This is a genomic window from Enterobacter cloacae complex sp. IR53041 (genome assembly GCF_049238285.1).
GTDB lineage: Bacteria > Pseudomonadota > Gammaproteobacteria > Enterobacterales > Enterobacteriaceae > Enterobacter > Enterobacter roggenkampii.
Genome location: NZ_JBMKHB010000022.1, coordinates 1 through 81311, shown reverse-complemented (window position 1 = coordinate 81311; position 81311 = coordinate 1). Strand labels below are relative to the sequence as shown.

The window sequence follows — 81311 nt, the reverse complement described above, 5'->3', positions numbered from 1 at the left end:
TAAATTGTTAAAGAGCAGTGCCGCTTCGTTTTCGCTGCGGCGCGGGGTGTGCATATTACGCTTTCCCGCTTCAGAGTCAAGCGTTTATTTTCGCTTTTCTCTGCTGACCCGGCGGCGTGTGTGCCGTTGTTCCGTGTCAGTGGAGGCGCATTATAGGGAGTTATTCTGAAGTGACAAGCACAAAATACAAAAAACTTTTCGTTCGCTCACTTTTCAAACTTAACGCTTATTTATGTCGCGAATCGCCCGTTAAATGTGCGATTTCTCGCGCAAAACTGGCTACCTGCGACCAGTCGGTATAAACCACTTCTTTACGCGTGTCGGTTTCGCCCCCCGTCATCTTCATAATAAGACGGATCATAAAGCGGTCATACCAACGGTAGCGAGGGTAGCGCAGCGCGCCGGCAAAGACGGCGCACAGTTCTGGCTGCCACGGCGAGTTGAGTAAAAACTTGCGCGTGTAGCTGTTGGTCTGCGGCGTGCGCTTCTCGGGTTTACGCGCGACCAGATTGACCGAGTAGAACGCGCCGGGCAACGTATTAAGCTTCGCCGTATGCTTTTTCACAAAGCGATCCAGCGCCGGATGGAAATGCCCGTAACGAATAGATGCACCAATCACCACGCGATCGTAATCCTGCCAGGTAATCTGATCCGCACGGTTCAGGTTTACCACATCCGAGTAAATCCCCAGCTCTTTGAGTTCAGATGCCAGATAGGCGGCAATCTCACGCGTTTGCCCGTCTCGCGTAGAGAAAAGAATCAGTGTTTTCATCAACGGCTCCTTACTCGCGCCAGAATGTAGGGGTAAACAGCACCAGCAGCGTAAAGACCTCAAGACGACCAAACAGCATATTGGCAATGAGGATCCATTTCGCGACAGGGTTCATACTGGCAAAGTTATCCGCCACCACGCCCAGGCCAGGCCCGAGGTTATTCAATGTTGCGACGACGGACGCAAAGGCGGAGAAATCATCCACTCCCGTCGCGATAATCGCCAGCATACTGACGATAAAGACCAGCGCATACGCCGAGAAGAATCCCCACACCGCTTCGAGGATACGTTCCGGCAGCGCGCGGTTCCCCAGCTTGATGCTGTAGACCGCGTTCGGGTGGACCAGACGCTTCAGCTCACGGTTGCCCTGCTTGAACAGCAGCAGAATACGGATCACCTTCAGACCACCGCCCGTCGACCCCGCACAGCCGCCGATAAACGCGGAACAGAGCAGAAGCACCGGCAGGAACAGCGGCCAACGGGCGATGCTGTCCGTGGTAAACCCGGCGGTCGTCGCCATCGACACCACCTGGAAGAAGGCCTGGTTTAGCGTGGTCAACGCGGAGTTATAGACATCATGGAACCACAGCACCAGCGTACAGATGATCACCAGCGTCAGCTGGACGCCAATGAACATGCGGAACTCAGGGTCACGCCAGTACACCTTCAGGCTGCGCCCGCTCAGTAAAGAGAAGTGCAGGCCGTAGTTACAGCCGGAAATCAGCAGGAAAATGGCAATGATAGTGTTAATCGTTGGGCTGTCGAAATAGCCCACGCTGGCATCGTGGGTGGAGAACCCGCCGATGGCAATCGTCGCAAAACTGTGTCCGATAGCATCAAACGCAGGCATCCCGGCAAACCATAGCGCCAGCGCACAGGCTACCGTCAGCAAGACATAAATCAGCCACAGGGTTTTCGCCGTCTCGGCAATACGCGGCCGCATCTTGTTATCTTTCAGCGGTCCTGGCATTTCGGCGCGATAGAGCTGCATCCCCCCGACGCCCAGAATCGGCAGGATGGCCACCGCAAGGACGATGATCCCCATACCGCCAAACCACTGCAGCATCTGGCGATAAAAGAGAATCGCGTGCGGCAGCGAATCCAGCCCCACCAGCGTCGTGGCCCCGGTCGTCGTTAAGCCGGAGAAGGATTCAAAGAAGGCATCCGTGATGCTCAGGTTAGGCTGTTCAGAGAAGATAAAGGGCAGCGAACCGACGCTCCCCAGCACCGTCCAGAACAGGACCACAATCAGAAAGCCTTCGCGAGATTTCAGTTCACCTTTCTGACGACGGTTCGGCCACCACAGCAGGGAGCCGATCGCCAGCGCGACAAAGAAGGTCTGGGTAAATGCCCGCCCCGCGCCGTCCCGGTAGATAAGCGCCACCAGTCCAGGGAGAATCATCGTCCCGGAAAAGAGTATGACCAGCAGTCCAACGATTCGGGTTATGGCACGAAAATGCATCTCTGCCGCTTCCTTTGGTATTCAAAAGTGAGGTGGGGATTATTCTTCAATCGGCAGCAATTGCAACGAACCACGACTAAAATCAGCGAGTTTTGCTGAAAAAGCAGCCAGTTCCGCCTGAGGAAGCGCCACGCGTAATTGCACCATTGCCTGATATTCACTGTGTGCGATGACACCGTTAAACTGCCGCAGCAGCGCTTCAATACCCGATAGCTGGGCGTAATCGCATAATAAAGTATATTCGGTAAGCGGCGTTTTGCGGGTAGTGACCAGCATATTAAGCGCCTGCTGCACGCCCCCGCCATAGGCTTTAACCAGCCCACCGGTGCCTAACAAAATGCCGCCGTAGTAGCGCACCACCACGGCGGTTATTTCGCCCACGCCGCTGCCCATTAGCTGGGAGAGCATGGGTTTACCGGCCGTGCCCGCCGGTTCACCGTCATCGGAAAACCCCAACTGCTGCGAATCGTCCGGCGGCCCTGCTACCCACGCCACGCAGTGGTGACGGGCGTCAGGATGCTCAGCCCGGACGGACTCGACAAACGCTTTTGCCGCCTCTACGCCGTCGGTATGTGCCAGCAGCGTAATAAAGCGGCTTTTCTTGATTTCCTCAACAAAGGTGACCGGTTCAGCCGGTATTAGCCAGCTTTCCATCAGGCCAGCTTCAGGTCTCGCGTCATATTCTCGATACCGTTTTCGTGAATCACCACGTTATCTTCGATACGAATACCGCCAAACGGCTTCAGCGCGTCAATTTTTTCCCAGTTGAAGTGCTTGCTGAACTGGCCATCACGCCACGGCGCCAGCAGGGATTCGATAAAGTAGATCCCCGGTTCAATCGTCAGCACCATGCGCGGTTCCAGAATGCGGGTGCAGCGCAGGTAAGGATATTTAGACGGTGCCGCCAGGTGCGTACCGGTATCATCCTGCATAAAGCCCGCAGCGTCGTGCACCTGCAGGCCCAGCGGGTGACCAATGCCGTGCGGCATGAAGGGCCCGGTCAGATCGTTCTCGACCATCGCCTCTTCGCTCATGTCTTTCACAATCTGGTGCTTACGCAGCAGTTTGGCGATGCGCTGATGGAACTGGATGTGGTAATCCACATAGCTGGTGCCCGCCTTCATGGTGGCAATCAGCGCCAGCTGTTCATCGTTCACGTCTTTGATCAGCTGCGCGAACTCGGTGTCCGCATTCGCCGCCCAGGTGCGGGTCAGGTCGGCCGCGTAGCCGTTGTACTCTGCCCCTGCGTCCAGCAGGAAGCTGCGCATTTCCGACGGAACCTGGTGATCCAGTTTGGTGTAGTGCAGGACGGACGCGTGCTCGTTGAGCGCGACAATGTTGCTGTACGGCACGTCGGTATCGCGATGACCGGTGGCGGTCAGGTACGCCTGGTTGATATCGAACTCGCTCATGCCGGACTGGAAGGCTTCATGCGCCGCACGGTGACCGTTCACCGCGGTCTTTTGCGCTTCACGCATGCAGTAAAGTTCGTAGTCGGTTTTGTACGCGCGGTAATAGTGGAGGTAATCCAGCACCCCTTTCGGGTTGAGTTTGTCTGCCGCAATATCCAGGCCCAATGCACGCTCCGGAACAGGGCCAATATAGGCGATGTTGCCACGTGCGGCAGGCAGCTGGCCGCCAATACCGTCCGCTTTTGGCAGCGCAATGACCTCAATCTCTTCCGTCCAGAAAGAGGTCGGCAGCGGCTCAACGTTGTGCCAGTAATCGACCGGCAGGTAGAACCACAGTTTCGGCTTGTTCACGCCATCCACCAGCAGCCAGCAGTTGGGCACCTGCGTCACCGGCACCCACGCCTTAAACTGTGGGTTCACCTTGAACGGATAAGCGTGGTCATCCAGAAAGGTATTCATCAGCTCGCCGGAGTGGATCAGCAGCGCATCCAGCTTAAAGCGGGCCAGTACATCGCGGGTACGTTCCTGTAGGGTAACGATATGATTTTTATAAAGCGAAGCCAGTGAGTCCATCATTATTCCTTTCGTTTTTTGACCTCAAGTCATCGCATCTTAGCACACCTCACTCCGCCTGCGTGATTTCCACCGACCGTGATCAATGCAGCAATTTCTTAATGAGTAATTTGCATTTTATTAACATAAATCCCACACTCCGATTCATCTGGTATGACCAGATCCAATTGCTGGATTCAGGAGACTGACATGCTCTACAAAGGCGACACCCTGTACCTCAACTGGCTGGAAGATGGCATTGCCGAACTCGTGTTCGATGCCCCCGGCTCAGTCAATAAGCTCGATACCGCGACGGTGGCCAGTCTTGGCCAGGCGCTGGATGTTCTGGAAAAACAAACTGAATTAAAAGGGCTGCTGCTGCGCTCGAACAAAGCGGCCTTTATCGTCGGTGCCGATATCACCGAATTCCTTTCGCTCTTCCTGGTGCCTGAAGAACAGCTGAGCCAGTGGCTGCACTTTGCTAACAGCGTCTTTAATCGTCTGGAAGATCTGCCTGTCCCGACCATTTCTGCCGTTAACGGCTACGCGCTGGGCGGCGGCTGTGAGTGCGTGCTCGCGACCGACTACCGCCTGGCGACGCCGGATCTGCGCATCGGCCTGCCGGAAACCAAGCTGGGCATTATGCCGGGCTTTGGCGGCTCCGTCCGTATGCCGCGCATGCTGGGCGCCGACAGCGCGCTGGAGATCATTGCCGCGGGTAAAGACGTCAGCGCAGAACAGGCGCAGAAAATTGGCCTGGTCGACGGCGTCGTGAAACCGGAGAAGCTTGTTGAAGGCGCACTCGCCATTCTGCGTCAGGCCATTAACGGCGAGCTCGACTGGAAGGCCAAACGCCAGCCGAAGCTGGAGCCGTTAAAGCTCAGCAAGATTGAAGCCACCATGAGCTTCACCATCGCCAAAGGCATGGTGATGCAGACGGCGGGTAAACACTACCCGGCGCCGATCGCGGCGGTGAAAACCATTGAAGCGGCTGCCCGTTTCGGGCGCGATGAAGCGCTAAAGCTCGAAAATCAGAGCTTTGTCCCGCTGGCGCACACCAATGAGGCTCGCGCGCTGGTCGGTATCTTCCTCAACGATCAGTTCGTAAAAGGGAAAGCCAAACAGCTGACCAAAAACGTTGAGACGCCAAAACATGCGGCGGTACTCGGCGCGGGCATTATGGGTGGCGGCATCGTCTACCAGTCGGCCTGGAAAGGCGTGCCGGTAGTGATGAAAGACATCAACGAGAAATCCCTGACGCTGGGCATGACCGAAGCGGCCAAGCTGCTGAATAAACAGCTGGAACGCGGAAAAATTGACGGACTGAAGCTCGCAGGCGTGATCTCCACCATTCAGCCCGTGCTGGAATACAGAGGTTTCGACCGTGTCGACGTGGTGGTCGAAGCCGTCGTCGAGAATCCGAAAGTGAAAAAAGCGGTGCTGGCGGAAACGGAAGACAAGGTTCGCCCGGATACCGTGCTGGCCTCTAACACCTCCACCATCCCCATCAGCGAACTGGCGAGCGTGCTGAAGCGTCCGGAAAACTTCTGCGGTATGCACTTCTTCAACCCGGTACACCGTATGCCGCTGGTCGAAGTGATCCGCGGGGAAAAAACCTCAGACGACACCATTGCCAAAGTGGTGGCATGGGCCAGCAAGATGGGCAAAACGCCGATCGTCGTTAACGACTGCCCGGGCTTTTTCGTCAACCGCGTGCTGTTCCCTTACTTCGCCGGTTTTAGCCAGCTGCTGCGCGACGGTGCGGACTTCCGCAAAATCGACAAAGTGATGGAAAAACAGTTCGGCTGGCCGATGGGCCCGGCGCATCTGCTGGACGTTGTGGGCATTGATACCGCCCACCACGCCCAGGCGGTGATGGCGGCAGGTTTCCCGCAGCGCATGCAGAAAGACTATCGCGACGCCATTGACGCGCTGTTCGACGCTAACCGCTTCGGTCAGAAAAACGGCCTGGGCTTCTGGCGCTATAAAGAAGACAGCAAAGGCAAACCGAAGAAAGAAGAAGATCCGGCGGTGGATGGCCTGCTGGCCGACGTCAGTCAGCCAAAACGCGACTTCACCGACGATGAAATCATCGCCCGGATGATGATCCCGATGATTAACGAAGTGGTGCGTTGCCTCGAAGAAGGCATTATCGCCAGCCCGGCAGAAGCCGACATGGCGCTGGTGTATGGCCTCGGCTTCCCTCCGTTCCACGGCGGCGCGTTCCGCTGGCTGGACACGCTCGGCAGCGCCCGCTATCTCGATATGGCCCAGCAGTATCAGCACCTCGGCCCGCTGTATGAAGTGCCGGAAGGGCTGCGTAATAAAGCGCGCCATAACGAACCCTACTATCCCGCAGTTGAGCCAGCCCGTCCGGTTGGCGAGCTGAAAACGGCTTAAGGAGTCACAATGGAAAAGGTTGTCATTGTTGATGCGATTCGCACCCCGATGGGCCGTTCAAAAGGCGGCGCGTTCCGTAACGTGCGTGCGGAAGACCTCTCCGCGCACCTGATGCGTAGCCTGCTGGCGCGTAACCCGGCGCTGGATCCGGCTGCGCTGGACGATATCTACTGGGGCTGCGTGCAGCAGACCCTGGAGCAGGGCTTCAACATCGCCCGCAACGCGTCGCTGCTGGCGGAGATCCCGCATTCGGTTCCGGCCGTCACCGTTAACCGCCTGTGCGGTTCGTCAATGCAGGCGCTGCATGATGCGGCCCGCATGATCATGACCGGCGATGCGCAGGCCTGCCTGGTGGGCGGCGTCGAGCACATGGGTCACGTCCCGATGAGCCACGGGGTCGATTTCCACCCGGGGATGAGCCGCAACGTGGCGAAAGCTGCGGGGATGATGGGCCTGACCGCCGAGATGCTCTCCCGCCTGCACGGCATCAGCCGCGAAATGCAGGATGCCTTTGCCGCGCGCTCTCACGCTCGCGCCTGGGCCGCCACGCAGTCCGGTGCCTTTAAGAACGAGATCATCCCGACCGGCGGCCACGATGCAGACGGCGTTGTGAAGCAGTTCAGCTACGATGAAGTCATTCGCCCGGAAACCACCGTCGAAGCGCTTTCCACCCTGCGTCCGGCGTTTGACCCCGTCACCGGTACGGTCACGGCAGGGACCTCGTCGGCGCTGTCCGACGGCGCCGCCGCGATGCTGGTGATGAGCGAAAGTCGCGCCCGCGAGCTGGGATTAACGCCTCGTGCTCGGGTACGTTCGATGGCGGTCGTGGGCTGCGATCCGTCGATCATGGGCTACGGCCCGGTTCCGGCTTCAAAGCTGGCGCTGAAAAAAGCGGGCTTAACCGCCAGCGACATCGATCTCTTTGAGATGAACGAAGCGTTCGCCGCGCAGATCCTGCCGTGCATTAAAGATCTGGGGCTGATGGAGCAGATCGACGAGAAGATTAACCTCAACGGCGGCGCGATCGCCCTCGGACACCCGCTGGGCTGTTCCGGGGCGCGTATCAGCACGACGCTGATCAACCTGATGGAACGCAAAGATGCCCAGTTTGGTCTGGCAACGATGTGTATCGGTCTGGGTCAGGGTATCGCGACGGTGTTTGAGAGAGTGTAAGGCTATAACGTAGGCCCGATAAGCATCGCGCCATCGGGCTTTTGCCGGGAGGCGCTGCGCTTTCCCGGCCTACGAGAGGTACCTCGCCGCCAGTCGTGTCACTGGCGAAAAGAGACAGTTTAGTTGCCGTTCTTCCCGCCTGTCAGGGGCGGGTTTTTTATTTAAATGAAGGCAAACGCATCGCCAAAGAGGCGGTCTTCACGCGCATCACGTTCGTTACAGAACAGATCGCGGGCGATTTTCGCCATCTCGAAACGCCCTGCAATATAGATGTCATGTCCTGCCAGCGTACCGTGATCCTGCAGCACTGCCGTCAGTACCGTACCGCTACGCCCGCGCCAGCCCTCTTCCGGCTGCTCAACCACCGGCTCAATGCGCAGGTTAGGATGGGTGACGCTCAGCGCTTCGAGTTCGGACAGGTCATACAGGTGCTTCTCTTCGCGGCCGCCCCAGTAGATGGTGATATCACGTTCCGGGTTACGCGCCAGTGCGGTCAACAGAATAGAGCGCACGTAGGAGAAGCCTGTACCACCGGCAATCAGGATCAGCGGACGGTCTTCATCATCGCGCAGCCACGCATCACCGTGCGGAATATCCACCACGATCTCGCGCTCTTTCAGAATGCGGTCCATGACGGCCATCGCATACAGGTTAAGCTCTGACGCACCAATATGAAGCTCAATAAATTCCTGCTCCGCTGGCGTTGAGGCCATAGAGAAAGGACGCTTATCACGCTCATCCATCACGACCATCAGATACTGACCCGCGCGGAAAGAGAATGGCGCTTCTGGCGCTAAACGGACGCGATATACGGTGTCGGTGATGGCATCTACCGAGTTCACTTTACAGCTTAAGGTTGTCATTCGCTCTCTCTGTCGGGAAGTCTATAGGGCTTAACGGTCAGCTCAGGGTTTACCGTTATTCATTATGGCCAGTTCGTCCCAGATCGCATCAATGCGCGCGGTCACAGCAGGATCTTTTTTGATCGGGCGACCCCATTCACGATCGGTTTCGCCAGGCCATTTATTTGTGGCATCCAGTCCCATTTTTGAGCCAAGGCCGGAAACCGGCGAGGCAAAATCCAGGTAATCTATCGGCGTGTTTTCGACTAACACCGTATCGCGCGCCGGGTCCATTCGCGTGGTAATAGCCCAGATTACGTCATTCCAGTCGCGGGCGTTAACGTCATCATCGCAGACAATAACAAATTTGGTATACATAAACTGGCGCAGGAAAGACCACACGCCCATCATCACGCGTTTCGCGTGACCAGGATACTGCTTCTTCATCGTGACCACTGCCAGGCGATACGAGCATCCTTCAGGCGGCAGGTAAAAATCAACAATTTCCGGGAACTGCTTTTGCAGGATCGGCACAAACACTTCATTCAGCGCCACGCCCAGTACTGCCGGTTCATCCGGTGGACGCCCGGTATACGTGGAGTGATAAATCGCATCTTCACGCTGCGTAATGTGCGTCACGGTAAACACCGGGAAGTTATCCACTTCGTTGTAATAGCCGGTGTGGTCGCCGTAAGGGCCTTCTGGCGCCAGTTCACCCTGCTCAATGTAACCTTCCAGCACAATTTCTGCACTGGCCGGAACTTCGAGATCGTTTGAGATACACTTCACGACTTCCGTTTTCGTTCCGCGCAGCAGGCCTGCAAAGGCATATTCCGAGAGCGTATCCGGTACGGGCGTGACGGCCCCGAGAATGGTGGCCGGATCGGCGCCGAGCGCGACAGACACCGGGAAACGTTCACCCGGACGCGCAGCACACCACTCCTGGAAATCGAGCGCGCCGCCGCGATGCGACAGCCAGCGCATGATGAGCTTATTCTTGCCAATCAACTGCTGGCGGTAAATACCAAGATTCTGGCGCTCTTTGTGCGGACCGCGCGTGACGGTCAGTCCCCAGGTGATCAGCGGCGCGGCATCTTCCGGCCAGCACTGCATGATAGGGATTTTAGTCAAATCAACCGCATCGCCTTCCAGCACCTTCTGCTGGCAGGGCGCGCCGCGCAGGCGTTTGGTGGGCATGTTTAGCACCTGCTTAAACTGCGGCAGCTTGTCGAACAGATCGCGGAAGCCTTTCGGCGGCTCCGGCTCTTTCAGGAAGGCCAGCAGCTTACCGACTTCGCGCAGGGCCGTGACGTCTTCCTGCCCCATCCCCAGTGCGACGCGACGCGGTGTACCAAACAGGTTGCACAGCACCGGCATGGCGTACCCTTTCGGATTTTCAAACAGTAATGCGGGGCCACCGGCACGCAGGGTGCGGTCAGCAATTTCTGTCATCTCCAGATAAGGATCAACAGGAAGTGTTATACGTTTGAGTTCACCCTGCTTTTCCAGCAGCGTCAGGAAGTCGCGGAGATCGTGGTATTTCATGCAGTTAATCATGGCCTCTCTGTAAGCGCTTCATTATACGGCGTAAGACTGCTTGATGCTGTAATTTTGTTAAATTAGCGTGAAGTTATGCGTTCTGTCCCATTTTCGCCCATTATAATCAACTTAGCGATCCCGCCAGGGTTTTGATATGCTTGCGCCCCGAACTAAGGGAAAGAGTGATTATGCAGGCCTGGTATTTACTGTATTGCAAACGCGGGCAACTTCAGCGCGCGCAGGAACATCTTGAACGTCAGTCAGTCAATTGCCTGACGCCCGTGATCACGCTTGAAAAAATGCAGCGCGGGAAGCGCACAACCGTTAGCGAGCCGTTGTTCCCGAACTACCTGTTCGTGGAGTTCGATCCGGAGGTGATCCACACCACCACCATCAGCGCCACGCGCGGCGTCAGCCATTTTGTACGCTTCGGCGCTCACCCCGCGACGGTTCCCTCATCGGTCATCCACCAGCTGTCGATTTATCAGCAGCCCGAAGACCTTACCGACCCGGAAACGCCCTACACGGGCGATAGCGTCGTGATTACCGAAGGGGCTTTCGAAGGCCTGCAGGCGATTTTTGCCGAGCCGGACGGGGAAGCGCGCTCTATGCTGTTGCTTAATCTGCTGAACAAGCAGGTGCTGCAGAGCGTTAAAAACACCGACTTCCGCAAACTTTAAACGTTTATCCCAAACAGATTACGCACGTTGTCATCCGTCTGTGCGGAAAGCCAGTGCGGATCCTCTCCGCGCCACGTCGCGACGCGCTCAACTATGTGCCCCAGATAAGCGGGCTCATTGCGTCGCGATGCCGGTTTGGGTTGCATATCGCGCGGGAGCAGATAGGGCGCATCCGTTTCAAGGAGCAACCGGTCAGCCGGGATCGCGGGTTGCAGCTCCCGAAGCTCAAGCCCGCGGCGCTCGTCGCAAACCCAGCCGGTAAAGCCCAGATAAAGCCCGCGTTCCAGGCACTCCAGCGCCTCCTGCCTTGAGCCGGTGAAGCAGTGCAGCACCGCGCCGGGCAGTTTCTCGAGCCACGGTTCCAGAAGCGCCAGGAAACGCTCATGCGCGTCGCGGCAGTGCATAAATACGGGCATTTCAAGCTCTGCCGCCAGCGCAAGCTGGGCAGTGAATGCCTTTTCCTGCTCTTCAGGCGTGGAAAAGTTACGGTTGAAATCGAGGCCGCATTCGCCAATCGCCACCACTTCTGGTCTCTTCGCCAGCCTGCGCAGGGTTTCCCCGCTTTCCGGGGTCCACTGGCTGCTGTCGTGAGGATGCACGCCAGCGGTAGACCAACAGCGTTCGTAGCGTTGCGCCAGCTGCTGTGCCTGCACGCTCTCATGCAGGTTGGTGCCCGTCAGCAGCAGCCCTTTCACCCCAGCGGCAAACGCGCGCGCAACCACCTCATCACGATCTTTCGCAAACTGCGAGCTGGTCAGGTTGAGTCCGATATCAAACATGCGAATCCCCATATAACAACCGCCCTGACGGGCGGCTGGTTTTACTCTTCAGTGGTCTTGTCGGAGGTATCGTCTTCGTCATCCGACCGACGCCCTTTACCCACGTAGAAACGTGAGAAGAAGACACCGACCTCAAACAGGCAGTACATCGGTATGGCCAGCAGCGTCTGGGAGAATACATCCGGCGGGGTCAACAGCATGCCGACCACGAAGGCGCCGACCAGGATATACGGACGCTTCTTACGCAGGTCATCCGGTGTGGTTACCCCTACCCAGCAGAGCAGCACAATGGCCACCGGCACTTCGAATGCCACGCCAAACGCCATAAACAGCGCCATCACAAAGCTAAGATAGCTGGCGATATCCGTCGACACCTGGACGCCTTCCGGCGCGGTATGCGTCAGGAAGCCGAAGGCCAGCGGGAAGACAACGAAATAGGCAAACGCCATGCCGATATAGAACAGCAGCGAACTGGATACCAGCAGCGGAATGACCAGCTTGCGTTCGTGCTTATACAGTGCCGGCGCCACAAAGGCCCACACCTGGTACAGAATGACGGGCGCAGAGGCAATCAACGACACCCAGAAGGTCAGCTTGATGGGGGTAAAGAACGGGGAAGCAACGTCTGTTGCAATCATCGTTGCGCCCAGCGGCATCTGCTTGATCAGCGGCGCAGAAACCACCTGGTAGATATCGTTGGCGAAATAGACCAGGCATAGAAAAATAACGAGAACCGCAATAATGCAGTTTAACAGGCGCTTACGCAGCTCTATGAGGTGCGTAATCAGCGGTTGAGTATCATCTACAGCCATGTTTACGCTTTATCACTCGACGAGGGGGATGATTCGGAAACGGGCGCGGCGGGTTTTGCCTCGGCAGCGTTAACCACGGGCTTTTCTGGCTGCACCTGTTTTTTCACTTCGGTTTCCTGCGGCGTCTGTTCAGGCGCAGCAGCCTGATGTTCAGCGCTGGCAGGCGTGACGCCCTCACGCTGTTCTTCGCTGCCCTTCACCACCGGGTTATGGATGGTGTTCGCTTCGTCGCTCGCTTTTTCAGGATCGTTGATGCTATAGGAGCGCTTCATGGATTCCGCCGCTTCGCGCAGCTCATCCATTGACGCTTTCAGTTCCGGCGTCAGGTTATCCATGCTCGCCTTCTCAACCTTTTTCAGGCTTTCCTGAAATTCCTGCAGCTTAAGCTCCTGGGCCAGTTCATTCTGAACGGTCGATGCCAGCGATCTCAGCGCACGAACCCAGCCCGCAACGGTTTTCACTGCCACCGGCAGACGCTGAGGCCCCAGCACGATCAGGCCAATCACAAAGACCAGCAGGAGCTCACTAAAACCAATGTCGAACACGACTTACACCTGCTCTTTATCGTGGCGTTTAGCGTCTTCCTTTTTGGCTTCTTCTTGCTTGTCGGTGATGGATTTAGCAGTAAAGTCAGCGTCCTGGCTGGTTTTATCCTGCTTGCTCTCATCATCGCTCATCGCTTTTTTGAAGCCTTTGATAGACGCGCCCAGATCGGAACCAATAGAACCGAGCTTTTTGGTGCCAAACAGCAGCACGACGATGACGGCAATGATCAACAATTGCCAGATACTGATACCACCCATACATGTTCCTCAGGGATAGATGATTAATAAGTCAGGTCGCATTATACGTATGCGACCTGTCGATAGCGACGCAAACTCAGCGCGTTTTTCGCCATCCGGCAAGCCAGACAACCACCCCGGCGGCCATCAGCCAGGCGGGCATCATCTGCCACTCCGGGCGGTTGATCAGCAGCAGCGTACCGCTCAGCAGCAGCGTTGCGCCAATTCCAAAGAGATAGCGTGACTGGCCCTGACGAACACGGCTGGACTGAAGTTCGCGAGCGATTTTATCCATGCTGTGCTGAAGGTTCTTGCTCTGACGCAAACTGTCATAAACCAGTTCAGGAATTTCAGGCATTTTTTCTATCCAGAACGGGCCTTTCTCTTTCAGCGAGCGCACCAGCGCCGGAATGCCAACCTGATCCTTAATCCAGGATTCCAGGAAGGGTTTCGCGGTCTTCCACAAGTCTAACTGAGGATAGAGCTGTCGGCCTACACCCTCAACGTAAAGTAGTGTTTTCTGAAGTAAAACTAGCTGTGGCTGAACCTCCATATTAAAGCGGCGAGCCGTGTTGAACAGGTTCAACAGCACATGTCCGAAGGAGATTTCCGCCAGCGGTTTTTCAAAAATCGGTTCGCAAACGGTCCGGATCGCAAACTCGAACTCTTCGACGTTGGTGTCCGGCGGCACCCAGCCGGAATCGACGTGCAGCTCGGCCACCTTACGGTAGTCGCGGTTGAAGAACGCGATGAAGTTCTCGGCCAGATACCGTTTATCTTCTTTATTCAGCGACCCCACAATCCCGCAGTCGATACCGATATACTTCGGATCCTCAGGGTGCTCGTAGCTCACGAAGATATTGCCCGGGTGCATGTCCGCATGGAAAAAGCTGTCGCGGAACACCTGGGTGAAGAAGACCTGCACGCCACGCTCGGCCAACAGCTTCATGTTCGTTCCCTGCTTCTCCAGGGCCACCACATCCGAAACCGGAATACCGTAGATACGCTCCATCACCATCATGTTCTGGCTGCAGTAGTCAGAATAGACTTCAGGGACATAAAGCATCGGGCTGTTTTCAAAGTTGCGACGCAGCTGAATAGCGTTTGCCGATTCGCGCAGCAGGTTAAGCTCATCAATCAGCGTTTTTTCATATTCCCGCACCACTTCCATCGGGCGCAGTCGGCGGCCATCAGGTAATAAACGCGGAACCCAACGGGCCAGACGGTAAATCAGCTTCATGTCGGCTTTGATGATCGGCAGAATATCCGGGCGGATCACCTTAATTACCACCTCTTTGCCGTTTTCTTTCAGACGCGCAGTGTGCACCTGAGCAATAGAAGCCGACGCCAGCGGTTCTATTTCGAAATCGTCAAACCAGGTTTCAACGGGAAGATTACCCATCGCCTCTTCGATCTGTTTCTTAGCCCTCACCCCGTCAAACGGGGCAACACGGTCCTGCAGCATCGCCAGTTCATCGGCAATGTGCGGCGGAAAGAGATCGCGGCGGGTCGACAGCATCTGCCCGAACTTAATCCATACCGGGCCAAGCTCCTGCAGCGCCAGGCGCAGGCGTTCGCCAAGCGGCTGACCTTTATGGCGGTTAGGCATCCAGAACAGCATCCGCCGCCAGATACGAAGCGGCAGCGTGATACGCATTTTAGGGATAAGCTCGTCGAGCCCGTAGCTCAAAAAGGTACGAATAATGAAGTAGAGGCGCCGAATTTCACCAGGCGTCATTTGCCCTCCAGTTTTTCCAGCCGTTTGGTTAACGCATCAACCGCACGTTCAACAGCCGCGGTTTCTTCCGCAAACCATGCCACTTCCAGCGGTCCGGGGGCCATTCGCCACTCTTCAGTCAGTACTTCCGCCGCATAGCGTTGCTGACGTAGCAGGCTTTTACGCGCAAAGGACGCGCCACCATGAAGAACCTTCCCGATGCCTTCCGCGGCAATGTCGCCGATAAACGGCGCGAGCAGCTCTGCCGGATCAAACTCCGCCAGATCGGTAAGCGCAACGAAGTTCTGCACGACCTGAATGTCGCCTTCCACTTCCAGCTCACCGCTGCGGATAAGTGCCGTTAATTGCTGGCGATCGCGCAGTTTTGGCAGCACGCTCATGTGCGTGATGACCGAGCAGTCGGCGTCACCTTCCCACGCCCCCAGAACGTCAAGCTGGCGTTCGCTGAAGACCAGCACCAGCGGCGTCGAGAACTCTTTTAAAACAATGCGTAATACCTTCCCGTTTAGCCGCTGACGCGCAGCTTTCAGCGCTGGTGCACGATAGAGAAAGGCATTCAGTACGTTTTCGATACCTGCGGAGACTAAGGGTTTAAAGGGCACGGGACACCTCCACTCAGAACTTGTAACCGCGATGCAGCGCGACGACACCCGCCGTCAGGTTGAAATATTCAACGTTCTCGAATTCAGCATCCTGCATCATGGCTTTTAAGGTGTCTTGATCCGGGTGCATACGGATAGATTCCGCCAGATAGCGATAGCTTTCCGCGTCGTTAGCCACCAGCTCACCGATGCGCGGCAGCACGTGGAAGGAATAGGCGTCGTAAGCTTTGCTCAGCGGCTCGATAATCGGTTTGGAGAATTCGAGCACCAGCAGGCGTCCACCCGGCTTCAGCACGCGATACATGGAGCGCAGCGCTTTTTCTTTATCGGTCACGTTACGCAGACCGAAGGAGATCGTGATGCAGTCAAAGGTATTATCCGGGAACGGCAGCGCTTCGGCGTTGGCCTGCACATATTCCACATTCCCCACCACGCCGATGTTACGCAGCTTTTCGCGGCCCATTTTGAGCATGGAGTCATTAATATCGGCGAGGACAACGCGCCCGGTTTCGCCCACCAGACGAGAGAATTTCGCGGTTAAATCGCCCGTACCACCGGCTAAATCCAGCACCGTTTGTCCACGACGCACGCCGCTACAGTCGATAGTGAAGCGCTTCCACAAGCGATGAATGCCGAACGACATCAGGTCATTCATCACATCGTACTTCGCCGCCACGGAATGAAATACGTGGGCCACCATGTCAGCTTTCTGCGCTTTGGCGACAGTCTGAAAGCCAAAGTGCGTTGTGTCTTGTGAATCGTCAACCATCTCAGAGCCTGCTTATCAGTAAAATGTTCGTGAAGTGTAACAGATTGGGCGCAATTGCCCTACGTTTCAACCACCGCGAAAGAAACGCGCCGGGGGTTCGTTCGGTGATAAATCGGCCGCTAACGCATTGTCTTCACTGTTTGTCTTTTGTTCTTCTGCCCCTTCACGCAGGCGAAACTCGTCATCCTGGGCGGTAGCCTGTTCAACCAATTCCGGATTAATCTCGCGTTTCACCTCAACCCCCAGGCTTCGGAATGATTCGGCCTGCGCCAGAAGATTGCCACGTCCTGAGGCGAGTTTTTTCATCGCCTGACGGTAGTTATCCTGCGCGCGGTCCAGGCTCTGCCCGACTGAGGACATGTCGTCCACGAAGAGGCGCATTTTGTCGTACAGCTTGCTGGCGCGGTCGGCAATCTGCTGCGCGTTGCGGCTCTGGTGCTCGTAGCGCCACAGGTTCGCAATGGTGCGTAAGGCCACCAGCAGCGTGGTGGGGCTGACCAGCATAATATTATTTTTGAGCGCTTCGGTGATGAGTTCAGGCTGCCTGTCGAGTGCCAGCAGAAACGCGGGCTCTACCGGAATAAACATCAGGACATAGTCCAGCGAGCGCAGCCCCGGTAGCTGCTGATAGTCTTTCCTGCCGAGCAGGCGAATATGATTACGCACCGAGGCAATGTGCTCCTGCAGCGCCGATTCTCGGGTGTAGTCATCCTCCGCATTGAAGTAACGCTCATACGCCACAAGCGTCATTTTGGCGTCAATCACCACATCTTTGCCCTGCGGCAGCCGCACAATCACATCCGGCTGCATTCGCGAGCGGGCATCGTTTTCGATACTCACCTGCGTTTCGTATTCATACCCTTCCCGCAGGCCAGAGGCTTCCAGGACGCGGGTCAGCACCACTTCTCCCCAGTTGCCCTGGGTTTTGTTATCCCCTTTAAGCGCGCGGGTGAGGTTGACCGCCTCCTGCGCCATCTGGGCATTCAGCTGCTGGAGATTGCGGATTTCATGCGCCAGGGTGTGCCGCTCTCGGGCTTCCTGACCAAAGCTGTCCTGTACCTGGCGGCGGAAGCCGTCCAGCTGTTCACGCAGGGGCGTCAGCAGGCTGTTCAGGCTCTGGCGGTTCTGCTCGTCAACGCGGCGGTTGCTGTGCTCAAAAATACGGTTCGCGAGGTTTTCAAACTGTTCGCTGAGGCGCTGCTCGCTGTTGATCATCTGGCGGATTTTATCTTCCGCATGCAGTTGAGTGGATTCCAGACGGGTGGTCACTTCGCGGAGATCGGCCTCCAGCGAGGTGTTGATATCTCTCAGGTTGCGCAGCTCGTTGTTGAGTAACTCGCACTCCTCTCGCCAGTGATCACTCAGCGCAAGCTGCTGCTTTGCCGCGCTTAATTCGGCGACGATCTCTTCGCGTTCAGCCAGCTGATCGGCCTTCTGCTGTGCATGCTGATAGCTGGAAATGAGCCAGCCTATCGCCACGCCCGCCAGCGCAATCACCGCATAAATCAGGACTGAGATATCCACAATGCCCCCTGCATCAACGTATTACCCGCACAAAATAAGATTGTGCTGTATAAACGTCCAGTTTGAAAGGGTTTTCCTGCGAGGCGCTACGCAAAAAATAAAGGCCGAACGTGTCGGCCTTTGATTTCGAAAGGAGAGGATTAGATCAGGCGACGCGCGGCTTCAACCACGATTTTCACCGCATGACTTTCGGTCTGCTTCATGGTTTCAGCGTTCGGGATTTCCTGCTGAGTACGGTTGACGATAACGCCCGCCACCATACCGGCACGCAGGCCCTGGCTTGCGCACATGGTCAGCAGCGTGGCGGATTCCATTTCGTAGTTCATCACGCCCATGGACTGCCACTCTTCCATAGAGCCTTTGAAGCGGCTTACCACGCGGCCAGAGAAGGTGTCGTAACGCTCCTGACCTGGATAGAAGGTATCGGACGAAGCGGTTACACCCACGTGCGTGGTGGCGCCAACGGATTTCGCGGCTTCAACCAGCGCGGTGGTACATTCAAAGTCTGCTACTGCCGGGAATTCCATCGGCGCAAAGTGCAGGCTTGCGCCATCCAGACGCACGGACGCGGTCGTGACCAGCACGTCGCCCACGTTGATGTGCGGCTGAATAGCACCGGTCGTACCGATACGCAGGAAAGTACGAATGCCCAGCTGTGCCAGCTCTTCAACAGCAATAGACGTAGACGGGCCACCGATACCGGTAGAACACACGATCACGGCTTTACCATCCAGCTCTGCGCGCCAGGTGGTGAATTCACGATGGGCTGCCAGCTTAACCGGCTTATCCATCAGCGCGGCGATCTTTTCCACACGCTCCGGATCGCCAGGGACGATAGCGAGCGTAGCCCCTTGTAAATCGTTTTTAGTGAGGCCGAGATGAAAAACATCAGACTTAGACATAGGTGACTCCTCTGTGGGTCGGTTAGTCAGAAGAAGTAAAACGGTACTTTACAGAAGCAGTAAGCATAATTTCGTGACGCATCTCACCATGAATGAAAATGATTGCATCGAATTTCCATCAAAAAGTGATTTGCATCACATTAACAAGTTATATCGTCAGGTGCTGCACAAAAGATAGACCGTTTAAGGCACTGTGAGTTGTTAACCTGGTGTCTATATTTACCTTTGCGCTAACTCATTGGTACGGAGAATGCCATGACTGAAAAAACCGGTTTTGCACCTGCTGCGGCCCCGCATGCCTCAACCATCGTCTCAACGTCTGAAGATGCCATCGCCGCAGGTGAGACCTCTATTCCCACGCAGGGAGAGAACATGCCTGCTTACCACGCACGACCAAAATCGGCAGACGGCCCGCTGCCCATCGTGATCGTGGTTCAGGAAATTTTCGGTGTTCACGAACACATTCGCGACCTCTGCCGCCGGCTGGCGCTGGAAGGCTATCTGGCCGTTGCGCCAGAGCTCTACTTCCGTCAGGGCGATCCGAACGATTACAGCGATATTCCCACCTTGCTCAGCAACCTGGTCAGCAAAGTCCCGGATGCGCAGGTGCTGGCCGATCTCGACCACGTCGCCAGCTGGGCGGCGCGCAACGGGGGCGATCCCCATCGTCTGCTGGTCACCGGTTTCTGCTGGGGCGGACGCATCAGCTGGCTGTATGCCGCGCATAACCCGCAGCTTAAAGCCGCTGTGGCCTGGTACGGTAAACTGGTAGGTGAAAAAACGCTCAATTCACCGAAACATCCCGTGGATATCGCCACGGAGCTGAATGCCCCCGTATTAGGGCTGTATGGCGGTCAGGACACCGGTATTTCGCTGGATTCGGTAGAGACCATGCGCCATGCGCTCCGTGCGGCCAATGCGAAGGCGGAGATCGTGGTGTATCCGGATGCCGGGCACGCGTTTAACGCGGATTATCGTCCGAGCTATCACGCGGAATCAGCCAAAGACGGCTGGCAGAGAATGCTGGCGTGGTTCAGCCAGTACGGCGGTAAAAAAGCGTAAAAAAAAGCCCGGTGGCGTCTACGCCTTACCGGGCCTACGCATCATCAAGCCTGACGCAAGTTTTGCGCCGCCTTCACCATGTTCGCCAGCGCGGCACGCGTCTCCGGCCAGCCGCGAGTTTTCAGGCCGCAGTCCGGGTTCACCCACAGACGCTCTGCCGGAATGCGCTGGGCCGCTTTTTTCAGCAGCGACTCAATCCACTCCACGCTCGGCACGTTCGGAGAGTGTATGTCGTACACCCCCGGACCGATTTCGTTCGGGTAGTCGAACTCTTCAAACGACTCCAGCAGCTCCATGTCTGATCGCGAGGTCTCGATGGTGATCACGTCAGCGTCCAGCGCGGCAATCGAATCCATGATGTCGTTGAATTCGCAGTAACACATGTGGGTGTGGATCTGGGTGTCGTCCTTCGCCACCGCGGCGTTGATGCGAAACGCCTCCACGCCCCACTTCAGGTAGGCATCCCAGTCGCTGCGGCGCAGCGGCAGACCTTCGCGCAGGGCCGGTTCGTCAATCTGGATGATGCCTATGCCTGCGGCTTCCAGATCCGCCACTTCATCACGGAGCGCCAGCGCGATTTGCTTCGCGATGGTCTCGCGGGTCACGTCCTCACGCGGGAAGGACCAGCAAAGAATGGTCACCGGACCGGTGAGCATGCCTTTTACCGGCTTGTCGGTCAGGGACTGGGCGTACTTCGCCCACTCAACCGTGATCGGCTCCGGGCGGCTGACGTCACCGATGACCACCGGCGGCTTGACGCAGCGGGAGCCATAGCTTTGCACCCAGCCGTTCTGGGTAAAGACGAACCCGTCCAGGTGTTCACCGAAGTATTCCACCATGTCGTTACGCTCGGCCTCGCCGTGCACCAGCACGTCCAGTCCCAGCCGCTCCTGCTCGATAATCGCCTGCTTGATGTGTTCGGCAATCCCGGTGCGGTAGTGATTCGCATCCAGATTCCCCTTTTTGAAGTCCAGACGCAGGCCGCGGATTTCGGTGGTCTGCGGGAAGGAACCGATAGTGGTGGTTGGCCACGCGGGCAGGTTGAAGCGGGCGCGCTGGGCTTCGGCACGGACTTCATACGGGCTCTGGCGCTGGCTGTCCTGAGCGGTGATGGCCGCCAGGCGTTTTTCCACCGCCGGGTTGTGCACGCGAGCCGAGTGGCGGCGCGCCTGGATTGGTGCACTCCATTCGCGAATCGCCGCCGTGTCGCCGCTGTTCAGCGCATCGCGCAGCAGCGCCAGCTCTTCACATTTTTGCAGGGCGAAGGCAAACCAGCTTTTTACTTCAGGGGCGAGACGGGTTTCCACGCTCAGATCGATCGGACTGTGCAGCAGCGAGCAGGACGAGGCCACCCACAGCTCACGTTTGCCGACGATGTCTTTAATTTGTGCGTATTTCTCGGTCAGATCGGCGCGCCAGACGTTACGGCCGTTGACCAGACCGGCGGAGAGCAGCCAGTCTGCTGGCAGGCGCTTGTGCAGTTCTGCGACGTCATCTTTGCCGTGCACCAGGTCAACGTGCAGACCCTGCACCGGCAATCTGGTGATGGTGCTGAGGTTCGGCGTCACACCTTCAAAGTAGGTGGTAAGCAACAGCTTCACCTGTCCGTTGAGTGCATCGTAAGCCGGTTTGAAAGCATCAAGCCAAACCTGAGGCAGTTCGAGCACCAGCGCGGGCTCGTCGATTTGCACCCACTGAATGCCGCGCTTGCCCAGCTCAATCAGCACCTGCTTATAGACCGGCAGAATATCCTTCAGCAGGCTGAGCCGGTCAAACGGCTCGCCTTTGACTTTCCCCAACCACAGATAGGTCACCGGCCCCAACAGTACGGGTTTCACCTGGTGGCCCAGCGCCAGCGCTTCGTCCACTTCATCCAGAAGCTGCGTCCAGTTCAGCCTGAACTGCTGACCTTTTACGAACTCCGGCACCATATAGTGATAGTTAGTATTAAACCACTTGGTCATTTCCGCCGCTGCCGCTGGCTCACCCGTTGGCGCACGGCCACGGCCGATGCGGAACAGGGTATCGATATCTACCGATCCATCGTTGTTCTGATGACGAGCCGGCACGTTGCCAAGCAGCAGGCTGGTCGTCAGAACATGGTCGTACCAGGCGAAATCGCCCACCGGCAGCAGGTCAATTCCCGCCTGCTTCTGCTGCGCCCAGTGACGGGCGCGCAGCTCGCGCCCCACTGCCAGCAGTTCTTCACGGGTGGCGTTCCCCGCCCAGTAGCTTTCTTGCGCTTTTTTCAGCTCGCGACGCAGGCCAACGCGAGGGAAACCGAGAGTGTGATTGCGGATTGTCATGGTATGCCCCTTGTGAAATTTGTTATTTAGACGTCCAGATGTTTACACTTCTATAATTGGCAGGTACTGTATATTCCTCAAGCGCAAAATGTTCATGGCGAAGTGAAGGACTTTCATGATCGAGATAAAACACCTGAAAACGCTGCAAGCGTTGCGGAACTGCGGATCGCTCGCGGCAGCGGCGGCCACGCTGCACCAGACCCAGTCCGCCCTTTCTCACCAGTTCAGCGATCTGGAACAACGCCTCGGCTTCCGTCTTTTTGTGCGTAAGAGCCAGCCGCTGCGCTTTACGCCGCAGGGCGAAATTTTGCTTCAGCTGGCGAATCAGGTTCTGCCGCAGATCGCCAGCGCGCTGCAGGCGTGTAACGAACCGCAGCAGACCACGCTGCGTATCGCCATTGAGTGCCACAGCTGTATTCAGTGGCTGACCCCCGCGCTTGAGAACTTCCGCCAGAAGTGGCCGCAGGTGGAGATGGACTTTAAATCCGGCGTGACGTTTGACCCGCAGCCCTCGCTGCAGCAGGGCGAGCTGGATCTGGTGATGACGTCCGATATTCTGCCGCGCAGCGGCCTGCACTATTCGCCGATGTTTGATTATGAAGTACGCCTGGTACTGGCGCCGGACCATCCGCTGGCGACCAAAACGCGCATCACGCCGGAAGACCTGGCGACGGAAACGCTGCTGATTTACCCGGTTCAGCGCAGTCGTCTGGATATCTGGCGACACTTCCTGCAGCCCGCGGGCATCAGTCCGCAGCTAAAAAGCGTGGATAACACCCTGCTGTTGATTCAGATGGTGGCGGCCAGAATGGGTATCGCGGCGCTGCCGCACTGGGTGGTAGAGAGCTTTGAACGCCAGGGCCTGGTGGTCACCAAAACCCTGGGTGAAGGACTGTGGAGCCGGCTGTACGCCGCCGTGCGCGATGGCGAGCAGCGTCAGCCGATTACGGAGGCGTTTATTCGCTCAGCGCGGAACCACGCGTGCGACCATCTTCCGTTTGTGCGGAGCGCGGAGCGACCCAGCTTCGATGGACCCACAGCGAAGCCAGGATCACCGCTCCCCCAATAAGGAAGCTTGGCCAGTGCGGCTGTTGCTGCCAGATGGCAAGGTTGACCAGCAGCCCTGCAGGAACATGTACGTTGTTCATGATCCCGAGCGTACCGGCGTCGACCTGCGTCGCGCCGTAGTTCCACATGAAGTACCCCAACCCGGAAGCCACGACGCCCAGCCAGATCAGCACGCTCCACTGTACGGTGGTGGTAGGCAGCTTTTGCGGGTTACCCAGCATAAACCACGCCGCCACCGCGACGATCGCGGCCCCCATGTAGAACCACGCAAACGCGTTATGCTGGGGCATCGGACGGGTTTCCATCAGGCGTTTGTAGCCCACCATGCCGATGGCGAAGCTGATGTTGGCGAGCTGGACGAACATCAGCCCGGTCCAGAAGTGATCGCTCACTTTGTCGTAGCGAATAATTGCCGCGCCAATCACCGCCAGCGCCGCACTCAGCAGATATCCCCAACGCAGGCGGCGCTTGCTAAGCAAATCGTAGATCAGCGTGATATAGAGCGGTGTTAGCACGGTGAACAGCAGGAATTCCGAGACGGACAGGTAGACATAAGCCCGGAAGCTGAACAGGTACATGATGCCGAGCTGCATCGCCCCCACCAGCATGTACAGCACAATCGTTTTCAGCGACTGCCCGCGCGTGCGCAGAAACGGCAGGAATACCAGCGCCGCCAGCCCCACGCGCATCAGCACCGAGAAGTAGCTGTCGACCGAACCGGCAAGGTATTCGCCAATCAGGCTAAAGGAGAAGGCCCACAGGATAGTGGTGATAATGAGTAGCGCCACAATGCTTGTCTCTCAGAAAGAAGGAGAGGCATTGTAGCGAACTCTTTAGTTGACAACTGAGCAATAAACAACCAAATGAAGATTATTCAAGGAACAGCTTGCGCAGGTATTTCGGTACCGCGTTGTCAGCGTTAGAACCAATCACCTCCAGCTCCGGGTGCAGATCTTTCAGACGCTGATGCGCGTTCTGCATGATGCAGCCCTTACCCGCCATCGACAGCATTTCAGCATCGTTCATGCCGTCACCAAAGGCGATACAGTCTTTCAGCTCGAAGCCCAGACGTTTCGCAACCGCTTCCAGCGCGTGCCCTTTGGAGACGCCTCCCGCCATCACTTCCAGACAGGTCAGGGTCGAGAAGCTGACATTAACGCGATCGCCCCAGCGGGCGTTGATCGCCTGTTCCAGCGGGAGTAGCTCTTCATGGCTGTCGCAGGTGAAGAACACCTTGCTGATCCCTTCCGGCTCCAGCAGGCCTGGCTCGTACAGGGAGTAGTTGAATACGGCTTCCTTGAAGAAACGCATCTCATCCGGGCGGTGGCGGTTCATGAACCAGTCGTCGTCGCGGTAAACGTTCGTAACGATAGCCGGGTTGTTGTGCACCACGCTGAACAGATCGGCGGCAATATCGCGATCCAGGTTGTGGGTAAAGATCAGGTTGCCGTCGGTATCGTGCACACGCGCACCGTTGGAGGTGATCATGTACGATTTGATCTCAAGATTATCGCGGATCTGCCCCACGTCGAAGTGGTGGCGGCCGGTGGCAAATACGAAGTTCACGCCACGGGCGGTCAGAAGCTTCAGGGTCTCTTTCGCGTAAGGCGACAGGGTGTGGTCAGGGGAAAGCAGCGTGCCATCTAAATCAGATGCAACAACCTGGTACATAGGGATTTCAACCTCTGGTGGAAAACAAAAATCAATTATGCCTGTTGAAAAATTCAACAATGGCGTTGAGCGCGACTGAGCGCATAGCGTCCTTTTCAAAAAGGATCTCATGGTACGCGCCGTTGATGACCAGCGGTTTTCCCCCTTCACAGGGGTGACCGGCGGCGGCGCGCAGTTCACAATAGCGGTCGTGCATGCGGTTATCCACCACACGCTCTTCTTCCGCCTGGATCAGCAGCGTTGGCGTGTCATCATCGCCCACGCCTGCCAGCACCTGCTCACCGGCCAGAATACCTTCCCGCACCCAGTGCCAGGTCGGGCCGCCGACGCGCAGGCGTGGTTCATCGGCATAAAAGCGCAGGTTGCGGCGATAACGCTGCCGACTGTGGGTTAAGACGTTGATGGCGAACGGCAGCGCGCGCCAGCGTCCGGTTCCGATGGCATAGCCTTCACGAATGCGCTGATGGCCCTCAGCCCAGTCGAGAAGATGGCGCACCATCCAGTCCGGGAAACGTATGACGATACCGTACATTGGCGCGGTCAGCGCAATGGCATCGCACTGGTGTTCATAACGCTGCAAGAACAGCGTCGATATCGCGCCCCCCATGGAGTGCGCGAGGATATATCGCTTACGCCAAGGGCCGGGCTGCACTTCCTGCTGCCAGAACGCGGCAAAATCGTCGACGTAATCGCTGAAGCGATCGACGTGCCCACGGTGCGTGTCCGGAAGCATGCGCCCGGACAGCCCCTGTCCACGGTGGTCGATGATCAGCACATCGAACCCCATATGGACCAGGTCGTAGGCCAGTTCGGCGTATTTAACGTAGCTTTCAATACGCCCCGGGCAGACCACGATGACCCGATCATTTTTTTCATTACGGAAACGAACGAAGCGTACCGGGATGCCCCCGACGCCCGTAAACGCATCTTCCTCACGCTGGCGCCAGAAATCGGTCAGCGGCCCCATGGAGAAAGCAGCAAATGCGTTTTCTCGTGTTTCCCAGTCCTTTTTCTGCTGAAACATTGGGTTTCTACTCACCTAAGCCAAGGAATATCGTTTTTTCGTAACCGGTCACAAAATGACTCAACAATAGCGTATTGTGGCATAAAAACAGACAATTCGGGAGTTTCAAATGACCTTCGAGTGGTGGTTCGCTTACCTGCTGACATCCATCATCCTTAGCCTTTCACCGGGCTCGGGCGCCATTAACACCATGACCACCTCCATCAACCACGGCTATCGCGGCGCGGCGGCATCCATTGCCGGTTTGCAGACCGGGTTGGGCATTCATATCGTGCTGGTCGGGATTGGTCTGGGCACCCTGTTCTCCCGCTCCGTACTGGCCTTTGAAGTGCTGAAATGGGCCGGGGCGGCCTATCTGATTTGGCTCGGCATCCAGCAGTGGCGCGCGGCAGGCTCCATTAACCTGAATACGCTCGCTCAGACGCAAAACCGCGGTCATCTGTTTAAGCGTGCGGTTTTCGTCAACCTGACCAACCCGAAGAGCATCGTTTTCCTCGCCGCGCTGTTCCCGCAGTTTATCGTGCCGCATCAGCCGCAGGTGATGCAGTACGTAGTGCTGGGCGCGACCACCATTATCGTCGATATTATCGTCATGATTGGTTACGCGACGCTGGCGCAGCGGATTGCGGCGTGGATTAAAGGGCCTAAGCAGATGAAGGCCCTGAATAAAGTCTTTGGTTCGCTGTTTATGCTGGTTGGCGCGCTGCTTGCGTCAGCGCGTCATGCTTAGCGAGAAATGATGAGATGAATGCCGAAGCCGGCGAACAGCGCGCCGGCGAAGCCGTCGATCCACTTCGCAATACGCTGGTAGCCGCGGCGCATCGCCGGTAAGGCGAACAGACTGGCCACGATGGTAAACCAGGCAAAGGTTTCAACGACGATCAGCAGGAAGATGCCCCAGCGTGCGCCCGCACCGACGCTATCACCCACAAACAGCGAGAACACGGAGCCGAAATAGATAATCGCTTTCGGGTTCGCCAGGTTGGTCAGCAGCCCTTTTACAAAGCTGCGGCCGCCCGTTGCCAGCTCGACCTTTGGCTCTTCCGGTTTTTTCTCTTCTTTTTTCAGCGCCCCGCGCAGCATCTGGTAACCCATCCAGCACAGGTACAGCCCGCCGCCGACCATAATGATGTTATGCAGCCAGGCCATCTTCGCCAGGATCAGGTTCAGACCGAGCAGCGCAACCGCCGCCCAGACCATAACGCCCATGGTGATACCGAGCACACCCATCATCGCCTCCTTGCGGGAGCGGCTGACGGCCGTTTGCGACACGAAGAAAAAGTCAGGTCCCGGGCTCATCAGCGCAACGATGTGCACTAACGCCACGGTGAGAAATAGCATTAACATAATTAGCTCGCGGGGAAATAATTCAGTGAGTCATCATCCTGGCACTTTTTCGCCCGGCTGACTACTCCTCATCATCACCATCAACGTGGGAACGGATGAGTGCCATAAACTCTTTACCGAAGCGCTCCAGCTTGCGCGTACCGACGCCGTTAACGCTGAGCATTTCGCTGGCGCTGAGCGGCATCTGCTCGGCCATCTCAATGAGCGTCGCGTCGTTGAACACCACGTATGGCGGGATGTTCTCTTCATCAGCGATGGCCTTACGCAGCTTGCGCAGTTTGGCGAACAGCTTGCGGTCGTAGTTGCCGCCGTACGATTTTTGCATCACCCGCGGCTTGAGGGCGACCACGCGCGGCACGGCGAGCTTCAGTTCAACGTCACCGCGCAGCACCGGACGCGCCGCTTCGGTCAGCTGAAGCGCGGAGTGCTGAGCAATGTTCTGTGTGGCAAAGCCGAGGTGGATCAGCTGACGAATAATGCTGACCCAGTGCTCGTGGCTCTGGTCCTTGCCAATACCGTAGACAGGCAGCTTGTCGTGGCCCATGTCGCGGATACGCTGGTTGTTGGCACCGCGCAGCACTTCCACCACGTAGCCCATCCCGAAGCGCTGGTTCACGCGGTAAATGGTCGAGAGCGCCTTACGCGCGTCCATCAGGCCATCGTACTGTTTTGGGGGATCCAGGCAGATATCGCAGTTACCGCACGGCTCCTGCCGTCCTTCACCAAAGTAGTTGAGCAGCACCAGACGACGGCAGGTTTGCGCTTCGGCAAACGCGCCCATCGCGTTGAGCTTGTGGCGCTCGATATCCTGCAACTGGCCCTGCGGCTTCTCTTCCAGACAGCGGCGCAGCCACGCCATATCGGCCGGATCGTAAAACAGCATCGCTTCCGCAGGCAGACCGTCACGCCCGGCGCGGCCGGTTTCCTGATAGTAGGATTCGATATTACGCGGAATGTCGAAGTGCACCACAAAGCGCACGTTGGGCTTGTTGATCCCCATCCCGAACGCCACCGTCGCGACGACGATTTGCAGGTCGTCGCGCTGGAATTTTTCCTGCACGTCGGCGCGGATGTGGTTCTCTAACCCGGCATGGTATGCCGCCGCGCTAAAGCCACGGTTTTGCAGACGCGCAGCGGTGTCTTCCACCTTTGCGCGGCTGTTGCAGTAGATGATGCCGGACTTGCCGCGCTGCTCCTGGACGTAGCGCAGGAGCTGATCCAGCGGCTTGAATTTTTCCATCAGCATGTAGCGGATGTTCGGGCGGTCGAAGCTGCTGACCTGAATATACGGGTCGTTCAGCCCCAGCAGGCGAACGATATCCAGGCGCGTGGTGTCATCCGCCGTGGCGGTAAGCGCCATAAACGGCAGCTCGGGGAAGCGCTGACGCAGCTGGCCGAGGGCGGCGTATTCCGGGCGGAAATCGTGTCCCCACTGGGAGATACAGTGCGCTTCATCCACCGCCAGCAGAACCGGATTCCAGTGCGCGAGATGGTCGAGGAAGTTATCCAGCATCAGGCGTTCCGGCGCGATATACAGCAGGCGGATCTGCCCGGTGCGGCACCCGGCCATCACCTCTTGCTGCTGCTCCCGGGTTTGCGTCGAGTTCAGACAGGCCGCCGCGACGCCGTTGGCGAGCAGTTGGTCAACCTGGTCTTTCATTAGCGAAATGAGCGGGGATACCACGACCGTCAGGCCGTTAAGCACCAGCGCGGGCACCTGATAACAGAGGGACTTACCGCCGCCGGTCGGCATCACCACCAGGCAGTCACGGCCTTGCAGCACCGTTTCAATGATGGTTTCCTGGCCAGGGCGGAACTGCTGGTAGCCAAAGGTTTCATGCAAAACCTGTTTAGCCAGCGACTCCTGATTCAATACTTCCGCCTGCGCCACGTTAACCCCATATGCCTGAAATGAAACAGGCGCTATTTTCAGCGCCTGAGAGAGAAACTTCAACGTTTAACGCAAAAACATTCGAGCAGCCTAGAGAATATCGTTCAGCATCACGCCCACGCCGACGCGGGTCTGGTTGAAGTTGTAATCGATAAGCGACTCGCCGTAACCGCTGTAGACCTGCGTATAGATACGAACGTGCTTCGTCATAGGATAGCTTAAGCCCACTTCCGCGCCGCCGTAACCGGTATTCCAGTTATACTGCCCCTTCGCGCTCAGTACGGCATCGCCCAGCTGATAGCCGACTTTGAGCTGGTAGTAGCCCATGTATTTGGTGATGTCCGGGTTGTCATCAGTGCTGCCGACCACATACCACGGCTTCACCTCCACCATCCAGTTACCGTTCTGCGCCATCAGGCGCGTATAGGCGCGGTTCCAGCTACGGGAAGTCGGATCGGAACGGCCGTTAGAATCATGGTTAAAGCCCACTTCGACGTCACGCAGCGTCCAGCCGGCGAATTCATAATCGGTTGCGAAGCCGAGGAACAGCTGCGGCTCGTAGTTGGTTTCGCGGAACGGCGAGGATTCCCCGCTGTTAGAGAGCTGCCACCAGGACTTCTGCGTGTAAGACGCACCGAGCACCGAGTTCGGCCCCAGAATGCCGCGCCAGAACGGGAACGCGAGGCTGAGCTGAAACTTCACCTCATCTTTACGCGCATTATCAGACCAGTTATAGGAGCTTATCGCCTCTTTGTTGAGGTCGCTGGTCTGGGTGTAAATCACGTAGTTGGTGTCGTACGGATAGAGCGTGAACGGATTGTCATGCTCCTGAAGAAGGTTCGCGATAATGCTACAGTGCACGGCAGGCTTATCATGCACCTCTTTAATTGTCGCTTCCTGCGCATAGGCTGTGAGGGGCAGCGAAATCGCCGCCAGTAACCAGGCCAGATACGTCCGCATCGGTGGTGTTCTCCTGCAAAAGAGTAAAATTACCTGAATAGTTATGTGGCGAACATTCTACAGACTTCTGCGACAACTGCTGCATCCTCGTTTCTGAAAGTAGCATTCCTTGTTGCTGAGGCATAAAATCAACATTTCGTTAACAATAAGGATGTGATGCCTCATGTCAGCCATGCTTACCGCCGAAGAAGTGTTAAAACTCGTGGGCGAGATATTTGTTTACCATATGCCGTTTAACCGTGCGCTGGGACTGGAGCTGGAGCGTTACGAGAAAGACTTTGCCCAGCTGAGCTTCAATAACCAGCCGATGATGGTCGGGAACTGGGCGCAAAGTATTTTACACGGTGGCGTGATTGCCTCCGCGCTGGACGTGGCGGCAGGTCTGGTCTGCGTGGGCAGTACGCTGACGCGCCATGACACCATCAACGAAGACGAACTTCGCCAGCGTCTGTCCCGTATGGGCACCATTGATTTGCGCGTCGACTATCTTCGCCCGGGGCGCGGAAACCGCTTCACCTGTACCAGCAGCCTGCTGCGCGCCGGGAATAAAGTTGCCGTGGCGCGCGTGGAATTACACAACGAAGAACAGGTTTATATCGCCAGCGCAACCGCCACTTATATGGTGGGTTGAGGCGGCAAAATCGGGTAAAATTGATTCACTTTTTTGTAACGGATTTTCCCGATGGATGCTAAACAGACGCGGCAGGGCGTTTTACTCGCCCTTGCCGCTTATTTTATTTGGGGTATCGCCCCGGCGTACTTCAAGCTAATCGCCTACGTTCCGGCTGACGAGATCCTCACTCACCGCGTCATCTGGTCTTTCTTCTTTATGATTGCGCTGATGAGCCTCAGCCGTCAGTGGTCGGGCGTCAAAACGCTGCTGCAGACCCCGAAGAAGATCTTCCTGCTGGCGCTCTCTGCCGTGCTGATTGGCGGTAACTGGCTGCTGTTTATCTGGGCAGTGAATAACCATCACATGCTCGAAGCGAGCCTGGGGTACTTCATTAACCCGCTGGTTAACATCGTGCTGGGGATGATTTTCCTCGGTGAGCGCTTCCGCCGGATGCAGTGGGTGGCGGTGATTCTGGCCTTCTGCGGCGTGCTGGTGCAGCTGTGGACGTTCGGCTCGCTGCCAATTATCGCCCTCGGTCTGGCGTTCAGCTTTGCCTTCTACGGCCTGGTGCGTAAGAAGATTGCGGTGGAAGCGCAGACGGGGATGCTGTTTGAAACCCTGTGGCTGCTGCCGGTGGCGGCGATTTATCTCTTCGGCATCGCCGACAGCCCAACCAGCCACATGGGCAGCAATCCGTGGTCGCTGAACCTGATGCTGATGGCGGCGGGCGTAGTAACCACCATTCCACTGCTGTGCTTCACCGGTGCAGCGACGCGCCTGCGTCTCTCCACGCTGGGCTTCTTCCAGTACATTGGCCCGACGCTGATGTTCCTGCTGGCAGTGGTGTTTTACGGCGAAGTGCCGGGTGCGGATAAGATGGTGACGTTCGCCTTTATCTGGGTGGCATTGGCGATCTTTGTTGCGGATGCGATTTATACCCAGCGCAGGGGGCGCAGAGGGCTGTAGTGCCTTTTTGCCGGATGGCGGCTGCGCCTTATCCGGCCTACAAGATCTGTAGGCCCGGTAAGCGTAGCGCCACCGGGCGGATTCTCAAAGCCAGTTACGACGCTTAAAGTACAGATACGGGGCCAGGCCCGCGAGGATCATAAAGATAATCGCCCCCGGGTAGCCAAAGCTCCACTTCAGCTCCGGCATAAACTCAAAGTTCATCCCGTAGCTGGACGCCACCAGCGTCGGCGGCAGGAACACCACGGACACCACCGAGAAGATCTTAATGATGCGGTTCTGCTCGATGTTGATAAAGCCCATCGCCGCCTGCATCAGGAAGTTGACCTTCTGGAACAGGGATTCGTTGTGCGGCAGCAGGGATTCGATATCGCGCAGGATCTCACGCGCCTGCTCCAGCTGACCGCCCGGCAGACGCGCCTTGCGCACCAGGAAGTTCAGCGCGCGCTGGGTATCCATCAGACACAAACGCACCTTCCAGCCGATATCTTCCAGCTCCGCCAGCGTTGAGAGCGCTTCGTCATACTCATCGCCCTGATGGCCTTCCATGATCACCCGGCTCAGCTTTTCCAGATCGCTGTAGATGTTTTCAATTTCATCCGCCAGCTGTTCAATTTTAGTCTCGAACAGATCGAGCAGCAGCTCATAGGCGTTGCCGTCCACCATCGCCTGGCTGCGGGCGCGCATGCGGTAGAGGCGGAATGCCGGTAGCTCACGCTCGCGCAGGGTAAACAGGCGGCCGTCGCGAATGGTAAATGCCACGGTGGAGTTGCCCGCGTGGTCTTCGGCATCTTCGAAGAAGAAGAAGGAGTGAATGTGCAGGCCGTCTTCGTCTTCAAAAAAACGGGCGGATGCTTCGATGTCTTCCAGTTCCGGGCGCGTTGCCAGGCTTTGCCCCAGCTCAGATTGTACGCGAAGGCGCTCATCGTCGTCCGGCTCGACCAGATCCACCCATACGGCATCAATGAGGGGCTGTGACTCTTCGGCTTCAAGCCGAGTCAGTCGGTTATTTTCGAGTTGAAATGCGCTCAACATGACCGGGACTCCCAATGCAAAAAATATCGGACAGTTCGGTGGGCACACAGAAACAAATTGGGTTTCAGACCATTAAACAGCCTGACTCAGCGCGACGGGAATAATGCAGTCGCTGACAACCACTAAGGCCATCAGCAAGAGGAGATAGCCTTAGGAGTTGTTCCTGGATGACAGGGAATTGAGCCAGTATCTACTGGGTGTGTCCAAGGCGAATGTCCTCTTAGCGTAATCGTGCGCGCATGTTACGCCAGCTATAACTGTGGCGTCAACACGCAACGAAACGCTGAAGGGCATTAATTGACCTTCAACGTATAAGGCTAGCAGATTATTACAAAATAATGATATTTTTCTGAAAGTTAGACTGTTTCCAGCTTCGCGTAGGCGGCCACCAGCCATTTGATCCCCTGCCCCTGGAACGCCACCTGCAGGCGGCTGTGCTCGCCGCTGCCTTCCAGATTCACAATGGTGCCTTCGCCAAACTTAGAATGGCGCACGCGCTGGCCCAGCTTGTAGCCGGTGTCGGTTTCCGCTATCGGCGAGCCCATGCGCTGATGGCTGACCGGACGGCTGATGCTCGCCCGCAGACGTACCTCTTCGACACACTCTTCCGGCAGTTCACCGATAAAGCGCGACGGACGGTGGTAGACCTCTTTACCATAGAGACGTCGGGTTTCAGCGTAGGTCAGCGTCAGCTTCTGCATCGCACGCGTCACGCCCACGTAGGCCAGACGGCGTTCCTCTTCCAGACGTCCGCCTTCATCCAGCGACATCTGGCTCGGGAACATCCCCTCTTCCATCCCGACGATAAACACTTGCGGGAACTCCAGACCTTTGGCGGAGTGCAGGGTCATGAGCTGAACCGCATCCTGCCAGGTGTCCGCCTGCCCTTCGCCCGCCTCCAGCGCGGCGTGGGAGAGGAACGCCTGCAGCGGCATCAGGTCCTCGTCTTCTTCGTTGTAGCTGAACTGGCGCGTTGCCGTCACCAGTTCCTCTAAGTTCTCAATACGGGTCTGGCCCTTCTCGCCTTTTTCCTGCTCGTACATGGTGCGCAGGCCGGAGTCTTTAATCACCCGGTCGGTCTGCACGTGCAGCGGCATGTCGGCGGTTTCCTGCGCCAGGGCGTCAATCAGTTCAAGGAAGCGCTGCAGGGCGCTGGCCGCGCGTCCGGCAAGCGCTTTTTCCTGCAGCAGCTCGCGGCACGCCTGCCACAGCGTCAGCTGGCGGTCGCGCGAGGCCTGACGCACCACGTCCAGCGTGCGGTCGCCAATCCCGCGGGTCGGCGTGTTGACCACGCGTTCAAACGCCGCGTCGTCGTTACGGTTGGCAATCAGACGCAGATACGAGAGCGCATCTTTGATTTCCTGACGTTCGAAGAAGCGCATACCGCCGTAAATGCGGTACGGCATCCCCACCTGCAGCAGCGCCTCTTCCAGCACGCGCGACTGGGCGTTGCTGCGATAGAGAATGGCACACTGCTCCAGCGCGCCGCCGTTGTCCTGCCAGGTTTTGATGCGGTTGACCACGAAGCGCGCTTCGTCGAGCTCGTTGAAGGCGCAGTAAATCGAAATCGGTTCGCCGTCGACGCCGTCGGTCCACAGCTTTTTACCCAGACGCCCGTTGTTATTCTCAATCAGGGCGTTGGCCGCGCTCAGAATGTTGCTGGTTGAGCGGTAGTTCTGCTCCAGACGGATGGTTTGCGCGCCGGGGAAATCGTTGAGGAAGCGCTGAATGTTCTCCACCTGCGCCCCGCGCCAGCCGTAGATCGACTGGTCGTCATCGCCCACGATCATCACCTTGCCGGTATCGCCGGCCAGCAGGCGGATCCACGCGTACTGGATGTTGTTGGTATCCTGGAATTCGTCCACCAGAATGTTGGTGAAGCGTTCACGGTAGTGCTGCAGGATGTGCGGCTTGTTGAGCCACAGCTCGTGAGCGCGCAGCAGCAGCTCGGCAAAATCCACCAGGCCGGCGCGATCGCACGCTTCCTGATAGGCCTTGTAGACGTTCTGCCAGGTCTGCTCGACCGGGTTGCCGAAGCTCTGAATGTGGTGCGGGCGCAGCCCCTCGTCTTTCTGACCGTTGATGTACCACATCGCCTGACGCGGCGGCCACTGCTTCTCGTCGAGGTTCATCGCCTTGATCAGGCGCTTCAGCAAACGGAGCTGGTCTTCGCTGTCGAGGATCTGGAAATCCTGCGGCAGGTTGGCGTCCATGTGGTGCGCACGCAGCAGGCGGTGCGCCAGACCGTGGAAGGTGCCGACCCACATCCCGCCCTGGCTGGTGCCCATCAGCTGGGCGATGCGGTGGCGCATCTCCGCCGCCGCCTTGTTGGTGAACGTGACCGCCATGATGGAGTACGGCGAGCAGTTTTCCACGCTCTGCAGCCAGGCGATACGGTGAACCAGCACGCGCGTCTTACCACTGCCCGCTCCAGCCAGCACCAGCAGGTTGGTGCGCGAGGCGGCAACCGCGTCACGCTGTTTGTCATTAAGGCTGTCGAGCAGGTAAGAAACGTCCATTGGCACCGTCACATAGTATTCAGGAACAGAGCAAAACGCCCGGTGGCGCTTCGCTTACCGGGCCTACAACTGCAAAACCCTGGTAATTTATACAATATTACTGGTGATTATATCAGCGTCGTGAGGGATGCCAACCGCGAAATTTCCACGTGCGGCAGAAGACGGCTATCGGAGGCGCTCATCAGGTCAGCGTTTTCCGGCTTGATCCAGCAGGCCTGCATGCCGCAGCGGATGGCGCCCGCCACGTCTGTGGTCAGGTCATCGCCCACGTGCAGGATCTCACCCAGCGGCAGGTTAAGCTTCTCCGCTGCCAGATGGTACATGTCGCTGAACGGCTTCGCGCGCCCGTGAGGACCCGCTCGCAGCACGAATTCAAAATAATCGCTGAGGCCGAACAGCTCCGGCTGGGCATTGCCGTTGGTGATGGCCACCAGCGGCCACTTTTCGGCAAGCGTCGCCAGCGTGTCGTGGGTTTCCTGCGGCACGTCGATACGGCTGCGCCATTTGGCGAAGTTTTCCATGGCCGCTTCCGCCCCAATCGCGGCATCCTGCGCGCTCAGGCCTACATTCAGCATCGCCTGCTCAACCGCGCGACGACGCCATTCGGTCACGTCGTGGTAAATGTCCGGCTCGGTCTCCCGCAGGGACTGACGCAGCTTCTGGAAGTCCTTGTTCTGCATCGTCTTCAGCGCGGGATGATAGTTCTGCACAAACGCCAGGGACTCCTGCTCGGTACGCAGGATCACCTCGCGGTTGTCATAAAGAGTGTCATCAAGGTCAAACGTCAGGGCTGAGATCTGACCGAGTGGGCGGTAAAAACGCATTATTTCCCCCGTTTGGCGCGTGGATGTGCCGCGTCATACACCGAGGCAAGGTGTTGGAAGTCTAAGTGGGTATAAATTTGAGTCGTCGACAGGTTCGCGTGGCCAAGCAGTTCCTGCACGCCGCGCAGATCGCCGCTCGACTCAAGCATGTGTGTTGCAAAAGAGTGGCGCAGCTTGTGGGGATGCACGTGGCTGTTCAGCCCCTGCTTAATGCCCCACTCCGCAAAGCGCTTCTGCACGTTACGCGCCGAGATCCGCTTGCCGAGTTTCGACAGGAACAGCGCATCTTCGTCGGTGCCAAACAGCCCGCGCAGGTCAAGCCAGTGCTCAATCCAGGAGACCGCATTGCGGCCAATCGGCAGACGGCGCTCTTTGCTGCCCTTCCCCATTACCCACACTTCGCCCGATTCCAGATCGAGATGCTTCAGGTCGAGGTTGACGAGTTCAGACAGACGCAGCCCGGCACCGTACATTACTTCCAGCATCGCGCGGTCGCGCACGGCCAGCGGATCGTTCAGATCGATATCCAGCAGGCGGTTTACGTCGTCAACGTCAATATTTTTAGGCAGATGGCGCGGCGCTTTCGGTGTGGCGATCCCTTTTGCCGGGTTGGCTTTTAAGCCCCCCTGGCTGACCAGCCAGTCGAAGAAGCTGCGCAGCGCTGAGAGCCTGAGCGCCAGGCTCGCCGGGCTGAGGTTTTTTTTGCGGCTACGCACAACAAACCCGCGTACCGTCGCAGCATCACATTGTTGCCAGCTTTTCAGGCCGATCTCGTCGGCGATCTGCATGATGGCATCAAGCTGACGCTGATAGTTAAGCAGCGTAATGGGGCTAAGCTGGCGTTCCACGCCGAGATAGCGCAGAAAGCGCGAGACGTCAGTGGCGAGCAGTCCGTCCGTCATACGCGCTCAATCCAGCGCTCCAGCAGCTCAGGCAGCATCAGGGCGATCTCCTGCAGCAGGTGCGTGGCTTGCCCCTGCTCATAGTGATGCGCGTCGCGGCTGGTAAATAAGATGACGCCCAGATCGCCATCGCGCCCCATCAGCGACATCGCCACCGAGCCAATCGCTTTGGCCTCCGGTAACACCACCAGCAGCTCAGGTCCGTTAAGCGGCCCCAGATAGTGGTGCTCATGGCCCAGACGCTGAATGCGCAGCGGTTCAAACGCCTGACGGCTCAGTGCCAGATGGGTAAATCCCGACGGTGCGCCGATGCGCCAGCGGTCAGGAAAAAGACGAATCGTTGCGCCCGCCAGCCCCAGCTCGCGGGCCCAGCGGTGGAAGCGGCTGAGGAACTCGTCAAGACTGTGCGCCGACGCCAGACGCGCCTGCAGATGCAGCAGACGATAGAACAGGCTTTCATTGGTGCTGGCCTGCTCCATCAGCAGCGTCATGTTCTCTTCAAGCTGGCTGATGTGGTTGCGCGCGCGCGCCATGTGCCATTCCACCAGCGACACGGTTCCGCGAACCGGATGCGGCACGCGCATCTCTTCGACGACGCGTGCATTGCGAATAAAAAACTCAGGATTGCGCAGCAGATAATCAACAACAGCTCTGTCGTCCAGTTCCGTCACTGTTTCCTGCAGTTCTTCCCCTGGTTGTTTCATAGATGGATAAACCCGTCATAGACATGTGCCGCCGGGCCCGTCATATACAGTGGATGACCCGGTCCTTTCCAGGCGATATCAAGCCGACCGCCCGGTAATTCCACGCGAACCTCTTCAGCCAGTAACCCCTGGGAGATGCCCACGGCCACTGCCGCACAGGCTCCGCTTCCGCAGGCCTGCGTCTCGCCCGCACCGCGCTCGTAAACCCGCAGACGAATGTGCTCGCGCTTCACCACCTGCATAAAACCGATGTTCGCGCGCTCCGGGAAACGTTCGTGGCTTTCCAGCACCGGGCCGAGCGTTTCGACCGCGGCAGTTTCCACATCATCAACCTGAATCACGCAGTGTGGGTTACCCATAGAGACGACGCCGCACAATACTGTCTGCTCGGCCGCCCGCATAATATAGGTCTTTTCCGCTTTGTTTGCGCGAAACGGCACGACGGAAGGCTCGAAGTTAGGCTCGCCCATGTTCACGCGCACCAGCTCATCATCGGTGACGCTGAGCACCATGCGACCATTGGCTGTACTGACGCGAATATCACGCTTGTTAGTCAGCCCTTTCAGGCGGACAAAGCGGGCGAAACAGCGCGCGCCGTTGCCGCACTGGTTCACTTCGCTGCCGTCCGCGTTAAAAATACGGTAGTGGAAATCGAGGTCGGGATCGTACGGCGGCTCAACCACCAGCAGCTGATCGAACCCCACGCCCAGATGCCGATCCGCCAGACGACGGATCAGTTCCGGTGAGAAAAACACATTCTGCGTTACCGCGTCGACGACCATAAAATCGTTGCCAAGGCCATGCATTTTAGAGAACTGCATCATTTGCTCCATTGCGCGGGTACAGAACGTTGTCGTCAGAGATTAACCTGAGTCGGGCCGCCGTTGTCGCCACGGTCGTTAGTATCTGGCGTGGAAGACTCAATGCCGCTGTTAACCGGTTTCGTCGGCGGCGGTGCGGTTTTATCCGCAGGCGGAAAGTACAGTGGTCCCTTCAGTCCGCAGCCAGTCAGGCTAAACAGCGTGATGAGAACGGCAAGCGTTCGGAAAGCGTTTTTCATTATAAAGTTGCCCGTAAGTTCAAATCTGTTTCTATCATCGCAGGAGAAGACACAAAAGCAAGAGTTTGCCGCTTTCCTGCAACGGGAATTATTTAGGGTTATACTGCCGGCATCACGAAAAACAGGAACAAAACCATGAACGACAGTGAATTCCATCGCCTTGCCGACAACCTGTGGATGACCATCGAAGAGCGTCTTGACGACTGGGACGGCGACAGCGATATCGATTGTGAAATCAACGGCGGTATTCTGACCCTGAGCTTCGAAAATGGCAGCAAAATTATTATTAACCGCCAGGAGCCGCTTCACCAGGTGTGGCTGGCGGCCAAACAGGGCGGCTATCACTTCGATCTGAAGGGTGATGAGTGGGTGTGCGACCGTAGCGGCGTACCGTTCTGGGATCTGCTGGAACAGGCCGCGACCGCGCAGGCGGGTGAGGCGGTGAGTTTCAGGTAGTTTTGTTGCCCGGTGGCGGCTGCGCCTTACCGGGCCTACAACGGCTCGAACCGTAGGCCGGGTAAGCGTAAGCGCCACCCGGCGAAAAGGCTCAGGAGAAATACTGCTGCAACAGCGGCGCGGTGTCCTGATTGGCAGGCGCGGCAGGCGTGACGGCCTGAGTGCGGAACGGGATCACCTGCGCACGGCCATCGACGTTCACAATCTGGTAGAACTGCGGCAGGTTAAAGTTGATAAAGCTTGAGCCGTAGGTAAAGCGGTCATGCGAAGAGGAGTAGAAGCGGCTGACGTCGCGCACCAGCTCCTCTTTACTGCCTTCACAATGGTGATACACCTCGGCGCGGTTGGTCTCATCCAGAATGTAGATGTTGAACCCGGCATCGTCGCCCGACTCTTCAAAGAAGAACTGAATAATCCCTTCACTGGCAAAGCCGTCCACCACCTGCGGGAGCTTAACGTGGTTGGTTTCCACCTGCACCGACAGGCCATGCAGCTTGTTATGCGAAATCGCGCCGTAGAATTCAATGGCGTTTTCCAGCTTCTGTACCGACACGTTGAGACGTTCAAAGAACAGGCCCCAGGTCTGGCCGGAGACGCGCAGCGCTTTAAAGCGCCCGGTTTCCTGACGGGTACTGGAGAGACGCAGTTCAATACACTCGGAGACCAGCTGCTGCACGCGGGTACGAATCAATCCACGCAGGTGCTGGCTGTAGCAGAACACTTCCACGCTGTCCGGCGGCGCGGCATCCTGGTGCATCTTGCCAAGAATGGTTTTCAGCGCTTCGATCATCGCCTGCTCGCCGTTGAAGTGCAGGGTACGCACTTCGTTCCACGAGTTGCGGTAGAGCAGGTCCACGCTGCCCACCAGACAGTTTTGCTGCTCGCCAAAGCTAAAGACGTCCAGCTTGCGGAAGTCAAAATGGACCACCTGATTGCGGAAGGCCGCCGTCGGGTCGTATTCCAGGTTGACGATGATCGCCAGATGGCGAATCTCACACGGGCTGTAGAGCGCTTTTGGCGTCGGCGCAGGCAGACGCAGCGGGAAGTGGTGCGACACATCCGCGACCATCTCCTGCAGCTTAGCGAGATCGACCACCTCGTTGCCTTTGATAAACAGGCGCGTGCGCGAGGTCAGCAGGCCGTTAAACCAGGCCCAGGCCACCAGCTTGTTCAGATAGCGGTTATATTCCAGCGGCTGATGGCTGATGATGGAATCCATGCTTGGCGCACGGTTGTACAGATACCACCCGGTGCGGTTCGCGCGGCCCGGCGGCACGTAGATAAACGTCAGGTTCGGTTCTGACAGGTCAGGCGAAATCTGCGGGTTAACCAGCGTGACTTTACCCGGCAGCGCTTCAAACGCGGCGTACAGCTTACGGGTCAATACCCCGATGTCCTGCGGGCTGGCGGAAACGCTGAGGTTGTTGCGGCGCGCAAAGCGGATCAGATTACGGTAGCTTTGCATCATCGCATCGAGCAGTTCGTTGTGCGCTTCACGCACCTGATCGATTTTCCAGTTGGCCCGGTTGTCGAGCATGGACAGACGCGCTTCGTCCCATCCCCACTCTTTGACTAACTGACTGACCACTTCACGACGCCAGCCCACGCAGGCGCGCTCGCGGCTCAACTTCTCACAGACTTTGAGATAGAAACATCGACGCACCAGGTCAAGACGCGTAGTGTCATCAATGGCTTTCAGGTATTCGGTCACGCGCTCCAGCATCATGCAGTAGGCGTCGAGCCCGAAGGAGACGATTTCCCCGTCGTGCAGTCGCTGCTTGATGTCTTTCGCCAGCAGGCGCGGCGTCGGGTATTCCCAGGAATAGGCTTCAAGCAGCAGCGTTTTGAGCACCGCTTTGTACGGCGAGTCGATACTCTTATAGAGCTGCCAGAGGCTTGCGCCGAAGTACTCTTCCGCAGACAGAGAGCTGAGACCGCCGAGGTCCAGCCATTCGTTTGGCGTCAGTACGCCCTGCGCGTAAAGCGACATGACGTAATCGTCGTAATGCTCTTCCTCTTCACACGGGACCATATTCCACAGAATACGCTTCCCGGCCAGACGCACAGCAGTACGGTAGAATTCATCCAGCAACAGGATGTGCTGGGTCGAGCCGCAGTCCTCACCACCCAGACTGCCGCTTTCGTTATGGCGGAAACGGTTTTCATCAATCAGGAAGAAGCTCACTTCCACACCGAGCGATGCCGCCCAGCTCTCCAGCAGGCTGCATTTACGCTGCAGCAGCTGACGCTCTTCGTTATCGAGCCAGGACTGATGGCAGACCCAGATGTCCAGGTCCGAAGAACAGCTTTGCCCTACCGATGAGGTGCTCCCCATTGAGTAAACGCCGGTAATCGGCAGTTCACCTTTTGGGGACTCCTGCGGCGGCATGCCGCGGTAGAGTTCCAGCTCGTTCAAATAATGCTGTTGGGTTTCATCAGGCGTGAAAAGGCAAATGCCCTGGGGAACGTTACCATCAAGGTAGCCAGGCATCAGCGGGTGGTGATAGTGCAATAATGTCGGCAGCAGACTGTATACCTGCTGGAAAGCAGGGCCCATAGCAGCAAGCGCGCGATCCACACGCAGTTGATTTATGGCATCCAGTCTCTGTTTCAGAGTCTCAATATAGAGGTACAAGACGTATCGCCTGATGTTTCCGGGTGTCGCAGCTATTCAAAACACGAGTAACAGCGGACCCGCAGTATTTCAAAAAGATAACCGTTACCCTTTTTCGCCCTTATCATTTTTAGTGGTACCGACGAAAAAATGGTCTAAAACGTGATCAATTTAACACCTTGCCGATTGACCGTAAAGAAAGATGCGCTACATACAAGTGTAGCACCGTTCTGTACGTGTAAATTCCTGAATACGGCTATGGCTGACGAATACGCCGCCTTGTCCCTCTCGCGCTTCATCAACCGTAAAACTGCCATCCCAGAGTCAACAATGTTAGGATGGTTAGCGATTGATAATGACGGTAACAAGCATGTTAGACAATGTTTTGAGAATTGCCACACGCCAAAGCCCTCTCGCGCTCTGGCAGGCACATTATGTGAAGCAGCGCCTGGAAGCCTGCCACAGCGGATTGCGCGTCGAGCTGGTACCGATGGTCACGCGCGGTGACGTGATCCTCGATACGCCGCTGGCGAAAGTGGGCGGCAAGGGCCTGTTCGTCAAAGAACTGGAACTGGCATTGCTTGAGAACCGCGCCGATATCGCCGTACATTCGATGAAAGACGTGCCCGTCGAGTTCCCGGAGGGGCTGGGGCTGGTGACCATCTGCGAGCGCGAAGATCCGCGCGATGCGTTTGTCTCTAACCGCTATGACTCGCTCGACGCGCTGCCAGCGGGTAGCGTGGTTGGCACGTCCAGTTTACGCCGTCAGTGTCAGCTGGCGGAGCGTCGTCCTGACCTGATCATCCGCTCGCTGCGCGGTAACGTCGGCACGCGTCTGGGCAAGCTGGATAATGGCGATTACGATGCCATTATCCTCGCCGTTGCCGGCCTGAAGCGTCTGGGGCTGGAAGAACGTATTCGCGTAGCGCTGCCGCCAGAGCTCTCACTGCCCGCTGTTGGCCAGGGTGCCGTCGGCATCGAGTGCCGTCTGGACGATGTGCGTACCCGCGAGCTGCTTGCCCCACTGAATCATGACGAAACCGCTACGCGCGTAAAAGCGGAGCGGGCGATGAATACCCGCCTCGAAGGCGGGTGCCAGGTGCCAATTGGCAGCTATGCTGAATTGACGAATGGCGAACTGTGGCTGCGCGCGCTGGTAGGCGCCCCGGACGGTTCGCAGATGGTGCGCGGCGAACGTCGCGGTAACGCGCAAGATGCCGAGCAGCTTGGCGTGTCGCTGGCGGAAGAGTTACTGGATAACGGCGCCCGCGAGATCCTGGCTGACGTATATAATGGAGAGCCCCCTGCATGAGTATTCTCGTCACCCGCCCTTCTCCCGCAGGAGAGCAGTTAGTGAGCCGTCTGCGCGCACTGGGGCAGGTGGCCTGGAGTTTTCCGCTCATTGAATTCTCCCCCGGTCGCGAGCTCTCTGCGCTCGCCGACCAGATGAATACCCTTCAGGACGGTGACCTGCTGTTTGCGCTGTCGCAGCATGCCGTGGAATTTGCCCACGCACAGCTGCAGCAGCAGGACATGGCCTGGCCAGCCGCCCCCGGCTATTTCGCGATTGGCCGCACAACGGCACTGGCGCTGCATACCGTAAGCGGCGCGGACGTTCGTTACCCGTTAGATCGGGAAATCACTGAAGTCTTGCTACAATTACCTGAATTACAAACTGTTGCCGGAAAGCGTGCGCTCATTTTGCGCGGCAATGGGGGGCGCGAGCTGCTGGGCGAAACGCTGCGTGAACGTGGTGCGAACGTGACGTTCGTTGAGTGCTATCAGCGCTGTGCAAAACACTACGATGGCGCGGAAGAGGCGATGCGCTGGCACGCGCGAGGCATCAATACGCTGGTGGTCACCAGCGGTGAAATGTTACAACAGCTTTGGGCGCTGATACCGCTTTGGTATCGCGAAAACTGGTTACTCCGCTGTCGGCTTCTGGTCGTCAGTGAGCGTCTGGCGAACCAGGCCCGGGAACTGGGCTGGCAGGATATTCGGATCGCTGATAACGCCGACAACGATGCGCTGCTGCGCGCATTACAATAACTCTCAAATGGGAAGCCATAATGACGGAACACGACAAATCCTCCGCCGTGGTTGAAGAGACCAGGGAGACTGTGGAGACGACGCCACAGCCAGAGACGACTGAGAAAACCGCTGAGAAGAAAAACGGCAGCAACAAAACAAGCCTCACGCTGAGCGCGATTGCCATCGCCATTGCGCTGGCAGCGGGGGTTGGCCTGTACGGGCTGGTGAAGCAACAGAGCGCTAACCAGACGTCCACCAGCGATGCGCTGGTGAATCAGCTCACTGCCCTGCAAAAAGAGCAGGAGACGCAGAAAACCGAGCTGGAAGCCGTGATTAAGCAGCAGGCCGCCGCGCTTGCCGAAGCGAACAGCAAACAGGAAGAGCTGACCAAACAGCTGGGTGAAGTACAGCAGAAAGTCGCCACCATTTCCGGTACCGATGCCAAAACCTGGCTGCTCTCGCAGGCTGACTTCCTGGTGAAGCTCGCCGGACGTAAGCTCTGGAGCGATCAGGACGTCACCACCGCTGCCGCGCTGTTGAAAAGCGCTGATGCAAGCCTGGCGGACATGAACGACCCAAGCCTTATTACCGCCCGTCGCGCGATTACCGAAGACATCGCCAGCCTCTCCGCCGTCTCGCAGGTGGATTACGACGGCATTATCCTTAAAGTGAATCAGCTGTCGAATCAGATTGATAACCTGCAGCTGGCGGATAATAACGACGACGACTCCCCGATGGATTCCGACGGTACCGAGCTTTCGAGCTCCCTGAGCGAATGGCGCATTAACCTGCAAAAAAGCTGGCAGAACTTTATGGACAGCTTTATTACTGTCCGCCGTCGCGACGAAACTGCCGTACCGCTGCTCGCACCGAACCAGGACATCTATCTGCGCGAGAACATTCGTTCCCGCCTGCTGGTCGCTGCCCAGGCCGTGCCGCGTCATCAGGAAGAGACCTACAAACAGGCGCTGGATAACGTCTCAACGTGGGTACGCGCCTACTACAACACCGATGATGCGACGACCACCGCCTTCCTCGAAGACATTGATAAGCTCAGCCAGCAGAACATCACCATGAACGTGCCGGATAAGCTGGCCAGCCAGCCGATTCTGGAGAAACTGATGCAGACGCGCGTACGTAACCTGCTGGCACAGCCGGGCGTACCGGCAGAGCAGACGAGCGGAGCAGCACCTGCTCCGGCTCCTGCGCCTGAAAGCGCACCGCAGGGAGAGTAATGATGCTAAAAGTCCTCTTACTCTTCATCCTGCTGATCGCCGGGATCGTCCTGGGGCCTATGCTTGCGGGTCATCAGGGTTACGTCCTGATCCAGACCGATAACTACAACATTGAAACCAGCGTAACGGGTCTGACGATCATTCTGATCCTCGGCGTGGTGGTGCTGTTTGCGATCGAGTGGATCCTGCGCCGTATTTTCCGTACCGGCGCCCATACCCGCGGCTGGTTCGTTGGCCGTAAGCGCCGCCGCGCCCGTAAACAGACCGAGCAGGCGCTGCTTAAGCTCGCAGAGGGTGACTATCAGCAGGTTGAAAAGCTGATGTCGAAAAACGCCGACCACGCCGAACAGCCGGTGGTGAACTATCTGCTGGCGGCCGAAGCAGCGCAGCAGCGCGGTGACGAAGCCCGCGCTAATCAGCACCTGGAGCGAGCGGCTGAGCTGGCTCACGGCGACCCGATTCCGGTGGAAATCACGCGCGTTCGTCTGCAGCTGGCACGCAATGAGAATCACGCGGCTCGCCACGGTATCGACCGTCTGCTGGAAGTCGCGCCGCGTCATCCGGAAGTGCTGCGTCTTGCCGAGCAGGCCTATATTCGTACCGGCGCCTGGGGCTCACTGCTGGACATCATTCCATCGATGGCGAAGGCCGAGGTGGGCGACGATGAACATCGTGACGAGCTTCAGCGTCTGGCGTGGATTGGCCTGATGGATCAGGCGCGCGCTGACCTGGGCAGCGACGGTCTGAAAAACTGGTGGAAGAATCAGAGCCGTAAAACGCGCCAGCAGGTTCCTCTGCAGGTGGCGATGGCGGAACATCTCATCGAGTGTGACGATCACGACACGGCTCAGGAGATCCTCCTCGACGGTCTGAAGCGCCAGTACGACGATCGCCTGGTGATGGTGATCCCGCGCCTGAAAACCAACAATCCTGAGCAAATCGAAAAAGTGCTGCGTCAGCAGATTAAAACCGTTGGCGATCGCCCGCTGCTGTGGAGCACGCTCGGCCAGTCGTTGATGAAGCACGGCGAATGGCAGGAGGCGAGCCTCGCCTTCCGTGCAGCGCTGAAGCAGCGTCCGGACGCCTTCGACTACGCCTGGCTTGCCGATACGCTGGACAAGCAGCATAAGCCGGAAGAGGCCGCCGCCATGCGCCGTGACGGGCTGTTGCTGACCCTGCAAAACAACGGTACCCAGCAGTAAATAAAAAGGAGGCCAGACGGCCTCCTTTTTTTATCGCCTTTCTGCTGCTACATTCTTTACACCTATATCCGCTAACGAAAACGCCAATGTAACGATCTCTTTTCATTAACTTTTTCTCACACACGCGCACATTCTGCAGCGTGGATTAAATCGTTTTTGAAAGGAAATCGTCATGAACTCGCTTCTCTATGCGCTGATTGAAGCGCTGCGCTGCCACCGCTGGCTGCGCCTCCTTGCTTGTGCTTTTATCTTTTCTTCGCTGGGGAATGGCTTAACCCAGGTCGTGGTCTTCGGCTTGCTGTTAGCATGGTCAGCCCCGCCCGCACTGCTCACCCTCGCTTTTCTTTTCGCTACGGTACCGGGGTTTATCGGGAGTACGATCGGCGAAAAGCTGTGCTCCCGATGTTCTCCGATCGCCCTGCTGATACTGAGCGAGGCGCTGGGATTGCTCGCCCTGCTCTTTCCCCTCCTTGGTGTGGGTTATCACAGCGTTACCGCGTTACTCGCCGTGCAATCCACCGAAGCGCTGCTCAGCGGGATGAGCTGGCCCGCGCTGACGTTGCTCTTCAAGCGCGGTCTCAGCGAAGCGGAGCTGCCTACTGCGACCTGTCTGGAAAATGTGATTTTTGCTTCTCAGGTTTTGCTGGGGACCGGCCTGGGCGTGATGCTGTTTCAGAAGATATCCGTATTTACTCTGCTGGCCATTGATGCCGCCAGCTTTCTCGGGTCACTGCTCATGCTATGGCTGGCTGGACGCCGGTTTTCTGCGCCATCACTCCCGTCCCTCGAGGAAGAGGAAGCCCCTGCGGCATTACGCTGGCGGACGTTGACCGTTCGGCAGAAACGCAGCCTGCTCATCCTGCCAGCGCTGGCGGCCGTCGGCTCGCCGGCCATGGCACTGCTTCCGGCACTGGCACAGCAACTCCATCCTCAGGATGCGGCGGGCCTTGCTCTGCCGCTGCTTTTCGCCAGGAGCCTGGGACAGCTTTGCGGCCCCATGTTGCTAAAAAAAGAGAGCCTGACGCGCTTTGCCGCTCGCACGCCACGCATCATCGTTTGTCTCGGCATCTTTCTGGCCGCTTATGGAATGCTGCCGTTGTTGTCCGGGTGGATGGCATGTGCGCTGGGGATGATCTTTATCGCGCATCTGGCTTCGAATGTTCTGTTCGCGGCCGGGACGTTTGGCGTTCTCAGTAGTTTTCATATTACGCAAACCGCTTCGGCCAGTGGTAAAGCCTGGCGCTGGCAAACGCTCAGCGCCTCTCTCTTCACCGGCATCGCAGCGGCAGTGGCTGCCGGGTTTGGCTCGGTAGCCGCACTCTATGCCGTCTCGTCAGTGGCCCTTATGATGGTTGCCCTGATCGTGCGCAGGTACCGGGAATAAGGCATAAAAAAACGCCTGCTATAAAAGCAGGCGTTAAAACAGGTCTGTAAGACAACATATTTGGTGCTTCACTCAACGTTATGTCCATGGTGTCTGATGAGGCCGAAGCGACATCTGTCAGTGGACGATAAGCACCGTAAATGGCTCTGCGTCATTCCGGAGTTTATGAGGCACGAAGGCGAACATAAGAGATGGAATGAGCATCTACACGCATATTATTGCACGTAACGTGCCAACATGACACGCAGAACTTTTACATGACGCAACATTTTAAGATAATAGGAAATTATGCTGTTAAGCGTCGTCTTAATCGCTACAACATATCGGTCAACGCAGAAATATGTCGCCAGGAGGAGACAGCAAAACCTATGGATAGTAAATATGTTTATTTTCAATGAATTATATGTCGCTGAATCGCGACAATGAAACAGGGCGCTGTCGGGGAATCACTACAGGGGTGAAAAGTGGCACAAAACAAAAAACCCCGCCGAAGCGGGGTTCAAAATTGGTCGGCGAGAGAGGATTCGAACCTCCGACCCACTGGTCCCAAACCAGTTGCGCTACCAAGCTGCGCTACTCGCCGATGTACTGCTTTTTGAATTTTTAGTTCAATTCATTTAAAAAGTCGTGGTGCGAGGGGGGGGACTCGAACCCCCACATCCTAAGGACACTAACACCTGAAGCTAGCGCGTCTACCAATTCCGCCACCTTCGCAATTCACAACTCTTTCAATAATGGGGTGGCTAATGGGATTCGAACCCACGACAACTGGAATCACAATCCAGGGCTCTACCAACTGAGCTATAGCCACCACTGTATTCTTTCACGCGGTACTGACTACTTCTCAGACCACCGCAGCTCTAGCGCCGGGACTAAAATGGCGCGCCCGACAGGATTCGAACCTGAGACCTCTGCCTCCGGAGGGCAGCGCTCTATCCAGCTGAGCTACGGGCGCTTAGCGCCGTTGCGGGGCTGGATATTACGTACCTCCGTCCCCGCTGTCTAGTGCTTTTTTGAAAAAAATGCGCGTTTGGTTATCGTTTGCACATTTTGCCGCTTATTCCTCCACTTTCTGCGTGGTGGCACGGCGACCGAGACCAAAAAGCTTATAGGCAGCCGTTACAGCGGCCAGGAAGATCATCCCGACAAACAGCGACATGCGGGTATCTTCATTAAAGTACATTCCGATTAATACGCAAATCAGGAACGCCATCGTTAAATAGTTCGCATACGGGAACAGAATTGAACGGAACGGATGGCTTTCAATCGCCTTTTTATGCGCATGACGGAAACGCAGCTGGCTGATGAGGATAACAAACCACGGCACCATGCCCGGCAGGACGCTGGCGCTGTAGACGTAAACGAACACCCGCTGCGGATTGGGAATGATGTAATTCAGGCAAGAACCAATCAGCAGGATCGCAATCGAAACCGCCACGCCCGCCACCGGCACGCCAGCACGTGACACTTTGCTCATCGCCGCAGGCAGCTGGTTATTCTTCGAGAGCGCATAGAGCATACGCCCACAGCTGTACATCCCGCTGTTACACCCTGACAGCGCTGCCGTCAGGACCACAAAGTTAATGATGCCCGCCGCCGCCGTGATACCAATTTTGGCAAAGGTTAAAACAAACGGGCTACCCGTCGTGCCAATTTCGTTCCACGGGAAGATGGTTACGATAACGAAGATCGCGCCCACATAGAAAATCAGGATGCGCCACAGCACTTTGCCCACCGCGCTACGCAGCGTGACCTGAGGATTTTTCGCTTCACCGGCAGTAATACCGATCAGCTCTACGCCCTGATACGAAGCCACAACGATACACAGCGCCGTCAGGAAACCCTTCCAGCCGCCGGCAAAGAAGCCGCCGTTTTCGGTCAGGTTACCGAAACCGATAGCGTGTCCACCGTTGCCAAAGCCGAAGAAAATCACGCCCAGGCCAACAACAATCATCACGATGATGGTGGTGACTTTAATCATCGCGAACCAGAACTCGATCTCACCATAAAGACGCACGGCGGCCAGGTTTGCCAGCGCCACCAGCCCCACGGCAATAAGCGCGGGTATCCACTGGGCCATGTCCGGGAACCAGAACTGGACGTAGACCCCTATCGCGGTGATCTCGGAGATGCCCACCGCCATCCACATGAACCAGTATGACCAGGCAGTCAGGTAGCCGAAAAAGGGGCTCATATACCGGTGCGCGTAAACGGCGAAGGAGCCGGTTACCGGCTCCAGGAAGAGCATTTCGCCCATGGAACGCATGATGAAGAAAACAAACAGCCCGGCAATAATGTACGCCAGTAATACGGAAGGGCCTGCCCACTTGAGCGTGCTGGCGGAGCCCATAAACAGGCCCACGCCGATAGTGCCGCCCAGCGCTATCAGTTCAATATGACGAGCTTCCAGCCCACGCTGTAGCTCCGGTTTTTTCTCTGCCATAGATCCTCGATTGTGTTTGCTGTTTCCCGACTTAAGACCGGGTATTGTTTTTTAGGGGGACTAAAATACGGAGCGAATGGTTTCTTAAAATGTGCCAAATGGCAAACGATGCATAAAAAAAATGAATGCATTGCACAGATTATCAGCAGTTTTGCAGGCGAGTTGCAGCGCGAATAGCATATCGCGCTACATTTTGATTACATTTTCCCGGTGTAATGCCAGGCGAGGTAGCGAAGCAGACGGATCTGTCGTTTAATGCGTGTCGGCTGCGATAGCAGGCGATACAGCCACTCCAGCCCCAGATGTTGCCAGACCGCTGGCGCACGCTTGACGTGGCCGGTAAAGACGTCATATGTGCCGCCAACGCCCATGTAGAGGGCATCCGGGCAGACCAGACGACAGTCACGCATCAGGATCTCCTGGCGCGGGGACCCCATCGCCACGGTGACAATCTTCGCCCCGCTGTCACGAACGCGCTCAAACAGCGCCTGCCGATCTTCCGGTTTGAAGTAACCATCCTGGCTGCCGACAATATTAACATTCCATTGACGACGCAGTTTCTCTTCCGTCTGGGCCAGTATCTCCGGCTTCCCGCCAATCAGGAACACGGGCGTTCCCTGCGCGCCTGCACGGGCCATAAGCTGCTCCCAGAGATCGGCACCCGCCACGCGGGACACATTAGCGTCAGGATACTTTTTACGGATAGAGCGAACCACGCTGATCCCGTCCGCGTATTTAAATTCGGCCGCGTCTATCAGGCTTTTGACTTCCGCGTTATCCTCAACCGCCAGCATCTTTTCCGCGTTGATGGCCACCAGCGTACCGGATTTCATCTGGCCGTCGGCGAACAGAAAATCCAGCGCGTGCTGCATGTCGCGCCAGCCAATCAGCTGCAGACCACGTAGCGCATAGCGCGGTGCAGAAATTCTATCAGTCATTACTATCCTTACTCAGACTTGCGACAGCGTTGTGCTGCCCTGCCGCTCGCGCCTGTGCACAAGCCCGGCGCTGTCAAACAGCCAGTACAACAGTTTGGCCAGTAACAGGCAGATGCCGAAAACGACCATGAAGAACACCACGCGCGAAACGAACGAGTCCAGACCTTCGCGCGCGAGAACGATCATATTGAAAATGGCACCAAAGCAGAAACTGTGCAAAATGGCCGCTTTATAGCGGTTGGTCTCTTCATTGCCACGCAGGTAAAGCCAGTCGAACCACTTGATAATCAGCCCCACGGCAACCGCACCGGGCAGAATGAACCATGCCCCGCCCATCACCACCAGGGAACCGAGCAGCGTGGGTGAAATTGCCAGACCGGAATGGTTGTTCAGCACTTCCCAGGTGAAGTAATTCGCCGTATTCAGCACCACGCCAGGACGGTCCGGCCATAGCCAGGAAGGGATAAAGACGTAGAAGTCGCGAACAATCGGCGCCAGCCCCTGGAAATCAATCTTGTCGTAATTTTGCAGCAGCAGTGCCAGGTTTTCCCATGGCGAGAACGTATCGCGCGTGAGGTAAAGGAACGTGTAAAACGCCTCATCACCCGCCACGTTCATCCCGTAGCGCTTTAGCGCCAGCCAGAACATCCCCACAATGCCAAACACGCCTGCTGCAACCAGCATCCAGAGCGAGATCCAGCCGCGGATAATGCCGATAAACAGGAAGATCGCGAAGGCGATGATGATGTTCGCGCGCGTACCGCCCACAATCATGTAGGTCAGGATGCCAAATGCGACGGTACTGACCAGGAAGAACAGCCACGCTTTGCTGTCCTGGCGCAGGAAGAAGATCACCAGCATCGCCGGGATGAAGAAGTAGAAGAAACGCTTAAGCGCCACGCCCGAGACTTCTGCCGAAAAAATCTGGCTGTAGGAGTGGAGTTTAAAAAGCAGGAAGCCGTTATGCATGAAGAAGATGCCAACGCTGACCAGGGCGATAGTCATCAGCATCACCCATGTCAGGTGGGTTTCCACCCGATTCATGGTAAAGAGCGCCCGGCGTGGGGCTGCAGCCTGCGCTGAACGCAGACGCGTTTTATAGGTGACGTAGTAGACCGCATAGAAGCAGGTCGCCGCCAGAAGCGCCTGGAGCAGAATGTCCGGCGGCGCGACGCTCACGTCAAAACGGAAGACCAGTATGCTGGTCAACGGGAAGCCGAAAAAGAACGTCAGCAGAAACAGTAACGAGAAGAAGACGTTAAAGTTGAAGCGCACGCGCCGGAATTCAAACCAGGTGAGCGTGGCGATGAACAGGCTGCTCAGAAGCCAGACAACCAGTAAGCCGCTGAATTGCAACTGACTCATGCTTTGTCTCCTGCAGCGATACGCAGCGCGCGGTGCCACGGCGTGAGATAATTCGGGCTGAAAAAATCGATGCTGTTTTTATCCACCAGCGTGAGCTGACGTTGAGCTTCACGTACCACCTCGACATTCAGCGTGTCTGAGGTAAACAGCACCGGAATGTGCTGCTCGGCCATGTCCTGCCAGAACGGGTTGTCGCGGTTGAGCACGCACGGTACACCTGCCTGAATCAGCAGGCACAGCGTGCCAATCCCCTGCTGCCGGGCAAAGATGAAATAACCGAGATCGCATTTTCTCAGCAGCGCAAGATAGTCATCAAATTCCAGCTTATCGCTGAGGATGTGTAGATTTTCAGCGCTAAACAGCGCCAGCCCCTGCTGACGAACCTCGTCGATATAGGCGTTGTTGTTGGCGGGATAGCCCATCGGCACAACCACGTTCACCGTGTCGCCAAACTGCTGATGCACCGCCCTGAGCGCCGCGACATGTTCGTTACTGCGATCGCCGGAATTCCCCACCAGAATCGTCAGCTTGCCTTCTCGCACCGCGTCATTCGCCATGGCATTCAGCGCCGGATCCATGCGGGTGGGGAAATAGAGCAACTCGCCGCGCACGTTCGGGTGCTGTTTAGCAAAATAGTTGAGATCGCCGCGGGTAGCAAAAACGCAACCTACGCGCCCCTGAGCCATGCGGCGCAGGGGATAAAAAAGACGGAATTTCCAGCCGCGGGAGACTTCATAAAGATCGGCTCCCCAGATATGCCAGCTGCACTGGGAGGGTTTAATCCCTCCGCTGAGAAGCGCCAGCCACAGGCCGGTATTGAACTGCCCGTGGAAAAAGAAACGTTGCTTACGATCCGCTTTGGCTTTGGCAACCACCGCCTTCGCCAGTGAGGCCTTATCCGGCCAGAAGCGAATCGTCAGTGCCGGAAACGCCTCGCTCAGGCCCTTATCCTGACCTGCAACCATAAACTCACGCGCATCAGGATCTCCCGATGCCAGCTCGTCGTTGAAGAACCGCAAAACGGTCTGGTTATGGTGTGGGATATCCGATCCCAGGATGTGAATCAGTGCAGTCATGCGCGTTTACGCCACAATAAAAATACACCGCAACAGGCGGCGAAATAAACGATATAAGTTGCCATGTAGGCCTGAGCCGCCCCCAGCGCACCGTGCGTAGGTATCAGCCAGTGTGAAAATGCCGTCAGTAAAACAAACTGGCTAATTTCCGCCAGGATATAGAGCCGAAGGGACGCTTTCGCGATCACCAGATAGCCGAAAACGTAAGCCCCCACTTTCAGTACATCACCCACCAGCTGCCAGGCAAAGAGATCGCGCATGGCGGTGAACTTCGCCGAGAACAGCAGCCAGATGGCGACATCGCGCAATAACCAGACGGTAAAGCTGGCAGCCGCGACGGCCGGCAATACAAAGCGCAGCGATCGGAAAATCTCGCGCGTTATGTCCTGTCTGGACGTCAGACGCGACAGGGTTGGCAGCAGGTAAACGCTAAAGGAAGCCGTAATAAACTGAAGATAGGCATCGGAAATACTGCTTACGCCCTGCCAGATCCCGACCTCATCCCAGCTATAGTGCGCCGCCAGCAGGTTTCGCATCATCACGTAGGCCACCGGCAGCGTGACGGAGGTGATGAGCGCCATCAGGGTAAATTTACCCAGTTGGCTGGCAAGCATCGAGTCCCATTGCGGTTTCAGGTAGCTCAGCGGAATGACGCCCCGACGCATCAGCATAAATGCCGCAGGCACAACCACCAGCGCCGGAACCAGCGCCAGCCCCAGCAGTGCGCCTTCATAGCCCCCCAGGCGATAGCAGAAATAATAGGCAATCACGCCGATAACGCTGCCCAGGATTAAGGCAATCGCGTTTCCGGCAGCATCACGAAACCCTTTCATCAGCGCCAGCAGCAGGTTAGCCCAGGCAATCCCCATCTGCACCAATGCGACCAGACGCACCAGCCCCTGATAGTGGGTGTGGCCGAATAATCCCTGGCTGATGGGCGCCGCCGCCAGCAGAAAGATGATCGCCATCAGGGTCGAAAAACCCGTGACCATCGCCGAGGAGGTGCCCACCACCCTGCGGAGCTGGGCCGCATCATCATGATACTGCGCAACGTATTTGGTGACGCCGTTGAAGATACCGGCACCAGCCAGCACGCCAAGGACGGTGACAAGCTGACGGAAATTACCCGCCAGCCCCACTCCTGACGGGCCAAATGAGACGGCCAGGAGCTTGACGACCAACAGCCCGGCCCCAATTTTTACAAGCGTGGACGCGGCGGTCCACACCGATGCTTTTGCCAGAGACATATCAGCCGAAATAACTCAGGAGGGTATTAATCACCGTACGCTGGTTAACTGGCGCGAGGTTGTAGAACAGTGGCAGACGAAGCAAACGCTCACTTTCTTTGGTGGTGTAACGGTCTTCACCCGCGAACGTTCCAAACGCTTCGCCCGCCGGACTGGAGTGCAGCGGGATATAGTGGAACACCGCCATAATTTCGGCTTCTTTCAGCCAGGCGATGAGCTCGCTGCGGTCGTCGTTATCGCGCAGCTTGATGTAGAACATGTGCGCGTTGTGGACGCAATCCGCCGGAATCGTTGGCAGCGCAATACGCCCGGCTTTTGCCAGAGGTTCCAGCGCATCGTAATAGGTTTGCCACAGGGAGAGACGCTGCAGGTTGATGCGATCCGCGGCTTCCAGCTGCGCCCAGAGGTACGCGGCCTGCAGATCCGCCATCAGATAGCTGGAGCCAATATCGCGCCAGGTATATTTGTCTACCTGGCCGCGGAAGAACTGGCTGCGGTTGGTGCCTTTTTCGCGGATCACTTCCGCACGCTCCACGAGTGCCCGGTCGTTAATCAGCGTCGCGCCACCCTCTCCGCCTGCCGTGTAGTTTTTGGTTTCGTGGAAGCTAAAGCAGCCGATGTGGCCGATGGTGCCCAGCGCGCGTCCCTTGTAGGTCGACATCACGCCCTGGGCGGCATCTTCCACCACAAACAGGTTATGTTTTTTGGCGATGGCCATGATGGTGTCCATTTCACAGGCCACACCTGCGTAGTGAACCGGCACGATCGCGCGCGTTTTGTCGGTGATCGCCGCTTCAATCAGCGTCTCATCAATGTTCATGGTATCCGGGCGGATATCCACAAAGATGATTTTCGCCCCGCGCAGGACAAACGCATTCGCCGTGGAAACGAAGGTGTAGCTCGGCATGATCACTTCATCGCCGGGCTGGATATCCAGCAGCAGCGCGGCCATTTCCAGCGATGCCGTACAGGACGGGGTCAGCAGTACTTTGGCGCTGCGAAAACGCTGTTCCATCCACTGCTGGCAGCGACGGGTGAAACCGCCGTCACCGCAGAGTTTGCCGCTGCCCATGGCAGACTGCATATAGTCGAGTTCCGTTCCGACGACGGGTGGTGCGTTAAATGGAATCATCTTGTCACCTGTATAACCAGTAGGCGGTGGCGTCGATGTTGGCACCACTCGCAATATAACGTTTAAGCGCGGCGGTGTTGCCCACCTGGGTCGCCACCCGCAGCGTCTCAACCTGCTGCTGCTGCGCCCAGTGCAGCGCCGCCTGCATAAGTTTCTCACCCATGCCGCGCCCGGCTAATAAGCCAATACGCGCCTCGCGCACGTTGAGCTTGCGAAGCGAGACGAACCCCTGGAGTTGACCGTCCCCTGCGCGTAAAACCAGGCAGACGTGGTCAAAGGTGCCTTTAACCGCATTCTCTATCCACTGGGCATAGAAACGTCCACTATCGTCAGGTGTGTACCAGGGCGCACGAAAGCGGCTCTGCGCAAACGCCTGAGCCGCCATCTGACGCAGCACGGGAATATCCTGTTCGGTTGCGATTTCAGCGCCGGGTGCATCATGCCGGGTGAGGGTTATGGAAAGGTCTGCCTCACCTTCCACCAGCTGAAAGCCGCGTTGCTGGAGCGCATCAAGCAGGTCGGTACGGTCCGCCGGGATCTTCGCCTGAATCCGTTGCCAGGCGATGAAATCCGATTCAGCCAGTACCGGCGCATCATCGCGCAGACGCACAATGGACGACGGCAGGCCGAAAAAGGCACTCTCCCACTGCAGGGGCTCAAGTACCCCGTTCAGGCTGTTCAACGCCAGACACCTTTGGTATCAACCACATACTTCTGACGCACCGCATCACCGGACGTCGCTTTAAACGCTTTATGATCCACCAGCAGCACCAGCACGTCCGCCGTCGCCAGCGCCTCATCCAGCGCTGCCAGCGTGCAGTGCCCCGCCAGTTTTGCCGGCAACTCATGGATATTCGGCTCAACCACCAGCGTTTCACCCTTGTGCCATTCGGCAATCATCTGAGTAATTTCCATTGCCGGGCTTTCGCGCAGGTCGTCAATGTTGGGTTTGAAGGCCAGACCAAAGCAGGCAATTTTCAGCTCGCTGGCGCGCTTTCCGCTCTCTGCCAGACAATCCGCTACCGTGGTTTTGACCTGATTGAGCACCCAGTGAGGTTTGCTGTCGTTCACTTCACGCGCGGTGCGAATCAGGCGCGCCTGCGCCGGATTCTGAGCCACAATAAACCACGGATCGACGGCGATGCAGTGTCCACCCACGCCCGGGCCTGGCTGGAGAATGTTTACACGCGGATGGCGATTCGCCAGGCTAATCAACTCCCAGACGTTAATCCCCTGATCGGCGCAAATCAGCGACAGTTCGTTCGCAAAGGCGATATTAACGTCACGGAAGCTGTTTTCCGTCAGCTTGCACATCTCGGCGGTGCGGGAGTTTGTCACCACACACTCGCCTTCCAGGAAAATCTTGTACAGCGCGCTGGCGCGCTCGGAACAGACGGGCGTCATACCGCCAATGACGCGGTCGTTTTTGATCAGTTCGACCATGACCTGGCCCGGTAGCACGCGCTCCGGACAGTAGGCAATGTTGATATCCGCCTGCTCCCCCGCCTGTTGCGGGAAGCTTAAATCAGGGCGCGCGTCGGCCAGCCACTGCGCCATCTGCTCGGTAGCACCGACCGGAGAGGTTGATTCCAGAATCACCAGCGCCCCTTTCTTCAGCACAGGGGCAATGGACTTTGCCGCCGCCTCGACGTAGACCATGTCGGGCTCGTGGTCACCTTTAAAGGGCGTTGGAACGGCAATCAGGTAAGCATCCGCTTCAACGGGCGTGGTACTGGCGCGCAGGAAGCCGCCCTCCACCGCCTCTTTCACCACGCGGTCAAGATCGGGCTCGACAATATGAATTTCGCCACGGTTAATGGTTTCCACCGCACGGGCGTTGATATCCACACCGACAACCTGTTTCTGACGAGAGGCAAACGCCGCCGCGGTGGGCAAGCCAATGTAGCCAAGACCAATGACAGAGAGGGTAGTAAAACTCATAGCGATACCTGATTGTGTTTAAGTGCATGCAAAATACGGCCACAAGCCTGCCCGTCTCCATACGGATTATGGGCCCGGCTCATCGCCTGATACGTTTCGTCGTCATGCAGAAGGCGCGTGACCTCTTCGACGATGAGTTCCGCGTTGGTGCCGACCAGACGCACCGTACCGGCTTTGACCGCTTCCGGACGTTCGGTGGTTTCACGCATCACCAGCACCGGTTTGCCAAGAGAAGGCGCTTCTTCCTGAATGCCGCCGGAATCGGTAAGGATCAGCCAGGCATGGTTCATCAGCCAGACAAACGGCAGATAGTCCTGAGGTTCAATCAGAATGACATTTTTGATATGGCCCAGGATGCGGTTAACCGGCTCGCTGACGTTAGGATTGAGATGGACCGGATAGACAATCTGCACGTCGTCGTTCTGCGCCGCGATTTCAGCCAGCGCGTGACAGATTTGCTCAAAACCCCGGCCAAAGCTTTCGCGACGGTGGCCGGTGACCAGAATGGTTTTTTTGCCGTTGTGCAGGAATGGATAGCGGGCAGCGAGTTCGTTCTTAAGCTCGTGGTTTGCCAGGACCCGGTCACGTACCCAAATTAACGCATCGATGACCGTATTGCCGGTCACAAAGATTTTGTTATCGGCGATATTTTCACGCAGCAGGTTCTGACGCGAGTTTTCCGTAGGCGCAAAGTGATACATCGCCAGGTGGCCCGTTAGCGTGCGGTTGGCCTCCTCCGGCCACGGCGAATAAAGATTGCCGGTACGCAGACCCGCCTCAACATGCCCCACGGGAATTCGCTGATAAAACGCGGCCAGGCTGGTCGCCACGGTCGTGGTAGTGTCGCCGTGTACCAGCACCACGTCAGGCTTGAATGACTCCAGGATAGGCTTCAGCTCTTGCAGAATACGACAGGTTATCTCCGTCAATCCTTGCCCCGGTTTCATAATATTGAGGTCGTAATCCGGGACGATGGAAAAGAGCGTTAACACCTGATCGAGCATCTCACGGTGCTGGGCCGTGACGCACACTTTCGCTTCAATATCAGGATCGCTGGCCAGCGCATGAACCAGAGGCGCCATCTTTATGGCCTCCGGCCTGGTGCCAAATACGGTTAGTACTTTCACATCGATTCTCTTCGATTAGGCGATCAAGGCAGTAGCCTTCATCGTAAACGGTATTCTTAGTTTGTACGACGACGCGTTAACGCCACGCCTGCGCCCGTCAGTGCGCCCACAATCCCCCACATGATCATCAGGAATGCACGACGCGGACTATCGCGTTTTACAGGTTCTTCAGGCGTTCGCAAATAACGATAGGTCTGAAAACGCGGGTCCAGAGATGGACCGACATTAAGCGTATTGAGCATCGCGCGATTTTGATCGTAATCGAGGTCAAAATCAGGACCGACGGCCTGAAGGTTTTCCAGACGTGCCTGCAACATGGGGCGGCCAAGGAGGAACATCTCTGAATCAGGTAGTTCATCAGCCGGCACGTCCGTCTCAGTACGGGAAATATTGTGCTGTTCCGCAATTTTCAGCGCCTGCTCAATATTGTGTACACGGCGAGCGAAAATCGCTTTAGCCACCTCTTCCTGACGTTTCACCTGCGCTTTCATCTGGATGGTACGAGCCGACCAGGCGCCTTTAAGCTCTTCGTTAAGATGGCTTGCGGCACGCTGGCTGGCAAACGCGACATACTGACGCAGCAGGTTGTTGGCGTCCGGCGCGGTTTCTGCAATCAGCTTGACGCTGTCATTCACGTTACGCAGCGCGTCGCCCGGCATAAATTGAATATTGTTAATCAGATCGTCCAGCAGAGCGGCATCGGCTTTGGTGTTATCAACTCGACGCTGCTTGTAGTAATCCGTCTGGGACCAGAAGTCGCGGCGCGTATCCCACGAAGCCAGTTGCATCACAAACTCTTTATAGGCCTCATCCATAACGGAGACCTGATCCGGCGTGGCGAGGTTAGCTTTGATATCCAGGTTTCGCAGGAATTGCTGTTGGGAATAGAACCCCCCAAGCATGTTAACCGTTGGTTTGTCAGTGATTGCCGTGGCGCTCCACTCTTGTTTTGCAAAGAACGTATAGGCCAGCGCTAACAGTGCAAACCCCAGCGCGATCCCCGCAATCCAAAGTTTGCCTGCCCATAACACGCGAAACAAACCCCGAATATCCAGTTCATTCTCAGTTACCACTGATTTCGCTCCCGCCAACGGTTGAGTCATCATAGTCCCGGTTTTACTTAGTTAATGTTGTGTTTTTGCCACTGTTACGACGCATCCTGCGTTTAATACGTTTAATGAACCGCGCTACTTTCCATGCGCGCTTAATGCAGTAGCCGTAGAGAGAAAAAGCTAGCAAGAACAATACCAACATAGCCCATTCAGGTACAAAATGTGTATATTCCGCCGTCACGCCAATCGCCGCTAGAATAGCAGCCGCCAGCGTAATAAGCACAAATGCCTGCCGGGAAGTGAATCCGGCTCGCATGATTAAATGATGAATGTGCTGGCGGTCAGCAGAGAAAGGGCTCATCCCTTTACGCAGACGGCGATACATAATCGCAACCATATCCATTAACGGGATAGCGATAATCCATAATGCTGTTACCGGGCTAATGGGGTGTACATCACCCTGAGTGGTTTCCAGCAAGATCCAAATGATAGTAAAGCCGATAAGCGTGCTACCCGCATCACCCATGAATACTTTATAGCGCCGGCCCAATGCACCGAGATTTAACAGGATATAAGGCAGGATGGCCGCAATCATGGCAAAACACCACATAGCAAGGCTATATTGCCCATCGAACCATAAAATGAAACCAATTGCGGCAAATGAGACGCAGGACAGGCCTCCCAGCAAACCATCAATACCGTCAACCATGTTGAATGCGTTAATCGCCACCCACACGGCAAAAAGTGTCAGGAAATAACCGAACGGACCGAGTTCCATCTCCCAGGAGCCAAAAATATAGCCCAAGCTACTCAAGTGCAGCTTAGCGAACACCATCATAGCAATAGCCACAGCAGCCTGAACGAAGGCGCGGATTTTGACGCTAATATCATAACGGTCGTCAAGAGCGCCAACCACCACAAGCACCGTCGCGCAGGTTAGGTACAGCCTGGCATGTGGGATATAGTAATCCGCGATGGCAAACGTGAAGCAGATCCCCGCGAAAACAGAGATACCTCCGACCAAAGGGATCATGCCTTGATGACGCTTACGGAAGTTGGGTTTATCCACTAACCCCAGATATTTCGCCACCTTACGTGCCAGAAACAAAAAGCAGGTGGTAAACAAGAAAATACTGGTTAGTTCAGTAAACGTATCAAGTAGGTTCACAATGGATGTTCTCAACAAATGTTAGTCAAGGAAGTATAACCATCAAGGCGCTGAGCCTGAAGTTATAAAGCAAACCTCTTACAGTTCCATTTGTTTATTATTCAAGCTATTAATGTTTTTACTGTGCGAATTATCTTATTGTCGCACTGCCCAGTCAAAATTGTGAGTAGGTGGTACTAGCGTATAGTCCATAAAAGAAAAACGCCACGTATAAACGTGGCGTTCGCTGGCTTTATTTGCGTTACGAGCGTTTCATCATGTCGAAGAAATCGTCGTTGGTTTTGGTCATTGCCAGTTTGTTAATGAGGAACTCCATCGCGTCGATTTCACCCATTGGATGGATGATTTTGCGCAGGATCCACATTTTCTGCAGCTCTTCCTGGGTGGTGAGCAGCTCTTCTTTACGGGTACCGGAACGGTTGTAGTCGATAGCCGGGAAGACGCGTTTTTCAGCGATCTTACGAGAGAGGTGCAGTTCCATGTTGCCTGTCCCTTTAAACTCTTCGTAGATAACTTCGTCCATCTTAGAGCCGGTATCGATCAGCGCGGTCGCGATGATGGTCAGGCTGCCGCCCTCTTCGACGTTACGTGCAGCACCGAAGAAGCGTTTCGGACGATGCAGGGCGTTAGCATCCACACCACCGGTCAGGACTTTACCAGACGCCGGGACCACGGTGTTGTAGGCACGCGCCAGACGGGTGATGGAATCGAGCAGGATGATCACGTCTTTCTTGTGCTCAACCAGGCGTTTTGCCTTCTCGATAACCATTTCCGCAACCTGAACGTGGCGAGATGCTGGTTCGTCGAAGGTAGAAGCAACCACTTCACCTTTAACCAGACGCTGCATCTCGGTCACTTCTTCCGGACGTTCGTCAATCAGCAGCACCATCAGCACACAGTCAGGGTGGTTGTAAGCAATGCTCTGCGCGATGTTCTGCAGCAGCATGGTTTTACCCGCTTTTGGCGGCGCCACAATCAGACCACGCTGACCACGACCGATTGGTGAGGCCAGATCCAGAACGCGCGCGGTTAAGTCTTCGGTAGAACCGTTACCACGCTCCATACGCAGGCGAGAGTTCGCGTGCAGCGGCGTTAAGTTCTCAAAGAGGATCTTATTGCGCGAGTTTTCTGGCTTATCGAAGTTAACTTCATTGACTTTCAACAGCGCAAAGTAGCGTTCACCCTCTTTAGGAGGACGAATCTTACCTGAAATGGTGTCACCAGTGCGGAGGTTGAAACGGCGGATTTGGCTGGGGGATACGTAGATGTCGTCAGGGCCGGCGAGGTAGGAGCTGTCTGCAGAGCGGAGGAAACCAAATCCGTCTTGCAATATCTCCAGCACACCGTCGCCAAAGATATCTTCGCCACTCTTAGCGTGCTGCTTCAGGATGGCGAAAATGATGTCCTGCTTGCGCATACGAGCCTGGTTTTCCAGCCCCATATTTTCGCCGAGAGTGATCAGCTCAGAAACCGGCGTATTCTTTAATTCGGTAAGATTCATAATGGTGTGGGTTCTTAAACTCGGGGTGATTCTCGAACTTAATGTTGTGAATGGTATGGCAGGGTCATCCATGCCTGTTTAGCGGCCATCAACTCATGTCTGTTCGCTGTCTGGTCACAGGGAAAGAACGCAGAACTGAAACGACAAGACGGATTGAGTGACAAGCCCGGAATTTAGCCACTTCACGCACTGTTCATGTTAACAACGGGAAGTATCGGGTAAAACAAGATTCAAACAACAAGATATGTTTAAAACGAAGTCATAGCTAACTTAGCACGACTTCAGCCGGGCGTCCAGAGTTCCGAATCATTTAGCCGGGGGCTCTGAACGCACAGCGGAGAAACCTTACGCCAGGTTAGCGTCGAGGAACTCTTTCAGTTGACCTTTGGACAGCGCGCCCACTTTGGTCGCCGCCACTTCGCCGTTTTTGAACAGCAGCAGGGTCGGAATACCACGGATACCGTATTTTGGTGCGGTGCCCGGGTTCTGGTCGATGTTCAGCTTGGCAACGGTCAGTTTGCCCTGATATTCGTCGGCGATCTCATCCAGAATCGGGGCGATCATTTTGCAAGGACCACACCATTCAGCCCAGAAATCGACGAGGATCAGCCCGTCAGCCTTAAGTACGTCCGTGTCAAAACTGTCGTCAGTCAGGTGAATAATTTTATCGCTCATATATAACTCCACAGGAATAAGCCTGGTACGTTGGTTTTGTCTCCACCAACGACGTGTTGATGTCGCATTAACCAACTAAAGGTTGACTTTATTTCACCGGATACGCTTTCGTAAAGCAATAGTAAGCTGATATTCTACCACACTATGAGCAAAACACATTTAACAGAACAGAAGTTTTCCGACTTCGCGCTGCACCCGAAGGTGATTGAAGCCCTTGAAAATAAAGGGTTTCATAACTGCACGCCCATTCAGGCCCTCGCGCTGCCGCTGACGCTGGCCGGTCGCGATGTTGCCGGGCAGGCGCAAACCGGTACCGGCAAAACGATGGCGTTTTTAACGTCAACGTTTCATTATTTACTTTCTCACCCAGCGATTGCAGACCGCAAAGTTAACCAGCCGCGCGCGCTAATTATGGCCCCGACGCGAGAACTGGCGGTACAGATCCACGCAGACGCTGAACCCCTGGCGCAGGCTACCGGCCTGAAGCTGGGCCTGGCCTATGGCGGCGACGGCTACGATAAGCAGCTGAAAGTGCTGGAAAGCGGTGTGGATATCCTGATCGGTACCACCGGCCGTCTTATCGATTACGCCAAACAGAACCACATTAACCTCGGTGCCATCCAGGTTGTGGTGCTCGATGAAGCTGACCGCATGTACGATCTGGGCTTCATTAAAGACATCCGCTGGCTGTTCCGTCGTATGCCTCCGGCTAACCAGCGCCTGAATATGCTGTTCTCTGCAACCCTCTCCTACCGTGTGCGCGAACTGGCGTTCGAACAGATGAACAACGCCGAGTACGTGGAAGTGGAACCGGAGCAGAAAACGGGTCACCGCATTAAAGAAGAGCTCTTCTATCCTTCGAATGAAGAGAAGATGCGCCTGCTGCAAACGCTGATTGAAGAAGAGTGGCCAGATCGCGCCATTATCTTCGCGAACACCAAACACCGCTGTGAAGACATCTGGGGCCATCTGGCTGCAGACGGCCACCGTGTTGGCCTGTTGACCGGTGACGTCGCGCAGAAAAAACGCCTGCGAATTCTTGAAGAGTTCACCCGTGGCGATCTCGATATTCTGGTCGCCACCGACGTGGCTGCACGTGGTTTACACATTCCAGCCGTAACGCACGTCTTTAACTACGATCTGCCAGACGACTGTGAAGACTACGTACACCGTATCGGTCGTACCGGTCGTGCGGGCGCAAGCGGTCATTCGATTAGCCTTGCGTGTGAAGAGTATGCGCTGAATCTTCCGGCCATTGAGACCTACATCGGTCACTCTATTCCGCAGAGCAAATACAATCCGGAAGCGCTGTTAAGCGAACTGCCGCCGCCTAAGCGTCTAACCCGCCCACGCTCCGGCAATGGACCGCGTCGTTCAGGCGGCGCACCGCGTAATCGTCGTCGTTCAGGTTAAGAAAATATGCTCAGCTCCACCTCGCTTTATGCAGCAATCGATCTCGGTTCGAATAGTTTTCATATGCTGGTTGTGCGCGAGGTGGCAGGAAGCATACAAACGCTGACGCGCATTAAGCGCAAGGTCCGCCTCGCGGCGGGCCTGAGCAGCGACAATCACCTCTCACCTGAAGCCATGGAACGTGGCTGGCAGTGTCTGCGACTCTTTGCCGAGCGTCTGCAGGATATCCCGCATGCCCAAATCACCGTCGTCGCCACCGCGACACTCCGCCTTGCGGTTAACGCCGTGGATTTTATTGCCAGAGCGCAGGAAATTCTCGGTTGCCCGGTTCAGGTTATCAGCGGTGAAGAAGAAGCTCGCCTGATTTATCAGGGGGTTGCACATACCACGGGGGGTGACGATCGCCGCCTGGTGGTGGATATCGGCGGTGCCAGTACCGAGCTGGTGACCGGCACCGGCGCGCAGGCAACCTCGCTGTTCAGCCTGTCTATGGGCTGCGTGACCTGGCTTGAGCGCTACTTTACCGATCGTAATCTGGGTAAAGAGAACTTCGACGAGGCAGAAAATGCGGCGCGCGAGGTGTTACGTCCGGTGATGGACGAGCTGCGCTATCACGGCTGGAAAGTCTGCGTGGGTGCGTCGGGTACCGTGCAGGCCCTGCAGGAAATCATGATGGCGCAGGGAATGGACGAGCGGATTACGCTTGCCAAGCTTCAGCAGCTAAAACAACGCGCCATTCAGTGTGGACGCCTTGAAGAGCTGGAAATTGAAGGCCTGACGCTCGAACGCGCGCTGGTTTTCCCGAGCGGGCTGGCTATTCTGATCGCTATTTTCACCGAACTGAACATCCAGTGTATGACCCTGGCCGGCGGCGCGCTGCGTGAAGGTCTGGTCTACGGGATGCTGCATCTGTCGGTCGATCAGGACATCCGCAGCCGTACCCTGCGCAACGTGCAGCGTCGTTTTCTGGTTGATATCGATCAGGCAGGACGCGTATCGCAGCTGGCGTCACGCTTCGCCGATCAGGTTGCTAACGTCTGGGATCTGGAACCACTGAGCCGCGATTTACTTCTGAGCGCCTGTGCGCTCCATGAAGTGGGGCTGAGTATTGATTTTAAGCAGGCTCCTGCTCATGCAGCATATCTGGTGCGCAACCTGGATTTGCCGGGCTATACACCCGCACAGAAAAAATTGCTGGCAACGCTGCTGCTGAACCAGACCAATGCCGTTGATCTCTCGTCTTTGCATCAGCAAAACGCCGTACCGCCGCGCGTGGCCGAACATCTGTGCCGCCTGCTGCGTCTGGCGATTCTGTTTGCCAGCCGACGTCGCGATGATTTGCTGCCTGCGATCGGCCTGGTGGCCGATGACGAGAAACTGTCGCTGACGCTGCCGGAAAACTGGATTGAACGTCACCCGCTTGGGGCAGAGATGATCGATCAGGAGTGCCAGTGGCAGAGCTATGTGCACTGGGTGCTGGAAGTGAAGTAATACGCTGAACATTGCCGGGTGGCGGCTTAGCCTTACCCGGCCTACTCATCCTTATCCTTTCTCTTTGGCTTTTGCCAGCATGGCGCGAATGTTCGCCACGTTAGCCTGCCCCTTGTGCATCCGCTCTTCCGCAGTAATCACTTTGCGTTCCTGCTCCCAGATCAGGTCATCCTGCGGCAGTTCCAGCAGGAAACGGCTCGGCTCCGGGCGGACAAGTTCGCCATACTGACGGCGCTCTTTACACAGTGTGAACGTCAGCTCTTTCTGCGCGCGGGTGATCCCCACGTAGGCCAGGCGGCGCTCCTCGTCGACATTGTCTTCATCAATGCTGCTCTGATGCGGTAACAACCCCTCTTCCATACCGACCAGATAGACATACGGGAACTCCAGACCTTTTGACGCGTGCAGCGTCATCAGCTGTACCTGATCGGCCTCTTCTTCGCTCTCGCCGCGCTCCATCATGTCGCGCAGGGTAAAGCGGGTGACGACCTGCGTCAGGGTCATCGGCTCGTCGATTTCAGAGCCCTCCAGCATTTCGGTCATCCAGCTGAAGAGCTGGTTAACGTTCTTCATGCGCATCTCAGCGGCTTTCGGGCTGGCCGAGGTTTCGTACAGCCAGGACTCATAGTCGATGCCGTGAATAAGATCGCGCACCGCCGCCACCGGCTCGCGCTCCGCGAGACGCTGCACTTCGCCGAGCCAGTGGGTGAATCGCGTTAACGAATCATAGCCGCGACCGGTTAACGTCTGGCTTAGCCCCATGTCGAAGCTGGCGGTAAACAGGCTTTTGTTACGCGTCATCGCCCACTCGCCGAGTTTTTGCAGCGTCGCCGGGCCAATCTCGCGTTTTGGCGTATTCACAATACGCAGAAACGCGCTGTCGTCATCCGGGTTAGTGAGTACGCGCAGGTAGGCCAGCAGGTCTTTGATCTCTGGCCGTGAGAAGAACGAGGTCCCGCCCGAGATTTTGTACGGAATGCGGTTCTGCATCAGCATCTTTTCAAAGACGCGCGACTGGTGATTCCCGCGATAGAGGATCGCGTAATCCTTATATTCGGTTTTATTGACGAAGTGATGGGCGATCAGTTCACCGGTGACGCGCTCCGCTTCATGCTCTTCGTTATTGGCGCTGAGCACTTTCAGCTCCGTCCCGTAGCCCAGCTCGGAGAAGAGACGCTTCTCAAACACGTGCGGGTTATTGGCAATCAGGATGTTTGCGGCCTTCAGGATACGCCCGGAGGAGCGGTAGTTCTGCTCCAGCTTAATCACCTGCAGTGCCGGAAAATCTTTGCTCAGCAGCACCAGGTTTTGCGGACGCGCGCCGCGCCAGGAGTAAATTGACTGGTCATCATCGCCGACCACGGTGAAACGCGCGCGCTGCCCCACCAGCAGCTTCACCAGCTCGTACTGGCTGGTGTTGGTGTCCTGATACTCATCCACCAGCAGGTAACGGATTTTGTTCTGCCAGCGCTCGCGAACCTCTTCATTACGCTGCAGCAGCAGCGTCGGCAGCAGGATCAGGTCGTCGAAGTCCAGCACGTTGCACGCTTTCATGTGCGCGTCGTACAGACCGTAGCAGTGGGCAAAGATGCGATCCCGTTCGCCTTTGGCGATCGCCGCGGCCTGGGCCGGAGTCATCAGATCGTTTTTCCAGTTTGAGATCGTCGAGATCAGCTGCTGCAACAGCACCTTGTCATCTTCGATCAGCCCCTCGGTGAGCTCTTTGAGCAGCGCCACCTGGTCGGTGTCATCGAAGAGGGAGAAGTTGGACTTCATGCCCAGCGCCGCATATTCGTGTTTGATAATATCCAGCCCCAGCGTGTGGAAGGTGGAGATCATCAGGCCGCGCGCCTCTTTGCGCCCCAGCGTCTGGCCGACACGCTCTTTCATCTCACGCGCCGCTTTATTGGTAAACGTCACCGCCGCAATGTGCCGGGCCTGATAGCCACAGCCGCGGATCAGGTGCGCAATTTTGTTGGTGATCACGCGGGTTTTACCGGATCCAGCCCCCGCCAGCACCAGACACGGTCCGGTGACAAATTCGACGGCTTGTTGTTGTCCGGGGTTTAAACGCATAAATGATCACTCAATGAAAGTCAGGAGGGGAGAATAACAGCGTGGTAGTATAGCGAGCCTAATCCATACCACTCAAGGCACGATCATGGCAAAAACAGCAGCAGCACTGCATATTCTTGTTAAAGAAGAGAAACTGGCTCTGGATCTTCTGGAGCAGATCAAAAACGGCGCCGACTTCGGCAAACTGGCGAAGAAGCACTCCATCTGTCCGTCAGGCAAACGCGGCGGCGATCTGGGTGAATTCCGCCAGGGTCAGATGGTACCGGCGTTCGATAAAGTGGTCTTCTCCTGCCCGGTGCTGGAGCCAACCGGCCCGCTGCACACGCAGTTCGGCTACCACGTGATTAAAGTGCTGTACCGCAAATAAACAAGCCGGGTGGCGGCTGCGCCTTACCCGGCCTACATCTTACGGTTTTGTAGGTCGGATAAGCGAAGCGCCACCCGACAAGGTTGTTAACCCGCTACCGCGATACGCTTCATGTCGGTCATGTAGCCACGCAGTTTGTGACCCACTTTCTCGATCTGGTGGCTGCGAATGGCTTCGTTCACGTCGCGCAGCTGCGCGTTATCCACGGCACCTTCTGCAATCGCTTTACCCAGATCGCCCGGCTGCAGAGTGGTCATAAACTCTTTCAGCAGCGGTACGCAGGCGTAAGAGAACAGGTAGTTACCGTATTCTGCGGTATCCGAGATAACCACGTTCATTTCGTACAGACGCTTACGGGCGATGGTGTTCGCGATCAGCGGCAGCTCGTGCAGTGATTCGTAGTACGCAGACTCTTCAATGATGCCGGAATCCACCATGGTTTCGAACGCCAGCTCAACGCCTGCTTTCACCATCGCAATCATCAGGACGCCTTTATCGAAGTACTCCTGCTCGCCGATTTTACCTTCGTACTGTGGCGCGGTTTCGAACGCGGTCTTACCGGTCTCTTCACGCCAGGTCAGCAGTTTCTTATCGTCGTTCGCCCAGTCAGCCATCATGCCGGAAGAGAACTCGCCGGAGATGATGTCGTCCATATGTTTCTGGAACAGCGGCGCCATGATGGTTTTCAGCTGTTCAGACAGCGCGTAAGCACGCAGTTTTGCCGGGTTGGACAGACGGTCCATCATCAGCGTAATACCGCCCTGCTTCAGCGCTTCGGTGATGGTCTCCCAGCCGAACTGAATCAGTTTTTCCGCGTATGCCGGGTCGGTGCCCTCTTCCACCAGCTTATCGAAGCACAGCAGAGAACCGGCCTGCAGCATGCCGCACAGAATGGTCTGCTCGCCCATCAGGTCAGATTTCACTTCGGCAACGAAGGACGATTCCAGCACGCCCGCACGGTGGCCGCCGGTCGCCGCAGCCCATGCTTTGGCAATCGCCATACCTTCATCTTTCGGATCGTTTTCCGGGTGAACCGCGATCAGCGTCGGCACGCCGAAACCACGCTTGTACTCTTCACGCACTTCGGTACCCGGGCACTTCGGTGCCACCATCACCACGGTGATGTCTTTACGGATCTGCTCGCCCACTTCAACGATGTTGAAGCCGTGGGAGTAACCCAGCGCCGCGCCGTCTTTCATCAGCGGCTGTACGGAACGCACAACGTCTGAGTGCTGCTTGTCCGGCGTCAGGTTAACCACCAGATCCGCCTGCGGGATCAGCTCTTCGTAGGTACCCACTTTGAAGCCATTTTCGGTCGCTTTGCGCCAGGAGGCACGCTTCTCGGCAATCGCTTCTTTGCGCAGGGCGTAGGAGATATCCAGACCGGAGTCACGCATGTTCAGGCCCTGGTTCAGACCCTGTGCGCCACAGCCGACGATGACCACTTTTTTACCCTGAAGGTAGCTCGCGCCATCGGCAAATTCATCGCGCGCCATGAAGCGGCATTTACCCAGCTGCGCCAGCTGCTGGCGCAAGTTCAGTGTATTAAAGTAGTTAGCCATGGGTGATACCTCGTGATGTTGTGTGTCTTATTGTTCGGTTCGCGTTTCAGCGAGAATGTACCCACATTACAACAGGAAATTTATTGCGGAAATTGATATATTCACAACGTCATATTGCAATTTATGCAATGTAAAAAGAGGGAGTGGAATCGGTGGATTTACGCGATCTGAAAATGTTCCTGCACCTGGCGGAAAGCCGTCACTTTGGCCGCAGCGCCCGGGCGATGCACGTCAGCCCCTCCACGCTTTCGCGCCAGATCCAGCGCCTTGAGGAAGATCTCGGCCAGCCGCTGTTCGTGCGCGATAACCGCACCGTCACCCTCACGGAAGCAGGCGAAGAGCTGCGTATTTTTGCCCAGCAGACGCTGCTGCAGTACCAGCAGCTGCGGCACTCTATCGATCAGCAGGGGCCGTCACTCTCCGGTGAGCTGCATATTTTCTGCTCCGTGACCGCCGCCTACAGCCATCTGCCGCCCATCCTTGACCGCTTTCGCGCGGCGCATCCGTCGGTTGAAATTAAGCTCACTACCGGCGACGCTGCCGACGCGATGGAAAAAGTGGTGACAGGCGAAGCGGATCTCGCCATTGCCGGGAAGCCGGAAACCCTGCCGGGCGCGGTAGCGTTCTCGATGCTGGAAAATCTGGCGGTGGTGTTGATTGCCCCGGCGCTGCCCTGCCCGGTGCGTAACCAGGTGTCGGTGGAAAAACCGGACTGGTCCACGGTGCCGTTTATCATGGCCGATCAGGGCCCGGTTCGCCGCCGCATAGAGCTGTGGTTCCGCCGTCAGAAAATCAGCAACCCGTCGATTTACGCCACCGTCAGCGGCCATGAGGCGATGGTGTCGATGGTGGCGCTGGGCTGCGGCGTGGCGCTGCTGCCGGAAGTGGTGCTGGACAACAGCCCGGAGCCGGTGCGCAATCGCGTGATGATTCTGGAACGCAGCGACGAGAAAACGCCGTTTGAGCTTGGCGTGTGCGCACAAAAAAAGCGGCTGCATGAGCCGCTTATTGATGCGTTCTGGACGATACTGCCGAACCACTAAAGCCGGGTGGCGCTGCGCTTACCCGGCCTACATGCCGCTCAGCCCTTAGCCTGCCAGGAAGAAGCGGAACGCCGGGTTGTGGGTTTCGTCATGGCACTCGTAGCCCAGCTCGTTCAGCCGCGTTTCGAAATCCGGCTCGTGCTCGCCCAGTTCGAACGCCGCCAGCACGCGGCCGTAGTCGGTGCCGTGGCTGCGGTAGTGGAACAGAGAGATGTTCCAGTGCGTGCCCAGCGTGTGCAGAAACTTGAGCAACGCGCCCGGCGATTCCGGGAACTCAAAGCTGAACAGGCGTTCCCTGAGCGGCTTGGAAGGACGGCCACCGACCATGTAACGCACGTGCAGCTTCGCCATCTCGTCGTCGGAGAGATCGACCACGCTATAGCCGCCCTCATGCAGCAGGTTGAGGATCTCTTTGCGCTCCTCCACGCCGCGGCTCAGACGCACGCCGACAAAAATGCAGGCGTCTTTGGCATCGGCAAAACGGTAGTTAAACTCCGTCACCGAACGACCGCCCAGCAGCTGACAGAACTTCAGGAAGCTGCCCTTCTCTTCCGGAATGGTCACCGCCAGCAGCGCTTCACGCTGTTCGCCCAGCTCGCAGCGCTCGGACACGTAGCGAAGACCGTGGAAGTTCACGTTGGCCCCGGAAAGCACGTGCGCCAGACGCTCGCCGCGGATGTTGTGCTGCGCGATGTATTTTTTCATGCCCGCCAGCGCCAGCGCGCCGGAGGGTTCCGCCACCGCACGCACGTCTTCGAACAGATCTTTCATCGCCGCGCAGATCGCGTCGCTGTCCACCGTGACGATATCGTCGAGATATTCCCGGCACAGGCGGAACGTTTCGTCGCCAATGCGCTTCACCGCCACGCCCTCGGCAAACAGACCGACGCGCGGCAGGTCAACCGGATGCCCGGCATCCAGCGCCGCTTTCAGGCAGGCGGAGTCTTCCGCTTCCACGGCAATGACTTTGATCTGCGGCATCAGCTGTTTGATCAGCACCGCCACGCCTGCGGCTAAACCGCCGCCGCCCACCGGGACAAAGACGCGGTCGAGATGGGCATCCTGCTGCAGCAGCTCCAGCGCCAGCGTGCCCTGGCCGGCAATCACCATCGGGTGGTCGAACGGCGGCACCCAGGTGAAGCCCTGCTGCTGCGCCAGCTCGATCGCTTTGGCTTTTGCTTCGTCAAAGTTGGCCCCGTGGAGCAAGACTTCGCCGCCGAAACCGCGCACCGCGTCGACCTTGATGTCGGCGGTAGCAACCGGCATCACGATCAGCGCCTTCAGCCCCAGACGGGCAGACGAGAACGCCACGCCCTGGGCGTGGTTGCCCGCCGAGGCGGTAATCACGCCCCGCGCTTTTTGCTCGTCGGTCAGCCCGGCCATCATCGCGTAGGCGCCGCGCAGCTTGAAGCTGTGCACCGGCTGGCGGTCTTCGCGCTTCACCAGAATGACGTTGTCGAGGCGCGAAGAGAGTTTTTCCATTTTCTGCAGGGGGGTGACCTGCACGGCTTCATAGACCGGTGCGCGCAGCACCGCCCTGAGATATTCCGCCCCCTCGGGGGCGGCGGATAAGGGTTGTGACTCGGCCATCGTTAGCCCCCAAGTTTAGATTTATCGCGCACCGCGCCTTTATCTGCACTGGTGGCAAGGCTCGCGTAGGCGCGCAGGGCAAAGGAGACTTCGCGCTGGCGGTCTTTCGGCGTCCAGGCTTTGTCGCCGCGCGCTTCCTGCGCTTCACGACGGGCCGCAATTTCCTGGTCGCTCAGCTTGAGCTGAATGCCGCGATTCGGAATGTCTATTTCGATCAGATCGCCGTCTTCGATGATGGCGATGTTGCCGCCGCTTGCCGCTTCCGGGGAAACGTGGCCGATAGAGAGGCCGGAAGTGCCACCGGAGAAACGACCGTCGGTGATCAGCGCACAGGCTTTACCGAGGCCCATGGATTTCAGGAAGGTGGTCGGGTAGAGCATCTCCTGCATGCCCGGCCCGCCTTTTGGCCCTTCGTAGCGAATGACAACCACGTCGCCTTCCACCACTTTGCCGCCGAGGATGGCGTCTACCGCTTCATCCTGGCTTTCGTACACCTTCGCCGGACCGGTGAATTTCAGGATGCTGTCGTCCACGCCTGCGGTTTTCACGATGCAGCCATTTTCCGCAAAGTTACCGTACAGCACGGCCAGGCCCCCGTCTTTGCTATAGGCATGCTCCAGCGAGCGGATGCAGCCTTCAGCGCGGTCATCGTCCAGGGTATCCCAGCGGCAGTCCTGCGAGAACGCCTGGGTAGTACGAATACCGGCAGGGCCCGCGCGGAACATCTTTTTCACCGCGTCGTCTTTGGTCAGCATCACGTCGTACTGGTTCAGCGACTCAGGCAGCGGCAGGCCAAGCACGTTTTTCACGTCACGGTTCAGCAGCCCGGCGCGATCCAGCTCGCCGAGGATACCGATGACGCCACCCGCGCGATGCACGTCTTCCATATGGTACTTCTGGGTACTCGGTGCGACCTTACACAGCTGCGGCACTTTACGGGAGAGCCTGTCGATGTCGCTCATGGTGAAGTCGATTTCGGCTTCCTGCGCGGCGGCCAGCAGGTGCAGAACGGTGTTGGTGGAACCGCCCATGGCGATGTCCAGGGTCATGGCGTTCTCGAACGCCGCTTTGCTGGCGATGCTGCGCGGCAGCGCGCTGGCGTCGTCCTGCTCGTAGTAGCGCTTAGTCAGTTCAACGATGCGTTTACCGGCGTTGAGGAACAGCTGCTTACGGTCGGCATGGGTCGCCAGCAGCGAGCCGTTGCCCGGCTGAGACAGACCCAGCGCTTCGGTCAGGCAGTTCATGGAGTTCGCCGTGAACATACCGGAACAGGAGCCGCAGGTCGGGCACGCGGAGCGCTCCACCTGGTCACTCTGCTCGTCAGAGACTTTCGGGTCCGCGCCCTGAATCATCGCATCGACCAGGTCGAGCTTGATGATTTTGTCGGAGAGCTTGGTTTTTCCCGCTTCCATCGGGCCACCGGAGACGAAGATCACCGGAATGTTCAGGCGCAGGGAGGCCATCAGCATCCCCGGGGTGATTTTGTCGCAGTTGGAGATACAGACCATCGCATCGGCGCAGTGGGCGTTAACCATGTACTCTACCGAGTCGGCGATCAGCTCGCGCGACGGGAGTGAATAGAGCATGCCCCCATGGCCCATCGCGATACCGTCATCCACCGCAATGGTGTTGAACTCTTTCGCCACGCCGCCGGAGGCTTCGATTTGCTCGGCAACCAGCTTACCGAGATCGCGCAGGTGCACGTGGCCCGGCACAAACTGGGTGAAGGAGTTCACCACGGCGATTATTGGCTTGCCGAAATCGGCGTCGGTCATTCCGGTGGCGCGCCACAGTGCGCGGGCACCCGCCATATTACGGCCGTGGGTGGTGGTGGCTGAACGATACTTAGGCATGCTTTATTTACTCCCGTCTGACTATGTAATGGGACGGTGCGTGCCGTCCCAAATTTATATTTAGTGATTAACCTGATCCAACCAGCCGTATTTATCTTCTGTCTCGCCGGTGAAGAGGCCAAAGAACGCTTGCTGAATGCGTTTGGTCACCGGGCCACAGCGGCCTTCGCCCACCTGAATGCCGTCTACGCTACGCACCGGCGTAATTTCAGCCGCGGTACCGGACATGAACACTTCATCGGCCAGGTACAGGGATTCGCGAGACAGCACCTGCTCGCGCACTTCGATACCCAGATCTTTCGCCAGCTTGATGATGGCATCACGGGTGATGCCCGGCAGCGCGGACGAGGTGAATGGCGGGGTAAACAGAATGCCGTCTTTCACTTCAAACAGGTTTTCACCTGCGCCTTCGGAGATGTAGCCATTCACGTCGAGCGCGATACCTTCCTGGTAACCGTGACGGCGCGCTTCGCTGCCGACCAGCAGGGAAGAAAGGTAGTTACCGCCCGCTTTCGCCGCGGTCGGGATGGTGTTGGGTGCAACGCGATTCCAGGAAGAGACCATTGCGTCGATCCCCTGCTCAAGGGCTTCAGCACCCAGGTAGGCACCCCATGGGAACGCGGCAATGATCACATCGGTGTTGTAACCGGCTGGCGGGTTCACGCCCATGCCGACGTCGCCCACGAAGACCAGCGGACGAATATAGGCGCTGGTGAGGTTGTTCTTACGGATCACCTCGCGGCAGGCTTCCATCAGCTCATCCACACTCTGAGAAACCGGGAAACGATAAATTTTGGCTGAGTCATGCAGACGCTGCATGTGTTCGCGATGGCGGAACACCACTGGCCCTTTGTGAGAATCGTAGCAGCGGATGCCTTCAAACACGGAGGTACCGTAATGCAGCGCGTGGGACATCACGTGGACCTTCGCGTCCTCCCAGCGAACCATCTCACCATTGAACCAAATGTAATCAGCTTTTTTTGTCGTCATTTTTTCGTCCTGTCACGCTTAAGCGCGGATTTGTTGTGATGTGGTTGTGCTCTGGCAGATGGCAACATGGGCAACGTCTACCAGCTTTGATAACTGACTAAACAGTAAGTCGACCGGCCGCGGGCTGGCAACGGTTAATTCGATACTGATGTTTTGCGCGTCGGTGGCCGTCTCCATATTCATAGAGCAAATCTGAAAACCACGATGACGCACCACGCGCAAAACGCGTTCTAATGTTTCCGGGTTGAAGCGAGCCTGCACGGCGACCTGATGTTGCATCATGATAATTTCTCCAGCATTTGTGAGTTACTGGCACCGGGCGGTACCAACGGCCAGACGTTCTCAAGCTCGTCGATTGAGACATGAAGCAGGTATGGCCCTTCGCTTGACAGCATGGTGTCGAGTGCCGCTTCAACCTGGTCTTTACGGGTGATGTGCTGGCCAGGAATGCCGAAGGCGCTGGCCAGGGTGAGGAAATCGGGGTTATCGGTCAGGGTGGTTTCACTGTAACGTTCCTGGAAGAACAGCTGTTGCCACTGGCGAACCATCCCTAAACGCTGGTTATCGAGCAACACGATCTTCAGCGGTAACTGCTTGCGCTTCACGGTGCCGAGCTCCTGAACGTTCATCATGAAGGAGCCGTCACCGGAGATACAGATAACGGTATCGTTCGGGCGGGCAACCTGTGCGCCAACCGCGGCTGGCAGACCGAAGCCCATCGTCCCTAACCCGCTGGAAGTGATGAAGTTTTCCGGACGGGTGTAGGTCATGTGCTGGGCGGACCACATCTGATGCTGGCCGACATCGGTCGTCACCACGCTGTCGGCGGGCTTACGGTCGGACAGCTGCTTCAACAGCAGCGGCGCGTAGATGGCCTCGCCGGGGTGGTCGTAACGCCAGGCGTGTTCAGCGCGCATGTCGGCGGTATGCTGACGCCATGCGTTGATATCCAGCGGCTGCTGCAATGCCGGTAACAGCGCGTTGAGATCGCCCTGCAGCGCGACGTGCGCCTGACGCAGCTTGTTCATTTCCGCCGGGTCGATATCCATATGGATAACTTTGGCGTTCGGCGCAAAGGTATTCAGCTTACCGGTGACGCGGTCGTCAAAACGGGCACCGACGGCGATGAGCAGATCGCACGCCTGCACCGCCAGGTTTGCCGCTTTGGTGCCGTGCATCCCCAGCATGCCCAGATAGTAGGGGTAATCGGCATCTACCGCACCCAACCCTTTCAGCGTGCAGGTGGCAGGCATTTGCGTTACCGCAATAAATTCACGCAGGGCGGGAACGGCCTGCGCCATGCCTACGCCACCGCCAACGTACAGCATCGGCTGTTTCGCCTGCACCAGCATCTGACGCGCCTCTTCAACTTCCGCATGCGGAAAGGCGTCGTCGCTTCCAACGGTGGAGAAGTGCGGCTCCAGTTCGCCGTGTGCGACCTGGATATCTTTCGGGATATCGACCAGAACCGGACCAGGGCGACCGGAGCTGGCAACCTCGAATGCTTCCGCCATTACGCGCGGCAGCTCTTCCAGTGACTGAACGAGAAAACTGTGTTTGGTGCAGGCCAGCGATAAACCGAGTACATCGACTTCCTGGAACGCGTCGGTGCCGATGAACGGAGAGGCAACCTGTCCGGTGATGGCAACAACGGGAACAGAATCCAGCAGTGCATCAGCCAGACCGGTGATCAGGTTCGTTGCGCCCGGACCTGAGGTCGCCATACAGACACCGGTTTTACCGGTGGCACGGGCATAACCGATGGCGGCCATCGCTGCGCCCTGCTCGTGTCGGCACAACAGGTGCTCCACGCCGCCGTCATACAGTGCATCGTAAATCGGCATAATTGCGCCACCCGGATAACCGAATACTGTCTCGACTCCCTGCGCGCGCAACGCATGTACTACCCACTGTGCCCCATTCATAGTTAGTTCCCCGTCATAAATCGGGAGAAACAGAATTTTGTGCTAGTCGTCATTCTCTGCTCCTCATTTACGTTTTTTAGTCATAAAAAAACCCCCGGACCTTTCGGTGCGGGGGTCTTAGTTCGTTAAGGCTTGATTTCTAAGCCTTTCCTCGTCCAAGTGCAGCCCCGCACGGTGGGATAATAATCACCACCACGCTAATCACGACCAGGCTAATCACTCGTAGAAGGGCTGTCATTTTCAGTTCTTTTTGCATCTTGTTCGAAGGAATACCTAAAGAGTTATCACAGTTTTTAAATCAAACACAAGATTTATTTATGACGGATTTGGTTAGCCCGCGAATCATATTTCTTAAAATCGTTGTTTTATATACGGAAATTAGAAAATGAATATTTTTCACTTTTTTACTCCTCCGCTAACCGTCAAAACAGGTTTTTTTCGCTCTGCGAGGAGGGTTCCACGATTGTGCAATAGTTTCATTGTGCTTTTAAAATCCCTGAACAGGCAGCGTAAATTCGCTAAATAGCGCTAAACAGGCATAACGCGCACTGTCATAGTCACATCAGGAGGTAGTGCAAATGTCACTGTCAGTTGTTTATACGCGTGCGGCTCTCGGGGTAAAGGCACCGCTTGTTTCCGTAGAGGTTCATTTGAGTAATGGGCTGCCCGGACTCACGCTTGTCGGGTTACCTGAAACGACGGTTAAAGAGGCCAGGGATCGCGTTCGCAGCGCAATAATAAATAGCGGTTATACCTTCCCCGCGAAGAAGATCACCATCAACCTTGCCCCCGCCGATCTGCCCAAAGAGGGCGGGCGATACGATTTACCTATCGCAATTGCGCTTCTCGCGGCTTCTGAGCAGCTTACTACGACCAGGCTAGGCTCGTACGAGTTCGTGGGTGAACTCGCGCTCACAGGCGCATTGAGAGGCGTTCCCGGTGCGATATCGGGAGCGCTGGAAGCCATTCGTGCAGGGCGGCAAATCATTGTCGCCAATGAAAACGCATCAGAAGTGAGTCTTATTGCCGAAAAGGGGTGCCTTATCGCCGGGCATCTTCAGGAAGTGTGTGCCTGGCTGGAAGGCCGACATGAACTGTCCGAGCCGGAGGAGTGCGACGAGGCTGTAGCAGATGCGCCAGAAGATCTCAGTGAGATCATGGGACAGGAGCAAGGTAAACGGGCGCTGGAGATTACGGCTGCAGGTGGACACAATCTCCTGCTGATTGGCCCGCCTGGTACAGGTAAAACGATGCTGGCGAGCAGGCTGAGCGGGTTGCTCCCGCCGCTCAATAACCATGAAGCGCTGGAAAGCGCTGCTATATATAGCCTCATCAGTTCGGCATCGTTGCAAAAACAGTGGCGCCGTCGCCCTTTTCGTTCCCCACATCATAGCGCTTCACTGACGGCAATGGTCGGCGGTGGGTCTATCCCCGGACCGGGTGAGATCTCACTGGCACACAATGGCATTCTGTTTCTTGATGAGTTGCCTGAGTTTGAGCGTCGCGTGCTGGATGCACTGAGAGAACCTATTGAATCTGGTGAGATACATATCTCGCGCACGCGGGCCAAAATAAGCTATCCCGCGCAGTTTCAACTGGTCGCTGCGATGAACCCCAGCCCGACGGGGCATTATCAGGGCAACCATAACCGCTGTACGCCAGAGCAGACGCTGCGCTATCTGGGAAAGCTTTCCGGCCCATTCCTCGACCGTTTCGATTTATCCCTCGAAATCCCCCTCCCGCCGCCGGGCCTGCTCAGGCAGACGGGCATAACGGGTGAGAGCTCAGTAAAAGTGCGCGAGCGGGTGATCGCTGCCCAGGCACGACAATACGCCCGTCAAAACAGGCTGAATGCTCGGCTTGATAATGCCGGGATCCGGCAGTTTTGTTCGCTTAACAGTGAAGATGCAGGATGGCTTGAGGAGACGTTGACGCGCTTTGGGCTGTCTATACGAGCGTGGCAACGTTTGCTAAAAGTGGCCAGAACCATTGCTGACGTGGAAGGATGTACTGACATTGAGAGGAAACACTTGCAGGAGGCGCTGAGTTACCGCGCTATCGATCGTTTGCTGCTGCACCTGCAGAAGTTGCTGGCATAAAAAAGGGGCCGTAGCCCCTTCTTATCATCTTAGTCATCAGACTCGGTGTAGTCTTCTGCACCTTCCATCTGCGGCTTACCGCCAGACAGCGTATGGAAGCGCTTTGGACGCTTAATGCGTGCCATATACTTGATCCATACACGTTCCGCTTCAGACTGCGGCTCACGCTCACCACGGCAAACAGAAACAAACTGTTTTTCGTCTTCAGTAGCAGGCTCACGCTTGCCCAGATCCAGCTCGTTAAAGGCATAACCATGGCGCTCAAGCAGCTGAGCTTCTTTGATGGTGAAATCGCCGTGACGAGAGAACCCGCGCGGATAATGTTTATTGTCGAAAAAACGATTAGTCGTCGTAAAGCTTTCCGCCATCCTACACGCTCCTAATTCTTTGGCCGAGCTATTTATGGCGCGGAGTATTAGTTACGCTTGACAGAGTGTAAAACAAAACATTTAAATCATAACGACAAATAATTTTGCGGAGAAAGATGTGGATACGGAATTGCTTAAAACTTTCCTTGAAGTGAGCAGAACACGCCACTTTGGGCGAGCAGCTGAAGCCCTTTACCTGACGCAGTCAGCAGTCAGTTTTCGTATTCGACAGCTGGAAAATCAACTGGGTGTGAATCTTTTTACCCGCCATCGCAACAATATCCGCCTCACGCCCGCCGGCGAAAAACTACTGCCGTACGCAGAAACGCTGATGAATACCTGGCAGGCGGCACGCAAAGAGGTTGCCCATACTTCGAGGCATAATGAGTTCTCGATAGGGGCCAGCGCTTCCCTGTGGGAATGTATGCTAAGTCAGTGGCTTTCCCGGCTTTATCAATCTCATAGCCATCTGCAATTTGAAGCCCGGATTGCGCAACGGCAGTCGCTGGTTAAGCAACTTCATGAGCGCCAGCTTGATCTTCTTATCACAACCGAAGCCCCCAAGATGGACGAATTTAGCAGCCAGATTGTGGGCCAATTTGGCCTGGCGCTTTATGCCTCTGAACCGTCGATGATGAAGGCAGACCTGACCTATTTGCGCCTGGAATGGGGGCCTGATTTTCAGCAGCATGAGACGGGCTTGATTGCACCTGATGACGTCCCACAGTTAACGACCAGCTCTGCAGAGATCGCCTGTCAGCAACTGCCCTTGCTGAGAGGTTGTACCTGGTTACCTGTTCGCTGGGCAGACACTAAAGCTGGGCTGCATACCGTAATGGATTCCACCACGCTTACCAGACCGCTGTATGCGATTTGGCTGCAAAACAGTGATAAGCAGTCGCAGATAAAAGATCTGTTAAAAATCAATGTAATGGATTGATACATCAGCCAGCAGGAATGCTGGCTGAATAGTAAGAAGAGGCGTTTTTACAGTCTTTCAGGCAAAAAAAAATCCTTTGCCGAAGCAAAGGATTCTATATGGCAGGGGCGGAGAGACTCGAACTCGCGACACCCGGTTTTGGAGACCGGTGCTCTACCAACTGAGCTACGCCCCTAAAGTTTTTTGCCATTAAGCCTGCCAGTAAGGCAGGCTTAATGTCTTAATAAGTGGCGGAACGGACGGGACTCGAACCCGCGACCCCCTGCGTGACAGGCAGGTATTCTAACCGACTGAACTACCGCTCCACCGAAGACT

The 81311-nt window shown here is 56.7% G+C and carries 74 protein-coding genes and 6 tRNA genes; 20 read left to right on the top strand and 60 right to left on the bottom strand.

The window, feature by feature from the left end; all coding sequences use genetic code 11:
- Positions 1-226: 226 nt before the first annotated feature.
- From hemG to pepQ, 4 genes are read right to left on the bottom strand one after another with little or no spacing between them, the layout of a single operon-like run.
- A complete protein-coding gene (gene hemG, locus ACOTXF_RS16260; RefSeq protein WP_045909212.1) occupies positions 227-772 on the bottom strand; it encodes a menaquinone-dependent protoporphyrinogen IX dehydrogenase in 546 nt (181 codons plus the stop codon).
- Positions 773-782: 10 nt separating this feature from the next.
- Positions 783-2234 (bottom strand): Trk system potassium transporter TrkH, encoded by a 1452-nt coding sequence (trkH, locus tag ACOTXF_RS16255; protein ID WP_023309600.1) that lies wholly within the window; start codon positions 2232-2234, stop codon positions 783-785.
- Positions 2235-2273: 39 nt separating this feature from the next.
- A complete protein-coding gene (locus ACOTXF_RS16250; protein WP_024908007.1) occupies positions 2274-2888 on the bottom strand; it encodes an IMPACT family protein in 615 nt (204 codons plus the stop codon).
- The gene (gene pepQ, locus ACOTXF_RS16245; RefSeq protein ID WP_047745954.1) at positions 2888-4219 is read right to left on the bottom strand and encodes a Xaa-Pro dipeptidase; all 1332 of its coding nucleotides are present in this window, start codon (positions 4217-4219) and stop codon (positions 2888-2890) included. Before pepQ ends, ACOTXF_RS16250 begins: the two co-directional genes overlap by 1 nt.
- 189 nt (positions 4220-4408) lie before the next feature.
- Here pepQ and fadB point away from each other — a divergent pair, with 189 nt between their 5' ends.
- Positions 4409-6598 carry a fatty acid oxidation complex subunit alpha FadB gene (gene fadB / locus ACOTXF_RS16240; RefSeq protein WP_232927031.1) on the top strand — a complete coding sequence of 730 codons (2190 nt, stop codon included), beginning with the start codon at positions 4409-4411 and terminating at the stop codon, positions 6596-6598.
- A gap of 9 nt (positions 6599-6607) precedes the next feature.
- Positions 6608-7771, top strand: a complete 1164-nt coding sequence (fadA, locus tag ACOTXF_RS16235) for an acetyl-CoA C-acyltransferase FadA (RefSeq protein WP_047745950.1) — start codon at positions 6608-6610, stop codon at positions 7769-7771.
- A gap of 161 nt (positions 7772-7932) precedes the next feature.
- Here the strand turns inward: fadA and fre are convergent, their stop codons facing one another.
- Complete coding sequence (gene fre / locus ACOTXF_RS16230) at positions 7933-8634, bottom strand: NAD(P)H-flavin reductase (RefSeq protein ID WP_232927028.1); 702 nt, start codon at positions 8632-8634, stop codon at positions 7933-7935.
- Between the two features lie 42 nt (positions 8635-8676).
- On the bottom strand, positions 8677-10170 hold the full coding sequence (ubiD, locus tag ACOTXF_RS16225) for a 4-hydroxy-3-polyprenylbenzoate decarboxylase (protein ID WP_008501517.1): 1494 nt from the start codon (positions 10168-10170) through the stop codon (positions 8677-8679).
- A 170-nt stretch (positions 10171-10340) separates the two neighbouring features.
- Between ubiD and rfaH the strand changes: the two genes are divergently transcribed.
- On the top strand, positions 10341-10832 hold the full coding sequence (gene rfaH / locus ACOTXF_RS16220) for a transcription/translation regulatory transformer protein RfaH (protein WP_008501518.1): 492 nt from the start codon (positions 10341-10343) through the stop codon (positions 10830-10832).
- Here rfaH and tatD read toward each other — a convergent pair.
- The 9 genes from tatD to udp form a co-directional block, all read right to left on the bottom strand.
- Positions 10829-11611 (bottom strand): 3'-5' ssDNA/RNA exonuclease TatD, encoded by a 783-nt coding sequence (gene tatD, locus ACOTXF_RS16215; RefSeq protein WP_234115325.1) that lies wholly within the window; start codon positions 11609-11611, stop codon positions 10829-10831. The genes rfaH and tatD overlap by 4 nt on opposite strands.
- A gap of 41 nt (positions 11612-11652) precedes the next feature.
- Positions 11653-12423 (bottom strand): Sec-independent protein translocase subunit TatC, encoded by a 771-nt coding sequence (gene tatC, locus ACOTXF_RS16210; protein ID WP_008501520.1) that lies wholly within the window; start codon positions 12421-12423, stop codon positions 11653-11655.
- A 2-nt stretch (positions 12424-12425) separates the two neighbouring features.
- Complete coding sequence (tatB, locus tag ACOTXF_RS16205) at positions 12426-12968, bottom strand: Sec-independent protein translocase protein TatB (RefSeq protein ID WP_008501521.1); 543 nt, start codon at positions 12966-12968, stop codon at positions 12426-12428.
- A gap of 3 nt (positions 12969-12971) precedes the next feature.
- A complete protein-coding gene (gene tatA, locus ACOTXF_RS16200; protein WP_008501522.1) occupies positions 12972-13226 on the bottom strand; it encodes a Sec-independent protein translocase subunit TatA in 255 nt (84 codons plus the stop codon).
- A 76-nt stretch (positions 13227-13302) separates the two neighbouring features.
- Entirely contained in the window at positions 13303-14943 is a 1641-nt protein-coding gene (ubiB, locus tag ACOTXF_RS16195) for a ubiquinone biosynthesis regulatory protein kinase UbiB (protein WP_008501523.1), read from the bottom strand.
- A complete protein-coding gene (gene ubiJ, locus ACOTXF_RS16190) occupies positions 14940-15545 on the bottom strand; it encodes a ubiquinone biosynthesis protein UbiJ (RefSeq protein WP_008501524.1) in 606 nt (201 codons plus the stop codon). Before ubiJ ends, ubiB begins: the two co-directional genes overlap by 4 nt.
- Positions 15546-15558: 13 nt before the next feature.
- Positions 15559-16314, bottom strand: a complete 756-nt coding sequence (gene ubiE / locus ACOTXF_RS16185; protein WP_008501525.1) for a bifunctional demethylmenaquinone methyltransferase/2-methoxy-6-polyprenyl-1,4-benzoquinol methylase UbiE — start codon at positions 16312-16314, stop codon at positions 15559-15561.
- A 66-nt stretch (positions 16315-16380) separates the two neighbouring features.
- Positions 16381-17838: a DNA recombination protein RmuC gene (gene rmuC / locus ACOTXF_RS16180; protein WP_032675628.1), complete on the bottom strand. Its 1458-nt coding sequence runs from the start codon at positions 17836-17838 to the stop codon at positions 16381-16383.
- Between the two features lie 140 nt (positions 17839-17978).
- Positions 17979-18740 carry a uridine phosphorylase gene (udp, locus tag ACOTXF_RS16175; protein ID WP_003860792.1) on the bottom strand — a complete coding sequence of 254 codons (762 nt, stop codon included), beginning with the start codon at positions 18738-18740 and terminating at the stop codon, positions 17979-17981.
- Between the two features lie 255 nt (positions 18741-18995).
- On the opposite strand from udp, the gene ACOTXF_RS16170 reads away from it, so the two are divergent.
- Positions 18996-19802, top strand: a complete 807-nt coding sequence (locus ACOTXF_RS16170) for a dienelactone hydrolase family protein (RefSeq protein WP_047745944.1) — start codon at positions 18996-18998, stop codon at positions 19800-19802.
- Positions 19803-19846: 44 nt separating this feature from the next.
- Here ACOTXF_RS16170 and metE read toward each other — a convergent pair whose 3' ends face one another.
- Positions 19847-22108 (bottom strand): 5-methyltetrahydropteroyltriglutamate--homocysteine S-methyltransferase, encoded by a 2262-nt coding sequence (gene metE / locus ACOTXF_RS16165; RefSeq protein ID WP_047745942.1) that lies wholly within the window; start codon positions 22106-22108, stop codon positions 19847-19849.
- 115 nt (positions 22109-22223) lie between these two features.
- Between metE and metR the strand changes: the two genes are divergently transcribed.
- Entirely contained in the window at positions 22224-23177 is a 954-nt protein-coding gene (gene metR, locus ACOTXF_RS16160) for an HTH-type transcriptional regulator MetR (RefSeq protein ID WP_232927026.1), read from the top strand.
- Here the strand turns inward: metR and ACOTXF_RS16155 are convergent.
- The 3 genes from ACOTXF_RS16155 to pldB all read right to left on the bottom strand — a co-directional run bounded on the left by ACOTXF_RS16155 (position 23065) and on the right by pldB (position 25871).
- Positions 23065-23964, bottom strand: a complete 900-nt coding sequence (locus tag ACOTXF_RS16155; RefSeq protein ID WP_232927022.1) for a carboxylate/amino acid/amine transporter — start codon at positions 23962-23964, stop codon at positions 23065-23067. The two genes, metR and ACOTXF_RS16155, sit on opposite strands and share 113 nt — an antisense overlap.
- An 82-nt stretch (positions 23965-24046) precedes the next feature.
- On the bottom strand, positions 24047-24847 hold the full coding sequence (gene yigL, locus ACOTXF_RS16150) for a sugar/pyridoxal phosphate phosphatase YigL (protein WP_232927019.1): 801 nt from the start codon (positions 24845-24847) through the stop codon (positions 24047-24049).
- 31 nt (positions 24848-24878) lie between these two features.
- Entirely contained in the window at positions 24879-25871 is a 993-nt protein-coding gene (pldB, locus tag ACOTXF_RS16145; RefSeq protein ID WP_045417641.1) for a lysophospholipase L2, read from the bottom strand.
- A gap of 109 nt (positions 25872-25980) precedes the next feature.
- On the opposite strand from pldB, the gene rhtB reads away from it, so the two are divergent.
- Positions 25981-26601: a homoserine/homoserine lactone efflux protein gene (gene rhtB / locus ACOTXF_RS16140; RefSeq protein ID WP_008501533.1), complete on the top strand. Its 621-nt coding sequence runs from the start codon at positions 25981-25983 to the stop codon at positions 26599-26601.
- Here rhtB and rhtC read toward each other — a convergent pair.
- From rhtC to pldA, 3 genes are all read right to left on the bottom strand, one after another.
- Entirely contained in the window at positions 26598-27218 is a 621-nt protein-coding gene (gene rhtC, locus ACOTXF_RS16135; protein WP_010426287.1) for a threonine export protein RhtC, read from the bottom strand. The two genes, rhtB and rhtC, sit on opposite strands and share 4 nt — an antisense overlap.
- Positions 27219-27279: 61 nt before the next feature.
- Positions 27280-29109 carry an ATP-dependent DNA helicase RecQ gene (gene recQ, locus ACOTXF_RS16130; protein WP_021242852.1) on the bottom strand — a complete coding sequence of 610 codons (1830 nt, stop codon included), beginning with the start codon at positions 29107-29109 and terminating at the stop codon, positions 27280-27282.
- A 90-nt stretch (positions 29110-29199) separates the two neighbouring features.
- On the bottom strand, positions 29200-30069 hold the full coding sequence (pldA, locus tag ACOTXF_RS16125; protein WP_234115326.1) for a phospholipase A: 870 nt from the start codon (positions 30067-30069) through the stop codon (positions 29200-29202).
- A gap of 163 nt (positions 30070-30232) precedes the next feature.
- Here pldA and yigI point away from each other — a divergent pair, with 163 nt between their 5' ends.
- Both yigI and rarD read left to right on the top strand, forming a co-directional pair.
- A complete protein-coding gene (gene yigI / locus ACOTXF_RS16120) occupies positions 30233-30700 on the top strand; it encodes an acyl-CoA thioesterase YigI (protein ID WP_028018184.1) in 468 nt (155 codons plus the stop codon).
- Between the two features lie 51 nt (positions 30701-30751).
- Positions 30752-31648, top strand: coding sequence for an EamA family transporter RarD (gene rarD, locus ACOTXF_RS16115; RefSeq protein ID WP_025910465.1), 897 nt, complete (start codon positions 30752-30754; stop codon positions 31646-31648).
- Positions 31649-31732: 84 nt separating this feature from the next.
- On the opposite strand, the gene corA is transcribed toward rarD, so the two are convergent.
- The 8 genes from corA to lptM form a co-directional block, all read right to left on the bottom strand.
- Positions 31733-32683, bottom strand: coding sequence for a magnesium/cobalt transporter CorA (gene corA, locus ACOTXF_RS16110; protein ID WP_008501540.1), 951 nt, complete (start codon positions 32681-32683; stop codon positions 31733-31735).
- A gap of 150 nt (positions 32684-32833) precedes the next feature.
- Positions 32834-32890: a YsgD/CorL family protein gene (gene ysgD, locus ACOTXF_RS16105; RefSeq protein WP_212743980.1), complete on the bottom strand. Its 57-nt coding sequence runs from the start codon at positions 32888-32890 to the stop codon at positions 32834-32836.
- A gap of 149 nt (positions 32891-33039) precedes the next feature.
- Complete coding sequence (gene uvrD / locus ACOTXF_RS16100; RefSeq protein ID WP_008501541.1) at positions 33040-35202, bottom strand: DNA helicase II; 2163 nt, start codon at positions 35200-35202, stop codon at positions 33040-33042.
- A 107-nt stretch (positions 35203-35309) separates the two neighbouring features.
- Positions 35310-36026, bottom strand: a complete 717-nt coding sequence (gene yigB, locus ACOTXF_RS16095) for a 5-amino-6-(5-phospho-D-ribitylamino)uracil phosphatase YigB (protein WP_047745932.1) — start codon at positions 36024-36026, stop codon at positions 35310-35312.
- On the bottom strand, positions 36026-36928 hold the full coding sequence (gene xerC / locus ACOTXF_RS16090; RefSeq protein WP_023345086.1) for a tyrosine recombinase XerC: 903 nt from the start codon (positions 36926-36928) through the stop codon (positions 36026-36028). Before xerC ends, yigB begins: the two co-directional genes overlap by 1 nt.
- Positions 36925-37632, bottom strand: coding sequence for a DUF484 domain-containing protein (locus ACOTXF_RS16085; protein WP_008501544.1), 708 nt, complete (start codon positions 37630-37632; stop codon positions 36925-36927). The genes xerC and ACOTXF_RS16085 overlap by 4 nt, the downstream gene beginning before the upstream one ends.
- A complete protein-coding gene (dapF, locus tag ACOTXF_RS16080; protein WP_008501545.1) occupies positions 37629-38453 on the bottom strand; it encodes a diaminopimelate epimerase in 825 nt (274 codons plus the stop codon). The genes ACOTXF_RS16085 and dapF overlap by 4 nt, the downstream gene beginning before the upstream one ends.
- Positions 38454-38488: 35 nt before the next feature.
- A complete protein-coding gene (gene lptM, locus ACOTXF_RS16075; protein WP_021242847.1) occupies positions 38489-38692 on the bottom strand; it encodes an LPS translocon maturation chaperone LptM in 204 nt (67 codons plus the stop codon).
- 135 nt (positions 38693-38827) lie between these two features.
- Between lptM and cyaY the strand changes: the two genes are divergently transcribed.
- The gene (cyaY, locus tag ACOTXF_RS16070) at positions 38828-39148 is read left to right on the top strand and encodes an iron donor protein CyaY (protein WP_039025154.1); all 321 of its coding nucleotides are present in this window, start codon (positions 38828-38830) and stop codon (positions 39146-39148) included.
- A 91-nt stretch (positions 39149-39239) separates the two neighbouring features.
- Here the strand turns inward: cyaY and cyaA are convergent, their stop codons facing one another.
- On the bottom strand, positions 39240-41783 hold the full coding sequence (cyaA, locus tag ACOTXF_RS16065) for a class I adenylate cyclase (RefSeq protein WP_045417664.1): 2544 nt from the start codon (positions 41781-41783) through the stop codon (positions 39240-39242).
- Between the two features lie 349 nt (positions 41784-42132).
- On the opposite strand from cyaA, the gene hemC reads away from it, so the two are divergent.
- The 5 genes from hemC (at position 42133) to ACOTXF_RS16040 (ending at position 47614) form a co-directional block, all read left to right on the top strand.
- Positions 42133-43074, top strand: a complete 942-nt coding sequence (gene hemC / locus ACOTXF_RS16060; protein ID WP_032635435.1) for a hydroxymethylbilane synthase — start codon at positions 42133-42135, stop codon at positions 43072-43074.
- On the top strand, positions 43071-43811 hold the full coding sequence (gene hemD / locus ACOTXF_RS16055; RefSeq protein WP_232927014.1) for a uroporphyrinogen-III synthase: 741 nt from the start codon (positions 43071-43073) through the stop codon (positions 43809-43811). The genes hemC and hemD overlap by 4 nt, the downstream gene beginning before the upstream one ends.
- 20 nt (positions 43812-43831) lie before the next feature.
- Positions 43832-45028, top strand: coding sequence for a uroporphyrinogen-III C-methyltransferase (hemX, locus tag ACOTXF_RS16050; protein ID WP_045417670.1), 1197 nt, complete (start codon positions 43832-43834; stop codon positions 45026-45028).
- Positions 45029-45030: 2 nt separating this feature from the next.
- The gene (gene hemY, locus ACOTXF_RS16045) at positions 45031-46230 is read left to right on the top strand and encodes a protoheme IX biogenesis protein HemY (protein ID WP_232927034.1); all 1200 of its coding nucleotides are present in this window, start codon (positions 45031-45033) and stop codon (positions 46228-46230) included.
- Between the two features lie 172 nt (positions 46231-46402).
- Positions 46403-47614 (top strand): MFS transporter, encoded by a 1212-nt coding sequence (locus ACOTXF_RS16040; RefSeq protein WP_047745929.1) that lies wholly within the window; start codon positions 46403-46405, stop codon positions 47612-47614.
- A gap of 506 nt (positions 47615-48120) precedes the next feature.
- Here ACOTXF_RS16040 and ACOTXF_RS16035 read toward each other — a convergent pair.
- From ACOTXF_RS16035 to trxA, 17 genes are all read right to left on the bottom strand, one after another.
- Positions 48121-48197: transfer RNA gene (locus ACOTXF_RS16035), tRNA-Pro, on the bottom strand.
- A 45-nt stretch (positions 48198-48242) separates the two neighbouring features.
- Positions 48243-48328: transfer RNA gene (locus tag ACOTXF_RS16030), tRNA-Leu, on the bottom strand.
- 21 nt (positions 48329-48349) lie between these two features.
- Positions 48350-48425 (bottom strand) — tRNA-His (locus ACOTXF_RS16025).
- A gap of 67 nt (positions 48426-48492) precedes the next feature.
- Positions 48493-48569, bottom strand: a tRNA-Arg gene (locus ACOTXF_RS16020).
- A 102-nt stretch (positions 48570-48671) separates the two neighbouring features.
- Positions 48672-50057, bottom strand: coding sequence for a bifunctional threonine/serine APC transporter ThrP (gene thrP, locus ACOTXF_RS16015; RefSeq protein ID WP_008501553.1), 1386 nt, complete (start codon positions 50055-50057; stop codon positions 48672-48674).
- 197 nt (positions 50058-50254) lie between these two features.
- Positions 50255-50995: a lipopolysaccharide N-acetylmannosaminouronosyltransferase gene (gene wecG, locus ACOTXF_RS16010; RefSeq protein ID WP_008501554.1), complete on the bottom strand. Its 741-nt coding sequence runs from the start codon at positions 50993-50995 to the stop codon at positions 50255-50257.
- A gap of 12 nt (positions 50996-51007) precedes the next feature.
- Positions 51008-52360, bottom strand: coding sequence for an ECA oligosaccharide polymerase (gene wzyE, locus ACOTXF_RS16005; protein ID WP_008501555.1), 1353 nt, complete (start codon positions 52358-52360; stop codon positions 51008-51010).
- A complete protein-coding gene (locus tag ACOTXF_RS16000; protein ID WP_045417676.1) occupies positions 52357-53436 on the bottom strand; it encodes a TDP-N-acetylfucosamine:lipid II N-acetylfucosaminyltransferase in 1080 nt (359 codons plus the stop codon). Before ACOTXF_RS16000 ends, wzyE begins: the two co-directional genes overlap by 4 nt.
- Positions 53433-54683, bottom strand: coding sequence for a lipid III flippase WzxE (wzxE, locus tag ACOTXF_RS15995; protein WP_023293572.1), 1251 nt, complete (start codon positions 54681-54683; stop codon positions 53433-53435). The genes ACOTXF_RS16000 and wzxE overlap by 4 nt, the downstream gene beginning before the upstream one ends.
- Position 54684: 1 nt before the next feature.
- Entirely contained in the window at positions 54685-55815 is a 1131-nt protein-coding gene (gene rffA / locus ACOTXF_RS15990; RefSeq protein ID WP_039025160.1) for a dTDP-4-amino-4,6-dideoxygalactose transaminase, read from the bottom strand.
- Between the two features lie 4 nt (positions 55816-55819).
- Entirely contained in the window at positions 55820-56497 is a 678-nt protein-coding gene (rffC, locus tag ACOTXF_RS15985; protein WP_045417682.1) for a dTDP-4-amino-4,6-dideoxy-D-galactose acyltransferase, read from the bottom strand.
- Positions 56494-57756, bottom strand: coding sequence for a UDP-N-acetyl-D-mannosamine dehydrogenase (gene wecC / locus ACOTXF_RS15980; protein WP_234115327.1), 1263 nt, complete (start codon positions 57754-57756; stop codon positions 56494-56496). The genes rffC and wecC overlap by 4 nt, the downstream gene beginning before the upstream one ends.
- A complete protein-coding gene (gene wecB, locus ACOTXF_RS15975) occupies positions 57753-58883 on the bottom strand; it encodes a non-hydrolyzing UDP-N-acetylglucosamine 2-epimerase (protein ID WP_032664781.1) in 1131 nt (376 codons plus the stop codon). The genes wecC and wecB overlap by 4 nt, the downstream gene beginning before the upstream one ends.
- Positions 58884-58939: 56 nt before the next feature.
- Entirely contained in the window at positions 58940-59986 is a 1047-nt protein-coding gene (gene wzzE, locus ACOTXF_RS15970) for an ECA polysaccharide chain length modulation protein (protein WP_008501563.1), read from the bottom strand.
- A gap of 13 nt (positions 59987-59999) precedes the next feature.
- Positions 60000-61103 (bottom strand): UDP-N-acetylglucosamine--undecaprenyl-phosphate N-acetylglucosaminephosphotransferase, encoded by a 1104-nt coding sequence (gene wecA / locus ACOTXF_RS15965; RefSeq protein ID WP_025912234.1) that lies wholly within the window; start codon positions 61101-61103, stop codon positions 60000-60002.
- 241 nt (positions 61104-61344) lie between these two features.
- On the bottom strand, positions 61345-62604 hold the full coding sequence (gene rho, locus ACOTXF_RS15960) for a transcription termination factor Rho (protein WP_008501566.1): 1260 nt from the start codon (positions 62602-62604) through the stop codon (positions 61345-61347).
- Positions 62605-62949: 345 nt separating this feature from the next.
- Entirely contained in the window at positions 62950-63279 is a 330-nt protein-coding gene (gene trxA, locus ACOTXF_RS15955) for a thioredoxin TrxA (protein ID WP_006179218.1), read from the bottom strand.
- A gap of 144 nt (positions 63280-63423) precedes the next feature.
- Here trxA and rhlB point away from each other — a divergent pair, with 144 nt between their 5' ends.
- Together rhlB and gppA are read left to right on the top strand one after the other, a co-directional pair.
- Entirely contained in the window at positions 63424-64692 is a 1269-nt protein-coding gene (rhlB, locus tag ACOTXF_RS15950) for an ATP-dependent RNA helicase RhlB (protein WP_021242834.1), read from the top strand.
- Positions 64693-64698: 6 nt separating this feature from the next.
- The gene (gppA, locus tag ACOTXF_RS15945) at positions 64699-66183 is read left to right on the top strand and encodes a guanosine-5'-triphosphate,3'-diphosphate diphosphatase (RefSeq protein WP_032654053.1); all 1485 of its coding nucleotides are present in this window, start codon (positions 64699-64701) and stop codon (positions 66181-66183) included.
- 51 nt (positions 66184-66234) lie between these two features.
- Here the strand turns inward: gppA and rep are convergent, their stop codons facing one another.
- A complete protein-coding gene (gene rep, locus ACOTXF_RS15940) occupies positions 66235-68259 on the bottom strand; it encodes a DNA helicase Rep (protein WP_232927011.1) in 2025 nt (674 codons plus the stop codon).
- An 85-nt stretch (positions 68260-68344) separates the two neighbouring features.
- On the opposite strand from rep, the gene ppiC reads away from it, so the two are divergent.
- Positions 68345-68626: a peptidylprolyl isomerase PpiC gene (gene ppiC / locus ACOTXF_RS15935; RefSeq protein WP_008501570.1), complete on the top strand. Its 282-nt coding sequence runs from the start codon at positions 68345-68347 to the stop codon at positions 68624-68626.
- Between the two features lie 86 nt (positions 68627-68712).
- Here ppiC and ilvC read toward each other — a convergent pair whose 3' ends face one another.
- Positions 68713-70188, bottom strand: a complete 1476-nt coding sequence (ilvC, locus tag ACOTXF_RS15930) for a ketol-acid reductoisomerase (RefSeq protein ID WP_045417688.1) — start codon at positions 70186-70188, stop codon at positions 68713-68715.
- A gap of 152 nt (positions 70189-70340) precedes the next feature.
- Between ilvC and ilvY the strand changes: the two genes are divergently transcribed.
- Positions 70341-71231, top strand: coding sequence for an HTH-type transcriptional activator IlvY (gene ilvY, locus ACOTXF_RS15925; RefSeq protein ID WP_023293577.1), 891 nt, complete (start codon positions 70341-70343; stop codon positions 71229-71231).
- A gap of 45 nt (positions 71232-71276) precedes the next feature.
- Here the strand turns inward: ilvY and ilvA are convergent, their stop codons facing one another.
- The 7 genes from ilvA to ilvL form a co-directional block, all read right to left on the bottom strand.
- Positions 71277-72821: a threonine ammonia-lyase, biosynthetic gene (ilvA, locus tag ACOTXF_RS15920; protein ID WP_039267211.1), complete on the bottom strand. Its 1545-nt coding sequence runs from the start codon at positions 72819-72821 to the stop codon at positions 71277-71279.
- A 2-nt stretch (positions 72822-72823) separates the two neighbouring features.
- Positions 72824-74674, bottom strand: a complete 1851-nt coding sequence (gene ilvD, locus ACOTXF_RS15915) for a dihydroxy-acid dehydratase (RefSeq protein WP_047745925.1) — start codon at positions 74672-74674, stop codon at positions 72824-72826.
- Positions 74675-74734: 60 nt separating this feature from the next.
- Positions 74735-75664: a branched-chain-amino-acid transaminase gene (gene ilvE, locus ACOTXF_RS15910; RefSeq protein WP_014885677.1), complete on the bottom strand. Its 930-nt coding sequence runs from the start codon at positions 75662-75664 to the stop codon at positions 74735-74737.
- A gap of 18 nt (positions 75665-75682) precedes the next feature.
- Complete coding sequence (gene ilvM, locus ACOTXF_RS15905; RefSeq protein ID WP_003860184.1) at positions 75683-75946, bottom strand: acetolactate synthase 2 small subunit; 264 nt, start codon at positions 75944-75946, stop codon at positions 75683-75685.
- Positions 75943-77589: an acetolactate synthase 2 catalytic subunit gene (ilvG, locus tag ACOTXF_RS15900; protein ID WP_045353413.1), complete on the bottom strand. Its 1647-nt coding sequence runs from the start codon at positions 77587-77589 to the stop codon at positions 75943-75945. The genes ilvM and ilvG overlap by 4 nt, the downstream gene beginning before the upstream one ends.
- A gap of 2 nt (positions 77590-77591) precedes the next feature.
- Positions 77592-77642 (bottom strand): peptide IlvX, encoded by a 51-nt coding sequence (ilvX, locus tag ACOTXF_RS15895; protein ID WP_166792073.1) that lies wholly within the window; start codon positions 77640-77642, stop codon positions 77592-77594.
- Between the two features lie 86 nt (positions 77643-77728).
- Entirely contained in the window at positions 77729-77827 is a 99-nt protein-coding gene (gene ilvL / locus ACOTXF_RS15890) for an ilv operon leader peptide (RefSeq protein WP_001311244.1), read from the bottom strand.
- Positions 77828-78167: 340 nt separating this feature from the next.
- Here ilvL and ACOTXF_RS15885 point away from each other — a divergent pair, with 340 nt between their 5' ends.
- On the top strand, positions 78168-79688 hold the full coding sequence (locus tag ACOTXF_RS15885) for a YifB family Mg chelatase-like AAA ATPase (RefSeq protein WP_008501576.1): 1521 nt from the start codon (positions 78168-78170) through the stop codon (positions 79686-79688).
- Positions 79689-79717: 29 nt separating this feature from the next.
- Here the strand turns inward: ACOTXF_RS15885 and ACOTXF_RS15880 are convergent, their stop codons facing one another.
- Complete coding sequence (locus ACOTXF_RS15880; protein WP_008501577.1) at positions 79718-80056, bottom strand: DUF413 domain-containing protein; 339 nt, start codon at positions 80054-80056, stop codon at positions 79718-79720.
- A gap of 118 nt (positions 80057-80174) precedes the next feature.
- On the opposite strand from ACOTXF_RS15880, the gene hdfR reads away from it, so the two are divergent.
- On the top strand, positions 80175-80996 hold the full coding sequence (gene hdfR / locus ACOTXF_RS15875; RefSeq protein WP_023293582.1) for an HTH-type transcriptional regulator HdfR: 822 nt from the start codon (positions 80175-80177) through the stop codon (positions 80994-80996).
- Between the two features lie 99 nt (positions 80997-81095).
- Here hdfR and ACOTXF_RS15870 read toward each other — a convergent pair.
- Together ACOTXF_RS15870 and ACOTXF_RS15865 are read right to left on the bottom strand one after the other, a co-directional pair.
- Positions 81096-81171, bottom strand: a tRNA-Trp gene (locus tag ACOTXF_RS15870).
- 53 nt (positions 81172-81224) lie between these two features.
- Positions 81225-81301, bottom strand: a tRNA-Asp gene (locus tag ACOTXF_RS15865).
- Positions 81302-81311: the final 10 nt, after the last annotated feature.

Bases quoted from the DNA above. Each gene is read 5' to 3' on its own strand.
- hemG (WP_045909212.1), bottom strand. From the start codon at position 772: ATGAAAACACTGATTCTTTTCTCTACGCGAGACGGGCAAACGCGTGAG.
- trkH (WP_023309600.1), bottom strand. From the start codon at position 2,234: ATGCATTTTCGTGCCATAACCCGAATCGTTGGACTGCTGGTCATACTC.
- ACOTXF_RS16250 (WP_024908007.1), bottom strand. From the start codon at position 2,888: ATGGAAAGCTGGCTAATACCGGCTGAACCGGTCACCTTTGTTGAGGAA.
- pepQ (WP_047745954.1), bottom strand. From the start codon at position 4,219: ATGGACTCACTGGCTTCGCTTTATAAAAATCATATCGTTACCCTACAG.
- fadB (WP_232927031.1), top strand. From the start codon at position 4,409: ATGCTCTACAAAGGCGACACCCTGTACCTCAACTGGCTGGAAGATGGC.
- fadA (WP_047745950.1), top strand. From the start codon at position 6,608: ATGGAAAAGGTTGTCATTGTTGATGCGATTCGCACCCCGATGGGCCGT.
- fre (WP_232927028.1), bottom strand. From the start codon at position 8,634: ATGACAACCTTAAGCTGTAAAGTGAACTCGGTAGATGCCATCACCGAC.
- ubiD (WP_008501517.1), bottom strand. From the start codon at position 10,170: ATGATTAACTGCATGAAATACCACGATCTCCGCGACTTCCTGACGCTG.
- rfaH (WP_008501518.1), top strand. From the start codon at position 10,341: ATGCAGGCCTGGTATTTACTGTATTGCAAACGCGGGCAACTTCAGCGC.
- tatD (WP_234115325.1), bottom strand. From the start codon at position 11,611: ATGTTTGATATCGGACTCAACCTGACCAGCTCGCAGTTTGCGAAAGAT.
- tatC (WP_008501520.1), bottom strand. From the start codon at position 12,423: ATGGCTGTAGATGATACTCAACCGCTGATTACGCACCTCATAGAGCTG.
- tatA (WP_008501522.1), bottom strand. From the start codon at position 13,226: ATGGGTGGTATCAGTATCTGGCAATTGTTGATCATTGCCGTCATCGTC.
- ubiB (WP_008501523.1), bottom strand. From the start codon at position 14,943: ATGACGCCTGGTGAAATTCGGCGCCTCTACTTCATTATTCGTACCTTT.
- ubiE (WP_008501525.1), bottom strand. From the start codon at position 16,314: ATGGTTGACGATTCACAAGACACAACGCACTTTGGCTTTCAGACTGTC.
- udp (WP_003860792.1), bottom strand. From the start codon at position 18,740: ATGTCTAAGTCTGATGTTTTTCATCTCGGCCTCACTAAAAACGATTTA.
- ACOTXF_RS16170 (WP_047745944.1), top strand. From the start codon at position 18,996: ATGACTGAAAAAACCGGTTTTGCACCTGCTGCGGCCCCGCATGCCTCA.
- metE (WP_047745942.1), bottom strand. From the start codon at position 22,108: ATGACAATCCGCAATCACACTCTCGGTTTCCCTCGCGTTGGCCTGCGT.
- metR (WP_232927026.1), top strand. From the start codon at position 22,224: ATGATCGAGATAAAACACCTGAAAACGCTGCAAGCGTTGCGGAACTGC.
- yigL (WP_232927019.1), bottom strand. From the start codon at position 24,847: ATGTACCAGGTTGTTGCATCTGATTTAGATGGCACGCTGCTTTCCCCT.
- pldB (WP_045417641.1), bottom strand. From the start codon at position 25,871: ATGTTTCAGCAGAAAAAGGACTGGGAAACACGAGAAAACGCATTTGCT.
- rhtB (WP_008501533.1), top strand. From the start codon at position 25,981: ATGACCTTCGAGTGGTGGTTCGCTTACCTGCTGACATCCATCATCCTT.
- rhtC (WP_010426287.1), bottom strand. From the start codon at position 27,218: ATGTTAATGCTATTTCTCACCGTGGCGTTAGTGCACATCGTTGCGCTG.
- pldA (WP_234115326.1), bottom strand. From the start codon at position 30,069: ATGCGGACGTATCTGGCCTGGTTACTGGCGGCGATTTCGCTGCCCCTC.
- yigI (WP_028018184.1), top strand. From the start codon at position 30,233: ATGTCAGCCATGCTTACCGCCGAAGAAGTGTTAAAACTCGTGGGCGAG.
- rarD (WP_025910465.1), top strand. From the start codon at position 30,752: ATGGATGCTAAACAGACGCGGCAGGGCGTTTTACTCGCCCTTGCCGCT.
- corA (WP_008501540.1), bottom strand. From the start codon at position 32,683: ATGTTGAGCGCATTTCAACTCGAAAATAACCGACTGACTCGGCTTGAA.
- uvrD (WP_008501541.1), bottom strand. From the start codon at position 35,202: ATGGACGTTTCTTACCTGCTCGACAGCCTTAATGACAAACAGCGTGAC.
- yigB (WP_047745932.1), bottom strand. From the start codon at position 36,026: ATGCGTTTTTACCGCCCACTCGGTCAGATCTCAGCCCTGACGTTTGAC.
- xerC (WP_023345086.1), bottom strand. From the start codon at position 36,928: ATGACGGACGGACTGCTCGCCACTGACGTCTCGCGCTTTCTGCGCTAT.
- ACOTXF_RS16085 (WP_008501544.1), bottom strand. From the start codon at position 37,632: ATGAAACAACCAGGGGAAGAACTGCAGGAAACAGTGACGGAACTGGAC.
- dapF (WP_008501545.1), bottom strand. From the start codon at position 38,453: ATGCAGTTCTCTAAAATGCATGGCCTTGGCAACGATTTTATGGTCGTC.
- lptM (WP_021242847.1), bottom strand. From the start codon at position 38,692: ATGAAAAACGCTTTCCGAACGCTTGCCGTTCTCATCACGCTGTTTAGC.
- cyaY (WP_039025154.1), top strand. From the start codon at position 38,828: ATGAACGACAGTGAATTCCATCGCCTTGCCGACAACCTGTGGATGACC.
- hemC (WP_032635435.1), top strand. From the start codon at position 42,133: ATGTTAGACAATGTTTTGAGAATTGCCACACGCCAAAGCCCTCTCGCG.
- hemD (WP_232927014.1), top strand. From the start codon at position 43,071: ATGAGTATTCTCGTCACCCGCCCTTCTCCCGCAGGAGAGCAGTTAGTG.
- hemX (WP_045417670.1), top strand. From the start codon at position 43,832: ATGACGGAACACGACAAATCCTCCGCCGTGGTTGAAGAGACCAGGGAG.
- hemY (WP_232927034.1), top strand. From the start codon at position 45,031: ATGCTAAAAGTCCTCTTACTCTTCATCCTGCTGATCGCCGGGATCGTC.
- ACOTXF_RS16040 (WP_047745929.1), top strand. From the start codon at position 46,403: ATGAACTCGCTTCTCTATGCGCTGATTGAAGCGCTGCGCTGCCACCGC.
- thrP (WP_008501553.1), bottom strand. From the start codon at position 50,057: ATGGCAGAGAAAAAACCGGAGCTACAGCGTGGGCTGGAAGCTCGTCAT.
- wecG (WP_008501554.1), bottom strand. From the start codon at position 50,995: ATGACTGATAGAATTTCTGCACCGCGCTATGCGCTACGTGGTCTGCAG.
- wzyE (WP_008501555.1), bottom strand. From the start codon at position 52,360: ATGAGTCAGTTGCAATTCAGCGGCTTACTGGTTGTCTGGCTTCTGAGC.
- ACOTXF_RS16000 (WP_045417676.1), bottom strand. From the start codon at position 53,436: ATGACTGCACTGATTCACATCCTGGGATCGGATATCCCACACCATAAC.
- wzxE (WP_023293572.1), bottom strand. From the start codon at position 54,683: ATGTCTCTGGCAAAAGCATCGGTGTGGACCGCCGCGTCCACGCTTGTA.
- rffA (WP_039025160.1), bottom strand. From the start codon at position 55,815: ATGATTCCATTTAACGCACCACCCGTCGTCGGAACGGAACTCGACTAT.
- wecC (WP_234115327.1), bottom strand. From the start codon at position 57,756: ATGAGTTTTACTACCCTCTCTGTCATTGGTCTTGGCTACATTGGCTTG.
- wzzE (WP_008501563.1), bottom strand. From the start codon at position 59,986: ATGACTCAACCGTTGGCGGGAGCGAAATCAGTGGTAACTGAGAATGAA.
- rho (WP_008501566.1), bottom strand. From the start codon at position 62,604: ATGAATCTTACCGAATTAAAGAATACGCCGGTTTCTGAGCTGATCACT.
- trxA (WP_006179218.1), bottom strand. From the start codon at position 63,279: ATGAGCGATAAAATTATTCACCTGACTGACGACAGTTTTGACACGGAC.
- rhlB (WP_021242834.1), top strand. From the start codon at position 63,424: ATGAGCAAAACACATTTAACAGAACAGAAGTTTTCCGACTTCGCGCTG.
- gppA (WP_032654053.1), top strand. From the start codon at position 64,699: ATGCTCAGCTCCACCTCGCTTTATGCAGCAATCGATCTCGGTTCGAAT.
- rep (WP_232927011.1), bottom strand. From the start codon at position 68,259: ATGCGTTTAAACCCCGGACAACAACAAGCCGTCGAATTTGTCACCGGA.
- ppiC (WP_008501570.1), top strand. From the start codon at position 68,345: ATGGCAAAAACAGCAGCAGCACTGCATATTCTTGTTAAAGAAGAGAAA.
- ilvC (WP_045417688.1), bottom strand. From the start codon at position 70,188: ATGGCTAACTACTTTAATACACTGAACTTGCGCCAGCAGCTGGCGCAG.
- ilvA (WP_039267211.1), bottom strand. From the start codon at position 72,821: ATGGCCGAGTCACAACCCTTATCCGCCGCCCCCGAGGGGGCGGAATAT.
- ilvD (WP_047745925.1), bottom strand. From the start codon at position 74,674: ATGCCTAAGTATCGTTCAGCCACCACCACCCACGGCCGTAATATGGCG.
- ilvE (WP_014885677.1), bottom strand. From the start codon at position 75,664: ATGACGACAAAAAAAGCTGATTACATTTGGTTCAATGGTGAGATGGTT.
- ilvM (WP_003860184.1), bottom strand. From the start codon at position 75,946: ATGATGCAACATCAGGTCGCCGTGCAGGCTCGCTTCAACCCGGAAACA.
- ilvG (WP_045353413.1), bottom strand. From the start codon at position 77,589: ATGAATGGGGCACAGTGGGTAGTACATGCGTTGCGCGCGCAGGGAGTC.
- ilvL (WP_001311244.1), bottom strand. From the start codon at position 77,827: ATGACAGCCCTTCTACGAGTGATTAGCCTGGTCGTGATTAGCGTGGTG.
- ACOTXF_RS15885 (WP_008501576.1), top strand. From the start codon at position 78,168: ATGTCACTGTCAGTTGTTTATACGCGTGCGGCTCTCGGGGTAAAGGCA.
- ACOTXF_RS15880 (WP_008501577.1), bottom strand. From the start codon at position 80,056: ATGGCGGAAAGCTTTACGACGACTAATCGTTTTTTCGACAATAAACAT.